Raw genomic sequence first — 114102 nt, 5'->3', positions numbered from 1 at the left:
GATGCCGGTCGGCAGCAGGGTTTTCGGTCCGATCACCCGCACCTCGGGCACCCCCAGCGTGGTCAGCGCGTGGATCTGCGAGCGGGCAACCCGCGAGTGCAGCACGTCGCCGACGATGGCGACCGTCAGGTTGTGGAACGCGCCCTTGTAGCGGCGGATGGTGAACATGTCGAGCAGGCCCTGCGTCGGATGCGCATGGCGGCCGTCGCCGGCGTTGACCACCGAAATGTGTGGCGCCACGTGGCGCGCGATGAAGTGCGCCGCCCCCGACTGGCTGTGGCGCACGATGAACATGTCGGCATGCATCGCGGACAGGTTGTCGACGGTGTCGAGGATGGCTTCACCCTTGCTCTGGCTGGAAGTGGAAATGTTCAGGTTGACCACATCGGCAGACAGGCGCTTGGCGGCGATTTCAAAGGTGGTGCGGGTGCGCGTCGACGGCTCGAAGAACAGGTTGAAAATGCTCTTGCCGCGCAGCAACGGCACCTTTTTGACTTCGCGCTCGCCCACGTCCATGAAGGATTCGGCGGTGTCGAGAATTTGCGTCAGGATGGCGCGGGGCAGGCCATCCAGGGTGAGGAGATGATGCAGTTTGCCGTCTTCTGTAAGTTGTAGGTTCATGCAAGTGAGAGCGTGAGGTGGCCGTCGTCGAGGCGGGAAAGAATGATGTTCTGGTGTTTGGGTATATCGACTACATGGCCGGCGAAATCCGGACGGATAGGCAGTTCGTGGCCGCCGCGGTCGATCAGCACCGCCAGCCGGATGGCCGCCGGACGACCGTAGTCGAACAGTTCGTTCATCGCCGCGCGGACCGTGCGGCCGCTGTGCAGCACGTCGTCCACCAGCAGGATGCTGCGGCCTTCCAGGTCGAACGGTAGGTTGGACGGCTTGACCTGGGGATGCAGGCCGATGCGCGAAAAGTCGTCGCGGTAGAACGAGATGTCGAGCGTGCCGAGCGGTTGGGTGCATTTCAGCAGCGCATGCAGGCGTTCGGCGACCCACACGCCGCCGGTGTGGATGCCGACGATGTAGGTGTCCGCGGTAAGCGTGGGAGCGATGGCTTCGGCGAGCCGGCCAATCAGGGTGGTGGCGTCAGGCAATGAGGCGTGCATCGAAAAAACCTTGCAATATGAGTTGGGCAGCCACTGCGTCGACCAGCGCCTTGTTTTTCTTGCCGTGGATGCCGCGGGCGTGGAGTTCGGATTCGGCCGCGGTGCTGGTATGGCGCTCGTCTACCCAGAACACCGGCAGCTTGAAACTGGATTCTAGTTTGCGTGCGAAGTTTTTCGCTACCCGTGTCATTTCATGTTCGCTGCCGTCGCCATGGGTCGGCAGCCCCAGCACCAGCAGGACCGGTTGCCATTCTGCGATCAGTTTGCCGATGGCGGCGAGGCGCGCATCGGTGGATTCGGCCTGGATCACGGTGAGTGGATGCGCCACGCCGATCGACAGCTCGCCCGAGGCGACGCCGGTTCGTTTCAGGCCCAGATCGAAGGCCAGCACCGTGCCGTGGGTATCGGCGTAGTCCACGTCCGCGTTCAAGCGTGCCCGGCTTCGTCGGACAGGCTGGCGAAATCGATGCCGAGCAGCTTCATCGCGGCATTCAGGCGGGTTTCCGGCGGCAGATCGAAAATCACCTGCGGGTCGGCTGCAACCGACAACCAGGCGTTCTGCTTGAGTTCTTCTTCCAGCTGGCCGGGCGACCAGCCGGCGTAGCCGAGCGATACCATGAATTTTTCCGGTCCCTCGCCCTTGCTGACGGCTTCGAGCACATCTTTCGACGTGGTCAGGCTGATGGCGTCGCTGACCGTCAGCGTGGAACTGAAGGTCAGCGGCGGGGTGTGCAGGACAAACCCGCGCTCGGTCTGTACCGGTCCGCCGAAATACACGATGTCACTGTGCAGGCGCTCGGGCAGCGACAGGCCGATCTGCTCGAACAGGGTCGATAGATCCAGCTCGATCGGCCGGTTGACGACCACGCCAAGCGCACCTTGTTCGTTGTGCTCGCAGATGTAGGTCAAGGAGCCATGAAAATTCGGATCGACCATATTGGGCATGGCGATCAGGAAGTGGTGGGTGAGATTGACGGTATCCATCATGACGCCTCCATTGTAATCTGCCTCAAATCCGGCAAACACCTCTTTTTGCACACTGTTCTCCCACTATAGCGACCAGCACAAGCCATGCCTGAATACGCCCGCGCCCTCGTCTGGTTTCGCCGCGACCTGCGCAACTTTGACCACGCCGCGCTTTACCATGCGTTGAAACAGGCGCGCGAAGTCGTATGCGCCTTTGTTTTCGATCGGGAAATCCTGGATGCGCTGCCCGACCCCGCCGACCGCCGCGTCGAGTTTATCCATGCCAGCGTCGGCGAATTGCAGCAGGCCCTGCAGGCGCAGGGCGGTGGACTGGTGGTCCGGCATGGGGTGGCGCGCGACGAAATCGTGCAACTGGCGGTCGAGTTGCAGGCCGGCGCGGTTTTCTTCAATCACGACGACGACCCGGCGGCGCAGGCGCGCGATGCTGCGGTCGAGGCCGCGTTGCGTGGCCGCGCCATTGCCGTCCACCATTACAAGGACACGGTGATTTTCGAGCGTGAGGAAGTGCTCACCCTCGGCAAGACGCCCTTCAGCGTTTTTACGCCTTACAAAAATGCCTGGCTCAAGCGGCTGACGCCGTATGACCTGCGCGCCTATCCGGTCGATGCGTATACCCACCAGCTGGCAGACGTGTCGACGCCGGTTCCGGATTTACAGGCCTTGGGTTTCGTGCCCACAAACCTGGGTGCGCTGAAGCTGCCCACCGGCATGGCGGGCGGGGCGCAATTGCTCGAGGATTTTCTGCACAGGATCGAGCACTATCAGGAGGCGCGCGACTTCCCGGCGGTCAAGGGCGTGTCGTACCTGTCGGTGCACCTGCGCTTTGGCACCGTCTCCATCCGCCAGCTCGCCGCGGTGGCCTGGCAGCAGGGCGGCCGCGGCGCGCAGACCTGGCTGTCGGAACTGATCTGGCGCGACTTTTATCACCAGATCCTGTGGCACCGTCCTGATGTCGCCGCGGGCCATACCTACAAACCGGCACTCGACGCCCTGCCGTGGCCCAACCCGCCGGGGCATTTCGAAGCGTGGTGCGAAGCGCGCACCGGCTACCCGCTGGTCGATGCTGCCATGCGGCAATTGAATCAGACCGGCTACATGCACAACCGCTTGAGAATGGTGACGGCGAGTTTTCTGACCAAGGATTTGCTGGTCGACTGGCGGCTCGGCGAGCGCTATTTCGCCGACAAGCTGATCGATTTCGACCTCGCTGCCAACAGCGGCGGCTGGCAGTGGGCGGCGTCGGTCGGCTGCGATGCGCAACCGTGGTTCCGCATCTTCAACCCGGTGACACAGTCCGAACGGTTCGACCCGCAGGGCAAGTTCATCCGCCGCTACCTGCCCGAACTGGCTGCTTTGCCGGACAAGTTCATCCACGCGCCATGGACGCTGGCTGCCGCCGAGCAAAAGCGAATTGGTGTGGGGGTTGGCAGTGAATATCCCGCGCCCATCGTTGACCACGCGGTGCAGCGCGTGCAGGCGCTGGCGCTGTTCAAGTCGCGAGGGGAGCGCACACCGGCGGACGCAGCGTGAGCCCCGCGAGGTAGCAGTCGAGCAGCGGCTCGGCGCAGGCGGCGAGATCGTAACTGGCCGGGTTCAGCACCCATTCGTGCATCAGGCCCACCATGTAGGCATGCAGGCCCTGCGTGGCGAGATAGGTATCGGCGTGGGGTGGCAACTGGCCGGCGGCCACGGCCTGATCGAACAGTCCTTGCACCTGCGACAGGCAGGACGCACGGTCGGCGTCGTTCTTGGCGACGACCGACGCGAGATCGTCGGTGAATTCGCATTTGTGGAAAATCACATCGAACATCGCCTGGGTGTCGGCGTGTTCGGCTAATTGGGTGAGGGCCATCAGCGCCAGTTGCTTCACCGTGGCGAGCGGGTCGCACTGCGCGCTACGGCTGGCTTCGGCAAGCAGCGCTTCCACCGGCATCGTGCCGCGCTCGCATACGGCGGCGAACAGTTCGGCCTTGTCCCTGAAATGCCAGTAGATCGCGCCGCGCGTCACGCCGGCGCGTTCGGCCACGTCCGACAGCCGCGTATGGGCCACGCCGCGTTCGCGGAATACCTGCAACGCAGCGGTCAGCAGGGCATCGCGCGTGGCGAGGGCGTCTTCACGGGTTTTCTTGACCATGGGGGGATTGTCCATAAAAACTGTGGGTGAATCAATTTACATTCATGAATGTATGTGATTATCATAGCCGCTATCCAACAGCAATCCAGGGGAGCGACATGCATCGCTTTGCTACGTTCATCGTATTGAGTTTTGCCGTTTTGCTCGCTGCGTGCGGCAAGCAGGGGGCCACCGCAGCGGGTGGCGGCATGCCGCCACCCGCTGCGGTCACCGTCGAGACGGTCGTGCCAGGCCGCGTGTCGGTGAGCTTTGAATATGTGGGCCGTCTGGAGGCCTCGCGCGAGGTGGAAATCCGGCCGCGCGTGGCGGCGCTCATCGAACGCCGCCACTTCGAGGAAGGTGCGCCGGTGAAGGCGGGCGCATTGCTCTACACGCTGGATAGCGCGAGTCTCGCCGCGCAAATGCGCGTCGCCCAGGCCGAGGTAGCCAATCGCCAGGCGCTGTTCAAGGAAGCGCAGATCGAACTTGCGCGCAACCAGTCCCTGGCGGCGCAAGGCTTTTTGAGCCAGCGCGCGCTCGATGCCACGCAAGCGGCGGTGGACGTCACGCATGCGGGGGTGAAATCGGCAGAGGCCAATCTGGCCGACGCGCGCATCAGTCGCGGCTACGCGGAAATCCGTGCGCCGCTGAGCGGCGTGATGGGGCGAGCCCTGCAGGTCGAAGGCGCACTGGTCAGCTCCACTGGGCCTGCGCTCACCACGCTGGCGCAGATTCATCCGATCTACGCGCGTTTTTCCATCGGCGAAGACGAACGGCTCGCTCTGGAGAAACAAATCGACGAAGGCGCATTGCAAACAGGCACGCAGAAAATCGGCCTGGTGCTGGCCGACGGCAGCCGTGTGGACACGGCGGGCAAACTCAACTTCAGCGACTACAAGGCCAACCCGGATACCGGCGCGTTCGACATGCGCGCCGAATTTGCCAATGCCGACAGCCAGCTGAAACCGGGGCAGTTCGTGCGCGTGCTCGTCGAGGGCGGCACGCTGCCCGACGCGGTCACCGTGCCGCAATCGGCCGTGCAGGACGGTCCGACCGGCAAGTTCGTATACGTGGCTACGCCAGGCGACAAGGGCATGACGCTCGCGCTGCCGCGACCCGTGGAAGTAGGGGCATGGACGGGTGGCGAGCCCAGCCAGCGTACGGGTCGCTGGGTCATCAGGACGGGGCTGAAAGCGGGCGACCGTGTGATCGTCGACGGCATGGCGCGGATTTTCTTCCCTGGCATGCCGGTCGCCGCCAGCGAAGCCGGCGCGGCGCCCAAGACGCCCGCCGCGCCGGCGACAAAATAATCCAGGGCCGCCATCATGCTCTCGCGCTACTTTATCGACCGGCCGATTTTTTCAACGGTGCTGTCCATCCTCGTCGTGCTCGCCGGTCTGCTGGCGATGCGCGTGCTGCCGATTGCGCAGTACCCGGAGATCGCGCCGCCGGTTGTCACCGTGCGTGCGATCTACCCCGGGGCGTCTGCCGGGGTGCTGGAACAGACCGTCGCTGCGCCGCTGGAAAACGCGATCAACGGCATCGAAGACATGATGTACATGTCGTCGACCTCGGCGTCCAACGGCGTGCTCGAAATCCAGGTCACGTTCGAGATCGGATCGGACGTCGACCAGGCTGCACTCAACGTCAACAACCGCGTCAAGCAGGCCGAAGCGCGGCTGCCGGAGGAAGTGCGGCGGCAGGGCGTGACGGTGGAAAAGGGCTCGTCGGCCTTCCTGCAGGTGCTGGCTTTTCTCTCGCCTGACGGCCGCTTCGACGATCTGTACACCAGTAACTACGTCACGCTCAACGTGCTGGATCGCTTGAAGCGCATCCCCGGCACGACCAACGTGCAGATTTTCGGCGCCAAGGACTATGCGATGCGCGTCTGGCTCAAGCCGGACCGCATGGCGCAGCTCGGCGTGACGGTGACGGATATTTCCAACGCCATCGGCGAACAGAACGCCCAGCCCGCGCCGGGGAAAATCGGTCAGCCGCCCATCGACCAGGGCCAGTCGCTGGTGTACTCACTGACCGCCAAAGGCCGGCTCGCCGATCCGACGGAATTCGAGAACATCGTCGTGCGGGCGAACGCGGATGGCTCGTTGCTGAAGCTGCGTGATGTCGCCCGCGTCGAACTGGGATCGAAGGATTACGACTTCAATGGTCTCTACAACGGCAAACCGGCGACGCTGGTCGGCATCTTTCTGCAGCCCGGGGCGAATGCGCTGGACGTGGGTGACGAAGTCAAGCGCACCGTCGAGGAGATGAAAAAATCCTTCCCGCAGGGTCTCGATTACGCGATCCCTTACGACACGACGCGCTTTGTCGAAGTCTCGATCCGCGAAGTGGTGAAAACGCTGGGCGAGGCGATCCTGCTGGTGGTGCTGGTGGTGTTCGTCTTTTTGCAGAACTGGCGCGCGACGCTCATTCCCATCCTCGCCGTACCGGTGTCGCTGCTCGGTACCTTCGTCGGCCTGCTGCTGCTCGGCTATTCGATCAACACGCTCACGCTGTTCGGCATGGTGCTCGCCATCGGCATCGTGGTCGACGATGCCATCGTGGTGCTGGAAAACATCGAGCGCATCATTCACGAAGAGAACAAAACGCCGCGTGAAGCGGCACTGCTGGCGATGCGCGAAGTCACCGGTCCGGTGATCGCCATCGTGCTGGTGTTGTGCGCGGTGTTCATCCCGATCGCGTTTTTGGGCGGACTCACCGGCGAGTTGTATCGCCAGTTCGCCGTCACCATTTCCATTGCCGTCGTCATCTCCGGCATCGTCGCGCTGACGCTGACGCCGGCCCTGTGCGTGGCGCTGCTCAAAGGTGAAAAGCCGCACGAACCGGGACGTTTTTTCCGCGCCTTCAACCGCGGCTTCGCGGGCATGACGCGCCACTATCAGGGCGGCGTGAAATTCCTGATGCGGCGCGCGCTGCTCGCGCTCACGATCTACGGCCTGATGATCGCCGCCGCGTTCACGCTGTGGCAAGCCACGCCCGGCAGCCTGGTGCCCGACGAAGACCAGGGCTACTACATCAGCGCCGCCTATCTGCCCGACGGCGCGACACTCGCGCGCACCACGGCGGTGGTCAAGCAGATCGATGCCATCGCACGCCAGGACCCGGCGGTCGAACACGTCGTCGCGTTTGCCGGACTCGATTTCCTCGGTGGCGGTTTCCGCAACAGCGCGGCAACCATCTTCGTCGCCGCCCGTCACTGGGACGAACGCGACAAAACCATCAACCAGATGGTCGGCGAAATCATGGGCTCGACCAGCCACATCAAGGAAGCGCTGGTGCTTGCGTTCGCGCCGCCGCCGATCTTTGGCCTTGGCAACGCGGGCGGCTTCGAGTTCTACATCCAGAACAAGGGCGACGCGGGGCCGGAAAAGCTCTCTCAGGTGGCCGACGCCTTCCTCGCCGCGGCGCGCGCGGACAAGCGGCTGGCGCAGGTGCTGACGCTGTGGCGGCCGCACGTGCCGCAGCTGTATGTCGATGTCGATCGCGAAAAAGCCAAGATGCTCGGCGTCAAGATCGACGACGTGTTCAACACGCTGTCGGCCACGCTCGGCAGCTACTATGTCAACGACTTCAACAAGTACGGTCGCACCTGGCAGGTGTTGATGTCCGCCGAGCCGGGCGCGCGCAAAACGCCGCAGGACGTGTCCGCGCTCTACGTGCCCAATGCGAAGGGCGACATGGTGCCGATGTCGGCATTGGCGCGCGTGAGTTTCTCGTCCGGTCCGGAAACGCTCGACCGCTATAACAATTATCAGGCGGTCAAGATCATGGGCGGCGCGGTACCGGGCATCAGCTCGGGCCAGGCGCTCGCCATCGTCGACGAGATCGCGAAGAAAACCCTGCCGCCGGATTTCAGCTACGAATGGACCAGCGCATCGTTCCAGGAAAAGCGCTCGTCCGGCGCGTCGGGTCTGGCGCTCGGCCTTGCGGTGCTGATGGTGTTCCTGATCCTCGCCGCGCAGTACGAGAAATGGTCGCTGCCGTTTGCGGTGCTGATGGCCTTGCCCTTCGGTACCTTTGGCGCGCTCGCCGCTGTGTGGCTGCGCGGACAAAGCAACGACGTGTACTTCCAGATCGGTCTCGTCACGCTGCTGGGCCTGGCGGCGAAAAACGCGATCCTGATCGTCGAATATGCCGTGCTGAAAAAAGAGGAGGGCTACACCAGCGTGGCCGCTGCGCTGGAGGCGGCACGCCTGCGCTTCCGCCCCATCCTGATGACCTCGCTGGCCTTCATCCTCGGCGTCGCCCCGCTGGCGATTTCATCGGGCGCCGGCGCCGGGGCACGGCATGCCGTCGGTACCGGTGTGGTCGGCGGCATGCTGGCCGCCACTTTCCTCGCCGTGTTCTTCATCCCGTTGTTCTATCACTGGGTGAGCGACAAGCGCTTGCAGGCAAAGGCGGAAGAAATCGATGCGCATCCGCATCGGGGGCACAACGCGAACGCGCATCTACCGTCGCATCATCCGTCGCCGCCCGACTCCCAGCCCTGAATCGCGTTTTTTCGGACCAGCCCCCAGCGATAGCCGCCCAGCGCACCGGATTCGCGGATCACGCGATGGCAGGGGATGAGATACGCCAGCGGGTTGGCGGCGACCGCGTTGCCCACCGCGCGTGCCGCGCGCGGATGACCGATGGTTTCGGCCAGCGTGCGATACGTCGTCAGTCCGCCTGGCGGAATCGCCAGCAGCGCACGCCACACCTGAAACTGGAAATTGCTGCCCTTGACCCACAGCGCCAGCGGCGCAGTCGGACGGGCGGCGTGGAAGATCGTTGCGATCAGCGGAGCCGTGGCAGCCGCATCCGCATGCAAGGTGGCGAACGGCCAGTCGGCACGCAGCAGCGATTCGGGATCGTCTCCGTCGGCCAGAAAATGCAGCTTGCAGATCCCGCGTGCGCTGGCGGCGATGAGCGCCTCGCCGAACGGCGTCGGATGCACGCCATACCGTATCGTCAGCCCCAGACCGCCGGATTTCGCCTCGCCCGGCGACACCGCGTCGAGCGTGACGAACAAATCGTGCAAGCGCCCCGGCCCGGACAGCCCGGCCGCCAGACTCAGGCTCAGTACGTCGCGCGTTGCGGCAAGTTGGGTACGCGCGTATTCCAGCGTCAGGCTTTGCAGGAACCGTTTCGGGCTGATCCCCGCCCAGCGCATGAACAGGCGCTGCAGATGCGGCTCGCTGAGATTCAGCTGCCGTGCCAGCGCGGCGAGTTCTGGCTGCTCGCGGCGGTGCGCGTGCAGCCAGGCAATGGCCTCGGCGATGCGGGCATAGTCGCGGCTGGAATCGGCAGGCAGCTTCGTCATGAGGGAACTCTACTGCGTGGGGAGTGTGGCGGCCACCCGATTCCTGCTGTCGTGCCGAATGAAAAAAGCCGGGCAACGCCCGGCTTTTTCGACTGTGCAGGCCTGCTTACGCAGCCTTTTCGTGGTGGTAACCGGTGACGGTATCCACTTCGGTCTTCGAACCGAGAATCACCGGCACGCGCTGGTGCAGGCCTTCCGGGCTCAGGTCGAGGATGCGCTCGCGGCCGGTGGTGGCTGCACCGCCGGCCTGCTCGACGATGAAAGCCATCGGGTTGGCTTCGTACAGCAGGCGCAGCTTGCCGGCTTTGGCGGGATCCTTGGTGTCCTTGGGGTACATGAAGATGCCGCCGCGGGTGAGGATGCGGTGCACTTCGGCCACCATCGAGGCGACCCAGCGCATGTTGAAGTCCTTGCCGCGCGGGCCGGTCTTGCCAGCCAGACACTCGTCAACGTAGCGCTGTACCGGCTTTTCCCAGAAACGCATGTTCGACGCGTTGATTGCGAACTCTTTGGTTTCGGTGGGGATTTTCATGCTGGGGTGGGTCAGCACGAATTCGCCGACGTCGCGGTCGAGCGTGAAGCCGTTGGTGCCGTGGCCGAACGTCAGCACCAGCATGGTCGACGAACCGTAGATCGCATAGCCGGCGCAGACCTGCTTGACGCCCGGTTGCAGGAAGTCTTCGGTGGTGGCGGCGCGGCCGGCGACCGGCGCTTTCAGGATCGAGAAGATGGTGCCGACGGAGATGTTCACGTCGACGTTGCTGGAACCGTCGAGCGGATCGAATACCAGCAGGTATTTGCCGAGCGGGTACTGGCTGGGGATCGCGTAGCAGTCGTCCATCTCTTCGGACGCCATGCCGGCCAGGTGGCCCGCCCATTCGTTGGCGCCGATCATGATTTCGTTGGTGATGACGTCGAGCTTCTTCTGGGTTTCGCCCTGCACGTTTTCGGAATCGAGCGAGCCCATCACGCCCAGCAATGCGCCTTTGTTGACGGCGTTGGAAATGGCCTTGCAGGCGATGACGACGTCGTTCAGCAGCGAGGTGAAATCGCCGGTTGCACCAGCGGTGCGGCGTTGTTCTTCGATAATGAACTGGGTAAGGGTGGTACCGATATGCATGGCAAACTCCAAAAAGTGGATAAAGTAAGTAGGAATATTCAAGTAATCGAATATTTTATCACGTGATAAAGACAGTCGATCCATCACGGTCAGACGGTACTTCCGGCACAAAAAAACCCGCCAATGGGCGGGTTTTGGGAGCCGGGCAGATCGGCGTTGCCGATTCGGGCTTATCGGATACGGCGGCGCACTGCGAAGCCGACCAGTCCCAGACCGGCCAGTAACATGGCCCAGTTGTCGGCTTCGGGCACCGGCGAGGTGACGGCTTCGACCTGCAATGCGCGCAGCTTGGCGAAGTCGTTGAGTTGGCTGACGCGGGCCGATACCGCAAGCCAGTCGTAGGTGCCGGAAAATCCCGATAAATTCACGGTTTTGATGTTGTCGACGCGGCTGGTGTTGGTGACCGCCATGGCCCAGCCGAGATCGTTGGTTTTCTGTCCTTCAAGATTCAGACTGCCGCTGCCGGCCCACAGGCTGAGGTCGGAGTCGCCGCCGAATTGCTGCAGGCTCAACTGGCCGAGCTGTACTGCGCTGGAAAAGCTGAACAGGATGAGATCGGCGGCCCCGCTGTTGTCGAGCGCGTGCTTGTTGCCGGAACTCGAGCAGTCGAGCCCTTCGTCGCGGTTGCATACGCCCATGCCGTAGCCGCTGAAAATCTCCAGTTCAGCCGTCTGGTATCGGTTGCCGTGGCCGGTGGTGGACCACGCGCTCGCCGTGATGGTCAGGCCGCCCACGGTTTGGGAATAACTGTTGCCGAACGCGTCAGCCGGGTTGCCGGAAATGAAGGAAAACTCGGTTGCAGCCGCCTGGGTAGAGAGCAGGGCGCTTGCAAGCAGGACGGAACGCAGCGTGGATGACATGACAACTCCAGTTAAATGAAACGGGATGCCTTACGGGCATCTGCATCGATAGATGCAAGTCGCGTTCCAGATCGGGGGGGGTCGGGTTCGAATCGGCGGTTTAAGCGAGGGCGGACGCTCAGCTCTGGATGTGCGAACCGGGGTTGATCGCATCCATTTGAATCAATTGGATATTTTTGGCGTGCGGCTTAGTCGGTGCCGACCAGTTGGTCGGATCGGGTGAAGGTCCAGGTACGGGTGATCGACAGGATGTCGGTTTTTTTCCGCATGTCATCGGGAAATGCCGCATAAGGTGTTGCAAGTTCGACAATCTTGACGGCGGCGGCGTCGAGAATCTTGGAGCCGGAAGAACGGTCGATTTCGACGCCTTCGAGCGTGCCATCGGCGCGGATCGATACGGTGAGCTTGAGGCTGCCGTAAACGCCCTGCCGCCGTGCCGCTTCCGGATAGTTGACGTTGCCGACGCGCTCGACCTTGGCGACCCAGTCTTCCACATACCGCGCAAACGCGTATTCCCTGACGTTCGCGCCGACAAAAGTACGTTTCGGGCGCTTTTGGTAGCTGTCCCACTGCTGCGAGATGCTGGCCTGCAATTGCGCCATTTCGCGCGCCTGCTGGTTGAGCTGGCTGGCATCGATGGCGGGTTGCTCGGGGCGCGGCGCGGGGGCGGGGGTGTTGCGCTGCAGGGGCGCGTCCGTTTTCAGCTGGCTGAGCAGCGCGCGCGCCTGCTGCTCCAACTCGGTCACGCGGGTCTGCATGGCGGCTTCTTCTTCGCCGGTCTGGGTTTGCGGGCTGGCGGGCAGCGGGCTTTTCAGCCGCCGGTCGTCGTCGGTGTTGCCGCCGCCGGCCAGGTTCACCTGCGCCAGCGCGTCGGGGTTGAGCGGAGACTCCAGGCTTTTGGCGTTGACCAGCACCACGTCCATCGGCAGGTTGGGGTCTTCGAACAGGCGCGGGTTGACCTGCACGAACTGGGTCGACAGCACCATACCGTGCACCGCGGCCGACGCCAGCATGGCCAGCGCCATGCGCGTGCCTTGCCTGGAGGGTTCGGCGAGAGTGGGGGGTGGATTGGGCACCGTCGGGGTCAAAAGTGGGGGGCAGTCCGGATTTTACGAGACGGCCGCGTCGCTGTCAGGTGGCGCGGCCGGCGCGGGCGTAAGCACTTCGAGCAGTTCGGCGTGGAAGCTGATGTCGAGCAGGTCGATGCGGGAAATCGCCAGCCGCACCAAGGTGCCGGGCGGGTTGCCCATCACCGAGGGCGCGCGCGTCACCAGCGGCAGGCAGTCGAAGCGCACCAGATCTTCGCGGATCACGCTGGCGGTGGCTTCGCTGATGGCTTCCTGCTGCAGCCAGCGCAGCATCCAGTAGCGCTCGAGTTTGCGCTGGAATTCATTGTAGGCGTCGTACGCCAGCTCGAATTCGCGCACCACCGAGAACAGCTGCTCGCTACGCGGCGGGTAGACCGGGTCGGTCTGCTGCACCAGCGAAATCAGCTGGCGCTGGTTGACCAGGTCGACATAGCGCCGCAGCGGCGACGACGACCACGCGTATTGGTCGACGCCGAGGCCGACGTGCGGATCGGGCGAAGTGGTCATGCGCGTTTTGCCGCCCGATTGCGCACGGTAAATGCCGGGGACGCGGTTTTCGGCCAGCCAGCCGCCCCAGTGCGCGTTGGCAAAAATCATCAGCTCGGACACCACCTTGTCGATCGGACTGCCGCGCTTGCGCGGCACGATGCTGATGCGCTCGCCATCGACCTTGAAGTTGTAATCGAGGCGATCCACCGTGTCGGCTTTGCCGCGTCCCGCTTCCAGCACGGCGGCAAAGTCGCGCAGCCATTCCAGTTCGCGGCGGTAGGGGTAATCGGGCGTGTCCGGGTTGCGCAGGGTCGTGTCGTTGAACAGCACTTCCAGCGTTTCGTGGCGCAGGTTGTCTGCGATGTGGACCATTTCGAGCCGGGTCTCGGTGCCGAGCACGCGCAGGTCGGATGCCACATCGACGTAGAGCGAGAGCGCGGGGCAATCGTGGGTTTCGCCCAGGGTGTAATGGTGGATCAGCGCCTCCGGCAGCATGGTGATTTTGTCGCCGGGGTAGTAAACGGTCGACAGCCGCTCGCGCGCGAGCTTGTCGAGCTCCGAGCCGGGCGCGATGCCGAGCGCCGGCGCGGCGATATGGATGCCGACGCGGATGCTGCCGTCGTCGCGCCATTCGACCGAGAGCGCATCGTCGATTTCGGTGGTCGCCTCGTCGTCCATCGAGAATGCGCGCACATGGCTTTTGGGCAACTCGGGGGGGTCGAGCGGTTCGCTCGTCGGCGCAAAGCCGGTGCCGCGCGGAAAGTATTCGAGCAGGAAGCTCGCCAGATGGAAGTCGAGCGTGGAGGGTATGGCGCCGCAACGCTCGATCAGCCTCAACTGCGACAGCCCGCTGGCGGCAGCGGCGTCTTCCAGCGCCTTGTATTCCAGTGTGTTCTTGTCCGGCGCGATGAGAATGCGCGGAATCAGCGAGACGTATTCGGGCGGCAGGCGGAACGCGGCCAGCTCGGCCGCCAGATGCGCCTGCCGCTCGGCCAGCAGGCGCTTCTTTTCCAGCCCGGCCTTGGCCGCAGCCAGCGTCTCGGCAGGGGCGGGGCGATAGCGGCCCTTGCCCTTTTTGTGGAAATAGATCGGCGAGGTGTGCAGTTTCATCAGCAGCGCCACCGATTCGGCCGGGCGCGGCGCGTGGCCGTAATATTCCTGCGTCAGCGCTTCGAAGCCGAATTCGTCGGTGCCAGCCGCTTCCCATAAAAAATCGGCGTCGAGTTCGGTCGTCAGCGTTTCCGCTTCGGTCATCACCTCGCTCGGCGCGGGCGCAGCAAAGCGCAACAGGATATTGGCTGCCTTGATCTTGCTGCGCTTGCCCGATGCGGTTTCCACCTGTGCCGTGGCGTCGGATTCGGACAGGATCGAACCGGCCTTGAAATGGCCGTCTTCTTCAAAAATGAGATGCATGAAAGCTCAGAAATCCAGAAGGGTAGGGTAGTGGCGTTCGAATCCGGCAAAACCGTGATTGCCGCCATCCTCGATGATCTGCCGCGCGCCGGCGTAATAGGCCACCGCATCGCGGTAATCCAGCACCTCGTCGCCGCTTTGCGCCAGTAGAAGATAGCGTTCGGGGCGGCTGATGCGCGCGACATCGAGCGCGGCCAGTTCTGCCAGATGCGCCTCGGTCAGCACCCATTTTTCGCCGCTGTGCCAGTTGGTCTGGGGGCCGAGCGCACCGCGCAGCAAAAGATGGGCATGCACCGCCGGGTTGACCAGCACCGCTTTGCAGCCATGCTGTTCTGCCAGCCAGGTGGCGTAAAACCCGCCCAGCGAACTGCCGATCAACGTGACCGCAGCGGGGGCGGCCTGCGCCAGGAGGGCTTCTACCGCGGCAATCGCTGCGCGCGGGCTGTTGGGCAGAGCCGGACAAATGTAGTCGGCCTGGCGGCCGATGCTTGCCATGTATTCGCCCAGAAGCCGGGCCTTGCCGGATGCCGGGGAAGAGTTGAAGCCGTGGAGATAGACGATCATCTGTGGATTTTACCAGTGCAACAGGCCGTTCACCCCAGGGTGGCACGCCATCCGCCCGTCCGCATGTCAACAGGCAGGATGCGGCGGGATTTCAGTGTGCGGTGGCTGTGCTGACCCGGTTGCGGCCGTCGCGCTTCGACAGATACAGGGCGCGGTCGGCGCGCTCGATGAACGCGGTGGCCGATTCGCCGAGGTGGTAATGCGCCACGCCGAGCGAGAGCGTGACCTGGGCCACGGCCTCCTGGCTGCCGCTGCGCTTGATGCGGCCATTCTCGATCGAATGGCGGATGTGCTCAGCGAGCGCCTGCGCGCCATGCAGCGGGGTGTCGGGCAGCAGGATGACAAATTCTTCGCCGCCATAGCGTGCTGCCGTGTCGCGTCCCTTGACATGGCCCTTGATCACGCTGGCGACGGCGCGGATGACCTTGTCGCCGAACAGGTGGCCGTAGGTGTCGTTGATGGTCTTGAAATGATCGATGTCGCCCATCAGCAGGCAGGGACCTTCGGCCGTACATTCGGCGTCGACACCCGACAGGCAGTTGGCCAGCGCCTGATCGAAACCCTTGCGGTTGACCAGCCCGGTCAGGCTGTCCGTCAGCGAGGCGTCGCGGGCGCGGTTGACTTCTTCGCGCAGGCGCTCGATTTCCTGCCGGCTTGCGTTCAGCTGGGTCTTCAGCGTGGCAACCGAAGCCTGCATGGTCTGGGTGCCATCAAGCAGCGCCTGCAGGTCCAGCGTCGCCCCCGGATTCGTCCCGTCCTGTGCGATGCGTTGCAAAGTCACGCCGAACACGTCGGCCTCCTTCGCGGCCACCTCGGTCGACTGGCTGATGTCGCCGAGCACCCGCTGAAATCCCGCAACGATTGCGCTGGCGGCCTCGTTGCAGACGTCGGCCACATGCCGCTCGAACAGCATCTTGATGTCATCTTCGGCGAGCGGCGCACCCTTGGCCAGCAGGGTATCGGTAGCGATCGTCAGCGTATGGTTGATGCCCGCAACATACTCGTACCAGACCGCATAGCTGACGGGATGCAGCGCAGCATCCTGCTGCGCCATCAAGGGCAGCGCCAGACGCAGGAATTCCGAGCTTTCCTCTTTGCTATGCGGATACTTCATGGCGGTTTAATGTTTGCCAGGGTAGGTCATCAGCCGGTCGATGTAGGCAATCGAAATTGCAGATGCGATGAAAGCCGTATGGATGACAGTTTGCCACAGCAGCACGTCATTGGTCAGATTGGGCGCGTTGATGAAGGATTTGAGCAGATGGATCGACGAGATACCGATGATGGCGGTGGCGAGCTTGACCTTCAGCACGTTGGCGTTGACGTGCGACAGCCACTCGGGTTCGTCGGGGTGGCCTTCGAGGTTGAGGCGCGAAACGAAGGTTTCGTAGCCGCCGACAATGACCATGATGAGCAGGTTGGAGATCATCACCACATCGATCAAACCCAGCACGATCAGCATGATTTTTTCTTCGGTGAGCGTGAAGGTGCCGAACACCAGATGTTCCAGCTCGACCATGAAATGCACCACATACACCAGCTGGGCGATGATCAGGCCGAGGTAGAGCGGTACCTGCAGCCAGCGGCTGCCGAACAGGACGGAGGAAAGGACTTTGTTGCTGGCGCTGATGGGATGGTTGCTTGGGGGTTTCATGGTTGGGTGAGCAGTAGACGGAGAACGGTGAGGGGAAAACGGCGGGCAGGATATCGGGACAGGGTTACAGGACGTAGCGTGCGAGATCCTCGCGTGCCGCGAGCGCAGCCAGCCGCAGGCTGACGGCATCGGCATCGACCACATATTCGCCGGTGACGTTCCCGGCGTCGAAGGAAATATCCTCGAGCAGTTTTTCCATCACGGTATGCAGACGGCGGGCGCCGATGTTTTCGGTGCGCTCGTTGACCTCGAAAGCAATTTCGGCGAGGCGGCGGATGCCGTCTTCAGTGAACTTGAGCTGGACGCCCTCGGTTGCCAGCAGCGCTTCGTACTGCCGCGTCAGGCAGGCGTCGGTGCCGGTCAGGATGCGTTCGAAATCTTCCACGCTCAAGGCCTGCAGTTCGACGCGGATCGGCAGCCGGCCCTGCAGTTCGGGGATGAGGTCGGACGGTTTGGACAGGTGGAACGCGCCGCTGGCGATGAACAGGATGTGATCGGTTTTCACCATGCCGTGCTTGGTCGACACGGTGGTGCCCTCGATCAGCGGCAGCAGATCGCGCTGCACGCCCTGGCGCGACACATCGCTGCCATGGGCGTCGCTGCGGGTGGCGATCTTGTCGATCTCGTCGAGGAATACGATGCCGTTCTGTTCGACCGCATCCAGCGCCTGCTGCTTGATGTCCTCGTCGCCGATCAGGCGGGCGGCCTCTTCCTCCGTCAGCAGTTTGAAGGCTTCGCGCACGTTCAGCTTGCGAGTTTGGCGACGGCTTTGCCCGAGGTTGGCGAACATGCCCTGCAGCTGCTGCGACAGGTCTTCCATCCCCGGCGGGGTGAAGATTTCCATGCCGGGGCTGAGCGCCGCCAGTTCGATTTCGATTTCCTTGCTGTCGAGTTCGCCCTCGCGCAGCATCTTGCGGAAGCGCTGGCGTGCCGCGCCTTCTTCGCGTGGCGCTGCGGGTTCGCCGAACCCGACGTTGCGCGGCGGTGGCAGCAGTACGTCGAGTATGCGTTCCTCGGCGGCTTCCTCGGCGCGGAATTTCACCTTCTGCGTCGCCTGTGCGCGCAGGTCCTTGATCGCGGTTTCCATCAGGTCGCGGATGATGGTGTCGACGTCGCGTCCGACGTAGCCGACTTCGGTGAACTTGGTCGCCTCGATCTTGATGAAGGGCGCGTTGGCGAGCCGCGCCAGCCGCCGCGCAATCTCGGTCTTGCCGACGCCGGTAGGGCCGATCATCAGGATGTTCTTCGGCGTGATTTCCTGCCGCAAGGGCTCGCCCACCTGCTGGCGCCGCCAGCGGTTGCGCAGGGCGACCGCTACCGCGCGCTTGGCCGCGGCCTGGCCGACGATGTGCTTGTCGAGTTCGTGGACGATTTCTTTGGGCGTCATAGGGGTCAGGATTCAGGGGCCAGGGATCAGGGGGGGGTGTCGCTTCGCGGTTTCAAAAGAAGGGCGGCCACAGGCCGCTCATCCCCTGACCCCTGAATCCTGATCCCTGTCCCCTAAAACCTCAATCACGTGATTCTGGTTCGAATAGATGCAGATGTCCCCAGCGATGGTGAGGCTCTTCCTGACGATTTCAAGCGGGGGCAGATCGGTGTTCTGCAACAGCGCCACCGCGGCGGACTGGGCGAAAGCGCCGCCCGAGCCGATGGCGGCGATGCCCAGTTCGGGTTCGAGCACGTCGCCGTTGCCAGTGATGATCAACGAGTATTCGCGGTCGGCCACCGCCAGCATGGCTTCGAGCCGCCGCAGCATGCGGTCGGTGCGCCAGTCCTTGGCCAGATCGACCGCGCTGCGCAGCAGGTGCCCCTGATGCTTTTCCAGTTTGGCTTCGAAGCGCTCGAACAGGGTGAAGGCGTCGGCGGTGCCGCCAGCGAAACCCGCCAGCACCTTTTCCTGATACAGACGCCGCACCTTGCGCGCAGTGGCTTTGATGACGATATTGCCGAGCGTGACCTGACCGTCGCCGCCGAGGGCAACGTCGGCGCCCCGACGGACGGAGAGTATGGTGGTGCCGCGATATTGTTCCATGCGGGCGATTATAAGGGAGGCGCCAGTTCGGGCGTGCGCGGCGAGGGCCGTATCCGCGCGGCGGCGCTCAGGCGGGGTGGAGCGGAACGAGGTGCGCCAGCTGGTCGATGCCCATGACGCGGAAGAGTTCGTGAATCAGCGCGTTGTGGCCGCGCAGGGTGATGGATTTGCCGCTGCCCAGACATTGCATCAGCACGCTGATGAACTGGCTGACGCTGCCGTAATCGACGCGGGTGACTTGCGCCAGGTCGACCAGCACTTCTTCATGCGTGGCGGCATAGGTACCGACTTCCTGCAGCGCGCTGTCGTTGGCCGGGGTGATTTCGCCGCTCAGCTGCAGGGCGTCGTCGCGTGGCGCGGCCGGCTCGGCCTGCACCACCACGGCAGCCTGCACCTGGCTCCAGGAGGGCGGCGAGACTTCAAAGCGCACCGCATAATCCACCGCCAGGTTTTCGAAGTTTTCTTCCTGGCCCAGCGTCTGGTACAGCTCCAGCAGCAGCAGCCAGTGTACGGCGCGGCTGTGGGTGGCGCGGTTCAGATCCTGCAGCAACGCAATGAAGCGGTCGACGCCGCTGACCTGCAGCTTGCGCTTGGCGCGGGTCGCGCTGTTGAGGATTTTGGCGCATTCACTGGCGCCGGCTTCGTCGACCATTTCGATGTGCGAAAAATCGATGTGGATGACCGCGGTTTTGGCCGCGTTATCGATGCACTCGCGCAGCGCGGCGGCGGCGGTCTTGTCGAGCAGGCCGGGCAGTTCGAGGCTGGTCGCCTGATCCTGCTTGGGCGCGGCGGCGGCACCGTTGCCGGCTTTTTGCCACACAGGCGGCGAGGTTTCAAAGCGCACGGCAAAGTCCAGTGCCAGCTGCTCGAAGTCTTTTTCGCGATTCTGGATGTCGTACAGGTCGAACAGCATGTACCAGGCACGGCGATCGCCGGTGGCGAGCACGCCTTTCAGAAGACTTTCGGTCATGTCGGCTTGGCCGCTGGCGTACAGGATGGCGGCTTCGTCAACCGGGGACTGCGGTGCGCCGCTGGTTTCTTCCACCACGATCCCGCTGCTGGACATATTCATGGTCAACAAGGTCTCGGTGGACATGTCGTCCATCGCGGGCGCAGGCGTCGCCGCCGGCTGGTTGTCCGAGCCGGACGGTTTGTCCTTGTTTTTCTTGAAGAACGAGAGAGCCACGGAATAGACGTGCTTGAATCAACAGTTAGGCTTGGATACTAGCGCTGTCGACCGTTTGCGGCAAGCAACTGCCGTTTTGCGGCAGCTTGCCTGCAAGTCGACCTTATCTAAGGGTGGCCAATGGGGTCTTGGACGCCCAGTTTCAGCGCGCCATCCCTGAATGCCTGGTAGGCGCTCTGATAGTAAGCGATCGCTTCATCGCGCAAACGCGGCACCGTGGCGGTGGGAGTGGCGTCGCCGTTGGCATCGATCCGGAAGGTGTCAACGCGCTGTTTGGGCCCCAGCACCACCAGCTTGCCGTCTTTCAGATAACCCAGTTCCTGATAGTTGCTGATGAAGGCGCGGCGGTTTTGCGGGCGGCCGGGCGTTTTTTCCTCGAACAGCGATACCCCGAAGAAATGGTCGTCGCCGGGCAAGCCCATCGCATCGAGCAGGGTGGGGGGGATGTCGATCTGGCTGGCCAGCATGTCGTTGCGTCCTGGTTTCAACAGCGCCGGCGCATACAGAATCAGCGGAATGCGGTAGCCCTCCAGCGGCAGCGAGGTCTTGCCCGCAGCCGATGCGCAATGGTCGGCGACGATGACGAACAGGGTGTCCTTGAACCAGGGTTTGCTGCGCGCCTGGTCGATGAAGCGGCCGATGGCGTAGTCGGTGTATTTCACGCCGCCTTCGCGCTTGCCCGGCGACGCAATGTCGATGCGGCCCTCCGGGTAGGTGAAGGGCCGGTGGTTGGACGTGGTCATGATCTGCGCCAGAAAAGGCTTGCCGGCGGCGTGGGTTTTGTCGAGCTGGGTCAGGCTGTTGTCGAACAGGAACTCGTCGGCCACGCCCCACACGTTAGCAAAGCCGACCGAGGCCGGGGGGAAGTCGGTGCGATCGACCACGCGATAGTCGTTGCCGGCGAAGTAGGCATTCATGTTGTCAAAATAGCCGTATCCGCCATACAGAAAGAAGGTCGCATAGCCCTGGCGTTTGAGGATTTCGCCGACCGTGGCCAGATGTTCATTGTGGGGGCGGCGCACGATGGCCTGGCCGGGAATCGGCGGGGTGCCGAGCGACAGCGCTTCGAGGCCGCGCACGGTGCGGGTTCCGGTAGCGTAGAGCTGGGTGAACAGCAGGCCTTCTTTGGCCAGCGCGTCGAGGCGCGGCGTCAGGCCGTCGGGGTTGCCGAAGCTGCCGAGAAACTTGGCCGACAGGCTTTCCACCGTAATCAGCACGATGTTGCGCGGCGGTCGCTTGAACGGCGAGCGCGCCGGGTCGAAGGCTTCGCTTGCGTTCTCCTCCGGGTACAGGGCGTGCGACAGCGGCTCGCGTTCGACGCCGAGTTCGCCGAGGATGCGCGCGGCCTGCTCAGGCGGCAGGGTGGCGTAGAAGCGGTCGTAATCGAGCTCGTTGCGCTGGTAAGCGGCAAAGAAGGTCATCAGGCCATTGCCGGCGAGTTCATTGGCGTAGGCGTTGGCGGAAAACTGCATCTGGTCGATATCGCGCAGCTGACTGGCGCTCCACGGCAGCGCCAGCGCCAGCACGGCATACAGCAGCCGCCAGCCAGGGCGGGTCGACGGCGCGGCGGCTGCGCGCAGGCGTGCACGCAACAGCCAGGTCAGCCCGGCCGCGAGCGCCGCCACGCCGCCCAGCAGGGGCACAACCGGGTAGGACTCGACGATGTTGCCGATCACTTCGTGGGTGTAGACCAGATAGTCGACCGCGATGAAGTTGAAGCGGGTGGCGAATTCCTCCCAGAAGGTCCATTCCGACAGCGCGCCGAACAGCAGCATCAGCGCCATCAGGAAGAACAGCACCAGCCGCAGCCCGCCCTGCCAGCGCGTATTGCGCCAGCGCGCCGGCCACAGCGCTGCCCACATCAGCATGGGGGCGAGCAGCCAGGCGAGCGTGGCCAGATCGAAGCTGATCCCCTGCAGCAGTACGCCGGGCCACAGCATCAGCGGCACCTTGTCCACGCCGGTGTGGAGCGCGAGCGCCAGGCGGGTCAGGCTGGCGACGCCGAGAAACAACAGGACGTAGGGCAGAAACGGCAGGGTGGCGAGACGTACGCGGAGAGGCGTCATGGGGCGATGGCTGGATCAGCCTGACCGGATTCGGGAAGCGTCCCATTGTGTCACCCGGCGGCTCGCCGGACGGCTTTGTTACCGTATCGTAATCCTGCCGGTCAGGCCGGCTGGGGGGCGAAGCCGGGGATCAGTCCACCTCCTGGCGGGTTACGCACTGTTCCAGCTGGGCGGTGAATGCCTCGCCCAGCTGCCGGGTCAGCTGGGCGGCGCTTTCCGGTCGCGGCAGCGGTTCGCCGACGACGACATCGCAATTGAACGGCACCAGCAGCGCCTCGCCTCGCGGCAGGGCGCGCCCGAGACCGTGCATGACAACCGGAACGATGGGGGTGTCGAGCCGCTCTTTCAGCAGATAGAAAATGCCTTTGCGGATTTTGCCGATCTTCTCCGGATCGCCGCGGCTGCCCTCGGGAAAAATGATCAGGATCGCGTTCTGGTCGAGCGCCTGCTGGCAGTCGCTGAACAGCGCGTCCTGCTCGGCGTGGCCGCTGCGGTCGATCGGGATGATGCTGATGCAGGTGCGCGAAAACCAGCTGATGAGCGGGTTGCGCAGGAAGTAGTCCGCTGCCGCCACCGGGCGCACCCGGTGCAGCTGGCGCAACGGAAACAGGCTCATCAGCACCAGCACATCGAGGTGGCTGTTGTGATTGGCGGCGATGACGGCGGGGCCGCGGCGGGGCAGGCGCTCGCGTCCGCGGACGTTCAGGCCGAGCACGATCAGCACCAGCGGTTTGACCAGCAGGCCGAAAAACACCACTTTCGCGAGGCGCTGCATCAGTAGGCGACGTAATACAGGTAATGAAAAAACAGCGGTGCGGTGTAGAGCAGGCTGTCGATGCGGTCGAGGATGCCGCCATGGCCGGGGATCAGGGTGCCGGTGTCCTTGATCTGCAAATCGCGTTTGACCGATGAAATCACCACGTCGCCAATGAAGCCGCCGATGCCGATCAGCAGCCCGGCGCCAAGCCCCTGGTTGAATGTCAGGGGGGTCAGCAGCGGCGCGGCGAATCCGGCGCACAGCGTAATCGTGCCGACCCCGCCGATGAAACCTTCCCAGGTCTTGTTGGGGCTGACTTTGGGAATGATCTTGTGCCTGCCCAGCATTTTTCCCCATACGTACTGGCAGACATCATTGAATTGCGTCATGAACAGGATGAACAGCACCAGCCCGAGCGCGCCCGCATCCAGATTCTTGACCGGCAGGGTGAGCAGATAGGCGATATGGCTGATGCTGAACACGGTCAGCATCACGGCCCAGTGCAAGGTGCCGGCCGAGCGGATGAAGCCTTTGGTTTCGCCGATCAGCACCATGCGCATGGGCAAAAACAGGAACACGAATACCGGGACGAAAACGATGAACATGCCGTACCAGCCGATGCTTACCCAGTAATACTGGAGTGGAATGGCGACATATGCCCAGAACACGGCGCGCCGGTCGGCCTGGCGCACGCTGAGGATGGACAGGAACTCCTTGAGCGCGAGGAAGCTGAGGAATCCGAAAAATGCGATGGCGAGGTTCTTGTTCGCCGCCAGCACCACGAACAGCACGCCCACCATCCACCACCATGACTGGATGCGCTGGCGCAGTTCGGTGTAGTCCTTGTCCGGGTTGCGCTTGCGCAAGACAAGACGGATGAAGCTGGCGATGACCAGCAGGCCGAGTACCGCCGCCATGGCGTAAGCGGAATGTGCGGGGAGATCAAACATGCGGGGTGCTTTCCAGATAGCGGTAGGCCGCCATGGTGCGACGGTAAACCGTGACGAGGGCGCCGAGAATGACCAGCGCCAGGGCCAGCGGCAGGGCATAGGCGGTTTGGCCGAAGGCCGCCTCGATGGCGGCGATGATGCAGGCGCCGGTCATCAGCGCCATGCGATGCTGCTTCGCCATCGGCCCGCGAAAATCGACCGGCGCACCGGCGCTGGCGCTCAGCGTGCGGACGTAGGCGGTCAGCACGGCGAGCAGGCCGGCGCACCAGCCCAGCGCATCGCCCCAGCCGATGGCCGTGCTGGCGTAGCCGGCCGCCACCAGGATCAGCGGGTCGGCGATGCGGTCGGGGATATCGTTGAACAGTTCGCCCGATCGGGTTTTCTTGCCGCCCTCGACCGCCACCATGCCGTCGAACAGATTGCACAGCAGGCGCAGCTGGATGAAAGCCGCCGCGAGCAGCGGCATGACCCAGCCCGTGCCGGCTGCGGCATGGGGGCTCCACAGCAGGCAGGCCGCAGCCGCGGCTGCGAAGAACACGCTGGCGATCGAAATCTGATTCGGCGTGATGGCTTGCTGGCTCAGCCAGTGCGCGGTTTTTTTGGCCAGGCCGCGTTCGCGTACTGCGAGCGGGCGGCGGTTATCCAGCTTGTCCATGTTGGGTTTCCGATTGAAGAAGTGTGTGGCTGGTGAACAGGCAAAACAGCCCGCCGACCAGCAGCGCGGGCGCGATGGTCGGCAGAATCTGCGGCGTGCCGGCCAGCCAGTGGGCTGCGATCAGGAGGGATCCGGTGCTGCTCAGGGTGATGACGCTCGGCAGCCATACTTGCTGCGTGCCGGATGGCACGCGCCCATGCAGCCAGGTGATCGCCCGCACCATCAGCAAGGTGATGATGAAACTCGCGCTGCCCTGCACCCCGGCGGCTGTCAGGCCGGCCGGATTGGTGTTGCCGCCATTGATGTAATAGGCCCAGCCGCCCCACAGCACGAAGGCGGCCAGGGCAGAGAGCAGTTTGAAAGCCAGGCGGGGCTGCGGAAGTTTTTGCACGGCCGGAAGTGTCGCAGATTCGTCCGCCCGTTTGGCTATGTGCTCAGTTTTTGCACCGGTGAATGGATCGTAAAACCGGGCCGCCGAACAGGGCGACGGCAGCCAGCGCGATGACGATGGCCGGGCCTGCGGGCAGGTCGAACAGCGCCGAGGCGATCAGTCCGCCGGCGTAGGCCAGCGCGCCGAGTAGCCAGCCGACGATTACGCCGCTGCGCGCCGGCCAGGCACGCACCGCCAGCGCGGGCAGGATCAGGCTGGCGAACACCAGATAGACGCCGACCAGCTGCACCGAAGCAGTGATCGCCAGCGCGAAGATCAGATAGAAGCCAAGCGCACCGAGCCGGCTGCCGCGCAGCCACCAGAGGCCGAGCAGCACCGCATACAGCAGCGCAATCTGCACGATCTGGGAAGTTCCTACCCAGAGGATCTGGCCGGTCAGCAGCTCCGACAAATGCTCGCCGCCGTGCGGGTCGCCCGCCAACAGTAGCACGCCGAGGCTGGCCGCCACCACGAAGGTCGAGCCGATCAGCGCTTCCTGAATGTCCGGCCAGCGGCGCTCGCACCCGGCCAGCAGCGCCGCGCCCGCCAGCGCCGCCGCGGCGGCGGCAAGCTGGGTCGGCCAGCCGTCGTCGGCCAGCGCGAACGCGTGCGCTGCGATCACCCCCAGCACCGCGATCTGCGCGATGGCGAGATCGAGAAAAATGATGCCGCGCGCCAGCACCCGTCGCCCCAGCGGCACGTGGGTGGCCAGCACCAGCCAGCCGGCGATCAGCGGCGGCAGCAGCAGCGAAGGCTCGAGCGCGGCCAGGTTGGCGTTCATTTCGCGCCTTTCAGCAGCTCGGCCAGCGTCACGTCGAACAGGCCGAACAGGTCGTCGGTACCCGGCGCGCCGCCTACGGTAAACGGCAGCGCAACGGCGGGGATGTCCGCGCGTTCTGCCAGCCATTCCGATGCGCGCGGACTCTGGTAAGCGGCGCGCAGCACCATCTTGGCAGGACTGGTTTTGAGACGCGCCGCGACTTCGGCCAGGTAGCCCAGCGAAGGTTCGACCCCGGGTTTGGGTTCGAGGGTGGCGACTTCGCGCAGGCCCAGCCAGTTGATGAGATAGCTGAAGGATTTGTGCTGCACCGCCACCGGCATGCCCTTGAGCGGTGCGGCCTGCTGCTGCCAGCGTGTGATCGCGGTCTCCCAGCGACTGGAAAAATCCTTCCAGCGCGCCTGGTAGGCGGCGGCGTGGGCGGGGTCGACCTCACTCAGACGTTGCGCCAGCGCTGCGCCGACACGCGCGAGATTGCGCGGGTCGGTCTGGATATGCGGATTGCCCGCTGCATGCACATCGCCCTGCGAGCGGTCGACCCGCGCGGGTTTGTCCAGCATCGGCACATGGCGCGCGGCTTCGAAATAACCGGGGCGCCCGGGCTGCACCGCGGCGTTGCCGGATTCGCGCAGCAGCAGGGGCAGCCAGCCCACTTCCAGATCGGCACCGGTACAGACCAGCAGCCCGGCGCGCCGGGTCTGCGCGATCAGGCTGGGGCGCGCCTCGATGCGGTGGGGGTCCTGCATCGCAGTGGTGGCGTTGTAGACCTTGACGTCGTCGCCGCCAATTTCACGCGCCAGCGCGCCCCATTCGGGTTCGCAGGCAAACACGTTGAGCGCGGCGTGGACGCTCAAGGGCAGCCACAACAACACGGCAGCAAAAAACTGTTTCATCGCGTTCTCCCTAGAAGCTGTGGGCGCCGTGGCTGCCCAGACTGTGGATGTATTGCACGAACCACTGGTTCTCGCTCACGCTTTCCATCGATTTGTCCTGCGAATATTGCAGACGGAAGCGCGAGAACTCCGACGGCGAGTAATCGAGCATCAGCGAATGGCGCGTCGGCGCGTAGTCCGTTACCGGCAGGAAGGCGTTGTTGAGGCCGAAATCGACCGAGCCGGAATCGAGACGGTCGTAACGATAGCCGGTGCGCCAGCGCGGCATGAACTGGTAGACGCCTTGCGCATAGAAGCCCGACTGGGTCGCTTTGTAGCGGTCCGTCGCGTCCGTGCACGCGCCGCCGTCGGCCGTGTTGTCCACGCACAGCAGATCGCCGTCTTCCTTGCGGCTGAAATACTCGGTCGCGAACTTGAAGTTCTGCTCGGTCGCGTTGCCCTCGGGCGCCCATTTCCACACGAAGTCCGCGATCCAGGCCTTGCTGCTGCCGGAGAACAGGGTTTCGGCTGCCACGTCGTTGAGATCGTCGATCTCGCTGTCGCGATCGCTGGCGCGGGTTTGCAGGTAGGACACGCCTGCGCGCCAGCTGTGCGATACGCCAACGTCGCCGCCAAGGTGGCCGAACAGCACCGTGCTGCCGGCGCCGTTCTTGTTGCGGTCGGTGCCGGGGAAGTTGGCACCGCGTCCGGCTTCGGCGCCGAACTCCATGAACAGTTCGGTCGGCGCCACCCATTTCAGCTGCAGGCCGTCGTTGCCGTAGGCTTCGCCGAACAGCGCGCGGTACATCAGGTTGTTGTCGGCGAAGTCCCAGGCGTGCGGATGCTGCGTGTTCTGGTAGCCGAGCCCGGACAGGAAGCGGCCGCCGCGCAGCGTCAGGCCGTTGCCAAGGCCGGTGGTCTGGAACCAGGCCTCCTCGATTGAAACTTCCGCGTCGAGCAGGGCCAGGTTCATGTAGCCGCTGAAATACGGATCGATGCTGGCACTCATCACCAGTTCGGTGTGTTCGAGCGAGAAGCCACGCTCCGCGACGTGGTCATGCCCGGCCGGGAAAAAGCCGGTGATGTGGCGGTGCTCGATGTCGTCAAGGTTGGCATACTGGCCTTGCAGGATCAGCGAGATGTCCGGGTTGAAATGGTTGCTGGCGGTTTCCGGTTGCGGCGCGGGCGCAACGGTGGCAGGGGCCGTGTCCGCAGGCGCGGGCGTAGCGGCCGGCTGCGCCTCGGCTTGCTGCAGACGTTTTTCCAGCGACTGGATACGCGCCTCGTAGCTGGATTTCATTTCTTTCAGTTCGGCGCGCAAGGCATCGAGATCGGCATCGGCAACAGCCGGAAAGGCAGCCGCAAGCGCGGCCACCAGGAGGGTGGGACGTAACATGGTTCAACTCCGTAAACGAATGACACACGCCTGCGCAAAACCTGCGCAGGCCGAATGGGATGGCTAGATGTTTCTCAGGCGTGTACGGAACCGGGTGGCGCGCGGGCGCAGGCGGGACGGGGCGCGAGGTCGACGCAGCAGGGTGCGACAGCGACGGCGAGAAAATGCGTTGCGGGCGGAATCCACAACGCGGGCGGCGTGGACGGCATCGCCGCCCCCAGCTGCGCCTGCGCGACGCAGAGTTCGCAGCTCTGCTCGGGCAAGCCGGCATCGCTGGCATGCAGGTGCGTCAGCGCATGCGCGAACGCCGCCGCCTGACCGAACAGCAGGGTCAGCGCAAACAGCCAGGGAAGCAGGCGGCGTGGCAGCATGGCCGGAATTTTACGGTTTCGGCTCGACCGGCGGCACCGGATCGTAGCCATGATCGCAGCCCGGGCGGCAGCGGCCGATGCGCTTGGCAGCGAGCCAGCTGCCCTTCCACGCGCCATGTTTTTCGATGGCTTCCTTGCCGTATTCCGAGCAGGTGGGCAGGTAGCGGCACTGGCGACCGAGCCAGGGCGACAGCGCCAGCTGGTAGACGCGGATCGTGCCGACGAGCATTTTTTGCGCCAGATTCATGCGGCGCCTCCGCCTTGGCCGCGTGCCGCAGCGTCATGGCCCAGCGCTGCGCCGGTGAAGTCGGACAACAGTTTGGCGACGAATTCGGGGTCGAGGTCGCGCACGATGAAGACGAAGCGGCTTGCCCGGGTTTGATTGGACCCGGCGTCGTCGTCCGGCCAGGCGTCGAGCTTCACCTCGGGATACAGCACATGCTGCACGCCATGCAGCACCACCGGCTGCGTTTCGCCCTGCAAATTGACCAGCGCCTTGAAGCGCAGCAGGTTTTCGGCGCGAAACGAGGTCAGCATGGACAGCGCCGACTGCAGGCCGTAGCGATCCAGCGGCGCGTCGAGCACCACCGAGAAGGACTGGATGCGCGTGTCGTGCAATTCGGCTGGCGCGTCCTGCAGCGTCGGCTTGCCGCCCAGTGCGGCGGCGCGGGCGGGCTGGTAGCGCTGCGGTTTGAGCCAGCGCGTCAGTTCCAGCGCTTTTGTCTCGGCGTTCCACAGCCCCAGGTTCTGGATTGCTGCCGGGTCGACTTCGCCGTTAAGTACGGTGATGAGATCGGCCGCCGGGTTCAGCGCGGCCAGTCGCGCGCGCAGCGCGGCCAGCATTTCAGGTGACGCGAGATCGGTCTTGGTCAGCAGCAGCCGGTCGGCCACCGCCACCTGCTTGACCGCCTCGAAGTGTGCGTCGAGCTGGCCCATGCCGAAAACGGCATCGACCGTGGTCACCACGCCGTCGAGACGGAAGCGCGCGCGCACCCAGTTGTCGTGCAGCAGGTTGTCGAGCACCGGGGCCGGGTCGGCGATGCCGGTGGTTTCGATGATGACGCGCTCGAACGGCGGGATGTCGCCCTTCTGCCGCGCCATCCACAGGTTTTTCAGCGTCGGCGACAGGCTGCCGGATATCGTGCAGCAGACGCAGCCGCCCGACAGCAGCGCCATCGGTCCCTCCATTTTTTGCAGCAGTTGATGGTCGAGCGCGACGGCGCCGAACTCGTTCATCAGGATCGCCGTGCGCGGCAGCGTGCGCACGATGTGGTTGAGCACCGTGGTTTTGCCGCTGCCGAGAAATCCGGTGAGCAGGGTGATGGGGAGGGGGTGGTCGGTCATGGCAAGCGTCTGCGATTCAGGTCAAGACGTTTGAGCGGGCTATCTGTGCGCATTCCGCGCAACGGCCGTGAACCGTGATGTCGACCCGGCACGCTTCGAAACCGTCGGGCGCTGCCGGCATCGGCAGGCTGGCGCGTTCGGGCAGGCAAAACAGCCGGCCGCAGGCGTCGCACTCGAAATGCGCGTGGCCGTGGTGGACATCGGCAATGCCGAAGCGGCGCACCCGGTCCTGCCCGGTCACGCTGTGCGCCAGACCCTGCGCAACCAGCCAGTCGAGCACGCGGTAAAGCGTGACCTTGTCGAGCGGCCGGCCTTCGTCGAGGGCGGCTTGCGTCAGGCTTTGGTGCGAAACGGTGGCGTGTGTCGCCAGCAGCAACCGCAACACCTGCACGCGGGCGGCCGTCGCGCTGGCGCCGCGTTCCCGGATCAGGCGGATGGAGTTGTCATGGAGGGCGGCGAGGGCGGGCATAGCCGGCATTCTAGGTGACGGCAGGCCGCCCGTGCAACCCAGTTGCATCCAGCGGCATGAAAAACCCGCCGGTCGAGGGCGGGTTCGCGGGCTCAGGCGTGCAGCTTTTCCTTGCGCTCGTGGCGTTCCTGCGCCTCGATCGAGTACTCGGCGGTGGGGCGCGCCAGCATGCGCGGCAGGCCGATGGGGTCGCCGGTTTCCTTGCAGTAGCCGAAATCGCCGGAATCGAGGCGTACCAGCGCGGACTGGATCTTTTTCAGCAGCTTGCGCTCACGGTCGCGCACGCGCTGTTCCAGCATGTGCTCTTCTTCGACGGTAGCGCGGTCGTTGGGGTCGGCGAAGTTTTCGTTTTCCTTCAGGTGTTCGCCGGTATCGGCCGCATTGGCAAGCATTTCATCGCGCAGCGCTTCGAGGCGGGCGCGAAAAAACGCCAGTTGCTCGGTGTTCATGTAGGCGGAGGCCGGCATTTTCAGCAGCTGGGCTTCGGTAAGCAGTTTGGGCGAGGCAGGCATCAAAAACTCCAGACATCTAAAACGGTAAAGGTACTTGGCCGGATGGCGGCCCTGCGGACAGCCGGAGGATCCGGCTGCGGTCTTGCGCGTCTGCCATCATAACCCCACTCGGGTGAACCTTGCCAGCCGCAATCCGGATTGCCGACAGGGCGGCGGGAGGCAGGCGCCGGATGGATTGGAGGATAATTTGCGGATGAAAACCTTCATTCCTTTAATGTCCCTTTTATTCCTGTTGAGCGCGTGCGGCCAGGACGCGCCACCCGGCCCGCCTGCGGATATCCGCTCGGTGCGGGCCGAACAGGCCGGTTTGCAGTCGGTGCACAACCGCACGCGCTATACCGGCGAAGTGCATGCACGCTACGAGACCGATCTGGCATTCCGGGTGGCGGGCCGGGTGCAAACGCGGGCGGTCGAGGTGGGGTCGCTGGTCGAGTCCGGGCAGCTGATCGCCACGCTCGACCCGGCTGACTATGCCCTGGCGTCGAGCGCCGCGCAGGCGCAGCGGGTGGCTGCGGAGGCGGAAGCCCGTCTGGCGCAGCAGGATTTGCAGCGTTATACCGAGCTGCGCGCCAAGAACTTTATCGCCCAGGCCGAACTCGACCGCCGCCAGACCACGGCCGACGCCGCCCAGGCGCGGCTGCGCCAGCTGCGTGCCGAGGCCGAGCGCCAGGGCAACCAGCAGGCGTACACCCGTTTGAATGCACCACATGCCGGGGTGATCACCGCCTTGTCCGTCGAAGCCGGGCAGGTGGTGGCGGCCGGTCAGCCGGTGGCGCAACTGGCCCGAACCGGCGAGCGCGAGGTGAGCATCAGCGTGCCGGAGAATGCGCTCGACGCGTTGCGCGCGGCGCGCACCCTCAGGATCGGCTTGTGGTCGACGCCGGGTGTGAGCTATGCAGGCCGTTTGCGCGAACTGTCGCCGATGGCCGACGCCGCCAGCCGCACTTACCGCGCGCGGGTCAGCATTCTGCAGCCCGATGCCGTGGTGAAGCTGGGCATGACGGCGACGGTCGAGATTGACACGCAGGCGGCAGCGAGCCTGTCGGTGGCGCAGAGCGCGCTGTTCAGGGTCGGCGGCCAGCCGCAGGTGTGGGTGGTGGATCGCAAGACCGGCAAGGTGGCGGCGCGCAGCGTCCGGCTCGGCGAACTGACGGGCGACCGCGCATCGATCGTGGCGGGCCTGACCGCGGGCGAGTGGGTGGTGACCGCAGGCGTGCACAAGCTGGCGCCGGGTCAGCAGGTGCGTGTGCTGGCGCCCGGCCAGTCATGAGCGGCGCACCGCAGTTCACCCCCAGCCGCGGCAACCTGTCGCGCTGGGCGATCGAGCATCCGGCACTGGTGCGCTTCTTCATCGTGCTGATCCTGCTGGTGGGCGTACGTTCCTATCTTGAGCTGGGGCAGGCCGAAGATCCGCCGTTTACCTTCAAGACCATGCTGATCCAGGCGCAGTGGCCGGGGGCGACGGCGCAGGAAGTGTCGGAGCAGCTGACCGAGCGCATCGAGAAAAAGCTGCAGGAACTGCCCGAGCTGGACTACGTGGCGAGCTACGCCAAACCGGGCGAGACCGCGCTGTTCGTCAACATCAAGGAGACCGTGCGCGGGCGCGACGTGGCGGCGGTGTGGTACCAGATCCGCAAGAAAATCGGCGATCTCAAGCCGCAACTGCCGGCCGGGGTGCAGGGGCCGTTTTTCAACGACGAATTCGGCGACACCTTCGGCTCGATCTACGCCATCACCGGCGACGGTTTCACCCGCGCCGATTTGAGAGAAATCGGCGAAGACGCGCAGCGCGAGGTGCGGCGTCTGCCCAACGTCGGCAAGGTCGAACTGTTCGGCGTGGTGCCGGAAAAAATCTACATCGAGATGCAGACGCAGAAACTCGCCACCCTCGGGATCACCGCGCAACAGCTGATCCAGGCGGTGCAGGAACAGAACAGCGTGGTGGCCAACGGCCGGGTGGAAAACGACGTGCTGTCGATTCCGCTGCGCGTGTCGGGGCCGTATTCCGATGTCGAGCGCCTGCGCGAAGGCATCGTCAAGGTGGGGGGGCGCAGCCTGCGGCTGGGCGATATCGCCGAGGTGACGCGGCGCTACGAAGATCCGCCCGCTACCGAAATCCGTTCGCAGGGCGAAGCGGCGGTGCTGCTCGGGGTGTCGCTGGCGGACGGCGGCGATGTGGTGGTGATGGGCCGCGCCGTCGCCGCGGCCGTGGATGCACTGCAAAAATCGCTGCCGGTGGGCGTTGAAATACGCCAGATTCACGACCAACCCAGCATCGTCAGCCGTGCGGTCAAGCTGTTCATGCAAAGCTTTCTGGAAGCCGTCGCCATCGTGCTGGCAGTGACTTTTCTGGCGCTGAAATGGCGCGCGGGCCTGGTGGTGACGCTGAGCATTCCGGTGGTGCTGGCGATCACCTTCAGCGTGATGTGGCTGTTCGACATCGACCTGCACCGCATCTCCACCGGCGCGCTCATCATCTCGCTCGGCCTCTTGGTGGACGATGCCATCATCGCGGTCGAAATGATGGCGCACAAGCTCGAAGCCGGCTGGGGACGCTTCGAGGCGGCGACCTATGCCTTCCAGTCGACCGCGTTTCCGATGCTCACCGGCACGCTGCTGACCGCCACCGCCTTCCTGCCGATCGCGCTGGCCAAGTCGATGGTGGGCGAATACACCTTCGCCATTTTCGCGGTGACGACGATCGCGCTGTTGTCGTCCTGGCTGGTGGCGGTGGTGGTCACGCCCTATCTGGGCTACGTTCTGTTGAAGCCGACGCATCGGGTCGCCGACGAGGACGCAAGCTATCACACGCCGTTTTACCGGCGCTTTCGCGCAGTGGTCACCTGGTGCGTCACGCATCGCCGCACGGTGATTGCGCTGACGGTGCTGGCGCTGGTCGTCGGCGTGGCGGCGATGCAGAAGGTGGAAAAGCAGTTCTTTCCGCAGTCCGACCGCCAGGAAATCCTGATCGAGATGTGGCTGCCGGAAGGCGCCTCCATCGACGCCACCCGCGCTGAGGCGGTCCGGCTCGAATCCCTGTTGCGGCAGGACAAGGACGTGGCGCATGTCCTCAACTACATCGGCCAGGGCGCGCCGCGCTTCGTGCTGAGTCTGGACCAGCGCCTGAACAACCGCAACTTCGCGCAGTTGGTGGTGATCGCGCAGGACGTGCCGGCGCGCGAGCGCGAAATTGCCCGCATCCGCCAGCTGTTCGAAACCGATTTCCCCAATGTGCGGGGCCGCGCCGTGCGCTTCGAATATGGCCCGCCGGCTGGCTATCCGGTGCAGTACCGGCTCTCCGGCAGCGATATCCCGCAACTCAAGATCGAGGCGGAGAAACTGCGCAAGATCGTCGCCGCGCAAACGGATGTCACGGCGGTGAACCTCGACTGGAACGAACAGTCGCTGACCATGAAGGCGCAGCTGGACCAGGACAAGATCAAGGCGCTGGGCCTGAGCTCGGAACAGGTCGGGCGCGTGCTGGCCTTGCAGCTGGTCGGCGTCAATCTCACCCAGTTTCGCGAAAACGATCTGCTGATCGACGTGGTGCTGCGCACCCCGCGCAGCGAGCATACCGATGTCGACGCGCTGCGCGCGCTGCCGATCGGCAACTTCAATGGGCAGAGCGTGACGCTGGGGCAGATTGCCAAACTCCAGCCAGTGTTCGAGGACGGCGTGATCTGGCGGCGCGATCGCCTGCCGACCATCGCGGTGCGCGGCGATCCCGTCGGCAAGACGCAACCCGCCACCATCGTCGCCGCCCTGGCGCCGCAGGTCGACGCGTTCAAGGCGCAGCTGCCGCCGGGCTTCCGGCTGGAAAGCGGCGGCCCGGTGGAAAGCAGCGCCAAGGCCAACACCGCCATCGGCGCCTCGTGGCCGCTGATCCTGATCACCACCTTCACCCTGCTGATGCTGCAGCTCGGCAATTTCTCGCGCGCGCTGCTGGTGGTGCTGACTGCGCCGCTCGGCATCATCGGCGTGGCGATCGCCCTGCTCGCGAGCGGCCAGCCGATGGGCTTCGTCGCCCTGCTCGGCATCATCTCGCTGGCCGGCATGATCATGCGCAACTCGGTGATCCTGGTCGACCAGATCCAGCAGGACGTCGCCCGCGGTCTGTCGCAGTGGGATGCGATCATCGAATCCACCGTGCGGCGGATGCGGCCGATTACGCTCACCGCAGCGGCCGCGGCGCTGGCGATGATTCCGCTGTCGCGCTCGATCTTCTGGGGGCCGATGGCGTTCGCCGTGATGGGTGGGCTAGTGGCGGCGACTTTCCTCACGCTGTTTTTCCTGCCGGCTTTGTATGCGGCATGGTTCAGGATTCAGCCAGAGTGACAGGAGGCAGATATGCGAAGCGGAATAGGGGTCAGTGCAGTGTTTGGAATGGTGGCAATCGGCGGCTGTGGCAGCCTGGGCTCGCCCGATCCGGCGTCGCCGAATTACGCGTTTCCACCCGGCGTGTCGGTGCAGCTCAATCAGGTGCTGCCGATCAATCCCGGCGCGGCGACGGTGCGTTTGCAGTACGGCCAGATCGTGCCGCGTAACGGCGTGCAGGAACAGGATCCGTTCTGCATCATGGAAGTGAACACGCTGAGCGATCAGGTGCAGTTGCTGCAACCGGGACGCTTCGAGGTGACGCAGGTCACGCGCAGCATCAGCACGATTACGGCCGCAGCCTCATCGCCGCTACTCAAGGCACGCCATGTCTACGACGATGGCACCCCGAGTTTTCTGTATTACATCACCACGTTTCGCCTGCATGACCCCGCCCGGCCGGACGTGCGCAGCCTGCGCTGCGCCTGGGATCAGATGGCGCCCGGTAACCGGGGGCTGATGCGGCATCTCACGCTGGATGAGATGCGCGGTGCGCTTGGGGGGTGGATCAGTTTGATTCCGCCGGTTGAGCGACTGTGATGGAAGGGGATGAGGGGCTTGGGGCAAAAGGCAAGGCCTGGCCCTTGTGACTCTGGGTGAACAGACCTCCCCCTTTGGAAAAGGGGGATTGAGGGGGATTTGAGGACGTTGCTTGACCACTGCCCGTTGGCCGGGGGTAGCCCGGCGGCTAGTCACTTTCTTTGTCAATGCGACAAAGAAAGTAACCAAAGAAAACGCACCCCGACATCCCCGAAACCCCGGAAATCGAGCCTGCCGGGTGGGCGTCAAAGAACTCGCCCCGCTTTTGTAATGCTTGATTGATTTTTGTGAGCGGGGCTCAAACACCTTTGCCGCTGATCCACCCGGCAGGCTCAATTTCCGGCGGGGCTGAGAGGGGAGGAAGGTCAAAACCAGGACGGCGGTGATGGGACGTTTGCGATTACTATTTGGGCTTTAGACAGCCGTTTCGGTAGCCAATTGTTCAGGCAGTAGCAAGAGTCGAGGCCTGACCCTACCGCTTCAACCGATCACCCGAAACGAGATTACCGGACATGTCCAATAATCTTTTATTCCGTCACGGGACGGCTATTTAACGTTAGACAGACAAACCATGCCCTTGCTTGAAGCAATCGCCCTTTCGTTTGGAGAACTCGCTGGTTATCTAGCCGGCTTGGTTGTGGGTCGCACATTCGATCTTCTCCCAAAGAAAGCCCAGGCAATTGGGGAGTATCTAATCCTTGGGCTTATTGTTGCTGCAGCAGTTGCCGTTACGGTTATCTACTCATGATCCATTGGCCCACTGCTTCTTTTATGCCGCCTCTCCAACGCCGATTTTTGCTTTCGGTCGCCATGTCTAACCCGGCGCTCAACCTCGCTCCCTCCGGTCGCTGGACGGCGCTAAAGCGCCGCCGGTTAGCTCTACGTTAGGCCGCCCCCATGAATACGCCTCAGAGCATTACCGTAAACCTTGCCGGTGAATATCCAATCTTTAAGCGGGACGGTGATAAGTTGGTTCGCTTACCAGTGAGAAACGCCGGCCGACGGTACAGCCTCACGAGCAATGTACAAACGGGCGAGACTTACTACCTCGAGTACACCGACCAAGAAGAGGCTCAAGCAGATTTACAAAAAGCTGAGTGGGAAGCCGGCGCACCCAAGAGAGAGATTGAGGCAGAACGACAAGCAGATGAAGCTCGAAAATTCGAGGACGCACTCCAGTATCAAAACCGCGTGGTTGCATTCCTCGATATTTTGGGATGGAAGCAAGCGGTTCTCTCCGAGGGCAACCATGTCGTAAAGATGCTAGGTAAGACACTCGCTCAATTGCAAGGCGTTACTAGTCACTTCAACTCGTTAAGAAAACTGCTTCCTGAAGACCAGAAATGGCCGGGGGATCCGGTAATGACGCAATTCTCGGACTGCCTTGTTTTTAGTGTCGAAAGCAATTCGCATGGCCGAGATACTCTTCAAAATGCTCTTTTGATTCTTACATCCAACCTGATCCAATTTGGATTTCTCCTGCGCGGCGGCATCACGCGAGGCCACCTGTTCCATGATTCTGGCCTGGTATATGGACCGGCTTTGATTGAAGCATATGAACTCGAGAGTAAAGTGGCTTCAACTCCTCGCGTGATTCTTTCCAAAGAACTGTCACTTGAGTGGGGAGGCCGGGAGATAACCGGAAGCTCCCCATGGATTCCCAGCGACGATGGGCACCTATTTTTTAATTTTCTGCCCCCTTTCATGGGGAATCCGTTTTTTACAGATCAAAAACTATGGCAGAACCGATTAACACCAATACGTGAACTGATCCTTAGTAAAGCGGCAGACTCAACATGCCCCGAGGACGTTTACGCCAAATATGAGTGGCTCGCTTCCTACTTTGACAGGGTGTGCGATGAACACCCAGGATTTGACTTGGAGCGAGTGACGGAACTAGCAACGCACATCCGCGCAGGGATGCGGGATGCCAAGGCCTAACATCTCAGTGCAGGGGACGCTGCGCGATAAAGCGTCGCGCAGCGCCCCTGACCTTGAACGCTAGGGCCAGACCTTGCCTGTTGCCTCAAGCCCCAAACAGCAAGCCGCTAATTGCACCCTCTGACTACGCCGCAATTTCACGGCATGGCCAGCAAACCCCCACCCGTTATTGTCTCCCTCTTTCAAGCGCAGATCGCCAGCCGCAAAATCAGGACTTCTTGCGCGCGCGCGGGTGCGCCTGGTCGTAGACCTTGGCGAGGTGCTGCCAGTCGAGGTGGGTGTAGACCTGGGTGGTGCTGATGCTGGCGTGGCCGAGCATTTCCTGCACTGCGCGCAGGTCGCCGGACGATTGCAGCACGTGGGTGGCGAAGGCGTGGCGCAGCAGGTGCGGGTGGACGTGCTGGTTCAGCCCGGCCTGCAAGGCCCAGCGCTTGAGGCGCAGCTGGATGCTGCGCGGCGTCAGACGCGTGCCGCGCTGGTTCAGAAACAGCGCGGGGGTGTTGTCGCGCGCCAGCGCTGCACGCTGCTGCAGCCAGACGGCCAGCGCACTCAGCGCCTGTTGCCCGACCGGTACGATGCGGGTTTTGCGGCCTTTGCCGGTGACTTCCGCTTCGCCGGACTGCAGATCGAGGTCGTTCAGGTCCAGATCGGCCAGTTCCGACAGGCGCAGTCCGGACGAATAGAACAGTTCGAACATGGCGCGGTCGCGCGCCTGCAGGGCGTCGTCTTCAGTGGCGGGTTGCGCGCCATTCAGCAGTTGCGTGCAGGTGTCGGGCGACAGCACCTGTGGCAAGGCCTTGGCGGCTTTGGGCGGACGCAGGCCGAGGCAGGGGTTGTGGGTGTAGCCGAGGCGGCGGCAGGCAAAGACGTAAAAGCCGCGCCAGCTGGAGAGGTGCCGCGCCACGCTGGCGGCCGACAGGCTTTTGCCGCGCAGCCGGACGATGGCGCCGCGGATGTCGGTGACGCTGAGCTCGGCCAGCGGTTTGCCGGCGCTCAGCTGGCCGAGTTGGACCAGATCGCGCCGATAGGCTGCCACGGTATGCGGCGACAGCCGCCGTTCGGCGGCGAGGTGTTGCAGGTAGCTTTCGACCGGGGTCAATCCTGCATCCGCACGAGTGCGGCGCTGATCAACTGGCCCAGGCGCTCAATATAGAGCGTGCCCATGCCGGCGTAGAAGCGTTTTTCTTCTTCGGAGGCCAGCACCAGCAGGCCGACGGGGACATTGTTGGGGGCGACCCGCAGCGGGATGCAGGCAAACGCGCGCAGATGCGGCGACACTTCGCCGAACCAGTCGATCGCTTCGTCCACCGCCAGCACGCCGCACACCGGTTGCGCCATGGCGCAGATCTGGTCGCGCGCGGCCGGGGACACCGGGTCGCTCAGGCCGGGTACGCTGTCGGCAGGCAGGTTCCACACGCGCAGCGCGTGGTGCGGTATCGCAAAGCCTTCGCGCAGGTGCAGGGTCAGCGCTACCAGGATGTCCTGCGGCGTGCGCGTGGTCATCAGCGCCAGTGCCAGCGCCTGCATCTTGTCGGAAATACCGTCGTTTTCCTCGCCGAACTGGATCAGCTCGGCGAGCTTGCTTTCCAGCATCCGCACCTTGTCGCGCATTGAAATGAGCTGGCGTTCGCTCATCGAAATGGCGTGGGTGCCGTGCGGATGGGGAATGTTCAATTCCGCCGGCAGGGTGGGGAAATCGTTGAAGAAATTCGGGTGCTGGATCAGGTAGTCGGCGACGGCCTGGGGGCTGGTCGCGCTGGCTGGGGTATCGCTGGATGTGGTCATGGGATGTCTATGGCTCCTTCGAATACGGTCACGGCGGGGCCGGTCATGTACACCGGCTGGTCTTTGCCCGCCCATTCAATGATCAGGTCGCCGCCGCGGGTGTGGACGCTGACCGGGCTTTGCAGCCAGTCCTGGCGGATGCCGGCCACGGCGGCGGCGCAGGCCCCGGTGCCGCAGGCCAGGGTTTCGCCCGCGCCGCGCTCGAACACGCGCAGGCGGATGTCGTGCGGCGTCAGCACCTGCATGAAGCCGGCGTTGACGCGCTGCGGAAAGCGCTGGTGCGCCTCGACCGCCGCGCCGAGGATGTCCACCGGCGCGCTGTCCAGATCGTTCACCCGCAGTACCGCGTGCGGGTTGCCCATCGAGAGCGCGGCGATTTCGAGCGTGTGGGTGCCGACCTTGAGCGGATAGGTCAGCGCTTCGGCGGTCGCGGCAAACGGGATGTCGGCCGGCGCGAAACGCGGCGCGCCCATGTTCACCGTCACCTGGCCGTTGTCGAGCAGACGCGGTTCGATCACGCCGGACGCGGTTTCCACCCGGATCGCGGTCTTGTCGGTGAGCCCCTTGTCGTGCACGAAACGCACGAAGCAGCGCGCGCCGTTGCCGCACTGTTCCACTTCGCCGCCATCGGCGTTGAAGATGCGATAGCGGAAGTCGACGTCTGCGCGGCTGGGTTTTTCGACCAGCAGGATCTGGTCGCAGCCGACGCCGAAATGGCGGTCGGCGAGGCGGCGGCATTGTTCGGGCGTGAGCGCGACGGACTGGTTGATGCCGTCGATCACGACGAAATCGTTGCCGAGACCGTGCATTTTGGTGAAGCGAAGAGTCTTGCCCTGTTGGGTATTCATGCGGTTTTGAGTCTCACGTATTCCTTGAGCAGGCAGCGGTCCATCACCACCGTCATGCCGCCCGTTTGCGCCTGATGCGCGGCGGCGTCATGGACGATGCCTTCCTGGATCCAGATGGATGGCAAGTGTAGCGCCAGGCATTGCTCGACGATAGCGGGCACATGCTCGGCAGCGCGGAACACATCCACCAGATCGATCGGAAACGGGATGTCGGCCAGGCTGGCATAGGCCTTTTCGCCCAACACCGCGTCCACCAGCGGCCGCACCGGCACGATGCGAAAGCCGTAGCGCTGCATCGCCTGCGCCACGCGAAAGCTCGGTCGCGCGGGTTGCGGCGAAAGACCGATTACGGCAATGGTGCGGACGCGGTCGAACAGGGCGCGCAGGGCGTCGTCGTCGGGATTGCTGAAGCTCACAGGGTTTTCTCCATTACGTGGTCGTCCATCACGAAGCCGTTGCCGATGTCGAACACGCGCGACTCGACCACGCGAAAGCCCTGCTTGCGATACGCAGCAATCGCCGGCGCATTGCCGCGATTGACCTGTAGCCACAGACGGTGGGCATGCTGCGCGCGCGCCCAGTCCTGCACCGCGGCCAGCAACGCGCTGCCGATCCCGTGGCGCTGGCTGGCCGGATGGACATAGAGTTTGTCGAGCTTGGCATCGGCGCCACCCAGCTTTGAATTGGCGTCATCCAGCTTGGAATCGCTCAGTGAGGCATGGGCGAAACCGGCGAGCATTTCACCGGCATGCGCGCCCCACCAGGCGTGGCAGGGGTCGCCGAGCTGCGCGCGGATGCGTTCGGCGGCGTAACGGTCGGCCAGCATGAATTCGATCTGCGCCTGGGAGATCAGCGCCGGGTAGGTGGCCTGCCACACCACGCGCGCCAGCGCGCTGACGGCTTCGACCTCATCCGGCGCGAGTGGGCGGATGTCAGTCATACAGGCTGGCTTCGCCGATCGGGCGCGTCTTGAAGCGGCGATGCAGCCACAAATATTGCGCTGGCATTTCGCGGATACGGTCTTCGATGAAGGCGTTCATGCGCGCGACATCGGCATCGAGGTCGCCGCTTGGAAAATTCTCCCACGGTGGATAAAAGCGCAGCGCATAGCCGCGCCCCCACGACAGCTGGCGGGTGATTACCGGGATGACCTGCGCATCGGTGAGCTTGACCAGCCGTGGTAGCGCCGACACGGTGGCGGCAGGGATGCCGAAGAAGGGCGCGAACACCGCGTTGAGGCGGCCATGGTCCTGGTCCGGCAGGTAGTAGAACGGTAGCCCGCGCTTGATCGCGGCGAGCGTGGCCTTGATGCCTTCGTGACGTTCGATCAGCACGATGTCCGAAAAACGCGTGCGGCCGTGGCGCATGTATTTGTCGGCGACCGGGTTCTGCGCGCGCGCATACATCGAGACGATGGTCTGGTCCATGGTCAGGCGGATGCCGCCCATGTCGAGGCCGACAAAGTGCGGCGCCAGCCAGATCACCGGCCGCACGCCGTCGCCGCGTGCGGCTTCGGGGTTGTCGATGCGTACCAGGCGGCGCACCCGCGCGGCCGATCCCCACCACAGAATGCCGTATTCCAGCGCGGCGCGTATCGAGGCCTGAAAGGTTTGCCGCAGCCAGCGGCGGCGCTGCGCGGCGGGCACGTCGGGAAAACACAGCGCTAGATTGGTGGCACCGACCCGGCGTCGCTTGCAGGGAATCTGCGCGGCGAGCCAGCCGAGGCTGTTGCCGATGGCCGCCTGCAGCGGCAGCGGTAGCCAGTGCAGCAGCCACAGTACGAAGACGCCGAGCCAGACCGGCAGCAGCGCGGGGCGCAGCAGGGTGCGGGGTACTGCACTCATGTCGGCATTGCGTCCGGGGGCGGCGCGTCGCCCGGGCGTTTGTGGCGGTTGTAGCTCCACAGGTATTGCGCGGGAAAGCGGCGCACCACGTCTTCCACCCCCTGGTTGATCCGCAGGGCGGCCGCGGCTTTGTCCTCCGGCAGCGCATCGAGCACCGGGAAGGCGTGCAGGTGATAGCCGCGTCCCCAGCTCAGCCGTTCGGCGGCGACAAAAAACGCCGCAGCGCCGGTCTTGCGCTGCAGGCTGGCGACCAGTGTCGGCGTGTAGGCCGGGCGGCCCAGAAACGGCGCCCACACGCCGTCGCCGCCGGTCGCCACCTGGTCGGGCAGGATGCCGATGGCTTCATGGCGTTTGAGCGCGGCCAGTTGCGCGCGCACGCCGGACAGGTCGGTCGGCACCAGCGTCGCCTGGCCGCGCTGGCGGCCGTTCAGCATCAGCTCGGCCAGCACCGCTTTGCGCGGCGGCTTGTACATGGCGGTGAACGGGTGGCGCGCGGCGTAATCCAGATTGAGCAGTTCGAAACAGCCGATATGCGGGCCGATCAGGATGATGCCCTTGCCCGCTGCGCGCGCGGCATCGATCGCCTCCCAGCCGCTGCGGCCCTTGACCAGTTTCAGCACCTGCTCATACGGGCGCAGCCAGACCGGCAGCAGCTCGATGATGGCTTTGCCGGATTCGGAGACGGATAGTCGCAACAGGCGACGGCAGTCTGCGCCCGGCGTGCACAGGCCGCTGTCGAACACATTGCTGCGCATGCGCGCCGAATGCCGCCCCGGCGCCCAGTAGACCAGCCAGCCCAGCGCGATGCCAAGGCCATGCAGCACCGGCAAGGGCAGGCGCGCCAGCAGTTTGAGCAGCGTCAATACAACAGCGTTCATGTGGCAGGTGAATGGATCGGCCGGGTGATGCCGCCCGGGCATTTGTGGCGGTTGTAGCGCCATTGATATTGCGCCGGAAAATGCCGTACTACCGCTTCCACCCCCTGGTTGATGCGCAGCGCGGCCGCGGTCTTGTCATCCGGCAGGGCGTCGTTCAGGGGATACGCATGCAGGTGATAACCACGTCCCCAGCTCAGCCGTTCGGCGGCGACGAAAAACGCTGCAGCGCCAGTTTTGCGCTGCAGGCTGGCGACCAGCGTCGGCGTGTAGGCCGGACGGCCGAGAAACGGCGCCCACACGCCGTCGCCGCTGCTGGCCACCTGATCGGGCAGGATGCCGATGCCTTCATGGCGTTTGAGCGCGGCCAGCAGGGCGCGCACGCCCGACATGTCGGTCGGCACCAGCGTCGTCTGGCTGCGCTGGCGGCCGGCGAGCATCAGCGCATTCAGCAAGGGGCTGGGCGCGGGTTTGTACATGATGGTGAAGGGATGGCGCGCGCCGAAATACTGGCCGATGATTTCGAAACAGCCGATGTGCGGCGCGATCAGGATCACGCCCCGGCCCGCTGCGCGGGCGGCGTCGATCGCCTCCCAGCCGCTGCTGCCGCGCACGTGTTGCAGCACGACCTTGTCCGGACGCAGCCACATCGGCAGCAGTTCAGCGAAGGCCTTACCGGATTCGCTGATGCTCTGGCGCAGCAGGCGATTACAACTGCGCCCTGGCGTGCACAGGCCGCTGTCGAGCACATTGTTGCGCATGCGCGCCGAGTGCCGGCCCGGGGCCCAGTAGATCAGCCAGCCGAGCGCAATCCCGATGCCGTGCAGCACGGGCAAAGGCAGGCGCGCCAGCAGTTTGAGCAGGTGTATCACGCGGGCTTGACGCCACGGAAACTTGCGCGGCACAATGCACGGCGCTTGGGTGTTTCATCAATTCGCGTGATGATCGCGCCGGATTTTGTTTCGTAGGGGAAGTTTGTGAAGGCGTGGCGTAGTGATTCATACGCCCAACTGAATAAAGTTTCCATACGAAATAAAAGACCAGCGAGGGCACGCGCCAATTGATGAAACACCCAAGCTGAAGCCGCCGCGTTAATCTTGACAACTTGCGGGCGGGATACAAATACAGCTAAAGCGTCGCCGCTCTGCAGGTCCCGAGAGTTGCTTACGCAAACGTTAACCGGGACTACAGGAGCTGTCATGCAAAAGGATTTCATTTTTACGTCTGAGTCGGTGTCCGAAGGGCATCCCGACAAGATGGCGGACCAAGTGTCGGATGCGGTACTCGACGCGATTCTAACCCAGGACAAACATGCACGCGTCGCCTGCGAAACGCTGCTGACCACCGGCCTGTGCGTCATCGCCGGCGAAATCACCACCTCGGCGGTGATCGACTACAACCAGATCGCGCGCCAGACCATCAAGCGCATCGGCTACGACTCTTCCGAAATCGGCTTCGACTACAACACCTGCTCGGTGCTCGTCACCGTCGGCAAGCAGTCGCCCGACATCGCGCAGGGCGTGGATCGCGCGCACGACGATTACCTCGACCAGGGTGCCGGCGACCAGGGCCTGATGTTCGGCTACGCCTGCAACGAAACCCCGGTGTTGATGCCGATGCCGATCTACCTCGCGCACCGCTTGACCCAGCGCCAGTCCGAACTGCGCAAGGACGGCCGCCTGCCGTGGCTGCGCCCCGACGCCAAGTCGCAGGTGTCGATCCGCTACGTCGACGGCAAGCCGCACTCCATCGACACCGTGGTGCTGTCCACCCAGCACAACCCCGAAATTTCGCAGGCGCAGATCACCGAAGCGGTGATTGAGGAAATCATCAAGCCGGTGCTGCCGAAAGCCATGCTGACCGCCGACACGCGTTACCTGGTCAACCCCACTGGGCGCTTCGTCGTAGGCGGCCCGATGGGCGACGCCGGCCTCACCGGCCGCAAGATCATCGTCGACACCTACGGCGGTGCATCGCCCCACGGCGGCGGCGCGTTTTCCGGCAAGGATCCGTCCAAGGTCGACCGCAGCGCCGCCTACGCCGGCCGCTACGTGGCGAAGAACATCGTCGCCGCTGGCCTTGCCGACAAGTGCATGGTGCAGATCAGCTACGCCATCGGCGTCGCCAGGCCCACCTCGATGATGGTCGACACCTTCGGCACCGGTAAAATCCCCGAAGCTAAGATCGCCGAACTCATCGCCGCGCATTTCGACCTGCGCCCCAAGGGCATCGTCAACATGCTTAACCTGCTGCGCCCGATCTACACCGAGACCGCGAGCTATGGCCACTTTGGCCGCGAGGAGCCCGATTTCACCTGGGAAGTGACGGACAAGGCGGCGGCGTTGAAGGTGGCGGCGGGGATTTGAGCGGTTCGTTTCGCCGCGATTCGGAAATGAAAAGAGCCGGTTGACCGGCTCTTTTCATTGATGCGGGTTGCAGGTTAAATCAGTTTGCGGCGGCGATATGCCATCAAGCCGACCAGTCCCAAGCCTGACAGCATCATGGCGTAGGTTTCGGCTTCGGGTACGGGGGCTAATGTTGCAATGCCTTCAAAGTGAATGATGCTCGTCGAACCATTGAATCCCGAATGGATCGTGTTGCTGCTTGTATTGATGACATCGTTGTTGGCTACGTGCGTCCAATCTGCCGTGTAGTAATAGCGGCTGGCATCAATTATGGCGACGTGCGTGATGAGCGAACCGGAATCCGGAGAAATATTGAACGCCAGGTTAGTTGGCGCAAAATATTCAGTAACCAACCCAGCAAAATTCAGATTCATCACGCCACCGGATATTGAGCCACTAGGCGCTCCGTTAAGCGTATTGATGTTTCCGAGTTTGCCAGACCATACAATGGTCTGAGAAATCGAACCGCTTGCCTGGGTGGAGCCCATCTTGATACTGCTGTCTATTCCATTGCTCGTAAAGTAAGCGGGCGCAGCAGTTGTATTCCCGAATTGATCTTGCCAGTTTCCCCATCCTCCGCCGCCAGCAAGCGCAGAGGTACCCAATCCCCCAGAGGCCGTACTGATTTCTTCAATCGTCAGGCTTTGAATAGATGCCGCTTGCGCCACGCTGCTTGCCATGCAGCAACCCAAAGCAATGCCCGCCAGCGTTTTTGTGATGTGTTTCATGTTTCCCCTCGTCTGTATTCTGGATTTGTATGATTGGAGGGCTCGCGTTGGCCTGCAAGCGCAACCTTGGCGCTAACACGCAATTTATGTTCCCGTTTATGCGCCAATCCTTTTCGATTAATAAAAACAATGGGTTGTGCTGCGGATGCAAAGATATTGGTATGGGCGATGTAAAGAATGCCGACATTTCCGCATTAGGCACTTCCGGGGTTAGAATGCCGCCTCGGTTCTGAGGAGCGCTGCGACGGTTCACCCGCCAGGCTCAGGACGCAACTTTCAAACGGCGCTCACGTTTTCTTTTTGTGAATAGAAAGGAGGGCGTGATGAACGCCACCAATTCCACCGCCGATTACATCATTGCCGACCTCGCGCTCGCCGACTGGGGCCGCAAGGAAATCCGTATTGCCGAAACCGAAATGCCGGGCCTGATGGCGATTCGCGAAGAGTTCGCCGCGAGCAAGCCGCTGAAAGGCGCGCGCATTACCGGTTCGTTGCACATGACCATCCAGACCGCCGTGCTGATCGAAACGCTGACCGCGTTGGGCGCTGAAGTGCGCTGGGCGTCGTGCAACATTTTTTCGACCCAGGACCACGCCGCAGCGGCGATTGCCGCAACGGGCGTCCCGGTGTTTGCGGTCAAGGGCGAGTCGCTGGAAGATTACTGGGATTACACCCATCGCATCTTTGATTGGGCGGATGGCATCCATTCCAATATGATCCTCGACGACGGCGGCGACGCCACGCTGTTGCTGCATCTGGGCGCGCGCGCCGAAAAAGACCTCAGCGTCGTCGGCAACCCGACCAGCGAAGAAGAGCGGGTGCTGTACGCCGCGATCAAGGCCAAAGTGGCAGTCGACCCGACCTGGTATTCGGTGCGGCTTGCTGCGATCAAGGGTGTGACCGAGGAGACCACCACCGGCGTGCATCGCCTGTACCAGATGCACGCGCGTGGCGAGCTCAAATTCCCCGCGATCAACGTCAACGATTCGGTGACCAAATCCAAGTTCGATAACCTCTACGGCTGCCGCGAGTCGCTGGTCGACGGCATCAAGCGCGCGACCGACGTGATGATCGCCGGCAAGGTGGCGGTCGTCGCGGGTTACGGCGACGTGGGCAAGGGTTCGGCGCAGGCGCTGCGCGCGCTGTCGGCCCAGGTGTGGGTCACCGAAATCGACCCGATCTGCGCGCTGCAGGCGGCGATGGAAGGCTACCGCGTGGTGACCATGGATTACGCCGCCGACAAGGCCGACATTTTCGTCACCGCCACCGGCAACTTCCATGTCATCACCCACGACCACATGGCCAAAATGAAAGACCAGGCCATCGTCTGCAACATCGGTCACTTCGACAATGAAATCGACGTCGCCGGGGTGGAAAAATACCAGTGGGAAGAGATCAAGCCGCAGGTCGACCACATCATTTTCCCGGACGGCAAGCGCATCATCATGTTGGCCAAGGGTCGTCTGGTGAACCTCGGCTGCGCCACCGGCCACCCGTCGTACGTGATGTCCTCTTCTTTCGCCAATCAGACCATTGCGCAGATCGAGCTGTGGCAGGAACGCGCTTCGGGCAAGTACCCCGTCGGCGTCTACACCCTGCCCAAGCACCTGGACGAAAAAGTGGCGCGCCTGCAGTTGAGGAAACTCAACGCCCAGCTGACCGAGCTCACCGACTACCAGGCCAACTACATCAGCGTGGACAAGAACGGCCCCTACAAGGCCGACCATTACCGTTATTGATTCGGGGAGCGCGCCGTGCGTATTTTGCTGATTTGGGTGCTGAACGCCGTCGCCCTGCTGGGCGTGGCCTATCTGATGCCCAGCATCGAGGTGACGAGTTTCGGCTCGGCCATGCTGGCCGCGCTGGTGATCGGCCTGCTCAATACGCTGGTGCGCCCGGTGCTGGTGTTGCTAACCCTGCCGGTCACGTTGTTGACCCTGGGGCTGTTCTACTTCGTGCTGAACGGCCTGCTGTTCTGGTGGGCGGGGCATATGCTGGACGGCTTCGAGGTCCACGGTTTCGTTTCCGCCGTGCTGGGCGCGATCCTGTACAGCGTGATTGCTTGGGCGCTGTCGGCGCTGGTTCCCGGCAAAAAAGGTTGAACCATGAGTGAACGTACTTTCAGCTTCGAGTTTTTTCCGCCGAAAACCGCGGAGGGCGCAGAAAAGTTGCGCGCCACCCGTGCGCAGCTGGCGCAGCTCAAGCCCAAATTCTTTTCAGTGACGTTTGGCGCGGGCGGCTCCACCCGCGACCGTACGCTGGAAACCGTGCGCGAGATCCAGGCCTCCGGCTCCGAAGCCGCGCCGCACCTGTCGTGCATCGGCTCCACCGAGGACAATATCCGCGAGATATTGAACGAATACAAAAGCCAGGGCATCCGTCATCTGGTTGCGCTGCGCGGCGACCTGCCGTCCGGCACCATGGACGCGGGCGAATTCAACTACGCCAACGAACTGGTCAGCTTCATCCGCAAGGAGACCGGCGACTGGTTCGAAATCGAAGTCGCCGCCTATCCTGAAATCCACCCGCAGGCACGTTCGTGGACGGACGATCTGGCCAACTTCAAGCGCAAGGTCGATGCCGGGGCCGATTCCGCCATCACCCAGTATTTCTTCAACGCCGACGCGTATTTTCGTTTCGTCGACGAGGCCCGCTCGCTGGGGGTCGACATCCCCATCGTTCCCGGCATCATGCCGATCGGCAACTACGTGCAGCTGGCGCGGTTTTCGGATGCCTGCGGCGCGGAAATCCCGCGCTGGCTCAGAAAAAAGCTGGAAACCTACGGCGACGATCTGCCGTCGATCCGGGCGTTCGGGCTGGACGTCATCACCGACCAGTGCGAGCGCCTGCTGGCCGGAGGCGCACCGGGGCTGCATTTCTACACCATGAATCAGGCCGGGCCCAGCACCACCCTCTGGCAGCGGTTGGGATTGTGACGACGCGGGGTGTTCGCTGCTTGACCGGGCGTTGAGAGGTGGAGCGCTCTTTGGATTTGACTGCGGGCGTCAGGTAAACAGCGCATTTGCGTTGGTCTTCCGCTGTGTTTCCGTGGCAAATTTGCTGTGCCCATTCGGGAAGAATATGCGGCATCTTGCCGCATGGTCACCAGTTTAATCTTTGTTTTAAAATGCCCTGCTATGTTTCGCTCTTCACGAGGGCGAGCGTCTGTAGGTCAGGAAGCGCACCTCAAATCCGATCACAAACAAACCTAGAGAGAACCCGTATGAAAACCATGATCTCACGCACACTAATTCCTGTCCTGTTGACCAGCCTTTTGGCCGCGCCCGCCGTTGCCGGCAGCGAATATCAATCCCATGGCGATGAAATTACCCAGGTTCGCGCTGTCGTCAAGAATCTACTGGTCGACAATGCTGCTTTTATAAAAGCACACAAGGGCAGTTATTTCGACCCGATGGTCAAAGGGCAGCAGCCGCGCGCCACGGTGGTAACGTGTTCTGATTCCCGCGTTCACACGCATGCGCTGGACAAGACGCCGGATGGCGATTTGTTCATGATTCGCGAGATTGGCAATCAGCACGCGACGGGCGAAGGCTCGATCGAATATGGCGTGCGCCATTTGAATACGCCGGTTCTGATGTTTATCGGCCATAGTTCCTGCGGTGCGGTGAAGGCTGTCATGGGAGGTTATGCGGGGATTGAACCGGCAATCAAAAAGGAACTTGACACCCTGCAAGTCCCCGGCAAGAACCCCAAGGACGACAAGGAAGTCATGGCGAGCGTGGAAGCCAATGTGAATAATCAGGTGACGTCTGCCCTGCAGAAATACGATGCCGAAGTCAAAGCGGGCACGCTCACGGTGATCGGCGCAGTGTACGATTTCCGCAATGACTACAAGCAGGGCAATGGCCGTTTGGTGGTGGTCAATGTCAACGGTGAAACCGATGGCGCCAAGATCAAACAAGCTCCGGCAATGCCCAAAAAATAAGCTCGATCGAGCTCAGGAAAAAGCCCGCATCGCGCGGGCTTTTTTGCGGCTGCTCATATGCGATAACGCATGGGACCAAATAGCCCATTGTTCCTGGTTGGGCGTGAACTAGCAGGGGGCAAGCATGCTATTTATACTTAGATGGTACGTTGTTGTAACGCCGCTAACACGACAGTGGCGCTTTTCAGAACGCCATCGTCGCCGGCGGGGTTGGCGACCACAGCCTTGTTGGCAACCGGTATGAGGTTGTCGAGCTTGAAGCGCCCATTGCCGGTCTGGTCGCGTAAAAAACAACTTTCATCGAAAAGCAGCCGATCGCCACTGGCGTCGATTTCGTCCGAATCAACCGAGTCGTAGCCGATGGGTTGCTTGATGCCGTCGAGCCCGGCGCTGACAACTTCCCTGACGGCGTGGGAGTTCGCGTCGATCAGGTAGGCTTTCATGGCAATCGTTACAGACTGGCCTTCAATGCCTTCAGGCAGTAGTCGACGTTTTCCTGTTTGGCCGAATAGCCCATCAGGCCGATGCGCCAGATCTTGCCCGCCATGTCGCCGAGGCCGGCGCCGATTTCGAGGTTGAAATCGTTCAGTAGTTTGGCGCGAACCGCCGCTTCGTCGACGCCTTCGGGCACGTAGATCGAGTTGAGCTGTGGCAGCCGCGCCGCTTCATCAACCACGTAGCGCAGCCCCATACCTTCGAGCCCGGCCTTGAGCTTGTCGTGCATCGCGCGATGGCGCGCCCAGGCGTTTTCCAGACCTTCTTCTTCGAGGATCACCAGCGCCTCGTGCAGGCCGTACATCGGATTGATCGGCGCGGTGTGGTGGTAGGTGCGCTTGCCGGCGGACTGCCAGTAGCCGAGTACCAGGTTGAGATCGAGGAACCAGCTCTGCACGGTGGTCGTGCGCGCCTTGATGCGGGCGATGGCCTTTTCCGAGAACGACACCGGTGACAGGCCCGGTGTGCACGACAGGCACTTCTGGCTGCCGGAATACACTGCGTCGATGCCCCACTTGTCCATGTAGATCGGCGTGCCGCCGAGGCTGGTGACGCAGTCCATGATGGTGAGCGCGCCGAATTCCTGCGCGATCTTGCCGAGCGTTTCCGCATCCGACTGCGCGCCGGTCGACGTTTCGGCGTGAACAAACGCCAGCACCTTGGCATCGGGGTTGGCCTTGAAGGCATCGCGCACCTTCTGCGGATCGACCGGCGCGCCCCAGGCGTCTTCCACCACCACCGGCACGCCGCCGGTGCGCTTGACGTTTTCCAGCATGCGCCCGCCGAACACGCCGTTCTTGCAGACGATGACCTTGTCGCCCGGTTCCACCAAGTTGACGAAGCACATTTCCATCCCCGCCGAGCCCGGCGCCGAGACCGGGAAGGTCAGCGCGTTTTCGGTCTGGAACGCCATCCGCAGCATGGACTTGATCTGTTCCATCAGCTCGACGAACGCAGGGTCGAGGTGGCCGATGGTCGGACGCGCCATCGCGTCGAGGATGCGCTGCGGCACGTCGGACGGGCCGGGGCCCATGAGAACGCGCTTGGGAGGAATGAAGGAAGCAGTCATAAACCTTGTTCTCTTTGTGGAAATGGTTAATTAAAACAAAGGCTTGATTCTACGGATAAATGCCGGGCCGGGAAACCTGCCGCATCGCCGCGCGAGCGTCTATGGTGAGGTTTTCGACAGCGAAGGGGACGGATGATGAACACGATTCGGATAGCGACGCTGGGTGGAATCGGTGCGCTGGGCTTTGCGTTGACGATGGGGCAAGCCGTAGCGGACAGCGCGGACGTGACGCTCAGCGCGGTGGACAAGGCAGCAGTGTTCAAGGCCGCCGGCGCGGTGCAGCGCAAGGGCATCTGGGTGATCTGCGATCCGCCACCGGATTCCGGCTCACCGGCGTCCGCGGGCGCGACCATCGATACGGTGCGCGACCTCAATGGCGACGGCCGTCCCGAGGCAGTGGTCAGCGACGGCGGGACGTATTGCTACGGCCACGCCGGCACGGGATTCCAGCTGCTGAGCAAGCAAGCCAATGGCAGCTGGAAAGTGATCACCGGCAACAACGGCATGCCCGAGTTCCTGAAAACCAAAGGCAAGGATGGCTGGCCGGACCTCTCGGTCGGCGGCCCGGGGTTCTGCTTTCCGGTGCAACGCTGGAACGGCAAGGCTTATGCGCTGAACCGTTTCGAGTACGAGGGCAAGCGCTGCAAGCCATCGCGCTGAAACCGTTTCGTCATAGGGACGAAGCGAACAGCCATGCCGATCACGCGCGCGGGAGGATCACGCTGAAGACTGAGCCCCGACCCGGGATCGAACGCACGCAAAGCGCGTGGTTCAACAAATCAGCCTGCTTCTTGACGAGTGCGAGCCCCAGCCCGACGCCATGGCCGGCATTGTCTGCGGTGTCGTCAAAGCGGCGGTAGGCCTCGAAAAGCAGGTCTATGCGATCGGCGGGAATACCGGGCCCGGTGTCCCATATCTGCATTTCGACTGTCTGGCCGCGTCGACGGCTGCCAATCAGAATGTGTCCCGATTCGGTATACCGAACAGCATTGCTGACCAGGTTGTCACAAATGGATTGCAGCATTTTGATGTCGCTCACCACCTCCAGGCTGGTGGGGGCAAAGCGCAACAGCAAGCCTTTCTGACGTGCTTTTTCGGCTTGCTGTGCGCGGGTGTATGCGTAAATGTCAGCCAGTTGAATGCGTCGCTGACGGGGTACGACCTCTCCCGCTTCCAGCCGTGACAGTTCGAGCAGGCGACCGATCTGGCCATTGATTGATGCCAGTGCCAGTCCGCTGCCATGCGCCAGCCGCTTGAGTTCGTCGCCGAGCACGCCGTTTTCCTCGCGTGCGCGACCTGCGAGGCAGGCGTTGAACATCCCGAGCGCCTGCACGGGCTGCTTGAGGTCGTGGCTGACGCCCGCCAGAAACAGCGAGCGCGAACGTGCCATGTTTTCAAGTTGTTGCAGCAGGTGGTCTTTTTCCAGCTTCAGCTTAAACGCATTGCGCAGCGTGCGGTGAGTGGTCCGGCCATAACTGAACAGTATCCCCAGATAGACCGCCAGGCTGAGACCGCCGGCAATATAGGCGCTGCCGCCAATCCAGAGTGACTTGAGCAGCAGCGGCAGCACCGCTGCTGCCGCGTAGAGAGGAAACGCATAACGCAGGGCGGAAAGAGGCGTGACCGCCCCTCCGGTCATGCCCACCAATACCGAGATGGTGACGAAGTCCACGTTGATCTGGTTGCCGTTGTAGGCAATCCACGCCAGCGCCCCCCAGGCCGAGCCGTTGAGTCCGATGACGGCGGTGGCTACCCGCTCGGTGCGATGCAGGTGTGCCGCGTCCATCTCCGGCAATTGGCGACGGAGCAGGCTGTTCCAGCGCCAGCGTGCAAGATTGATCAGGAGCGGAAAAATGAGCCAGTAGCCAATGTGCGTGTTTGCATTTTCAAACCACAGCATGCCGGCGAAAATGATGGCGACGCTCGCATTGGCAAGTGCCATGCCGGGCGTGTGCTGGGTCAGCAGTCCCAGCAGCTGGCGGCGCGTTTCGGTGTCCAGAGGCGAGCCGGGCTGGGATGGCGATGTGGAGGCTTCCATGGACAGCGCAGAGTGTTTTTTCAAAAGTGTCCGTGGTAGTTTGCGGCAACGTTGACACGGGCATTGCCATGGCAGAGAAGATTACCATCCTGATAGCGGACGATCACGAACTGGTGCGTGAAGGGATGCGCATGCTGCTTGGGCGCGAGGCGGATTTTGAGCTTGTCGGCGATGCCGCTGACGGTGGCACGGCGTTGCGGCTTGCGCAGTCGCTGATGCCGCAGGTCGTAGTGCTCGACCTCGGCCTGCCGGTGATGGACGGTCTGGAAGTCGCCCGCACGCTGCGCCAAAGCGGCAGCCCCAGCCGCGTGCTCGCCCTCACCGCGCGTATCGACAGCGTCTCCGTACACGCCGCTGTGGCCTGCGGCATGGAGGGCTACGTACCGAAAAGCGAGGACAGCCGCGAATTGATCAGCGCCATCCGGGCACTGGCGAGCGGGCAGCGCTATTTCAGTCCCGCTATCAGCCACTTTCTGGAAGCGGGGGGCGCCCCCATCGGCGTTACCCTGCGCGAGCGTGAAATTCTGGTCTGCGTCGCGGAAGGTCTGTCGAGCAAGGAAATCGCCACGCGTCTGGAGATCAGCACCGCAACGGTGCAAAAACACCGGGAAAATCTTGGTCGTAAACTGGGCACCCGGAACGTGGCGGAAATGGTTGCCTATGCGATGAAGCATCTGATCGGGCAGTAAACGCCTGTCGGCATCGCGCAGGTCTCTACGCACTTTCCCGTATTCGCTTTCTCCCAGCTGGATGATTTAATCCGGCGACGAATGGGGTTGTGCCGTCGGCATGACCCGCGGGAGAGAGAAAAATGAAAATGAGTTATGCCGCCTTGGGCTTCTTGCGCCGCCAGTACCTGTGCGTGCTGCGTCGCTGCGCCTGGTTCAATGCCGTGATGGCGTCCAGCCTCGCGTGCGGATTCGGTGCGCCGGCAGTGGCGCAGTCCATCGCAACCGACGGCCGTACCCAGACGCAGATGTCGGTCAACGGTGCCGTCACTGATATCACTACGCAGACCATACGCGGCATCAACGCCTACAACTCGTTTACCCGTTTCAACGTCGACGCCGGCAATACCGTCAACCTGCACCTGCCGGGCGCGACCAGCAATCTGCTCAACCTGGTGCACGGCCAGCAGTCCTACATCAACGGACTGGTCAACAGCTACAAGAACGGCCAGATCGGCGGCAACGTCTATTTCTTCAATCCGCACGGCATCGTCGTCGGCAGCGGCGGCGTGCTGAACGTCGGCAGCCTCACGCTCGCCACGCCCACGGCGGCGTTCATGGACCGGCTGGTTGATCCCGCCGGCGGCATTGACGCGGCGACGACCGCGCTGGCCCTGGCCGGTCAGATTCCCCTGAGCCAGACCGGGCTGGTGTGGGTGAAGGGCCGCATTCATGCCGCCGACGCGGTCGCGCTGGCGGCTGGAACGGTGGATGTGGCGGCGGGCGCGCAGGTGCTGGCCGGCGGCCGGGCGCAGGTCGCGTTCGCCGATCTGGTCAACGTGGACGGCATCGCCAGCGCCAATCAGGTGCAGATGGATGGCGGCACGATCCGCATCGTTGCGGCGGAAGACATCCGCGTCGCGGGGCAGGTGTCCGCTGACGGCGTCGGTGCACAGGCCGACGGCGGCAGCGTCGTGGTGCTGGCTGAACGTGACTCGACGCTGGCTGCCGGCGCGCACGTGTCGGCTGACGCGGGCGATAGCGGCGATGGCGGCTTCGTCGAGTATTCCGCCAAACGCAACGTCGCCCTGGAAGGCAACGGCCTGTCGGCACATGCGGCGGGCGGCGCGGCGGGCGAGATTCTCATCGATCCCGAAAACCTCACCTGGAGCGGTGCCGGCGCGGACGTGTTCTCGCATGGCAGCAACATCACCATCACGGCTGACAAGAAAGTCACGCTCGACAATGTGATGGTGTCGTCGCGCAATCTCGGCGCGGTGGCCGACACCCGCGCCAATCACCAAAGCCTCGCTTCGCAGGGCGCGTCCGGCAACATCAACGTCACCGCCAAGCAGATCGAGATCAAGAATGGCAGCCAGTTGCTGGCGCAAGGCGGCAACGGCTTCGCGGCGGGCGCCATCACTATCGCCGCGACTGACAACCAGTCCAGCCCGGCCTTCGCCTCGCTGGATAATGCGATCGCCTCGGTCAGCATCAGGAACGCGGTCATCAAGGGCGGCAGCGTCAGCATCAAGGCCACCGCCAACGACAAATACGTGTGGACGGGCAACGAGTACGGCGACACCATCCTCGATTTTCTCGGCAATCTGCGCGTTGGCGCCAATCTCACGTTTTCCACCGCGCACGCCACCATCGACGTGGACGACGGTACGCAGATCGACGCTGCCAGCACGCTCGATATCGAGGCTCAATCGATCGCCGATGCCAGCATGAAAGTGATGAGCACGGTGGTCGGTTTCGGCTACGGTGAAACGGATTCGCAGGCGCGCGTCAGCATCGGCAACGCCACGCTGGGTTCGGGCGGCGCGATGAGCCTGAAAAGCCAGGCCGACAGCACGCTGTCGGTCAACGTTGATACCGTCAACACCGGCGCGTTCAGCAATGCCGCATCTTCGGCCAGCAAATACGCCAACCTTTCGTTCGCCGTGGGTATCGGCAATCAAGTTGCCGACGTCACTGTGGGCGACGCTGCCACCATCGACCGTGCCAGCAGTCTTGCAGTTGAAGCCAGCGGCAAGAAAGAGCATGGTGTGGCCGCCAGCGGCGGCTCGTTCAAGGATGGTATTGCCTCGTCCGGCGTATCGGTGCTGGTCAGCGATACCACGCTCAACGCCAGCCTCGGCGGCAATGTCGCTGCCGGTTCGGTTTCGGTGAAAGCAGCGCTTGCCGACGATGCCGAGACCAGCGTCTCCGCCGCCGCCGGCACCGCAGGCAGCCCGGATTTGCAGGAAGCGATTACCAGCGCGCGTCCGGTCGACGAAATCCTGTTCGAGAAGCTGTCCGATTTTGTCGCCGCCGCGCCGACGACCGATCAGCGCAGCGGCGCGTCGAGCAAGCTCGGCTTGTCGGCCGCGTTCGCCTGGGTGGACAACGCCAACAGCATCAAGGCCGAAGTGGCCGACAACGCCCACGTCGCCACTCCCGGTGCGTTGAACGTGCTGGCCCGGGCCGAAGAAAGCGTGAGCTTCGAGACCTCGGCGGCGGTCGATCAGCGCGATCTCGATACGCAGTTGCCGGGCGACCCCAACGCGCCATCCGACAAGAAGAAAATCGCCATCTCCGCCTCGGTCGCGGTGATCGACATGGTTCACCACGCCGACGCGCGCATCGGCGACGGTGCGGTGCTGAGCGTCGGCGGCGCGCTGAACGTCAACTCCGAAACGGTCATCAGCCCGTTCTGGTCGCAGTGGGACACGCTGATCGACAAGTTCAAGGTGATGGACTGGAACAGTGCCAGTGCCTGGCTTGATCTGGGCAGGGCGGTATACGACGTGGCGGGCGACCCGGTCAACGCCACCTCGTGGACGCAGACGGCGGTGGAAAGCGAGAAGCTCGCCTTTGCCGGTGCGGTCAATTTCTTCAGCCTTGATCAAAAAGCCACCGCCAGAATCGGCGCCGCCAGCATCAACGCAGGCGCAGCGCCCATTACCGGCGCGCAGGACGTGAACGTGAGTGCACGTTCCAGCCACGGGATTCTCAATCTTGTCGGCGTTCCGGAATTCGATCCCACCAGCGCGCCGGGCAGCAATTCCAGCAGCGGCAGCGCCGGTTTTGGCGGCTCGTATCACCAGTTCAACCTCACCGGCGGCAGCGATGCGGCCATCGCCAGCGGTGCGACCGTGCGCGCCGACGATGTGGCGGTGCTGGCCGATACCCAGTTCGATCAGGTGGTGGTCGCCGAAACCGTTGGCAAGGCGGGAAAGGTGTCGATCAACGGCGCGTTCTCGCTGGTCGATACCGACCTGCACACGGTCGCGCAGATCGGTGCGGGCGGCAGTCTCGATGCGCGCGACGTTCTGGTGCGGGCCACCGACGACAGCCTGTTGATCAACGTTGCGGGCGGCGTTGCACGCTCGGGCAGCGTCGGCATCGGTTTTTCGGTGGCGATCAACGAACTGGATCGCGAAGTGCGCGCCATCATCGGCAACCGTACCAGCGAATCCGCCCTCGGCGGCACGCTCACCGCCAGCGGCAATCTGCTGGCTGACGCCCACGCCAGCGGTACCCAAGGCGCGTTCACGGTGGCCGGTTCGGGGCCCGCAGGGGCGGACGATCCCAACGCCACGGGCGGCGACGGCAGCAAAACCAACGCCAAGGACAGCGGCCAGCAAGGCAAATCCGGGGTCGGCATTTCCGCCGCCGCCTCGGTCAATCTGGTCAACGACACCACCGCAGCAGGCATTGCCGATCTCGCCAGCGTGACGGTATCGGGAGGCGCGCCCAGCAGCATCGAGGTGGACCGCGATTACGACGGCGTGGCGGAAACCACGATCAGTCTGGCGCGCGGCCTGACTGCGCAGGCGAAAAACGACACGCTGGAACTCGCGGTAGCGGGCGGTTTGACCGTGGCGCTGGATAAATCGGCGGGGCTGGCAGGCGCATTCACCTGGAACCAGCTGGTGAAAGACACCCGCGCCACCTTGAGCGACGCGACGGTGACGGTGAACAACGGCGGCGTGAATCTCGACGCCGAAAACTCCAAGGCGATGTGGTCTGTTTCAGCCAGTGGCGCGGGCGGTGACAAGGTCGGCGTCGCCGGTTCGGTGTCGTACAGCACCATCGACAATGTCACCGAGGCGGCGATCGAAAACGCCAACGTGGACGCCGACTCCACTGTCATCCTTGATGCGAAGGACGACTCCGACATCCGCAGCGTGGCGGGCGCGGCGAGCTACGGCGGCAAAGCCGGCGTCGGTGCGGGCGTGGCGATTTCGACCGTCGATTCCGACACGCTCGCGCGCATCGACGGCGGCAGCGTCAACGGCGACGCGGGCGTGTCGGCGACGGCGACCAACGACAATTCCATCGTCTCGGTGGCGGCGGCGCTGGGTGCGTCGCAGGGCGTGGCGGTATCCGGTGCAGTGACAATCAACGCCATCACCAATCGTACTGAAGCTTCGTCGAGCCATGCGCTGGTCACGGCGAGCGGCAATGCGGTCAATCTTGACGCCGACGACACCGCCGAAGTTTTGTCCATTGCAGGCAGCGTGGCGATCTCGACCGGCCAGGCCTCGGTCGGCATCGCGGCGGCCTACAACGAAATCGACAACGAAACCGAGGCGCGCGCCACGGGCGGCACGCTATCCGGCAACAGCATCGGTATTGAAGGGACCGAAACCGCGACCATCGGCAGCTACGCCGTAGGCGGCAGCGGCTCGGCCAAGGCAGGTGTGACGGGTTCGCTCGGCATCAACACCATTGGCAATTCCACCACCGCCTCGGCCAGCGGCGCGACGTTGACCACCGCGGGCACGGCGAAAGTGCGCGCCGCGGACACCTCGGCCATCGAATCGGTCACGGGTGCAGCGGCTTTCGGTGGCAATGCGGCGGTCGGCGCAGCCGGCTCGTACAACCACATCGGCGGTGTCGTCAAAGCCGAAATTTCCGGCGGGCAAACCAATGCCGGCGACGTGCTGGTCGATGCCGACCGCGCGGGCACGCTCGATGTCTGGGCGATTTCCGGTTCGGGCGCAGGCACCGCCGGATTTGCCGGGTCGATTGCGCTCAACGACGGAGGCGGCGACACCACCGCGCGCATCGGCGAGGCCGCCAACGTCAATGCCAGCGGCAACGCGCTGGTGACGGCCGAGGCCGATGATCTGATCAAATCGAAGGCCGGGGCGGTAGGCCTCGGCGGCACGCTCGGCGCAGCGGGCGGCATTGCCTTCAACGACATCCACGCCGACACCCTGGCCGAAGTCACGGGTGCAAACACACGCGTGACGGCGCTCGGCAACGGCGCAGCCGCGCAGGTCGATAACGGCGCGCTGGGCGGCAGCGGCAGCCTGAACGCGCAGCAGCAAAAGGCCAGCGTTAAGGGCGTGGCCGTGGTGGCGTCGTCCACCGCGCAGGTGGAAAACTACGCGCTTTCAGCCGCCGGCGGCGGCAGCGCAGCGGTGGCCGCCACCGTCAGCATCGCCATGCTGGGCGGCAGCACCACGGCGCAACTCGCCGACGGCGCGCGCCTCAACACCAGTTACGGCAATGCCGCGCAGGACGCGCGCGTGGCAGCGTACCACCACGACACGATCGAATCCGGCACCGGCGGCGGCGCCATTGGCGGCGACGCGGGGGTCGGTGGTGCGGCCGATACCGCCGTGGTGTCGCACGTCACCACGGCACTGATCGACAATGCGCAGGCGCAGGCGCAGCAGGGCGTGGTGCTCGACGCCGCTTCCACCACCGACATCACGCAAGCCGTCATCGCAGTCGGCGGCGGCGTTTACGCCGGGCTGGCAGGTACCGTCGGCGTGATCCTGCTCGACGGCACCACCGAGGCGCTGGCGAACGACGCCGATCTGGATTCCCACGGCAGCCTCAGCATCGAAGCCACTTCGGACGCCGACATTGATCTGAAAGCGGGGGCGCTGGCGGTCAGCGGCGTGGCGGGCGTGGGCATTACCGCTGCCGTCACCGTTGCCGAGCAGCACACCGCTGCGCGTGTCGGCGGGCAAAGCGATCTGGCGGCGCACACCCGCACCACGATCAACGCCGCCTCGACTTTCGAGCAGGACGATTACGCGTATACCGCGGCGGCGGCGGGCGGCGTCGGCATCGCAGGTACGGTCAACGTCGTAGTGGCGAAGGGCAGTACCGGTGCGAGCGTCGGCAGCGGCGTGATCGTCAACGCCGACGACGGCCAGTTCCACGGCACGCAGGACGTGAGTGTGACCGCCAGCGACAACACGCGCGTCGATAACAAGGTCGGCAGCCTCGGCATCGGGCTTGGCGGCCTGGGCGTCGGCGCGGTCGCCGACGTGGTGCTGATCCACAACGGCGCGTCCGCCAGCATCGCCAGCGGCGCCGAGGTACGCGCCGACCGCGACATCGCGGTGCGCGGCAGCAGCGTGCGCAATGTCGATTCGATCTCGACCGCCGCCGCGGGCGGCGCGACCGCGGGCATTGCCGGTGCGGTGTCGGTCATTTCGGTCGGCGCGCGGCCGGAAGACGACGCAGCAGACAACACCACGGGCTCGGTCAGCAAGGCGAGCGAACTGGCGCGCGCCTCGGCCACCGGCGACCAGATCGGCAACAATGGCGGTGCAGCCGCCTCGAACCAGCGCGCCAACGCGGCACGCGCGGGCCTGAACGTGGCGCAGGATTTCGCCACCGCGCCGGCCAGTACTTCATCGGCTGCAAATGTCGCGGCGGGCGCGACGCTCAACGCCGGGCGGCATATCGAAATCAATGCACACACCCGCACCGACACCGATGCGGTTGCGGTAGGTGCGGCGGTGTCTGCGGGTTTGTCGCTGGGCGGCGGCATTGCGATAGCCATGGTCGAGGACAAGACCGTGGCGGCGCTCGACGGCAATACCACGGCGGGCGGCAACGTCAGCGTAACGGCGACCGACGATCAGCCCGACGCCTCGGTGCTGCGTACCTACGCGGGCGGCGGCGGCGTGGTGGGACTGGCCGCCAGCTTCGCCTGGCATGAAAAATCCTCGACCGCTGCCGCCGAACTCGGCGGCATGGTCAACGCAGGCGGCAACGTCACGGTCGATGCAGGCATCGATCACAATCTGGATTCGCAGGGCGGCACGCTGTCGATCGGCGCGGTCGGCATCGGCGCGGCGATTGCCTACGTCACCGAAGACGGCGACGCCAGCGCCAAAGTCCGCGATGGCGCACAGATCACTGCCGCTGCACTCGACGTGCACGGCCACGCCCAGACCGATGCCGCCGCCGACGTCAAGGCTGCATCGGGCGGCTTGGCGGCGGGCGTCGGTGCAGACGCCAACACCGAAGATTTCTCATCCGCCAGCGCGCATATCGGCGACGGCAGCGTGATCCGCACGCTGGCGGGGCTGACCCAGGTGCGTGCCAGCGTCGATCCCAACGCCCGCGCCAATGCGCTGGGCGTCGTGGTGTCGGCCAGTGTGTCGATCGGCGTGTCGCTCGCTGACGCCACGGTGGCGACGCGTGCCGCTGCCAGCACCGGAAGCAACGTCGATGTCGAGGCCGCCGCGATGACGGTGGAAGCCGCCACCCTGCGGCATGGCAAGACTGCCGAAAGTGATGCCAAGGCGGGCGCAGGCGGCCTGTTGCTGGGTGCGTCGGCATCTGACTCCAATGCCAACGTACAAACCGACACGCTGGCGCAAACCGGCAACGCCAACCGCATTGTGGTGAGCGGCGAATTCAAGGTGGACGCGGACTCCGACACGTGGACCGATGCCGACGTCACCGGCATCAACATCGGCGTGCTGGCGGGCGGCAGCAGCACTTCGAAGGCGACAACGAACACCACCACCCGCGCGCTGGTGGAAAACGATCCGGATATCACGGCCGCCAGTGTGAAAGTCAACGCTGATGGCAACGATACCTTGCGTGCCAAAACCGTAGCGGGCGCAGGCGGACTGGGCGTGCTGGTGGCATCGAAAGCGGAAACGCAGGCGACTTCGCAGACCACCGCGCGGCTTGGGGGCGCGGCTGGGAACAGCGGCGTGGTCAACGCCGCACAGGTCGATGTGAACGCGGCGCAGCACATCAATTTCAGCACCCACTCCGATTCCACCAGCGCCTCGGTGGTCGGCTATTCCGGCGCGCGCGCGATCAATACGGTCAACACCGACACCCGCGCCGTTGTCGGGCCGAACCTGACGGTCAATGCCGAAGATTTCGGCGCGCAGGCGTGGAACGACATCGTCAAGCCGTCGGCCGGCTACAACGTCGACTCCGGTTCGGGCGGCCTGTTGAACGGCGCGGCGGCGAGTTCGACTTCGACCATTCGCAACAGCGCACTAGTCGACATCGGGCACGATGCAAAGATCAACGCCACAAAAACCGGCACGCAGCCGGTGGGCAGCCTCAACCTGGCGGCCTGGAATGAAGTCGATGCGAACGACCGCGTGCGTCTGGATTCCGGCGGCGCGATTGCGATCGCCAAGGCCGAGTCCGATATCCGCGCCGACCGCAACGACGCGGTGGTGCATGTCGGCGACGATGCCACGCTGCTGACCGATGGCGATGCCAATCTTTCGGCGCGCACCGATGCCGAAATCCATGCGGTCGCCACTTCCAAAACCTATGGCCTCGCGGGCGCAGCGGAGGGCGACAGCGAGGCCATCATTCGTGCGGACAACCGCATCGAACTCGCCGCCGGTTCCAAAGTTGAAACCGAAGGCGATTTGCGGCTGATGGCAGGCACCGACGGCGTCAAGGTCAACGACCTTTACGCCGACGCCGAAACCCGGCTATGGAATTACACCGCGTTCCCGGTCGAAAACGATCCTGCTGCACACGGCGAAATCGACCAGAACAACCGCATCGACATTGCCGATGGTGCGGCCGCGCGCGCGGTCAAGAGCGTGTATCTGCTGGCATCCGAAGGCGAGCATCGCACACGCGGCTTCGGCGAGGGCACCGATGCCTATCGCGAGACCCTGTCGGCCATCGGCGAGTTTTTCGGCGCGGATACCTCGTCGCTCAAAATCAGCGGCGGCTCGACAGCCGATCGTTCATTGTCGTCGGTCAAGGTGGACGGCGCTGCGCAGGCGGGCATCCACCATCACCAGTATCTGACTTTCAACGCCGACGGCAGCGTGCAGCACTCCGAGGGCCTGAGCTACACGCTGGAGGACGGCGTATCGCTGTCGCGCGAGCTCACCAACGAAATTGTCCGACTGCGTGGCATCGCCAACGACTACCGCAACGACCAGCCGGATATTGCTCTGGCATTCGATCACGACGCCGATATTCTGCAAGCCAAGCTCAACGAGCTGGGCGGCGACACCGCGCTGGTCGATTTCCTGCGCATCGGCCCGGTGTACGCACAGGCGGGGAATGTGCGCGTGACCGGCGATGCGCTCGCGGGCAGCGGCGCGCTCGAAGCGCCGGGCGATGTGCGCATCGACATCGTCAACAAGTCGCTGCGTTTCCTGTCGACCGACACGCTGACCATTCCCGACGAAGGCGGCGGCGACGTGACGTTCAACGGCGTGCGCGTGTCATCCAATGACGACATCAATGCGCGCAACCCGCACTTGCCGTTTACGCCGCCTTCCACGGCGGCGGCGTTCGACAGCATCATCGACGCCAGCCGTTCGCCCGACCCGGTGATCCACGTCGAAAACACCAACGACCACGACGTCAGCAGCACGCTGAAAGCGCCGCCCGAGCTGCATATCAGCGGAAACGTCAGCAACCTGCGCGGCAGCTTCATCGCCAAGAGTCATGGCACGATCCTGTCGTCTGCCAACATCAGCGCCAAGACCATCGACATTGCCACCAGCGGGGACTTCATCCAGCGATTCACGTTCGGCTTCAACCATTCGGGCGGCGATCCGATTGCGCAGCTCGGCACCCTGCCGGGCGCGAGCGAAGCCGCCAAGACGGATTATTCCGGCAGCATTCCCGCCAGGAATTGCAGCGCACAGGGCGCGTGCAGCACGATCATCGCGGGCAACAACGTTTTCATCAGCGCCGAGCGCTTGAACCTCAACGGCATTATTCAGGCCGGCCTCGAAGACCGCAGCATGGTGATCGACCCCAGCCTGGTGAGCGGCGTCAACGCGGTCAAGATCGCCAACGCGCGCAGCGCCTACCTGGCTAACCCGAATGGCGCGGATCGCTATTACGACCTGTTCGTCGCCGATCCGGGCAGTGCATCGATCACGGTGCGTTACGACGCTGCGAACGACCGGTTGGAGCTGGGCGGCGTGCGCTTCGGCGGCGGCCACATGGAGCTGTTCGGCGACATCTTCTCCACCGGCAACGGCGAACTGCGCGTGCTCGACGGCTACGGCCGAATCAACGTCGCCAACAACACCGGCTACGACCTGGCGATGGGACGACTCGATACCGGCAGCGGCGTCGAAGGCATGATCCGGATTTTCGACACCTCGCAGCGCGGCGCGGACAACAAGCCTTTGCTGACCGAAATCACCCGCGTCGGCAACACCATCACCACCCGCACCAGCGAGACTTTGGTTGACGGCAAGCCGGCCACAGTAACGAGCAGCAACGCAGGTCGAACCTCGGTTTTCCAGCCGCTTGCCAACCGCCGCTTCAACTGGGTCAACGGCCAGAAAACGCACAACCGCGAGGACCGCATCTACACCACGCGCGTGTTGTTCGGCGTCGATGATTTTTATCCCGATTACAACGACCCGGACACGACCACGCCCGGTACGCCGGTGTATACGCCGCGTGCGCAGGGCGACTGGCTGTCGACCGATGGCGCGGGCAAGGCCGATTACGTGCTGGATTACACCAATGTCACCAGTGGCAAATACAAGGTGGGTGACGATTACGTCATCAGCCGCACCTGCATCGGCATTTCCTGCGACGTGGCGATCTACGAAGACATCAAGAGCGGCGCGCGTTACGACTGGGACGTGACCGAGACTTTCCATCACAGCCTCAACGCATCCAAGGCGGTCAAGATCAGTTTCCTCGGCCACGAGGGGGGCGATGCCGGCGTCACGGTCAACTCGCCCACCGGCAAGGTGCTGCTGGGCGACATGGTCAGGAGTCTGGCCGACCCGCTCAGCATCACCGCGCCCAATGGAATTGAACAGCTCGGCGACGACGCGCGGCTGGTCGGCAACGATATCCGCCTGAACGCGGTGAACGGCGCCATCGGTAGCAGCAGCGCGCCGATCAATATCGACCTCACCGATGCCGATGCCCATGGTCTGATGAACGGCACGGTGACGGCCACCGCGCTCAGTGGCGTGGCACTCAAGGAAATCAGCGGCGACATGCGCGTGGTGCGCGTAGCGGCCGTCAACGGCGACGTGATGCTGACCGCCGAGCGTAATCTCGTCGGCACTGGCAGCGGCACGGTGGTGAGCGGCAACACCCTCGAACTGGTCTCGCTGTCGGCCGATATCGGCAGCGCGCTGACGCCACTGGTCGTCGATACGCAGGGCAACACGAGCACGCTGTCGGCCAGCGCGGCGGGCGATATTCATCTGACCGAAGCCAGCGGCGACATGCGGGTGCGCCAGATCAGCTCGCAGGGCGGCGACGTGTCGCTTGCGGTGCCCGATGGCCGCCTGCTCGATGCCAACACGCTCGAACAGGTCGATGAAAGCACGCAGGCCGAACTGCTCGCGCTGTGGGATGAGCTGGCGTTGACCGGCGGCGCGGCCGAGTCGGCACGCGACCGCAATCTGGCCAACCAGAGCGCGCGTCTGCAGCAGGAGTACGCAGCCTATTTCCGCATGCGCAACCTGCACCGTCTGGACGACGGCAGCTATACCGCCGACGCGTATCACGCGGGCTACCAGTTCCATGCCACGCCGGTGCAGGCGACCGTGCTGAAATCGGTCAATGGCTGGAACGACGCTGACGTGGCGAACTACGAGGCCGGACAGACCGCGGCGTACCACGCAGCGTTCCAGCGCTTCGGCGGTAACGACTACGTGGAAAATTTCGCGCCGCAGCTTACTGCAACCGAAGTCGCCGCCCTGTCGAGCGGCGCGGTGTGGACCGAGGCGCAATTGACCAACGCACTGGCCGCCGGGCTGTTCCGTCCGGTGTCGGATACCGACGTGCGCATCGAGCAGGCCAACATCAGCGGCGGCAATGTCACGCTGAATGCCGCGCAGGGCATCGGCAGCGTCAACACGCAGCCGGTGGTGGTCGTGAAAGGTGCAGCATTGACCGACGAGCAGAAGCTGGCGCTGCTCACCGCCGAACGCAGCGACCTGGAACTGGTCGGCAACGAAATCCGCATCCGCCAGCTGGAAGACGTGGACGTGAGCGCGAGCGGCCAGCTCAGGGCCGCCGTGCAGCAAGGCGATGCTTTGCTCGGTTCCGAGTCCGATCTGCTGATCGACAGCATCGCCGCGCCCGGCGAAGTGCGCATCAAGACCGGCGCGGCGATGCAAGGCGTGGCGGGGCAGACGCACATCACCGCCGGCAGCGCCGTGCTCGAAGCCGCCAACGGCGACCTCGGCAGCGCGGCCTCACCGCTGCGCGTTGAATTGCCGGATACCGGTACGCTCACTGCCCGTGCCGGCGGCAATCTGTATGTCGCCGAAGCCAGCGGCGATATGACGATCGACAGCGTATTCGCCAAAGGCATCGTCAATCTCACCGCTCCCGGCGATATTGTCGAAGCACGTGAAGACCGCGCGCTCGACGTGCGCGGCGGCAGCATCAGCCTCACGGCAGGCGATACCGTAGGACGTCCTGGCGGCGACAACGCACTGGACGTCGCGATCAAGGCAGGCGGCCGTATCGACGCTTCCGCACCCAATGGCGTGTACCTCAACAGCACCGGCGCATCGGGCGATCTGGGCAACATCAACACGCAGGGCGATTTCAGCCTGGGCGTGATCGACGGCGGCATCACCGTGGTGGGCCAGGTGCAGATCGGCGGCAATCTCGATCTGGGCGCCGATGACAACATCGAATTCGACGGCGGTAGCGTGAACGCCGGCGGCGATGCGCATTTGCAGGCCGGGCTGGACGGCGCGGGCAGCGTGCTGGGCGACGGCCTTGGCGGCGCGGATGTGGTTGCGCAGGGCGTTATGTTCATCGCCGCGCCCGATGCGATCGGCGGCGCGGCCGCACTCGAAGTGCAGACGGATGGCGATCTGCGGCTGCAGGGTCGCCTCATCGACGTGGCCATGCAACCGTTGACGCCCGGCAGTGCTGCCGACCTTCATGTCAGCGGACTCAACGGCACGCAGGCGCAGAACGTGAATCTGGCCATCCGCGGCGCCGATACGGCAACCCTGCATACCCTGATTCTGGGCAACGGGATGATTGCCACCGAGGGTTCCAATCTGCAGATACGGCAGGGCAACGTGGGCGACCATGTCACATTCAGCACCCCGTATTTCAATGCGCGGATCGACCATCTGGATCGCCGTCCGCCGCCCGGAATGGACGTGCGCGGCTTCACCCTGGACGGTGATTTCGATCTGGAGCTGACCCCCGGCGCGGCGTATGTGGGGGCCTACGTGATCAACCAGAACCCGCTTCGCATCGTGTTCAGCAACCCGGCCGGATACGTCGACCGGATCAACGGTGAAAGCCTGCGCACGCAGCAAAGCCTGTCCAGCTTCTTCATCGGCGTCGAGGGACTGGCTGAGCGCGCATCCGCCAGTGACACTCTGGTGACGCTGGCGCCCGGCCTGCTGGACGAGGACGCTGCCCTGAAAGAATGAATCGCCCCCGTCTGCATGTGCAGGCGGGGAAAAGCGCTTATCGCCTGTGGAGAACATCATTGAGTAAATTAGCCCAAGCTTGCCAGGGCAGCCTGAGTCGTGCCGTCTGGGTATTGCCTGCGTTGCTGGTCGCGTTCAATCCTGCTGCGCGCGCGGTGGATGTGCCGACTGCTGGCGCGGTGCAGCAACTCGAACGCCAGCAGATCGAACGGCTGCAACAGGAACGCCGTTTGCGCCAGCAACCGGTGAAGCCGGACATCAGCCTGCCGGCCGCACCCGCCGCCGAGGCGGCTTCAACGGTCAAGAACATCCAGGTCAAAACCTTCCGGCTGGATGAATCGGCCATCCTCGGCGCAGATGAAATTCGCGCGGTACTGGCGCCCTATGAAAACCAGACCCTGAGCCTGGCCGATCTGATGGGTGCGGTGGATGCCTTGAACGCTTTGTATCAGAGCAAGAACATGCCGACCGCGCGTGCCTTCCTGCCGCCGCAGGAAATTCGCGACGGTGTGGTCAACATCCGTCTGGTGGAAGCGCGGGTGGGGGCAATCACGCTGGGCGAAGCCGAGCAGATCAGCCCCGAATTCGTGACCGGGCGCATGAATCTGGCGAGGGGCGACCTGATGTCGGTGCACACGCTGGAAGAAGACCTCGTCCGCTTCAACCGACTGCACGAAGTGCAATTGCACGCCAGCGTGCAACCCGGCGCAACCGCCGGCACGACGGACTTGCTGTTGACCGCTACCGAGCCCCGTCGCTACCAGTATTCGGTGTTTGCCGATAATGCCGGGCGTTACACCGTCGGCGAGGAACGCCTGGGGTTCGTCGCGCGCGCCATGGGCTTGACCGGGCGAGGCGACAGCTTGCTGTTTTCCGCCTTCTTTAGCGAAGGCAGCGAGAGCTACTACCTGGGCTATTCGACGCCACTGACGGCTGACGATCTCAAACTCGATGTGTCCTACAACCGGGGCAGCATCGAGGTGGTGGAAGGCGCGTTCGTGCCGCTCGACGTGGGCGGCAGCTCCTCCGATCTCACCGTGGGGCTGACCCAGCCGCTGATCGTCAATGCGCAGGAATTGCTCAATCTCTATGGCCGCATGGCATCGAAAGAGTCGATCAGCGAATTCGGCAACGTCACCCAGCTGGATCTCGACCTGATGGTGTTGAGCGTGGGTATGTCAGGCGATCGCCAGCAACTGGATTCGGTCCTGACCTACGACCTGAACCTGAACCAGGGCGTGAAGTATCTGGGCGGCGAAGCCAGTTTTTTCGCCGTGCGCGCCAACGCGGCCTGGCTCGGCCGCTACGGCACCCGCTCGCAGCTGATCCTGCGCGGCGGCATGCAATATTCACCGACCGACCTGCTGCCCGCGTCGGAACAGTTCCAGCTCGGCGGCAGCGCCAGCGTGCGCGGTTACTCGGAAGGCCTGTTATCCGGCCGCAGCGGTTATCTGCTGAGCGCGGAATGGCGCTACGCGCTGCAGAATCTGGATCTCGGTCTGCCGCAGGGTCCCGACGCGCCGCTGTTCAGCGCGATAGCCTTCGTCGATCACGGCGGCGCCTTCCCCTACCGGCCGTCGCCGCTGGATGACGTGACCCAGCATGACTTCCTTACCGGCGCCGGCGTGGGCGTGTTGCTCGACTGGAAAAGCCGGGTGACCGGCCGCCTCGCCGTCGCCTGGCCGTTGACCGATAACCCGGCAGAGGCAGAGCAACGCAAACCCCGGCTGCACGCCGCGATTTCGTACAACTGGTTGTAATTCAGGCCGGCGGCTCGCCCATCAACGGCTTCATCGCCGTCAGCATGCTGTTGAAGATGCGCGGGTGTGACTTTTCCTGTTCGGCCAGCATCTGCTTCATCGCGTAGCGTTGCTGCGGCTTGGCGAAGCAGGCGGGGCAGTTCTCGAAGATCACCGGCAGGCCGGAATCGGCGGCGAAGGCGCGGGTCTGGCGTTCGCGCGCGTAGGCGAAGGGACGGATGAGGCGCAGGTCGCCGGCGTCGATCAGATAGTGCGGCGACATGGTCCGGAGCTTGCCGCCGAACAGCATCGACATCATCAGCGTCTCGGCGAGGTCGTCGAGATGGTGAGCCATGGCGACGACGTTGCAGCGCTGTTCGCGCGCCACGCGGTAGAGAATGCCGCGCCGCATGCGCGAGCAGTAGGCGCAGTAGGAATCCGAATCCTTGGTCAGCGTCTTCTGCGCTTCGACCATGATCGGCTGCGATTCCAGAAAGTAGGGCACGCCGAGTGCCGCCATGTAAGGCACGAGCGGCGCGGGATCGTACTGGTCGGACTGCGGGTCGACGGTGCACGCCAGCAACTCGAATTTCACCGGCGCCTTTTGCTGCAGGTGATGCAGCGTATGCAGCAGCGCAAGCGAATCCTTGCCGCCCGACAGGCCGAGCAGGATGCGGTCGCCCTCGCGGATCATGCGCCAGTCGCCGATGGCGCGGCCGGCGGCGGTGAGAAGCGAACGGGACGGCTTGACCCAGCCGGCGGGAATGTCTTGGCTCATGGGGCGGCGTGATTCATGATGTGGCGCGACTCATGCGGAAAATTGCAGGGCGTGAAGCTGGGCGTAACGGCCTTGCCGGCCGAGCAGTTCGGCGTGGTTGCCGATCTCGACGATGTGCCCGCCTTCCAGCACCACGATGCGGTCGGCGCGTTCGATGGTGGAGAGGCGATGTGCGATGACCAGCGTGGTGCGGTTTTCCATCAGGGTTTCCAGCGCGGCCTGCACGTGGCGTTCGGATTCGTTGTCGAGCGCCGAGGTAGCTTCGTCGAGGATCAGGATGGGGGCGTTTTTCAGAATGGCGCGGGCGATGGCGATGCGCTGGCGCTGACCGCCGGACAGGCGCATGCCGTTTTCGCCGATCAGGGTCTCGAGGCCGTCGGGCATCGCCTGGATGAAGTCCCAGGCGTGCGCGGCGATGCAGGCGGTGCGGATCTCGTCGGCCGTGGCGTCACGCTTGCTGCCGTAGGCGATGTTGTGGCCCAGCGTGTCGTTGAACAGCGTGACGTCCTGTGATACCAGCGCGATATGGCTGCGCAGGTTCTGCAGCGGAATGTCGCGGATGTCGTGGTCGTCGAGCGTGATGACGCCGGCATCGGGGTCGTAGAAACGCGGCACCAGATTCGCCAGCGTGGTCTTGCCGGAACCGGAAGCGCCGACCAGCGCGACGGTTTCGCCCGGCGCAATGTCGAGGCGGATGGCGTCGAGCGCGGGCACGTGCTTGCCGGGATAGCTGAGGCTGACGTCGTGGAACGCGAGGCGGCCTTCGATGCGGGTGAGCGTTCGCGTGCCGTGGTCGCGCTCGGCGTCCTGGTCGAGCATGGAAAAAATTGTTTCGGCGGCGGCGAGCCCGCGCTGCAGCTGGTCGTTGACCGCGGTCAGGCGCTTCAGCGGCGCGAACAGCAGCAGCATCGCCATGAAAAACGAGACAAAGCCGCCGACCGTGGTGGTGTTGCTCGATGCCTGCCCGGCGGCGATGTAGACGATGACCGCCAGTGCAATGGCGGCGATGAACTGGATTACCGGTTCGTACACGGCGTTGGCGGCGACGCGCTTCATTTCGTAGGCGCGCGCCAGGTTGGCGGCGCTGCGGAAGCGTTCCTGTTCGTAGGTTTCGCCGCCGTAGAGCTTGACCACGCGATGGCCGCCGACCGCCTCGTCCACCACCTGGGTCAGGTCGCCGATGTTCTGCTGCGCCTTGCGCGACAGCCCGCGCAGGCGCTTGCTCGCCAGGCGCACCACCCACAGCGTCAGCGGCACCAGTGCGAACACGATCAGCGTCAGGCGCCAGTTGAGCCACAGCAGGTAGCCGAGCAGACCCAGCACCGTCACCGTGTCGCGCACCAGCGTGGTGAGCGAACTGGTGGCCGACTGCGTGACCTGCGTCACGTTGAATGCCAGTTGTGCGATCAGCTGGCCGCTCGGATGCTGGTCGAAGTAGCGCGTCGGCAGGCTCATCAGTTTGTCGAACATGGCCGCCCGCAGGTCCATCACCAGACGGCTGCCCACCCACGCCATGCAGTAGGTGCTGACGAAGCTGGTGAGGCCGCGCACCACGAACAGCGCCAGCAGCAGCACCGGCACCCAGCGGATGAAAGCCTGGTCCTTGGCGACGAAGCCCTGGTCGAGCAATGGCTTGAACAGCGCGGGCAGCATCGGCTCGGTGGCCGCGGTGAGGATCAGCGCGACGAGGGACAGCGCGAACATGCGCCAGTGCGGTTTGACGTAGCCCAGCAGGCGGCCGTACAGGGCGCGGCTTTGGTCGCCATCGGTGCGGGTCGGTGCGGGCGTCATAGCAGCAGCAGCGTGGCCAGGCCGAGGAAGATGAAGAAGCCCATGCTGTCGGTGATGAAGGTGAGCAGCACCGACGAGCCGATCGCCGGGTCGCGCTTCACGCGTTCCAGCGTCATCGGGATGAAGATGCCGGCCAGCGCCGCTACCAGCAGATTGAGCAGCATCGCCAGCGCCATTACGCCGCCGAGCGCCGGGTTGTCGTACAGCAGCCAGGCGAACAGGCCGACCGCCGAGCCCCACATCAGGCCGTTCAGCAGGGCGACGCCGATTTCCTTCACTACCAGCCGTTTCGCGTTGGCCGGGGTGATGTGGCCGAGCGCTAGGCCGCGGATGATCAGGGTGATGGTCTGGTTGCCCGAGTTGCCGCCGATGCCGGCGATGATCGGCATCAGCGCCGCCAGCGCGGCGAGTTTTTCGATGCTGCCCTCGAACGCGCCAATGACCCGCGATGCGACGAAGGCGGTGCAAAGATTGATCGCCAGCCACATCCAGCGGTTTTTCGCGGCGTTCCAGACGGTGGAGAACAGGTCTTCCTCTTCTTTCAGACCGGCCATCGACAGCATGTCGGCATCCGCCGATTCGCGGATGTAGTCCACCACCGCATCGACGGTGAGTCGGCCGATCAGATGGCCATTGATATCGACCACCGGCGCCATCACCAAGTCGTAGCGTTCGAACGCCTGCGCGGCTTCGTGCGCTTCGTCCTCGGCGTGAAACTTGACGAAGTCCTCGACCATCACCGCCGCCACCGAGGCCTCGGGGTCGGTCGTCAGCAGGCGCTTCAGCGGCAGCACGCCGATCAGCAGTTCGCCCTGATCGACCACGAACAGCTTGTCGAGCTGGTCGGGTAGTTCGCCCAGCCGGCGCAGGTAGCGCAGCGCGACTTCCAGCGTCACGTCGGCGCGGATCGTCACCATCTCGTAATCCATCAGCGCACCCACCGTGTCCTCGGGGAAGGACAGCGCCGATTGCAGGCGCGCGCGCTTCTGCGCGTCCAGCGTGGTCAGCAGTTCCTGGATCACGTCGTGCGGCAGGTCGGCCGCGATGTCGGCGATCTCGTCGGTGTCGAGCGATTCGGCGGCGGCCAGCAGCTCCGCCTTGTCCATGGTCTGGATCAGCGACTCGCGAACCGAATCGGAGACTTCCAGCAGAATTTCGCCGTCGTTTTCCGCGCCGACCAGATCCCACACCAGCCGCCGTTCGACGAGCGGCAGCGCTTCCAGGATGTAGGCGATGTCGGCCGGGTGCAGGGTTTCCAGCTTGCGCTGCAGTTCGGCCAGATTCTGCTTGTGCACCAGGTTCTCGACCAGCGCCTGACGCGGCCCGCCCTGCTTGTGGACGAGCTCTTCCACCAGCCGCATCCGGGCGAGCAGCGACTGCACCTGGATCAGGTGCGTTTCCAGATTGTCCTGCGACTGGGTTTCGAGGGAATCGGTCATGGGGCGTATGGGCAAAAAGCCTCGCGATTGTAACGCGCCACGGCTTAGGGACGTTGGCGAATTCGCCGCGGGAAGCAGGTGGGACAATCGCGTTCTATAGTGTCCCGATGAGGATGCTGCCAACCCTACTCCTGCTTGCCTGCCTGCCCGCATACGGACGCGATCTGCCGCTGGACACGATCAAGCTGCCGGCGGGCTTTCGCATCACGATCTATGCCGACGCTGTGCCGGGGGCGCGCTCCATGGCGCTGGCGCCGGACGGCACGCTGTTTGTCGGCACCCGCGGCGACACGGTTTACGCCTTGCCCAATCGCAGCGGCGGCCCCAGGGCCGATGCTGTCCTGACCTTGCTGAAGGGCCTGGATACGCCCAACGGCGTGGCTTTTCGCGACGACGCGCTCTACGTGGCCGAGGTCGGCCGCATCCTGCGCTACGACCGCATCGTCGAGCGGTTGCGCAATCCCCCGAAACCGGTGGTGGTGAGCGACGCCTTTCCGCGCGACGCCCATCACGGCTGGAAATTCATCCGCTTTGGGCCGGACGGTCGCCTCTACGTGCCAGTGGCCGCGCCCTGCAATATCTGCGAACCGGATCCCGCCCGCTATGCGGCGATCTTCCGCCTCAAGCCGGACGGCAGCGCGCTGGAGCAATACGCGCGGGGCGTGCGCAACACGGTCGGCTTCGACTGGCATCCGCAGATCGGCGAACTGTGGTTCACCGACAACGGCCGTGACTGGCTGGGCAACGATGCGCCGCCCGACGAGTTGAACCGCGCGCCGCGCGCCGGCCTGCATTTCGGCTATCCCTACTGTCACGGAAAATCGATCGCCGACAGCGAATATGGCGGCAAGCGCGCCTGTGCCGAATTCACACCGCCGATGCGCGAACTGGGCGCCCACGTCGCGGCGCTGGGCATGCGTTTTTATAGCGGAACCCTGTTCCCCGAATCCTGGCGCGGCCGCGTTTTCATTGCCGAGCACGGTTCCTGGAACCGTATTCCACCGGCTGGCTATCGCCTGACCACGGCGCGCATCGAGGGCGGACGGGTGACGGCCTACGAGGTGTTCGCCGAGGGCTGGCTGAAAGGCCTCGCGGCCTGGGGGCGGCCCGCCGACGTACAGGTGATGCCGGACGGTGCGCTGCTGGTGTCGGACGACAAGGCGGGGGCGATTTACCGGATCAGCTACGGCAAATAAATGCCTGGCATGCCGGCGCAGAGTGCGGGCTAGTCCCAGCGATCGTCGCGCACTTCCACCCAGCCGCCGGCCACCCTCACCGGGAACACGGCCACCGCGCTGTAGGCTGGCGGCGCAGTGACGGCGCCGCTGCGCAGATTGAAGCGGGCGCCGTGGCGCGGACAGACGATTTCCTCGCCCTGCAATTCGCCGCTCGCCAGTTCGCCGCCGTCGTGGGTACAGGTGTCCTCGATCGCGCAGTAGTCGCCGCCGAGGTTGAATACCGCGACGGCTACGCCATCGACATCCGCCACGCAGCGCCTGCCGGGCGGCAGGTCGGTGACGCGTGCGACACGCACCCAGCCGGACATCACACCAGCCCGAGTTGCAGCCGCGCAGCTTCGCTCATGCGGCTTTGATCCCACGGCGGATCCCAGACGATTTCGACGTGGGCGGCGGTGACGCCGCTGACTTCCGCCACGGTCTGCTCGACCTGCGCGGGAAAGCTTTGCGCCACCGGGCAGCCGGGCGCGGTGAGCGTCATGTGGAGTTCGACGCGGCCGGCGGCATCGACATCGAGGTCGTAGATCAGGCCCAGGTCGTAGATGTTGACCGGCAGTTCGGGATCGAAAATCGTGCGCAGGGCGGCGATGACCTGCCGTTTCAGGCCGTGTTCGGCGCGTTTTTCGTCAATCGGTTTGGGCATGGCATTTGCCCCCTCTCCCGCCTGCGGGAGAGGGTTGGGGAGAGGGAGGGCGGAGCCCACCAGGCGGGCGAGATTGATCATGGCGGTGGCGCGGGCTGCGAGGGTTGCGGGCAGAACGGCGAGGGGCCTTCGGTGCATACCGTTTCGCTGTGCTGTTCGAGCGCGGCCTGCAGGGTATGCCAGGGCAGCGTCGCGCACTTTACCCGCATCGGGAATTCGTGCACGCCCTCAAGCACGCGCAACTTGCCCACGCCTTCTGCCGGGGCGTTTTCCGCCAGCATGTTGTGCACCCGATGGAACAGGCGGTCGACTTCATCCAGCGGTTTGCCGTGCACCGCTTCGGTCATCATCGAGGCGGAAGCCATGCAGATGGCGCAGCCGGCGCCTTCGAAGCCGATGTCCTCGATGGTGTCGTTCGCCACTTTCAGATGCACCTGGATTTCGTCGTTGCACAGCGGATTGAAACCGCGCGCATGGTGCGTGCTGCCCTGCGGATTCTTCGGGTAATGCCGTGGGTGGCGATTGTGTTCGAGGATGACCTCTTCGTAGAGGGTGCGCTGGTCGGCGTTCATGCGGTGTGCTCCTTGTTCGGCGCGGGCAGCGCGGCGGCCAGATGCGGTTCCAGCCAGTCGGCCAGCCCGCTGTCTTTCAGCAGGCCGAGCGCTTGTTCAACGAAGCCGCGCAGCAGCAGTGCGCGCGCGGTGTCGGCGTCGATGCCGCGACTGCGCAGGTAGAAGATTTCCGCCGGGTCGAGCTGGCCGACGGTTGCACCATGGCCGCATTTGACGTCGTCGGTATAGATTTCCAGCTGCGGCTTGACGTCGATTTCGGCGTGCGGCGACAGCAGCAGATTGCGGCTTGATTGCAGGGCGTCGGCCTTCCGGGCGCCGGGTTGAACCACCACGCGCGCGTCGAAAATGCCGCGTCCGCGGCCGTCTGCAATACCGCGCCAGGTCTGGCTACTACCGGTGTGCGGGGCGCGGTGATCGACGTGCAGGTGCTGGTCGATGTGGCGGCGTCCGGTGGCGATGAACACGCCGTCGAGTTGGCAGGTTGCGCCGGCTTCGTCCAGATGGACCCGGGTGTCGTGGCGCGCCACGCGTGCGCCCACATTGAGCGACAGGGCACGATAGCGGCTGTCGCGTGCCTGTTGCACCAGAGTCAGCCCGGTGTGGGTGGCGGCCGCGCTGTTTTCGTCGAGCTTGAGGTGGGTGAGCCGGGCGCCTTCGCCCAGCACGATCTCGGTCACGCTGTTGTGCCAGTAGGCGAGACCGGGTGCGCCCAGACACTGTTCCACCAGCACCGCCTCGGCGCCGGCTTCCAGCACGACGAGGTGGCGCAGATGCAGCATGGCGTCGGCTTCGCTGGTGCGGTGCACCATGAACAAGGGCGCCGATTTCCAGCCGGCAGGCACGTGCAGCAGCAGGCCGTCCTGCCATAGCGCGCTATTGATTTCAGCCAGTGCCGTATTGCCGGGAAAGGTGTCGGCCAGCTGACCGAGGTAGCGCACCACCAGGGCGGTATCGGCACGGTCGGCCAGGCTGTGCGCGTGGATCGATTGCGTATAGACATCCGTCAGGCGGCCATTGCCGTACTTCAATGCGATGCCCGGATAGTCCTCGCTGGTCCAGTCTTCCGCGGTGTGATGCGGGGCGTGCAATTCAGCCCGCTCCAGGAAATCGAGCGGGGTATATTTCCAGTCTTCGTCGCGCGGGCTCGGCAGTCCGTGGCTGAAAAAGCGCTCCAGCGCCACCTCGCGTGCCGCCAGCAGATGGGGCGAGCCGCCGGTCTGTTCGAGCGCCTGCCGGTAGAGGGTGGGGGTCATGGCCGTGCCTCCGTTTGCGGGCTGGATTCGGGCATCAACCAGCCGTAGCCGCGTTCTTCCAGCTCCAGCGCCAGACTGGCGTCGCCCGAACGCACGATGCGTCCGCCCGCCAGCACGTGCACCCGGTCGGGGACGATATAGTTCAGCAGACGCTGGTAGTGGGTAACCAGAATCACCGCGCGCCCCGGGTGCTTCAGCGCGTTGACGCCGTGGGCCACGGTTTTCAGCGCGTCGATGTCGAGGCCGGAATCGGTTTCGTCGAGGATGGCGAGGCGCGGTTCCAGCACCGCCATTTGCAGGATTTCGTTGCGCTTCTTCTCGCCGCCGGAGAAGCCTTCGTTGACCGCGCGGTAGAGAAAACTGTCGTCCATGCCGAGCAGTTCCAGCTTGCCCTTCACCGTGTCGAGAAAGTCCATCGCGTCGAGTTCGGTTTCATTGCGCGAGCGCCGCACGCTGTTCAAGGCGGTGCGCAGCAACTGCACGTTGGCGACGCCGGGAATCTCCAGCGGATACTGAAAGGCGAGGAACACCCCGGCGCGGGCGCGTTCCTCCGGCGCCAGCGCCAGCAGATCCCGGTCGAGATAGCGCACGCAGCCGGCGGTCACAACATAGCCCTCGCGCCCGGCCAGCACCTGGGCGAGCGTGCTCTTGCCCGAGCCGTTGGGGCCCATGATGGCGTGCACCTCGCCCGCTTTCACGTCGAGATCGATGCCGGCGAGGATGGGCTTGTCGCCAATGGATACATGCAGGTTTTCGATATGCAGCATGACGTTCTCCTTAGCCAATCGCCCCTTCCAGACTCACCGCCAGCAGCTTCTGCGCTTCCACCGCGAACTCCATCGGCAGCTCCTTGAACACTTCCTTGCAGAAGCCGTTGACGATCAGGTTCACCGCGTCTTCCTCGCTCAAGCCGCGGCTGCGCAGGTAGAACAGCTGGTCGTCGCCGATCTTGCTGGTGGTGGCTTCGTGTTCCACCGTGGCAGTCGGGTTCTTCACCTCGATATACGGAAAGGTGTGGGCGGCGCAGTGGTCGCTCATCAGCAGCGAATCGCACTGGGTGTGATTGCGCGCGTTGGCCGCGCCCGGCAACACCTTCACCAGGCCGCGATAGGCGTTGCTGCCGAAACCCGCTGAAATGCCTTTCGACACGATGGTGCTGCGGCTGTTCTTGCCGATGTGGATCATCTTGGTGCCGGTGTCGGCCTGCTGGCGATGGTTGGTCAGCGCCACCGAATAGAACTCGCCGACGCTGTCGTCGCCGCGCAGGATGCAGCTCGGGTACTTCCAGGTGATGGCCGATCCGGTCTCGACCTGGGTCCACGAAATGTGCGCGCGGTCGCCGCGGCAGTCGCCGCGCTTGGTCACGAAGTTGTAGATTCCGCCACGCCCCTCGCGGTCGCCGGGATACCAGTTCTGCACGGTGGAATACTTGATGCGGGCGTCCTTTAGCGCCACCAGTTCTACCACTGCCGCATGCAACTGGTTCTCGTCGCGCATCGGCGCAGTGCAGCCTTCCAGGTAGCTCACGCTCGCGCCTTCATCGGCGATGATGAGGGTGCGCTCGAACTGTCCGGAGTTCTTCGCGTTGATGCGGAAATAGGTCGACAGCTCCATCGGGCAACGCACGCCTTTGGGCACGTAGACAAACGAGCCATCGGTGAACACCGCCGAGTTGAGCGTAGCGAAATAGTTGTCGGTGTAGGGCACCACCGAGCCGAGGTATTCGCGCACCAGCCCGGAATGCTTCTGCACCGCTTCGGAGAACGGGCAGAAAATGATGCCCAGGCTCTCCAGCTTGTCCTTGAAGGTGGTGGCGACCGACACCGAGTCGAACACCGCGTCCACCGCCACGCCGGCCAGCGCTTCGCGTTCCTGCAGCGGGATGCCGAGCTTTTCGTAGGTGCGCAACAACTCCGGATCGACTTCGGACAGATTCTTCGGCTGCGTGCGCGTTTTCGGTGCGGCGTAATAGTGGATGGCCTGGTAGTCGATCGGCGGATGGTGCACGGTCGACCACGCTGGCTCGCGCAGCGTCAGCCAGTGGCGATAGGCCGTCAGCCGCCACTCCAGCATGAATTCGGGCTCGTTCTTCTTCGCCGAGATCAGGCGGATGACGTCTTCGTTCAGCCCCTTGGGCACCGTCTCTTGCTCGATATCGGTGACGAAGCCCCAGCGGTATTCGTCGGTGACGCGCTGCGCGACCTCGGGGTTGCGCGTTTCAGCGCGGCGGACTTCGGCATGGTTCATCGTGTTTTCTCCTGTAAACCCGGCATCCGGATCGACTGCATGCGCGGCAGCGCCATGTCGGCCAGACTGACCGCTTCCAGCGCCACCCGCACTGCGCGGCTGATCAGTTGCCAGTTGGCGCGCGTCGCGCAGTTTTTCTCCAGCGAACAGCTGCCCTTGCCGAGCGAACATTCCGTCAGCGCCACCGGGCCCTCGATCGCGCTCACCACATCGGCTACCGACACCGCACGCGGCGCGTGGGCCAGGCTATAGCCGCCCCCTGCACCGCGCATGCTGGTGAGCAGTCCAGCTTGCAATAGACGCTTCAATAGCTTGGACACGGTCGGCAGGGGCAAACCCAGCTCGTCGGACAGCTGTACTGCACTGAAACAGCGCGCCGGTTCGCGCGCCAGCCGCACCATCAACACGGTGGCGTAATCGGTGAGTTTGGCGATGCGCAACATGTCGGCTCCTGAAATCTGAAAATAGGACTATATAGGTACTGTTTAGTTCAGATTCTGGGTGAATCAAGATCGCGAAGGGATCAAGTCCGGCAAACGCAGATCAAATCCATTGAGGCGCCCTACACGAACTGGAGGCTGACATGACCCCACTCAAACAAACCGTTTGGAGCCCGGCGGAGTTGCTCCATCATCTGGAAGAGGGCAGCCGGTTCGCCATCCTCGACGTACGCAACCGGGACGAATTCGATGTCTGGCGTATCGAAGGCAAGGTGCCGATCCAGACCCTCAACATGCCCTACTTCGACCTGCTGGACCTGAACGAAGCCGACGAAGACATCGCCGCAGCGGTTGTCCGCGCCGTTCCGCTGCAATTGCAGAACAAGTTACCCCGGGACGCCACTATTCTGGCGGTATGCGCCGAGGGCAACACCTCGAGCCACGTGGCCGAAGGCCTGCGTCGGCTCGGCTATCAGGCAGTCAACCTGCAAGGCGGAATGGCGGCCTGGGGCGACCACTACGCCATGCGCGTGGTGGAAGACAGTCCGCAGCTCACCATCCTGCAGATCAGCCGTCCGGCCCGCGGCTGTCTCAGCTACATGCTGGCCAGCGGCGGCGAAGCCATGGTGGTCGATGCCGCGCGCCACATCGATCTCTACACCCGGATCGCCGGCGAGCGGGGCTGGGTCATCACGGACGTGTTCGACACCCATCTGCAGGCCGACCACCTCAGCGGCGGCGTGGCGCTGGCCAAGGCACTGCGGGTGGATTACCGGCTGCATCCCTACGACAGCATCCATCCCGACGACCTGCTGCCCGCGACGTTCCCCTTCCGCTATCTGGAAGACGAAACGGTGCATACGCTGGGCGAGGTGAGCGTGCGCGTGCTGCATCTGCCCGGTCATACCCTCGGCATGGTCAACCTGCTGGTGGACGAGCGCTATCTGTTGAGCGGCGACACGCTGTTCATCAACTCGATCGGCCGCCCCGACCTCGGTGGCCGCGCCAAAACCTGGGCGCCGCTGCTATACCGCTCGCTGCAACGGCTGCTGGCCCTGCCAGATCACACCGTCGTGCTCCCCGCCCACTTCAGCCACATGCACGAGGCAGACGCGCAGGGCTGCTACCGCGCCAGCCTCGGTGCGCTGCGCAGCCACAACGAAGGCTTGCGCATGCTCGGCCGCGGACAGGCCGCGTTCAACGCATACATCTTGGCAAGCCTGCCGGAGCATCCGCCGAGCTACGACGACATCCGGCGAATCAATACCGGCCTGCTTCAGGTGGACGAAGCCCGTGCCAGCGAACTGGAACTGGGGCGCAACCGGTGCGCGCTCTCGCAGCACGAGGCGGGGCGGCGGAAGGCGGCGTAGGAGCGTGGGCTCGGGCAGAAATCTGGCTCAGCCAGATACTTTTCATTCCGCTATTGCACGGGTGCCTCAATCGGGTTGCCCCTATAAGGATAATTTTTCAGGCGCGTGTCGCTGCGCTCGTGGGGCTTGGCGAGGGTCTTGGCCGGGTCAATCCAGTCTTCCCATTTGAAGTTCTCGATCACCTTGGCCTGATAGCTTTCTTCAAGCGGGTGTTCGAGGATGTCGTTGATATGCGCCCACTGCTGATAGCGCATGAGGTCGACCTGATAAGGCGTCGGTTTGCCCCCGGCCTTTTTCACCACTGCCTTGAGCGCTTCCACGTCCTTCATCGTCACCTTGGGCTGCCAGGTCACCTTGCCGGGCAGCATGACCGGCTCGCCAGGGATGTTGTTGATCCCTTCCTTCCACGTCGCCAGCACGGCAACCTTCGTGTCTTCCCGATAGAGAACGATGGCATGGCTGTAGCGCTTGTCCTTGAAGAACCCCAAGTTGCCGTATTGCAGCCGCGCACCGGTAAGGAAAGCCACCGCATCCGACCAGCAGGGCGATTCGCCGCTGATACCCCAGAGTACGCTGCGGTCGATGATGCCGTCTGGAAACAGAATCTTGAATGCCACCCAAGCGGAGTTGGCGGCGGTTGTCGTCCCCTCGCAGTCGTGGCCATGGAAGCGCACCAGGTCTTTCAGCGTGGCCGGATAGGTATAGGGGTAGTAACGCCCCTGTGTACCTTGAGTGGCCAGCATTTCGAATACCGGCGCATAAGGCTTGGCAACCATGGATGCATACCAGGTCGGGTTGCGATCCGGTGCTTCCACGCCAGTTTCGATGAAGATCGATTCGCCCTCCTTGTAGGTGGGCTCTGCGGCTATGACACTGGTAGCAGCCAGAAAAATCAGACCACCGGATAACAAGAAGTCCCTGAAATATTTGCGCATGAGGATTTTCATTCCCCCTCCCTAGTCATGTGTATCGGAATCCGATAGCCCTGCATATCTCGCCAAACTGGCGGTACTGCAAGTTCTATTGCCCTTTTCCATGTATAGCAGACTGGTGCAGATCAGCTTGAGCGTCTGCAAAGACTGGAGCACTGGACGGACTTAGTGAGTATCTGGATTGTGTGAAATTGCCCCCGCCATCCCGACGAACTTGCTGCCAATCAAGCAGCCCTTGTTATGGCGATGCCGCAATTTTCCCATCGCCCACTACGCAATGATGTGGTGCACCGGCAGCTTGCTCATGTGCCACTCGCCGGTTTTCGCGTCGTATTGCGATGCGGTGAAAACATGCCACCCGCCATCGTCCAGCTTCGGAAAGTCGCCGCGATAGTAATAGCCCGGCCAGCGGGTCTCCTGGCGGTACAGCGTGTGCCGCAGCACGGCTTCGGCGGTCCACACCCGGTGCTGGAGTTCCCAGGCGCGCTGCAGCTGGTGGATGTCTTCGGCGCCGAGGTGGTCTAGGTCTTCCCGCAGCAGGGTCAGTAGCTCGAGTCCACGCTTGAGCATCGGTTCGCTGGTGACGTAGAAGGTGCTGATGCCGCCGGCGTATTCGTCCATGAGCTTTTCCAGCCGCTGCAAACCCTGCAGCGGGGTGAGGTAGCTCGGTGCGACGCTGCCGGCGACGATTTCGTTGCGGCCCACTGCGTAGTTTTCCAGCGGCTTGAAGATGGTTTTCTCCAGCAGTTTGATCTGCGTTTCATCCACCTGCGGCGGCTCGCCCTTCAAGTCCATGACATAGCGGATGGCGGCCTTGCCGGCGAGCCTGCCTTCGGTGAAGGAGCCGGACGAGAACTTGTGGGCGGAGCCGCCGATGGTGTCGCCGGCGCCGAACAGGCCTTCCACCGTCGTCATCCGGTTGTAGCCCCACTGATAGTCGGCGGGCGCGCAGTCTTCCGGCCCGCTGGCCCAGGCGCCGGAACAGGTGGCGTGCGAGCCCATGACGTAGGGTTCGGAGGTGATCAGCTCGGACGGTTTTTCCTTCGGGTCAATGTTCTGCGAGGCCCACACCACGGCCTGGCCGACGGTCATGTCGAGAAAGTCCTCCCAGCCAATTTCCTCCTTCGCGCGGCTGTCGAGCACCTCCTGCGTATGCATGTAGATGGGGCCGTTGCCGGCCTTGATTTCCTGCAGCATGGCGTGATTGCGCAGGCAGGTCGGGATCGGCGTGGTCTCCGCATAGTGGCCGACCAGTGCCTTGATCTCATCGAGACGCGCGGCTTCGTAGTTGACGCCGTAGGCGTTGGTGGCATAAGCCTTGAGCAGCAGGAACCAGGCACCGACCGGGCCGTAGCCGTCCTTGAAGCGCGCGAGCACGATGCGGTTTTCCATCTGGATCATCCGGGCGCCGGCATGCAGCACCAGGCCGTAGGCCGACGCGCTGCTCCACGGGGCATACCAGGTGCGGCCGACGCCTTCGCCGATCGACCTGGGCCTGAAGATGTGCGATGCGCCGCCGGCGGCGACGATGACAGCTTTTGCCCGGAACACGTAAAAGTGCCGGTCGCGCACGCTGAAGCCGACCGCGCCGGCGACCCGGCTGGGATGCGTCTTGTCCATCAGCAAGTGCGTCACCATGATGCGGTTGAAGACTTCGCTGGCGGATTTGCGGGCGGCCTCGGCGATGATCGGCTTGTAGCTCTCGCCGTGGATCATGATCTGCCATTTGCCTTCCCGCTGGTAGCGGCCGGTCTCCGGGTTCAGCATGATCGGCAGCCCCCACTCCTCGAACTTGTGCACGGTGGAATCGACATGGCGCGCGATATCGAATATCAGGTCTTCGCGCACCAGCCCCATCAGGTCGCCGCGCGCGTAGCGCACGAAGTCTTCCGGCTGGTTTTCGCCCCAGCGCATGCCCATGTAGCAATTGATCGCCGACAGGCCGTGGGCGACCGCGCCGCTGCGCTCGATATTGGCTTTCTCGACCAGGGTGATCTTCAGGTTGCGTCCCCAGTAGCGGGATTCGTAGGTGGCGCCGCAGCCGCCGAATCCGCCGCCGATGACGAGAATGTCGGTGTCGACGACGCGGGTTTTTCTGGACGAGAACAGGCTCATGGCGTCACCTGTTCGGACTCTAACGGCGGCAGCATGGGCAGCGCGGCCACCATGAGCGCATCGGGTTCGTGCGCGAGCAGCGGCGAGACGAGGGCGTCCGCATCGGCGGGTGCATAGTCGGCGGGCGGCTTGATCGACCCCCAGGGCGTGGTGCGGATCGGGAAGGTGAATTCCTTGAGCCGGCCGTCGCGGTAGCGGATTTTCCAGGAAATGGTTCCCCTGGCCTCTTCCCGCCGCACCCGCACGCGGGCGCCCAGCGGCGCGAAGTCGGCGTAGCCGCGCACGTCGATCGCATGCTGCGGGCACGCCTTGACGCATGCGTAGCACTCCCAGCAGAAATTGGGCTCGATGTTGTACGACCGCCTGTGTATCGGGTCGATGTGCATGATGTCGGACGGGCAGATGTCCACGCACTCGCCGCAGCCGTCGCAACGCGTCATGTATGTGTAGGTGGGCATCGCGTGTCTCCTGTGGGCGCCGGCAGGCTGGATGAACCGTCGGCTTCCTCGATGCTTCGCTGGAATGCCACCACGGGCTTGTAAAACATGTGGGCGAACTTGGACCAGGGCACGGACACAAACAGCAGCGTGGTGAAGAAGAGATAGGCGCCGAAGAGGATCCGCGTTGCCGTCGGGTTGCCCGCCATCGCCCCCAGTTCGAACAGCAGGGCAAAGCTCACGCTCGCCAGCAGCGAGACGATGAACAGGTCGGCACGCACCAGACGCCAGGGCGGCTGGCCGTCGTGCACGACGTTGACCCGGAGAAAGAAGAAAAACCAGTAGCCGCCGATCAGCACCATCACGACGCCGATGTTCCACAGCACCGGCAGGACAGCCGGCGTGTGCGGGTCCGCCGGATAGCCGAAAACCATCACGACGGTCGTGACGAGATAGAGCACGAAGCCATAGAACATCAGGACATGCGACCGCCTGCGGCTCGGGTTGCAGAATTCGCCGAACGTCGCCACGTCGTGCGCGAGCGTTCGTGTCGCGATGCGCACCACCTCCGCGCCGCTGAGCCTGCGGGTTGCGGCGGCGCTGGATTGCGCGCGCTGCTGCACGAAGAACTGCGCACTGCGCTTGTGATACAGGTCGAATAGCGTCCCGGCGATCACCGCCAGAATCATTAGAACGACGTAAGCCTGCAAGAAATGCGGGGGCAGGAATTCTGTTGCCGCGAGGAACGGATTGTCCGTGATCATCATGACGCTCCCATGCCAGCCGGTGGCTCCCTGGAGTGGCGGATACGCCTTGTCATTTTGGCGACGAGCGCGTTTCTTGTTCCGAGGCGCGAGGCAGGTCTGGAATGCCCGTCCCGGTGTCAGGTGTCAGAAACGCGGGTCGTCAAATTCACGCTGCCAGGTGGCAACCGTGTCAATTTCCCCATCCCGCAGACGTTCGGTTTGTCTGCGTCGGGTGGGGTTGAGCACCGGATTCCCGGGCTCAGTACTGATCCGCCAGCCAGCCGTCCAGCACAATGCACGCTTCGGCGTTGGGCTTGTTGGTGACCCGGCCCAATATCGGCGTGTAGCACAGGTACTGGTTGCCCGACTCGTCAGACAGATTGCGTAATGGCATCTGGCCCACCGTCTCGAAGTCATTCGTGTCCATCATGACGAATGCGTACTCGTCCCCTACACTGACTTCCAGCTTGCCGCCATTGCCTTCACCGTATTTTTCCCACCAGGAATCCGGGTTGGCGCCTTCGTAGTAAGGCGCCATGCTGTCGTTGCTGCGTATGTGCCAGGACATGATGGTGGGCTGCTGTATCGCGTTTTCAAACGCGATCTTCTTGGCCAGGAAACTCGCACCCTGAAAGTCCAGGCTTGCGTCCTGATAATCGACATGGATGTTTTTCATGATGTCACCTCCGAAAAACGGATTGCTACGCTGCAGGCAAAAATCCTGTCAGGTAGATTTCTTTTTTAGGTGAATACCAGACAAAAACAATCAGGTATCGAGATTGCCAGGATTAGGCTTTGAATCCGTAGCGATTTTTACAAGCGCCGGTTCCGTACGCGAGGAGCCCGGCAAAGCAATCAGGATCGAAGGCAGTGGGCCTGAATGCCGTGAACGCTGGACAAAACGGCCAATTGGCGCAGCCGGGCGTGTTTAGAGCTGGCCCTGAACCAGATACCAGTTGATTCCGCTTTTGGCATAGCCGGTATCGTCCATCAGCCAGTCGAGCGCCAGCGTGGCGAGGTCGTCGGCGACCGGATCGGCCAGCGGGTCCTTGTCCTGCTGGACAATTTTCAGGTAGGTCTTGCACTCCGGGCAGCTCTCGGCGCGCACCACGTTGTCGCCACCCTCCACATGGTAGTAACCGATGCCGCGGGTGTTGTCGCAATTGCTGCACTTGGCACGCACCACATGCCATTCCGACGCGCATAGCGCGCAATGCAGGTAGCGCAGGCCGTTCTCGGCGCCGCCAATGCGCACCACCGAACTGACCGGATGCGAGCCGCATACCGGGCACAGATTGGGATGCTCGGGCCGCGCCACCTGGACGGGATCGAGCTGTCGCGCAAGGCGCACCCAATGCACCTGCAAGGCCGCGCCGATCAGCGGTGCGGTGGCGGCATTCAACCGGGTCAGGTCGCTTTCGAACAGGCCGGTGGCCTGCTCGTCCAGCCACGCATCTTCACCTTCCAGAATGGGCTGCAGCGCAGCCTGACCGGCCGCAGGCAAGTCCGGCAGCATTGCACGCGCCAGATGACGGGCCGTATCGCGCCAGCCGGGCGGCCGCGTCAGGCCCGCCGGCGCCAGCGGCGGCATGTGGTATTCACGGCATTGCGCCAGTTGTTCCGGGCTCGGCAATTCTTCCTCGGGCGAGGCGTCCAGTCTGTCCTGCTGGGCGCGGGCGAGCCGGGCGATAAAGCGCAGGTAGTCGTCCAGGGTGTGACGTTCGGACAGTTGCTCCAGCCGCCGGGCGCGCGTCAGAAAAAGGTCGACGGGCGGCAAGCGCAACTCGGGAATATGGCCGGCCGCCGCTTCGATCTGGCCGGGTTGCAAGAGGGTGGGGGTCATGGGCGCTAGCGAATTCCTTGTGTGCGATCCGAGAATTACTTGCCGGTCATTTCGCGGTACCAGGCGCGGTGATGGTGCTTGGCCCAGGCCGCGGATACGGTGCCGCGCGTCATCGCGCGGATCGTGCCCTTGACCCAGATCGCGGCGTAGACGTGCACGATGATGCCGAGAATCATGACCCAGGCTGCCAGTGCGTGAATCACCACCGCCAGCCGCAGCAGTCCGATAGGGAAGGACGGCGCGAACCACGGCTGCCAGATCACGATTCCGGAAAGCAGCAGCAGCGGAAGGCTCACTACCATCACCCAGAACAGCAGTTTTTGCCCGGCGTTGTATTTGCCGAGTTCGGGCAGGTTCTGGTCGCGGTTGCACAGCACATCGCCGATGCGTTTCATCCACTGCCGGTCGGCAGGCGTGATGCGGTTGAACCCCCAGAAGCGCGCCGCCATCGCCATGAAGAACAGGAACATCAGCACGCCGATGAAGGGATGCAGGATGCGCGTCCAGGTGCCGCCGCCGAACAGGTGGGTCAGAAAGAAAAAGGCGGGATGGAACAGCGCCAGCCCCGATAGCGCGGCGAGGACGAAGGCGATGGCCACTACCCAGTGGTTGCTGCGCTCCCTGGCGGTGTAACGTTGAATGAGCGCGTTCATGATTTCGCCTCCTCTTCATCCTCAACTTTCTTGGGACCCGCCGTGACGTAGTGGAAGAAGCCGGCGAACACCGCCAGACCCACGCCGAAACTCATCAGGGGTTTGGTGATGCCTTTCCACAATCCGACCAGCGGGCTGATGTGCGGGTCCTTCGGCAGGTTCGCGTACAACTCGGGCTGGTCGCCGTGCTGCAGCACATACATCACGTGCGTGCCGCCGACACCCGGCGGGTCGTACAGCGCAGCCTTGCTGTAGCCGCGCTCCTTGAGGTCTTCGATGCGGCCCTCCGCGTGGTGAATCATGTCGTCCTTGGAGCCGAACACGATGGCTCCGGTCGGACAGATCTTCACGCAGGCGGGCTCCAGTCCCACCGCCACGCGGTCGGAGCACAACGTGCACTTGTAGGCCTTGTTGTCCTTCTTCGAGATGCGCGGGATGTTGAACGGACAGCCGGTGATGCAGTAGCCGCAACCGATGCAGTTTTCCTCGTGGAAATCCACAATGCCGTTCGCGTACTGCACGATCGCGCCCGGCGCCGGGCAGGCCTTGAGACAGCCCGGATCGGCGCAGTGCATGCAGCCATCCTTGCGGATCAGCCACTCCAGCCGGCCCGCCTCCACTTCCACTTCGGAAAAACGCATGACCGTCCACGACTGGTCGGTGAGATCGCGCGGGTTGTCGTACACCCCCACATTGGTGCCGACCTCGTCGCGCAGATCGTTCCACTGCATGCACGCCACCTGGCAGGCCTTGCAGCCGATGCATTTGGAAATGTCGATGAGTTTCGCCACTTTGACCGCTTCGCCGCGTGCGGATGGGGAGGGCGTGGTGGTGGCGGAGCGGGCCGTGATGTCGAGAGATTGCAGTGCCATGGCCGTCTCCTAGACTTTCTCGACGTCCACCAGGAACGCCTTGAACTCCGGCGTCTGGGTGTTGGCGTCGCCCACGAAGGGGGTCAGGGTGTTGGTGAGGTAGCCGTTTTTCGCCACGCCCAGAAACCCCCAGTGGATGGGAATGCCCACCGTGTGGGTTTTCTTGCCGCCCACGGTCAGGCTCATCAGGCGCTTGGTTACCACGGCCACCGCGACGATGAAGCCGCGGTTCGATTTCACCCGCACATGGTCGCCGGAGTCGATGCCTTTCTCCTTCGCCAGCTCCTCGCCGATTTCGACGAACTGTTCCGGCTGGATGATGGCCGAGGACTTCACGTGCTTGGTCCAGTAGTGGAAATGTTCGGTGAGGCGGTAGGTGGTCGCGACGAACGGGAACTTGTCCGGCTTGCCGAAGGTTTCCCAGTCTCCCTTGAATACCCGTGCGGCCGGACAGGCCCGCGCCACCGGGTTGTTCGGGGACATGGGATTGGCCGCCAGCGGCGACTCGAAAGGCTCGTAGTGTTCCGGGAAAGGCCCGTCGTTCATCTTGTCGACGGCGAAGAAGCGCGCCACGCCTTCGGGGTTCATGATGAATGGGTTCATGCCCTCTTCCGGTGCCGAGTCCGGCTTGAAGTCGGGAATGTCCGAGCCCGTCCACTTGCCTACGCCGGCATCCCAGGCAATCAGCTTGCGCGTCGGATCGTAGGGCTTGCCGGCCGGATCGCAGGAGGCGCGGTTATACAGAATGCGGCGGTTGGCCGGCCAGGCAAAGGCCCAGTTGAGCGTCTGGCCGATGCCGAAGGGATCGGAATTGTCGCGCCGCGCCATCAGGTTGCCCTTTTCGCTCCAGGCCCCGGCGAAGATCCAGCAGCCGCAGGCGGTTGAGCCGTCGTCGCGCAGTTCGGCAAAGCCGTTGATCTGCTCGCCGGCCTTGACCAGCACCTTGGTCGGGTCCTTGGGATCGGTCACGTCCCTCAGCGCCTTGCCGGAGAACTCCTTCGCCAGTTCTTCCGGCGAGGGGAAAGCCGGAATCTTGTGTTTCCAGGTCAGGTTGAGGACGGGATCGGGGAAAGCGCCACCGTCCTTTTTATACAGATCGCGAATCTTCAGGAAAATGCCGGCGAGGATTTCCTGATCCGATTTGGCATCGCCCGGCGGCTCCGTGCCCTTCCAGTGCCATTGCAGCCAGCGCCCGGAATTGACCAGGCTGCCGTCTTCTTCGGCGAAGCAGGTCGATGGCAAGCGGAACACTTCGGTCTGGATTTTGGCCGGATCGACGTCGTTGTATTCGCCGTGGTTCTGCCAGAACTCGGAGGTTTCGGTGGCCAGCGGATCGATGGTGACAAGAAACTTGAGCTTGGCCATGGCGCCCGACACCTTGACCTTGCACGGCGCCGACGCCAGCGGGTTGAAGCCCTGGCAGACATAGCCGTTGACCTGACCGTTGTTCATGTCCTCGAACACCTGCAGGATGTCGTGCGGCTTGTCGAGCTTGGGCAGCCAGTCGAAACACCAGTTGTTTTCAACGGTGGCGGCGTCGCCGAACCAGGCCTTCATGGTGCTGACGTGGAACTTGCCGTAGTTCTGCCAGTAGCTCAGCTGGCCGGGGCGCAGCGGCTTGGTGGCGCGCTTGTCGATATAGGTCGCGTAGTCCAGCTCCTTCTCGCCCGGCAGCGTCATGTAACCGGGCAGCAGATTGGACAGCAGACCCAGATCCGTGAGGCCCTGGATGTTGGAATGCCCGCGCAGCGCGTTCATGCCGCCACCCGCTACGCCGATATTGCCGAGCAGCAGCTGCACCATGGCGCCAGTGCGGATCATCTGCGAGCCCTGCGAGTGCTGCGTCCAGCCCAGCGCATACATGATGGTCATGGTCTTGTTGGGCGCCGAGGTTTCCGCGATCATCTGGCACACCTTGAGGAAAGCCTCCTTCGGCGTGCCGCAGATGGTGGACACCATGTCCGGCGTGTAACGGCTGTAATGCGCCTTCATCAACTGGTAGACGCAGCGCGGGTGCTGCAGCGTCGGGTCGGTTTTGGCAAAGCCGTCCTCGCCGATCTGGTAGCCCCAGGTCGACTTGTCGTAGTTGCGTTTCTCGGCGTTGTAGCCGGAGAACAGGCCGTTCTCGAAGGTGTAGGCGTCGTTCACCAGGAAGCTGAAGTCGGTGTAGCTGTTCACGTATTCGTGATGAATCTTGTCGTTCGACAACAGGTAATTGATGATCCCGGCGAGGAACGCGATGTCCGATCCGGCGCGGATCGGCGCATAGAAATCCGACACCGCCGCCGAGCGGGTAAAGCGCGGATCGACCACGATCAGGCGCGCCTTGCGGTGTGCCTTCGCTTCGGTCACCCATTTGAAGCCGCACGGGTGCGCCTCGGCGGCGTTGCCGCCCATGATCAAAACCAGGTCCGTGTTCTTGATGTCAACCCAATGGTTGGTCATCGCTCCTCGGCCAAACGTCGGGGCAAGACTTGCCACCGTGGGGCCGTGTCAAACACGTGCTTGGTTATCGAATGCGAGCATCCCCAGGCTGCGGGCGACCTTGTGGGTCAAATAGCCGGTTTCGTTGCTGGAAGCCGAGGCGGCGAGCATGCCGGTGGTCAGCCAGCGGTTGACCGTGGCGCCGTCCTTGTTGGTGGCCTCGAAATTCGCGTCGCGGTCGGCCTTCATCAGTTTGGCGATCCGGCTGAACGCATCGTCCCAGGAAATCCGCTGCCATTCCTTGCTGCCGGGCGCGCGGTATTCCGGGTATTTCAGGCGGTTGGGGCTGTGCACGAAATCGAGCAGGCCGGCGCCCTTCGGGCACAACGTGCCGCGGTTCACCGGATGGTCGGGATCGCCCTCGATGTGGATAATCTCGGCATGCGCGTTCTTCGCCTTGTCGCCCAGGCTGTACATCAGGAGGCCGCAACCTACCGAGCAGTAGGGACAGGTATTGCGGGTTTCGGTGGCACGGGCGAGCTTGAATTCGCGGACTTCTGCCAGTGCCTCATCGGGCGCGAAGCCCAGCACTGCCAAGCTGGATCCGCCTGCTCCCGCCGCACAGATTTTGAAAAACTGTCTCCGAGTCACTTGCATGTCGCGCCTCCGGTTCTTGTGAATCCATATTTATAGAAAAAACATAAAAAAACTATAGACACAAAAACGGGCACGCCAAGCAGATTATGGATTCGCTTGATGATCCGCACGCCTGAATCTTGCGTCTTCGCGGCATTCCGGCCGCACACGACGTGTCCGATTACGAAAACCAGCGCAGAAAGGCGGCCGCGGTCAGTGCGATGGCGGCCAGCGCGGCCAGGCTTTGGAAGCCGCGCCTGACACCGGCTCGGGTCCAGGTCTTTCCGCGCATGAGATAGATGGCGGCCAGCATGAATCCCGTTATCGCCGCCACCACTTTGACGGCGAGCGCGATCAGGGCGATTCGGCCCAAGTCCGGAGTCTCGCCGTAGTAGTAAAGGCTGGTGACGCCGAATAATCCGCCGCTGGCGATTTGCACACCCCAGGCACACAGGATCAGCCAGGCAAACGTGCGTCCGTATTCCAGGCGGGAAGTGGGCCATAGCGTGAATAGCGCACCTCCTAGCACGGCGGCCGCGCCGAAGTTATGCGCCACCTGGATCAGTGCATAGGCGAGGTTTTCCGAGCCCATGATCGAATTTCCCGCGCCTGCTCCGCCAAAATTATTTCACCGTGACCTGCACGCACTGTTCGATGCCGACGGGCACATGCGCTTTGTTCACCACTTTGACGCATAAGGTGTGCTTGCCGGTCGATGGGGTTTCCAGCAGATAACTGCCTTTGAGTTTGCGCAGGATGCCCACTTCGCGAGTGTCGACATAGACATGGACGTGATCGCCGCGCGGTCCGGGGTCGACGTCATAGACCAGCCGGTTTTCGTCCAGTGCGTCGAGTGTGGCCCCGTCTGCCGGGGCGGTAATGCTGACCCGGCCTTGTCCCAGGCTGGTGGCAGGAATGGCCAGCAGCAGGCCAAGACCTAAAGCTGCGAAAAAGTGCTTGAAGCGCATGGTGTGCTCCTTTGAGGGCTGCGCCCTCCAGTCGTCGATCAGGCTGCTTTCTGCTGCTTGTACTCCACCCATTTGGCAACCTGATCGTCCCAGTCGTCGCCGCGGAAATAGGGGTTGGAACGCGGCGCGCTGATCATGTTGGGATCGACCGGGATGTTCATGCCTTCGAGGAAATTGGCCAGCCCGATGCGTTCGATCATCTCGCCGGTGCGCTCGTGATCGAGCGCGTTTTCGGCGAAGAAATCGAGCAGGTTGCGCGCCAGTTCGTTCAGCGCTTCGAAGTCTTCGTCGCTTTCCAGTTTCATGAACGGAATGATTACGCTGCCCATGGTCGCGCCGATTTTCAGCACGCCCTTGCCACCGACCAGGATCGACACGCCTTTGTCCTTGCCGGGCAGCAGGCCGCCGGGAATCACGTTGAGGCAATGCATGCAGCGCACGCAGTTCTTGTTGTCGATGCACATCGCATTGCCGTCCCCCAGACGCGCCACCGATACGTGCGGGTTAGCTGTGTCCGCTTGCGCCTCGGGGACGATATCGATTGCCTGGGTTGGACACTTCTTGACCACGTCATTGACCAGATCGCGCATGCCGTGGACCTTCATGTAGTCCTGTACCAATGCTTCGTTGACGCGGATGTTGTCGCGCCAGGTGCCGATGGTGGCCATGTCGGAACGCTGGATGGCGTTGACGCAGTCGTTCGGGCAACCGGAAAACTTGAACTTGAACTTGTACGGCAGGCTCGGCCGGTGCATGTCGTCGAGGTTGTTGTTGATGACGGTACGCAGTGCGCGCGCCTCGTCGAAGCAGGACATCTCGCAACGCGCCGAACCGACGCAGGACATCGAGGTGCGCAGCGCGGGCCCGGCGCCACCGAGGTCGAAGCCCATTGCGTTGAGGCCGTTGAAAACCGGCTGTACGTTCTCGGTGCTGACGCCCTGAAACATGATGTCGCCGGACTGGCCGTGGAAGGCGATCAGGCCGGAGCCGCCATTGTTGACCCACACATCGCACAGTCTGCGCAGCAGGTCGGAGGTGTAATGCATACCGGCCGGCGGTTGTACGCGCAGGGTGTGGAATTCGGCGGCTTCGGGAAACAGCGGTTTGCCGGATTCGTCCTTCAGTTCGGTGAAGCGCGGAATGATGCCGCCGCCGTAACCGAACACGCCGACGGTGCCGCCTTTCCAGTAGCCTTTGCGGGTTGCGTACGAGGTTTCCAGTTGGCCCATCAGATCGACCATCATGTCGTTGTCGCGGGCCAGACGTTTGAGGCCGCTGACAAAGCTGGGCCAAGGGCCGCTTTCAAGCTGGTCGAGCAGGGGGGTGTCGTACAGGGTGCGTGTAGTCATGGCGATATCCTTTCAAGTTCGAAAGTCACGCTTCAGTCTAGACAATACCCGAGTGTTTTTATCAGGATTACCCAAATGGGCTATATGCCCCGAAAAAACCTTTAAAAACGCTGGCTTATCGCGGCACCTGGGCGTAGCCCATGTAGCGCTTGATGACCGCCACGCGGCGCTGGTAGCCTCGCGAGTTGCGGTGGTTTTCGTACCAGCGCGGGTTCGGCACCATCGCAGCCAGGCGCGCGGCCTGGTCGCGATTGAGCTTGGCGGCGGGGATTTTGTAGTAACGGCGGGCCGCCGCTTCGACGCCGTAAATACCGTTGCCCCACTCGATGACGTTGAGGTAGACCTCGAGGATCCGCCGCTTGCTCCAGGTCGCTTCGATCATCAGGGTGATGATGGCTTCCTGGCCCTTGCGGATGAAACTGCGATCGCCGGACAGGAACAGGTTCTTCGCGAGCTGCTGGCTGATGGTGGAACCGCCGGCGACCAGCCGGCCTTTCTTCAGGTTCTTTTTGACGGCGGCTTCGATGCCCTCGACGTCGAAGCCTTCGTGCTCGTTGAATTTGGCATCTTCGGCAGCGACGATGGCGCGTTTCATGTGGCTGGAAATGCGGTCGTACGGCACCCATTTGTGGCGCAGTTCGGCGTCGGGATTTTTGTCCTGCTGGCGCGCGAGCCCGGCTTCCATGAAGGCGGTGGAAGTGGGGTTGTGATCGATCCACCAGAGCACATGGGCGAAGATCCACAACTGGTACAGCAGGATCAGTGCGATCGCCGCGGCGACGCCTTTGCCGAGCCAGCGTAATGCCGTTTTCATGCGCGCAGGCTCGCGATGACCGGTGCGGTATCGGGACGCACGCCGCGCCATAGATAAAACGCCTCGGCTGCCTGCTCAACCAGCATGCCGAGGCCGTCGGCGGTGGCGGCGCCGTGGACGCGCGCGAAATCGAGGAAGGGTGTGTGGCCGTACATCATGTCGTAGGCCAGCGTGTCGGCACCGAAAATGCGCGGAGACAGCGGCGGCAGTTCGCCCGCCAGACTGGCGGCGGTTGCGTTGATGACGACATCGAAGGGCCTATCGGTCGCTTCAAACGTGGCGGCGCGGATGCCGTGGCCGAATAGCGTTGCCAGTTCCTCGGCACGGCTGAGCGTGCGGTTGGCGATCACCAGTGTGGCGGGCTGCTGCTCGAGCAGCGGTTCGATCACGCCGCGCGCCGCACCGCCTGCGCCGAGCAGCAGGATGCGCTGGCCGGCGAGCGTGCGCTTGAGGTTGCGGGTGAGATCGGCGACCAGTCCGGCACCGTCGGTGTTGTCGCCGAAGATGCCGTCGGCGGCGAAGCTCAACGTGTTGACCGCACCGGCGCGTTCGGCGCGCGGGCTCAGACGCTGCGCCATTTTGAACGCGGCTTCCTTGAACGGTACCGTCACGTTTGCGCCGCGTCCGCCTGCCGCCACAAAAGCCGCCACGCTGTCGGCAAAGCCATCCAGCGGCGCGAGGATGGCTTCATACGTCATGTCCTGCCCGGTCTGGTGAGCGAAGGCGGCGTGGATGAGCGGCGATTTGGAATGGGCGATGGGGTGCCCGAAAACAGCATAGCGGTCAGTCATGGCGCGCTATTCTAAAGCGCGTCGGGTCCAAAGTGCGTCGAGGGCAGACGGATCAGCTTTGTGTCCAGGGCAGGCCGCGCTGCTTCCAGCCATTGAGTGCGTTGCGGTGGCCCGTGTTTTTGTCGAGATCGCCCTCGAAGCCTTCCTGCACGTTGTAACACTGGCGTAAGCCGGCCTCGGTGCCGGCAATCGCGGCGTGGTGCGAGCGGTGACCGTTGCGGCAGATGAAAAACAGCAGCGACTCCGGATCGACTGCCTGCGCCAGCTGCACGGAAAAATGCGGGTTGAGCATCCAGCCGGGCCACGATTGCCATTCCACGTGCACGGCACCCGGCAGCGTGCCGGTCAGTTCCAGTTCGGCGCGCGAGCGCACGTCAATGAGGCGTGCACCCGGTGCCAGCTGCAACAACTCGTGGGCTTCGTGTGGCAGCAACGCGCCGATGTAGGGCCAGTTCTGTGCCTGGCTGCGTGCGTGCGCCGTGTTGAGCAGTTCGGTAATGCGTCCCATGGCTTAGATCCTGATTGTTTCGACCAGTATATGCAAACCTGAACGCACTGCCACTGCACCAAAATAGTGCTCTTATTATCGTTGCGCAACAAAACAGTGCGCTCGTCAGGGTGCGGATGCGTGTGTTGTGGTGGCTGGCCCTTGTGGCACAATGCCGGATAGATATTTTGAAGCGTGGCACGGTTTCTGCTGATTGGTCATCCCGTACATATCAAAATATGTCGTTCAACTTACTTTCAGCTTGAGGAGATTCAGCATGGCCGTGGCCAAAGTGATGAAAATGATTCAGGACAATGAAGTCAAATTCGTTGATCTGCGTTTTACCGATACCCGTGGCAAGGAACAGCACGTATCGATTCCCGCCCGCCTGGTGGATGCCGAGTGGTTCGAAAACGGCCACCCGTTCGATGGCTCGTCGATCGCTGGCTGGAAAGGCATTCAGGCTTCCGACATGCTGCTCTCCGCCGACCCGGATTCGGCCTGGATCGACCCTTTTTTCGACGAATCCACCCTGATCCTCACGTGCGATGTGATCGAGCCGTCCGACGGCAAAGGCTACGAGCGCGATCCGCGTTCGGTCGCCAAGCGCGCCGAGGCCTACCTCAAGTCGACTGGCATCGCTGACACCGCCTACTTTGGTCCTGAACCCGAGTTCTTCATTTTTGATTCCATCACCTGGCACGACAATATGTCGGGCTGTGGCGTGCAGATCAATTCCGAAGAAGCCGCCTGGTCGTCCGCCGAGAAGTTCGAGAACGGCAATACCGGCCACCGTCCCGGCATCAAGGGCGGTTACTTCCCGGTGCCCCCGGTTGATTCGCTGCAGGACATCCGCGGCGCGATGGTGCTGGCACTGGAAGAAGCCGGCATCCCGGTTGAAGTGTTCCACCACGAAGTGGCTACCGCTGGCCAGTGCGAAATCGGCACCGTGTTCAGCACGCTGACCAAGCGCGCCGACTGGACGCAGATGCTGAAATACATCGTGCAAAACGTCGCCCACGCCTACGGCAAGACCGCGACCTTCATGCCCAAGCCCATCGTTGGCGACAACGGTTCCGGCATGCACGTTCACCAGTCGCTGTGGAAAGACGGCAAAAACCTGTTCGCGGGCAATGGCTACGCCGGCCTGTCCGAGATGTGCCTGTACTACATTGGCGGCATCATCAAGCACGCCAAGGCACTGAACGCCATCACCAATCCGTCGACCAACTCGTACAAGCGTCTGGTCCCCGGCTTTGAAGCGCCGGTGATGCTGGCTTACTCGGCGCGCAACCGTTCGGCCTCGATCCGCATCCCGATTGCTGCGAGCGAGAAGGCGCGCCGCATCGAGACCCGTTTCCCGGATCCGACCGCCAACCCGTATCTGTGCTTTGCTGCGCTGATGATGGCCGGCCTCGACGGCATCCAGAACAAGATCCATCCCGGCGACCCGTCGGACAAGGATTTGTACGATCTGCCGCCGGAAGAGGATGCGAAGATTCCGAAGGTCTGCCACAGCCTGGAAATGGCGCTGGACGAACTCGACAAGGATCGCGAGTTCCTGACCCGTGGCGGCGTGTTCACCAACGACATGATCGACGCGTACATCACGCTGAAAAATGAAGAAGTCACCAAGTTCCGCATGACCACGCACCCGGTCGAATTTGCGATGTACTACTCGCTGTAAGGGCTGCTCGGAGCGGGGTTGCCGACGCTTAGGCGGCTTGATAACTCCGGTCGGGTGCAAACAGCAAAAAGGGCAGCTTCGGCTGCCCTTTTCTATGGCACGCCATTCCGCGGCGCGTGCGCCCGCTGCTTCAGAATCGATGGCTTTAGCCGTTACCAAGCGGGTACGCTACACTCCTCCGCCATGTTGAAATCATCCTTTGTCCTTTTGCTGTACCTGATTCTGGCTGCGCCCGCGCAGGCGGAAATCTACAAATACGTCGATGAAAGTGGCAACGTCACGTTCACCGATGTGTACAAAAAAGGGGCGAAGCGGATCGACATTCCCGGCGGCCCCGAGGCCTTGCCATCGCGCGGCAAATCCGCATCGTCCAAGCGGGCCTCCGCCAATCCCAGCCCGGCTGATTTCCCGCGTATCGACCCGGGCACGCAGAAGCGCCGGGACGATATCCGCCGCCAGGTATTGCAGGACGAGATCAATGGCGAGCGCAAGAATGCCGCCGAAGCGCGTCGTCAGTTGAGCCTTGGTGAGCGGCTGGCGCCGGGTGAGCGCATGACCGACGCGAGCTACCAGAATCGCGTCAAGAGTCTGCGCGAGAGCGTGCAGCAACACGAGCAGAACGTGGTATCCATCCAGCGGGAACTGGCCAACCTGAAATAGCTGGCGTACTTTTCTGCCGTAAAAATGAGGCGACCTGTCTTCGCAGGTACGCTGGCACAATCAGTGCTTTGATTCACTGCATGAGCACGATGCCCCCCTCTCCCCGTGAATTTTCAGGACTCGATTGCCTGTCGACTGGTGCGATGGTGCTGGATGCGACTGACCATATCCGCTATGTCAATCCGGCAACCGAAACGCTGCTCGGCATATCTGGCGTGCTTTTGATCGGTAGCGCATTCCGGCAGATGTTCGAGCTGAGTCCGGAGCTGCTGGCAGCGACCCAGACTGCGCGTACGCAGCAGGAAACCGTGATCGAGTACGAGATCGATGTGGCCGTAAGCGGGCATCCGCCTATCCGCCTCGGATGCAGCATTTCGCCGCTGGAACAACCCGTCGACACGCTGCTGATCGAAATGCGCGCGGTAGATCCGCATTTGCGGATTACCCGCCTGGAGCAGGCGCGCATGCAGCAGGAGGCCAATCGCGAGCTGCTGCGCAATTTGGCGCACGAAATCAAGAATCCGCTGGGCGGTATCCGTGGGGCGGCCCAATTGCTGGAACATGAATTGCCACGCGAGTCGCTGCGCGAATACACCCAGGTCATCATCAAGGAGTCGGATCGCTTGCAGTCGCTGCTGGAGCGCCTGTTGACACCACACAGAACGCCCCATTTTGGTGCGGTCAATATCCACGAAGTGCTTGAAAGGGTGCGTAGTCTGGTCCTGGCTGAAACCCCCACCATGACTGTGCGGCGCGATTACGACATCAGCCTGCCCGAGATTCGTGCAGATGTGGAGCAATTGATCCAGGCCACGCTCAATATCGCGCGCAATGCGATCCAGGCCATGCACGGTCAGGGAACGGTCATTTTCAAAACCCGGGTGGCGCGGCAGAGCACGCTGGAAAGCCGGCGTAATCAACTGGGCATGCGGATCGACATCATCGACGATGGTCCCGGCATTCCGGAAGATATCCGCGGGCAGATTTTCTATCCGCTGGTGTCGGGGCGCGAAGGCGGCAGTGGTTTGGGCCTGGCCGTGTCGCAGACGCTGGTCGCGCAAAACCACGGCACCATCGATTGTGAAAGTCGCCCGGGCTGCACGGTCTTTTCTATTTTTCTTCCACTTCCCACCTGAGTCCCATGGCGAAATCTACTTGTGTCTGGATTGTTGACGACGACCGTTCCATTCGTTGGGTGCTCGAAAAAGCCATGCAGCGCGAGAATATTCCGTGCATGGTTTTCAATTCGGCGAGCGATGCGCTACGCGAACTGGAACGCAGTCAGCCAGCCGTGGTGTTGTCCGATATTCGCATGCCGGGGGCGAGCGGCCTGGAGTTGCTGCAGGCACTGAAGGAGCGCCTGCCCAAAGTGCCGGTCATCATCATGACCGCCTATTCCGATCTCGACAGTGCGGTGGCGGCATTTCAGGGCGGCGCGTTCGAATATCTGCCGAAACCGTTTGACGTCGACCAGGCGCTGGAACTGGTGCAGCGCGCGCTGGCTGAAACCGCCAGCAGCGATGTGCTGCAGGGGAGCGATGTGCCAGCGCCTGAAATCCTCGGTCAGGCGCCCGCCATGCAGGAGGTGTTCCGCGCCATCGGCCGGCTGGCACACTCGCATGCCACCGTGCTGATCACGGGCGAATCCGGCAGCGGCAAGGAACTGGTGGCGCAGGCGCTGCACCGCCACAGCCCGCGTGCCAGCGGGGCGTTCATTGCACTCAATACCGCCGCCATTCCCAAGGATTTACTGGAGTCCGAACTGTTCGGCCATGAACGCGGCGCGTTCACCGGCGCAGCGGCGCAACGGCGCGGCCGGTTCGAACAGGCTGACGGCGGCACGCTGTTTCTGGACGAGATCGGCGACATGCCTGCCGAACTGCAAACCCGTTTGCTGCGGGTGTTGTCGGATGGCCAGTTCTACCGGGTAGGCGGCCATTCGCCGATCAAGGTGAACGTACGCGTGATTGCCGCGACCCACCAGGATCTGGAAGTGCGGGTGCGCGAAGGCCTGTTCCGCGAAGACCTGTTCCACCGCCTCAACGTGATCCGCCTGCGTTTGCCGGCTTTGCGCGAACGGCGCGAAGACATTCCGCTGCTGGTGCGTCACTTCATGCAGAAAAGTGCACGCGAGCTGGGGATGGAAGCCAAGGGCATGTCGGATGCGGCGCTTAAATCCCTGATGAGCCTACCGTGGAGCGGCAATGTGCGTCAGCTCGAAAACGTCAGCCACTACCTGACCGTGATGGCGCCAGGCCAAGTCGTTGAAGTGGGGGACTTGCCCGCCGACCTGATGCTGAGCACGGCCAGCCCGGCTACCGGCGACTGGTTGCAAAGCCTGGCCTCCGAAGCCAGCGCGCGTCTGGCGCGTGGGGATGCGGCCATTCTGGACGACCTGACCCAGGCTTATGAGAAGACCTTGATCGAAGTCGCGCTAAGGCATACCGCAGGGCGACGCATCGAGGCGGCCCACTTGTTGGGCTGGGGGCGCAATACGCTGACGCGGAAAATTCACGAACTGGGAATGGATCACGAAGCCGGTGCGGATGAAGGCAAATGAGCGCCGCCTGAAGGACAGCAGGGCCACAAAAAAGCCGACTTCGCGCCGGCTTTTTTGTGGCTGGACAGCAATCAGGCAGCTTGGGCTTCTTCCAGAACTTTCTGGATTTCGCCCTTCTGGTACATCTCGATCATGATGTCGCAACCGCCGACCAGTTCGCCTTTGACATACAGCTGCGGGAAGGTCGGCCAGTTGGCGTAGTACTTCAGGTTTTCAAAAATTTCCGGATCGGCCAGCACGTTCACCGCCAGAAAATCCTTCACGCCGCAGGCTTGCAGCACTTGTGCAGCACGCGAGGAGAAGCCGCACTGCGGAAACTGGGGCGTGCCTTTCATGTAGAGCACAACGGTGTTGTTGGTGACTTGGTCACGGATACGGTCGAGAGGGGTGGTCATGACGGGCTCCTGATGAATACCTGAGTGGAATGGTCGGGAATTATACGCCCGGTAAAACGCGCGTCAAGCAGGTTTGGGCGCTTCGCTATCCTGTTCCGTGCGGATAAATGCCTTGTGAAACAAATGCGGGATCAGCAGGTGCGCCGGCATCCTGAGCCAGTGGGCGCGGACGTAGGCGGCCAGGCGGGCTGCCGGAGTGTACGCGTCCGCACAACTGGCGTGAGACGGCGCCAGCACGCGGGTAAAAACGCGGTCCATCAAGGCGAGCGTGAAGCGACCGGGCGCCGCGGCTTGCAGCGCAGCGAATGCGCTGTCGGGAACCGGCGTGTCGAGGAAATACTGCACATAGCGCAAGGCGTAGAACAGCGAACGTCCCAGTTGCAGTTCCTCGGCGCGGGCGCACAGATGCGTCCAGAATTCAGGCGCCGTCGCGGCATCGCGCAACAACAGATCGAGGTCGGTGAGATCGCGCAGCCCGTGCGGCAATTCCCCGTCGTGAAACAAATGCGTTGCGGAATGCAGGATGCGGTCTTCCGCCGCTAGCACGTGAATGCCGGGCAAGCCCGCCACGGCGACGGCGCGGCTGCGGAGCTTGCCGGAATCGGGGTGGTAGCGCGCAGTGTCGGGGAGAATGGCGTGGTGGACATCAATCACCGTGGCCCGCTGCATGTGCTGCATGGGTGGGATTTCATGCATCCAGCGGCGGTAGTAACGCTGGTCGTAGGCCGAGAGGCCGGTGGGGTGCCAACCCGCCAGCATCAGCGCAGCTTCAACCTGGTTCAATTGTTCGCGCGGCACCAGAATGTCGATGTCGTTGAACAGGCGGCCGGCCGCCGCCGGGAGGTCCGCCATGACATAGGCGCCGCCCTTCAGTACGACGACGGGAATTGCCATGCCTGCCAGTGCCTGCTGGATCTGGGCGACTTCCCAGCGCACCGCCAGCTGCTGCTTGTCGGCTAGCGTGGCAGCCGCGTCGAAGTGCCAGCGTGCGACGTCCGGGATGCGCTCAAGCAGATGATGCTGAGCAAGCACATGACGGATGCGTGCCAGCAAACCCGAACTGCGCGCCTGCCGGATCAGCAAGTCCCAGTCGGCCATCGAATAGCGGCGCAGCGATTCAGGGTCGCGCAGAATGGCCGAAACCCGATCCTGCGACCGGGCGGTGCGGGCGCTCTTAATCGACGTCATGCGGCGTGGCGGCCAAACGGTCAAAAGCGGCAACGGCTTCCGGCAGTTGGCTGTACTGAAAATCGTAACAGTCGACGTGCTCGATCAGCGTCGTGCCGACGCGGAAACCATCGGTGCCCAGATGGCTGTAGTTGAACGCGTTTTGTGCCAGAAACATGAAGGTCTGCGCTTTTGAGCGGGGGCTCAGCACGGTTTCAGCACCGGCGGTCCATTTGGGAAAAATCACCCAGCCGGGGCGCGCCGGTTCGTGTTGGCGTCGCACGCTTTCCCGCGGCGGACGCATGTGCGCAACCGTACCTTTGGCCGTGTCGTGCGAAGCGCGGTTGATGAAAGCCTCGAGCGAAAACCCGCGGATTACATCGATCGATTGGTTTTTCAGGCTGACCGGGCGCGGCAACGGGTGGATCAGCCCGCTGAGACGGTCGATCAGGGTGAGTTCGTCCGACAGCAGCCGCCAACCGGACAACACCAGACCGGCGGTCAGGGTGCTTTTGCCCGAACCGGGCGGAGCCGGCAGGATGGCCGCAAGGCCGTTTTTTTCAACGACCGCAGCGTGAATGATCAGGTACTGATGGGCATGCATGGACACGCACCAGTTCAACCCCCATTCCAGCATCGGATAGGCCTGATCCAGTGGCAGCGGTTTGAACGGCAGGCTGCCGTCGAACGAGAAATCCACTTGGGGACGCAACCAGCGTCGCAGCGTTGAAGGGGCGTTCAACTCGACGTGAAAGTCCGCAAATGCATGTCTGGAATCGCGTGTCTCGAACTGGCCGTACAGATCGACCAGACCCTTGGCGACCGAGGGAATGCGGGACTGCACGCGGAGGGAGAATGGCCCCGTGCGTAGCCACACGCCGGGCCCGCTGAGCCGCTGTTGCAGCTCGGAGGGGGACAGCTGAAGCAGTTTCATGGGATTTCCAGCAGGCCCAGTTGGCGCAGGCTGGCGAGCGATTCCTGAGTCAGCGCGGAGAGATGCGTACTGCCGGGCAACTCGATTTCAGACATCAGGACTGCTTCGAGCTCGTGGACAGACAGGCCGGGATTGTTCTGGACCAGCTGGAACAGGGTCAGGGTGAATGGGGCAAGGAAATGCGTATCGCCCGAGGCTGTGTCAAATACAACAGCCTCGTCCCCGAACGATTTGATGCGAAAGCGTGCCAAGCGCGCTGTGGGCGGTGATTGAGAAATCCCGGGTGGCCTGGACGGCCTTAGTGGAACGTGCCCTGAATATATTGCACGATTTGTGCGGACGACCAGTGCACATTGGCGGTGGGCTCAAAATAGCCCTTGGTCGCCCACTCGTTCCACATATTGATGACGTCGGATTCCGAGAGGATGGGCGTGAGGCCGCTTCTGGCATTCAGCAAGGCGGCCACAATGTGCATGCCCAGATTGTCCCGGTCGGACAGTCCCCAGGGATTGCTGCCATCGTTCGCCATCATGACCTGCATCATGGTGAGTGACGTCGGCGCGCTGATCGGGTTGCTGTCGAAGTCGGCCAGGAAGCTGCTGCCGATGCCATTGGTCACCAGGCCGAAGATTGGATGGAACAGGGTGCCGCCCGACCACTTGTCGGCTAGATTGCATTGATCCGAACAGGAACCAGGCAAGTAGGGCTCCGCCCATTGTTCCGGATGCTGTTTCCAGTAGCCGGGGGACCTGCCGCTGCAGGTCGTCGGCGTGCCATGCTGGCTCAAATTGCCCGAGCAGGCGGCTGACGGCGTGACGCACTGGCCGGCCAGAACCGGACGGCTGGCGAGGGTCAAAATGGCCGAAACGCCGAGGGCTGCACCAGCCAGCTTGCGGCGGGATTGATCGACAGAAACGGGTTGGGGCGCTTCGGGCTGGATATCGGCAGTATCGGGTGTGTGATCAGACATGGCAGACCTCGGTAGGCGTTTAATTTTGTATCCAACGATAGAGCAAGAATCGCTCCAGCTTACCGTAAACCGGGCTGAGATGCCCATGCGACGTAGCATGGGCATCTGAAATTCGGTTTGCATTGCGCGCGAGTGTAAATTATTTCGACACTTGGCCACCGCTGACACGCGGGATTCCCGCCAGATCGTTCCAGCTTTGCGGCGAGGCGATGCCGCTCTGTTGCAGCAGGGAGCTGACGGCGGTTGCCTGATCATGGCCATGTTCGAGCAGCAGGGCGCCGCCGGGCTGGAGGTGCGCGCAAGCGGCTGCGATCAGCCGGCGCAGGTCATCGAGTCCGTCGGCACCGGAAGCGAGCGCGGCAAGCGGCTCAAAACGCACATCGCCCCGGGCCAGATGGGGGTCGGCTGCGGCGATGTAGGGTGGGTTGCTGACAATCAGATCGAAACGTCGCTCGCCGATTGCGCTGAACCAGTCGCTCACCAGAAACTCGACACGTGTGTCGAGCAATTCGGCATTGCGCTGGGCCATCGCAAGTGCCGCCGGGGAACGGTCGACTGCCGTCACCCGGGCGAGCGGCCGTTCCAGCGCCAGGGTGAGGGCGATGCAGCCGCTGCCGGTACCGAGATCCAGTACCGCTACGGCCTGCTCGGGCGGGATGCGCGCAAGCGCCAGCTCAACCAGCAGTTCGGTGTCGGGCTGCGGAATCAGTACCGCGTCCGAAACCAGGAAGGGGCGGCCATAAAACTCGCGGCGGCCGGTGAGGTAGGCAATGGGGACGCCGCGCAGTCGCTGCGCCAGCAGGGTCTGGAACGCATCGATCTGCCGTTTGGGCACCGCATCGGTATCGTGTGCAATCAGCCAGGCGGGCTCGACCCCCAGTACATGCGCGGCCAGCACGCGGGCATCGAGCCGTGCGTCGCGGCGGGGCAGATCGAGCGCGGTGGCGATGCAGGTCGTAGCGTCGTCGATCAGGCCCGTGACCGTAGGCTCGGTCATGGCACTTCAGCCCTCGCCCGACAGCGTCGCCAGTAACTCGGCCTGATGTTCGGCCGCCAGGGCGTCCAGTAATTCGGTGAGATCGCCATCCATCATCGCGTCGATCTTGTACAGCGTGAGGTTGATGCGGTGGTCGGTGATGCGCCCCTGCGGAAAATTGTAGGTGCGGATACGGTCGGAGCGGTCGCCGGTGCCGATCAGGCTTTTGCGGGTGCTGGCTTCCAGCGCGTGCTGGGCCTGCAGTTCGCGATCTTTCAGGCGCGCGGCCAGCACGCTCATCGCCTGCGCGCGGTTGCGGTGCTGCGAGCGGTCGTCCTGGCATTCGACCACGAGGCCTGTTGGCAGATGGGTGATGCGGACGGCGGAATCGGTTTTGTTGATGTGCTGGCCGCCCGCACCGGAAGCGCGATAGGTGTCGATGCGCAAATCCGCCGGGTTGATATTGATTTCGGCCACTTCATCGGCTTCCGGCATCACCGCGACGGTGCAGGCCGACGTGTGGATGCGGCCCTGCGATTCGGTTTCGGGCACGCGCTGTACGCGGTGGCCACCCGATTCGAACTTGAGTCGTGAATACGCGCCCGCGCCGACGATACGCAGGATGATTTCCTTGTAGCCACCCACCTCGCCGGGGTTTTCCGAGACGATTTCGACTTTCCAGCCCTGTCGTTCCGCATAGCGGGTGTACAGGCGCGCAAGGTTGCCGGCGAACAGCGCCGATTCGTCGCCGCCGGTGCCCGCGCGAATTTCCAGAAAGATGTTGCGATCGTCGTTGGGGTCTTTCGGCAACAGCGCGGTTTGCAGATCGGTTTCCAGTTGTGCGATGCGGGTTGCGCTGTCGACAAGTTCGGCCTCGGCGAGCTCGCGCATGTCGGGATCGGCCAGCATCTCGGTCGCTGTCTTCTGGTCGGCTTCGGCCAGCCGGTATTGGCGATACAGCGCCACCACGGGATCGAGGTCGGCGCGTTCGCGGGTGAATTTGCGGTAGGTCTCCATGTCGCCGGCGATTTCCGGCTGCGACAACAGGGCGTCGAGTTCCGCCAGCCGCTCGTCGGCGCGAGCGAGCTTGTCTTGTAAAGAGGCTTTCATTCCCGCGCAGCCCTTATTTGTCTGGCCCCAGCCCGTAAAGCTGCTTGATCAGGCGGGCGAACTGATCGCGCTCGGCGCTGCTGGCATGGTTCAAGGCGTGGGTCGGGGCGTGTAGCAGCTTGTTGGCGAGCGCGTGGCTCATCGCGTCGAGCACGGCGCGCGGATCTTCGCCGCGCGCCAGGGCTTTTTCGGCCTTCTCGATTTCATGACGGCGATGGCGGTCGGCGTTGTCGCGCAGGGCGCGGATCACCGGCACCAGTTCGCGGCCTTCCATCCAGTGGACGAAGCTTTCGACGCTGGTTTCGATGATTGCCTCGGCCTGCGCGACTTGCGCGACGCGGGTGTCCATGCCTTCGCGCACCACTTCCCCGAGGTCGTCCACGCTGTAGAGGAAGACGTCATCCATGGTGGCGACTTCGGCTTCGACGTCGCGCGGCACCGCCAGGTCGACGATGAAGATCGGGCGGTGGCGGCGCTGTTTGATGGCGCGTTCCAGCATGCCCTTGCCCAGAATCGGCAACGGGCTGGCGGTGGAGGTGATGATGATGTCGTGGGCGGCGACTTCGTCCGGCAACGCGGTGAGCGGGATCACCCCGGCGTTGAAGCGCTCGGCCAGCGGACGCGCACGCTCGGCAGTGCGGTTGGCCACGGTCATGCGGCGCGGATGCTGCGCGGCGAAGTGCGTCATGCACAACTCGATCATTTCGCCGGCGCCGATGAACAGGCAGGCCTGCGCTTTCACACTGGGGAAAATGCGCTCGGCGAGGCGCACGGCAGCGGCAGCCATCGAGACCGAATTGGCGCCGATTTCGGTGCTGCTGCGCACTTCCTTGGCGACCGAGAAGGTGCGCTGGAACAGCTTGTGCAGCAGCAGGCCGAGGGTGCCGGCTTCTTCGGCGGTGGCCACTGCCTGTTTCATCTGGCCGAGGATCTGGGTTTCGCCCAGCACCATCGAATCGAGGCCGGCGGCGACGCGGAACGCGTGCTGTGCTGCCTTTTCGCGCGGCAGGGCATACAGATAGGGGGCCAGTTCGCGGCGTTCGATATGGTGGAAATCCGCCAGCCATTGCGTCACGTTTTCGGGGGAAGGGGTGTTGACGTACAACTCGGTGCGGTTGCAGGTCGACAGGATCGCTGCCTCGGATGCATGCTGGTTCTGCGTCAGCTCGCGCAGCGCCAGCCCCAGCTTTTCGGGGCCGAATGCCACCTGCTCGCGGATGGCGAGCGGTGCGGTGTGATGGTTGACCCCAAGGGCGAGAAGCTGCATGACGGCAGGCGGCCGAAAAACAAAGGCCGCTATTTTACCTGCTCCCGCTAGGCGGGGCGCGTTTGCGTGGCGGCATCAAAGCGCAAACGGTCGTAATAGCGGCCGCGATACAGCAATCTGCGGTGGCCGGGCGAATCGGAAAACCCGTTGCGGGTATGCAGTACGTTGTTGCAGATGAGCCCCATGCCGGGCGTCATCCGTGCGGTCAGTGTGTATTCCGAATCAGCGAGAATCTCGCTCAGCGTTTTGACGGCAGCCTGTGTGACCGGATCGGCCTTCCAGACGATCGAGCGGGTGCGCGCGGTGTAGCGCATGTAGAGAAATCCGAGTTCGGGGTCGACGGCAAATACCGGGCCGGACTGTTCGGCGCGGGCGATGTTGTCCTCGTCCATGCGCGCGGGAATGGTCATTGCGTCTGGTTGCATCAGCGCGGCGATGAAGTCCGGGTTGATGTCGCGCAGCTGGATGTAGGCGATTTCGTGGTCGAGCAGAGCGTTCTCGCCACCCGTTTCGGCATCCTGCGCGCAGTGCAGCGTCATGCCGAGAATGCGCCGGTCGAGCGTGTTGTAGTAGCCGTCGGTGTGCCAGTTGATCGGCTTGTGGGTGTAGGGAATGAACTCGCCGCGTGGGCTGGCTTCGTCGTCGCTCGGCGTGATGCTCGACAGGCCATCCTCGTCGGCGAGGTAATTGCCTTCGAGCCGGTGCAGCCCGAGTTGCTGCGCGAGCAGTCGGGGCAGCGATTTGTCGGCTGCGGGCAGGTGGGGGGCGTGATAGAACGCCATGTTGGCGCGCCAGCAGGCGGCGGCAAGGGCAGTAGTTTCGGCAGCCGTCAGGGCGCGCGGATCGGCCAGCGGCACGATCAGCTCGTCTACTTTTCTGGGGTAGGTTGCGAGCTTGGTTGCGCGCCAGGCGCGGTAGCACATGGTGTCTGCGAGGTCGAACGGCGAAGCCATGCGATCCTTATTCCGGCGGCAGCATGTCGGGCGAGCCGAAGCCACGCTTGACCGGCGCGTCGGACAGCAAGCCCTTGAAGCTCTTGCGCACCGTGCCCATCATTTCGGGCATTTCGATATCCATGATCTGGTCCATCACCCAGGTCTTGTCGTTGTCGCCCATTTCGTCGCGGATCTGCAGGCCGAGAAAACGCAGGGCCGGGAAGCTGGCGCGTTCGTCGTCGGGGAACTCGAATTCGCTGTAGTCGGCAAAACGACGGTTGAGGAAATCGATGAATTCCTGCTTGTAGTTGCGCGGATCGTTCTTGCCGACCACTTCGCGCACGTTCTGCTCCATCACCTCGCCGAGCTTGTTGCTGAGCGCCTGCAGGACGGCCAGGCGGCGTTCCGGCGACAGCGAACCATACGCCATGCGATCGCAGTAATGCGCCAGAAATGCAAGAAATTCGGCAATCAGCTTGAAGCCACGCTCGGGCGTGATGATGTCGTAGTTCTCGCGGCCCAGATTGTCGATGGCCTTGTCGGCTACGCGCCAGGTGGTCGTGGCCACGGCCGAGGCAATTTCTTCAGCGCTGCGGTCGCCGTCTTTCTTGAACCAGATGGTTTTGACGCGGATGGGCATGGCCATAATTTATTCTCCTGTGGCAACGGGGCGGGCAGGATCGGTGATCCACTCGCTCCAGGAGCCGGGGTAAAGCCGTGAACCGGGAAGGCCGGCGATTTCCATCGCCAGAATGTTGTGGCAGGCGGTTACGCCGGAGCCGCACATGTGCAGCACCTGCCAGGCCGGACGGCCTTTAAGCAGCGCCTGGTAGTTTTCGCGCAGCGCCTCGGGCGGCAGATAGGTGCCGTCTACATCCAGGTTCTCGTCGAACGGATAATTGATGGCGCCAGGCACGTGGCCGGCCACCGGATCAAGCGGTTCGTATTCGCCGCTGAAGCGGCGATCCGGGCGCGCATCGATGATGAGTTGTGCGCCGGAGTGCGACGCCTGGAGGATTTCATCCGCAGTCACTATCTGGCTGGGTTCCGGCAGGCAGGCACACGCAGCGCGGTGCGGCACGGGCTGTTCGGCATTGACCGGGCGCTTCTCGCGTACCCATTTCGGGTAGCCGCCATCCAGCAAGGCCACGCCGGGGTGGCCGAGCCAGCGCATCATCCACCACAGCCGGGTCGCCATGGAACCGTAGCTGTCGTCATACACCACGACCTGCTTGTTGACCCCGACGCCCCACGCGCAAAGTCTCTCAGCCAGCGCGCGCGGGTCAGGCAGCGGATGACGCCCGCTGGTTTCGTTGACGGGGGCAGACAGGTCGTTGTCCAGGTGCACATAGCGTGCGCCCGGAATGTGGGCCTTGTCGTAGGCGAGCTTTCCGCCATCGGGGTCGGTCAGGGTGAAGCGGCAATCCAGGATGACCCAATTCGGGTCGTCCAGATGGGCGGCCAGATCTTCTGTGGTGACGAGGGTGTTGCTGAACATGGAGGTGCTGCCTTGAAAGTCGGGAGTGGAGAGCCGTGCGTACAGACGCCCGGCTCTCGGCTCCGGGCTCTGCTATCGATTAGTAGCCGCCCTTGCCAAACGGCTTCGGCAGGCCGGCGACGCGGCAGCCTTGGCGAGCGGGCATGTTGGGGAACAGCTCGTAGAGCTTTTTCTTCCAGTCCACGCCTTCATGCAGTTCATCGAGTTCGGCAACCATGTTGCGGAAGTTCGGGGTCTGGCCGTCTTCTTTATACTTTTCACGCAGATAGTTGACGACTTGCCAGTGCTCGTCGGTCAGCTTGATGCCTTCGGCCTCGGCGATGACAGGGACAATTTCGTCGCTGAAATTGGCTTCCAGCAGGAAGTTTTCTTCCCCGGTTTCGAGCTCTTCGCCGTTCAACATGTAACCCATGATTCCTACTCCTTTTCGGTTGGTTGCAAAATGAAAATGCTAAATATTGGCCTGAACAACAGCCGCAATGGATTTGTGCGGGATGAAAATTCCGCAACCCAGCAAACGGTTTCGACCCATTCCTTCATCCTGCAGCTGCAGGGATTTGTGTGGGGGAACGTCGTGCAGCATCAGGCTGTAGCCAAATAATGGCCCGGACGCGCTTTTCAAGGTTTGCCGCTTGCCGCAGATAAACCCGCAGCGGATCTGGAAATGACCATCCAGTTCGCGCATGACATCCTGCACGAATTGTTCTTCACTGGCGCTGCCCGTGTCAACGAAATGGGCATAGATGTTGCCGAACGGGCTGAAAGCGCGCGTTTTGAAATTGCCGATTTGCAGATCGTGGCCGGCCAGATCCAGCGTCTTACCCACCAGCTGCTGCAGATCGTCCACTCGCGATTTCGGGGCGCGCAGAAACAGCTTGGTACGCCGGTTGATGTGGAGCGACGTGTCGCCCGTATTGGTTTCAGCCCCTTTGAGGTGCTGAATGCCGATGCGGTCGTCGTCGCCCAGCCAAGGCAACTGGGTGAGCAGGGCTTCTGACAGCAACAGTGCGTTGTCAGAAGGGATGGTCGCGCCCACCAGATCGAACTGGAGATCGATCATGTCGGGAATGTATTCCTCTGGCTTGTCTTCAGGCCAACTCGCCCAGTTCACGGTGCATCTCCGGCATGTTCTTTCGCCCATGCCTGCATGATATCGGCCCATTTCTGGGCGCTGCCCGGATCGACCTCGAAAATGGTGAATCGCTTGTTCTCACGGATGCGAATGCGCAGGAAAGGAACGCCACCCGATTCGTGGACAAAATTCTGGAACTCGATTTCCTGGCCGCCAAACGGGAGTCGAAACTTGTCGATTGAAGTGGTTTCAGGCATGGGACTCAATTCAGGCGTGATTGATGAAAATAGTGCTGGCGAGATCAATATTGATGCCTGCCCCAGATTGCGTGGGCAGGACGGCAATTCAACCCTGTTTTGGACAGGGGCTTGCATCCACCACAATATTTTAATACTCTTATGGATTCTTGTGGCGGACATGCGTTGGGGGAGTAATGTCTCACGCTTTGCGTCAATAAGGCATTACCGAATTGGGCAAACTTGCCTACTTCGCTTGGGTGGTTGTCAACCTACCCACATGGAGTAGTTCGTTTACCCAAGAGAATGATGGTGGTGCGGCTGCCGAGCCAATACGATGATGGAATACCGTTGGGCAGTCGCCTGAGCGGGCATTTCGAAATTTCTTAGGAGAGAAGACCATGGCAAAGCAAATGATTGATACGCCCAATCTGGACCAACTCGAAAGCGGCCCGTGGCCCAGTTTCGTGACTGGCCTGAAGCGTTTGGCTAAAGACAACGACATGATGGTTGACCTGATGGGTCAGCTGGAAACGTCGTACAAGACCAAGTTTGGCTACTGGAAGGGCGGTACGGTGGGTGTGTTCGGCTACGGCGGTGGCGTGATTCCCCGTTTCACCGAGTTGAAAGACGAAAACCACAACCCGCTGTTCCCCGAGGCGGCCGAGTTCCATACCCTGCGCGTGCAACCGCCGGCAGGCATGCATTACAGCTCCGATCTGCTGCGGAAAATGTGTGACGTGTGGTCCGAAAAAGGTGGTTCGGGTCTGATCGCGTTCCATGGCCAGTCCGGCGACATCATGTTCCAGGGCATCAAGACCGCTGATGTGCAGGGCGCGTTCGATGCCTTCAACGAAATGGGCTTCGACCTGGGTGGTGCGGGCCCTGCGCTGCGTACCTCGATGTCCTGTGTTGGCGCGTCGCGTTGCGAAATGTCTTGCTATGACGAAGCCAAGGCGCTACGTACTGTCATTAACAACAATCTGGACGACATGCACCGTCCTTCGCTGCCCTACAAGTTCAAGTTCAAGTTCTCGGGTTGCCCGAATGACTGCATGAACGCAATTCAGCGTTCCGACATGGCAACCATTGGCACTTGGCGCGACAACATCCGCGTCAACGAAGCTCAGGTCCAGGATTACTACAAGGCGCACGGCATGACCGATCTGGTCAATGACGTGGTCAGCAAATGCCCGACCAAGGCGATTACCCTGGTCAAGGCAAGTGATGTCAAAGCCTCTGCAAGCGTGTCGGTTGCCAATCTGGGTGACGGCAACGCAATGTGCATCGACAACAAAAACTGCGTGCGTTGCATGCATTGTCTGAACGTTATCCCTGGTGGTCTGCTGCCGGGTAACGACAAGGGTGTGTCGATCCTGGTGGGTGGCAAGGGTGTGCTGAAGATCGGCGCTTCCATGGGCACCGTCGTGATCCCGTTCATGAAGCTTGAGTCCGACGAGGACTTCGAAAAACTGAACGAACTGGCTCGCAACATTCTCGACTTCTTCGCCGAAAATGCGCTGGAGCACGAGCGTACGGGTGAGATGATTGAGCGTATTGGTCTGACCAATTTCCTTGAAGGCCTGGATATTCCGGTTGACCCCAACATGATCAACGCGCCGCGTTCCAATCCTTACTTCCGTTCCGATGACTGGGATGAGCAAGTCGAGAAGTGGAACGAGTACAAGCAGTCCGCTGCTTAAGGTTTTACTTGTCGCGGGTTCGGTATGTGCCGGGCCTGTGGATTGAATCAGCTTGATGCATTAATTTAGTCGGAGAAATAACATGGCAGAACTGCGTCCGCCTATCGAATCCGGTGCACCGGATCCGATGCCCTACATGCACCCCGTGATGGTGAAAAACTATGGCAAGTGGGCTTTCCACAGCCATCCGAAGCCGGGTGTTCTGTATCACCGTGCCGAATCAGGCGACGAAGTCTGGACGGTCAAGGCCGGTACGGCTCGCCAGATGGATCACTACACCATTCGCGAGCTGGCTGATATCGCCGATCAGTATGGTGATGGTTTTGTGCGTTTCACCGCGCGTTCCAACATCGAATACATGGTTGCTGATGGTGCCAAGGTCGAGCCGCTGATCAAGGCGCTGAACGACAAGGGCTACCCCATCGGCGGTACCGCTAACTCGGTGTCCATGATTGCGCACACCCAGGGTTGGTTGCACTGCGACATTCCGGGTACCGACGCTTCTGGCGTGGTCAAGGCGCTGATGGATGAGCTGTACGACGACTTCGTCAAGTGCGAGATGCCTAACCGCGTCAAGCTGTCCACCTCCTGCTGCGAAATCAACTGCGGCGG

The 114102-nt window shown here is 63.2% G+C and carries 104 protein-coding genes, 1 pseudogene and 1 riboswitch (1 of these 106 only partly in view); of the genes and pseudogenes, 24 read left to right on the top strand and 81 right to left on the bottom strand.

The window, feature by feature from the left end; genetic code table 11:
- The 4 genes in view from IV098_RS12520 to IV098_RS12505 are tightly spaced (at most 8 nt apart) and all read right to left on the bottom strand, a layout consistent with a single transcriptional unit that may run on beyond the window.
- Positions 1–621, bottom strand: the 5' portion of a protein-coding gene (locus IV098_RS12520; RefSeq protein ID WP_296889546.1) for an aspartate carbamoyltransferase catalytic subunit. 330 nt of this gene lie to the left of the window's left edge; only the first 621 of its 951 coding nucleotides appear in the window; it begins with the start codon at positions 619–621; the stop codon falls past the left edge of the window.
- The gene (pyrR, locus tag IV098_RS12515) at positions 618–1112 is read right to left on the bottom strand and encodes a bifunctional pyr operon transcriptional regulator/uracil phosphoribosyltransferase PyrR (RefSeq protein WP_296889545.1); all 495 of its coding nucleotides are present in this window, start codon (positions 1110–1112) and stop codon (positions 618–620) included. Before pyrR ends, IV098_RS12520 begins: the two co-directional genes overlap by 4 nt.
- Positions 1093–1530, bottom strand: coding sequence for a Holliday junction resolvase RuvX (gene ruvX / locus IV098_RS12510; RefSeq protein WP_296889575.1), 438 nt, complete (start codon positions 1528–1530; stop codon positions 1093–1095). Before ruvX ends, pyrR begins: the two co-directional genes overlap by 20 nt.
- Before the next feature lie 8 nt (positions 1531–1538).
- Entirely contained in the window at positions 1539–2096 is a 558-nt protein-coding gene (locus IV098_RS12505) for a YqgE/AlgH family protein (RefSeq protein ID WP_296889572.1), read from the bottom strand.
- Between the two features lie 87 nt (positions 2097–2183).
- Between IV098_RS12505 and IV098_RS12500 the strand changes: the two genes are divergently transcribed.
- Entirely contained in the window at positions 2184–3629 is a 1446-nt protein-coding gene (locus IV098_RS12500; RefSeq protein WP_296889544.1) for a deoxyribodipyrimidine photo-lyase, read from the top strand.
- On the opposite strand, the gene IV098_RS12495 is transcribed toward IV098_RS12500, so the two are convergent.
- Positions 3589–4233: a TetR family transcriptional regulator gene (locus IV098_RS12495; protein ID WP_296889543.1), complete on the bottom strand. Its 645-nt coding sequence runs from the start codon at positions 4231–4233 to the stop codon at positions 3589–3591. The genes IV098_RS12500 and IV098_RS12495 overlap by 41 nt on opposite strands.
- 98 nt (positions 4234–4331) lie before the next feature.
- Here IV098_RS12495 and IV098_RS12490 point away from each other — a divergent pair, with 98 nt between their 5' ends.
- Entirely contained in the window at positions 4332–5522 is a 1191-nt protein-coding gene (locus IV098_RS12490) for an efflux RND transporter periplasmic adaptor subunit (protein ID WP_296889542.1), read from the top strand.
- A gap of 15 nt (positions 5523–5537) precedes the next feature.
- A complete protein-coding gene (locus IV098_RS12485; RefSeq protein WP_296889541.1) occupies positions 5538–8723 on the top strand; it encodes an efflux RND transporter permease subunit in 3186 nt (1061 codons plus the stop codon).
- On the opposite strand, the gene IV098_RS12480 is transcribed toward IV098_RS12485, so the two are convergent.
- The 24 genes from IV098_RS12480 to dksA form a co-directional block, all read right to left on the bottom strand.
- Positions 8693–9535, bottom strand: coding sequence for a methylated-DNA--[protein]-cysteine S-methyltransferase (locus IV098_RS12480; RefSeq protein ID WP_296889540.1), 843 nt, complete (start codon positions 9533–9535; stop codon positions 8693–8695). The two genes, IV098_RS12485 and IV098_RS12480, sit on opposite strands and share 31 nt — an antisense overlap.
- Positions 9536–9641: 106 nt before the next feature.
- Positions 9642–10655 carry a class 1 fructose-bisphosphatase gene (locus IV098_RS12475; protein ID WP_296889538.1) on the bottom strand — a complete coding sequence of 338 codons (1014 nt, stop codon included), beginning with the start codon at positions 10653–10655 and terminating at the stop codon, positions 9642–9644.
- Between the two features lie 170 nt (positions 10656–10825).
- Entirely contained in the window at positions 10826–11515 is a 690-nt protein-coding gene (locus IV098_RS12470) for a PEP-CTERM sorting domain-containing protein (protein WP_296889537.1), read from the bottom strand.
- Between the two features lie 188 nt (positions 11516–11703).
- Positions 11704–12591 carry an energy transducer TonB gene (locus IV098_RS12465; RefSeq protein WP_296889535.1) on the bottom strand — a complete coding sequence of 296 codons (888 nt, stop codon included), beginning with the start codon at positions 12589–12591 and terminating at the stop codon, positions 11704–11706.
- A gap of 33 nt (positions 12592–12624) precedes the next feature.
- On the bottom strand, positions 12625–14505 hold the full coding sequence (locus IV098_RS12460) for an RNB domain-containing ribonuclease (protein ID WP_296889533.1): 1881 nt from the start codon (positions 14503–14505) through the stop codon (positions 12625–12627).
- A 6-nt stretch (positions 14506–14511) separates the two neighbouring features.
- Complete coding sequence (locus tag IV098_RS12455; RefSeq protein WP_296889532.1) at positions 14512–15069, bottom strand: YqiA/YcfP family alpha/beta fold hydrolase; 558 nt, start codon at positions 15067–15069, stop codon at positions 14512–14514.
- A gap of 91 nt (positions 15070–15160) precedes the next feature.
- Positions 15161–16183: a GGDEF domain-containing protein gene (locus IV098_RS12450; RefSeq protein WP_296889531.1), complete on the bottom strand. Its 1023-nt coding sequence runs from the start codon at positions 16181–16183 to the stop codon at positions 15161–15163.
- Positions 16184–16189: 6 nt separating this feature from the next.
- The gene (locus tag IV098_RS12445; RefSeq protein WP_296889530.1) at positions 16190–16723 is read right to left on the bottom strand and encodes a TIGR00645 family protein; all 534 of its coding nucleotides are present in this window, start codon (positions 16721–16723) and stop codon (positions 16190–16192) included.
- Between the two features lie 64 nt (positions 16724–16787).
- Positions 16788–18119 carry an ATP-dependent protease ATPase subunit HslU gene (hslU, locus tag IV098_RS12440; protein ID WP_296889569.1) on the bottom strand — a complete coding sequence of 444 codons (1332 nt, stop codon included), beginning with the start codon at positions 18117–18119 and terminating at the stop codon, positions 16788–16790.
- Positions 18120–18188: 69 nt separating this feature from the next.
- Entirely contained in the window at positions 18189–18755 is a 567-nt protein-coding gene (gene hslV / locus IV098_RS12435) for an ATP-dependent protease subunit HslV (protein ID WP_296889528.1), read from the bottom strand.
- A gap of 67 nt (positions 18756–18822) precedes the next feature.
- Entirely contained in the window at positions 18823–19941 is a 1119-nt protein-coding gene (locus IV098_RS12430) for an STAS domain-containing protein (protein WP_296889526.1), read from the bottom strand.
- Positions 19942–20048: 107 nt separating this feature from the next.
- Positions 20049–22007, bottom strand: a complete 1959-nt coding sequence (locus IV098_RS12425) for an LTA synthase family protein (RefSeq protein WP_296889525.1) — start codon at positions 22005–22007, stop codon at positions 20049–20051.
- 130 nt (positions 22008–22137) lie between these two features.
- Positions 22138–22782: a lysophospholipid acyltransferase family protein gene (locus tag IV098_RS12420; protein WP_296889524.1), complete on the bottom strand. Its 645-nt coding sequence runs from the start codon at positions 22780–22782 to the stop codon at positions 22138–22140.
- Positions 22782–23714, bottom strand: coding sequence for a phosphatidate cytidylyltransferase (locus IV098_RS12415; RefSeq protein ID WP_296889522.1), 933 nt, complete (start codon positions 23712–23714; stop codon positions 22782–22784). Before IV098_RS12415 ends, IV098_RS12420 begins: the two co-directional genes overlap by 1 nt.
- On the bottom strand, positions 23707–24369 hold the full coding sequence (locus tag IV098_RS12410; protein ID WP_296889521.1) for a CDP-alcohol phosphatidyltransferase family protein: 663 nt from the start codon (positions 24367–24369) through the stop codon (positions 23707–23709). The genes IV098_RS12415 and IV098_RS12410 overlap by 8 nt, the downstream gene beginning before the upstream one ends.
- Complete coding sequence (locus IV098_RS12405) at positions 24353–24760, bottom strand: hypothetical protein (protein ID WP_296889519.1); 408 nt, start codon at positions 24758–24760, stop codon at positions 24353–24355. Before IV098_RS12405 ends, IV098_RS12410 begins: the two co-directional genes overlap by 17 nt.
- A gap of 43 nt (positions 24761–24803) precedes the next feature.
- Positions 24804–25580 (bottom strand): metal ABC transporter permease, encoded by a 777-nt coding sequence (locus IV098_RS12400; RefSeq protein WP_296889517.1) that lies wholly within the window; start codon positions 25578–25580, stop codon positions 24804–24806.
- Positions 25577–26470, bottom strand: coding sequence for a zinc ABC transporter substrate-binding protein (locus IV098_RS12395; protein WP_296889515.1), 894 nt, complete (start codon positions 26468–26470; stop codon positions 25577–25579). The genes IV098_RS12400 and IV098_RS12395 overlap by 4 nt, the downstream gene beginning before the upstream one ends.
- A gap of 10 nt (positions 26471–26480) precedes the next feature.
- Positions 26481–27845 carry a TonB-dependent receptor gene (locus IV098_RS12390; protein WP_296889514.1) on the bottom strand — a complete coding sequence of 455 codons (1365 nt, stop codon included), beginning with the start codon at positions 27843–27845 and terminating at the stop codon, positions 26481–26483.
- A gap of 74 nt (positions 27846–27919) precedes the next feature.
- On the bottom strand, positions 27920–28216 hold the full coding sequence (locus IV098_RS12385) for a hypothetical protein (protein ID WP_296889513.1): 297 nt from the start codon (positions 28214–28216) through the stop codon (positions 27920–27922).
- A 10-nt stretch (positions 28217–28226) separates the two neighbouring features.
- Positions 28227–28463, bottom strand: a complete 237-nt coding sequence (yidD, locus tag IV098_RS12380) for a membrane protein insertion efficiency factor YidD (RefSeq protein WP_296889512.1) — start codon at positions 28461–28463, stop codon at positions 28227–28229.
- Complete coding sequence (locus tag IV098_RS12375) at positions 28460–29560, bottom strand: GTP-binding protein (RefSeq protein ID WP_296889511.1); 1101 nt, start codon at positions 29558–29560, stop codon at positions 28460–28462. Before IV098_RS12375 ends, yidD begins: the two co-directional genes overlap by 4 nt.
- Before the next feature lie 16 nt (positions 29561–29576).
- Complete coding sequence (locus IV098_RS12370) at positions 29577–30029, bottom strand: Fur family transcriptional regulator (protein ID WP_296889509.1); 453 nt, start codon at positions 30027–30029, stop codon at positions 29577–29579.
- A 92-nt stretch (positions 30030–30121) separates the two neighbouring features.
- Complete coding sequence (gene dksA / locus IV098_RS12365; RefSeq protein ID WP_296889507.1) at positions 30122–30541, bottom strand: RNA polymerase-binding protein DksA; 420 nt, start codon at positions 30539–30541, stop codon at positions 30122–30124.
- Between the two features lie 214 nt (positions 30542–30755).
- Here dksA and IV098_RS12360 point away from each other — a divergent pair, with 214 nt between their 5' ends.
- From IV098_RS12360 to IV098_RS12345, 4 genes are all read left to right on the top strand, one after another.
- Complete coding sequence (locus IV098_RS12360) at positions 30756–31811, top strand: efflux RND transporter periplasmic adaptor subunit (RefSeq protein ID WP_296889506.1); 1056 nt, start codon at positions 30756–30758, stop codon at positions 31809–31811.
- The gene (locus IV098_RS12355) at positions 31808–34876 is read left to right on the top strand and encodes an efflux RND transporter permease subunit (RefSeq protein WP_296889504.1); all 3069 of its coding nucleotides are present in this window, start codon (positions 31808–31810) and stop codon (positions 34874–34876) included. The genes IV098_RS12360 and IV098_RS12355 overlap by 4 nt, the downstream gene beginning before the upstream one ends.
- A 12-nt stretch (positions 34877–34888) precedes the next feature.
- On the top strand, positions 34889–35455 hold the full coding sequence (locus IV098_RS12350) for a hypothetical protein (protein ID WP_296889502.1): 567 nt from the start codon (positions 34889–34891) through the stop codon (positions 35453–35455).
- Between the two features lie 897 nt (positions 35456–36352).
- Positions 36353–37396: a hypothetical protein gene (locus IV098_RS12345; RefSeq protein ID WP_296889500.1), complete on the top strand. Its 1044-nt coding sequence runs from the start codon at positions 36353–36355 to the stop codon at positions 37394–37396.
- A gap of 208 nt (positions 37397–37604) precedes the next feature.
- Here the strand turns inward: IV098_RS12345 and xerC are convergent, their stop codons facing one another.
- Genes xerC through IV098_RS12300 form a run of 9 tightly spaced genes read right to left on the bottom strand, consistent with a single transcriptional unit; the run spans position 37605 to position 43949 of the window.
- Complete coding sequence (gene xerC, locus IV098_RS12340; RefSeq protein ID WP_296889498.1) at positions 37605–38495, bottom strand: tyrosine recombinase XerC; 891 nt, start codon at positions 38493–38495, stop codon at positions 37605–37607.
- Positions 38492–39181 carry a DUF484 family protein gene (locus IV098_RS12335; protein WP_296889497.1) on the bottom strand — a complete coding sequence of 230 codons (690 nt, stop codon included), beginning with the start codon at positions 39179–39181 and terminating at the stop codon, positions 38492–38494. Before IV098_RS12335 ends, xerC begins: the two co-directional genes overlap by 4 nt.
- Positions 39178–40029 carry a diaminopimelate epimerase gene (gene dapF / locus IV098_RS12330; protein ID WP_296889495.1) on the bottom strand — a complete coding sequence of 284 codons (852 nt, stop codon included), beginning with the start codon at positions 40027–40029 and terminating at the stop codon, positions 39178–39180. Before dapF ends, IV098_RS12335 begins: the two co-directional genes overlap by 4 nt.
- Positions 40026–40445, bottom strand: a complete 420-nt coding sequence (locus tag IV098_RS12325; protein WP_296889493.1) for a CoA-binding protein — start codon at positions 40443–40445, stop codon at positions 40026–40028. The genes dapF and IV098_RS12325 overlap by 4 nt, the downstream gene beginning before the upstream one ends.
- Positions 40442–40969 (bottom strand): GNAT family N-acetyltransferase, encoded by a 528-nt coding sequence (locus IV098_RS12320; RefSeq protein WP_296889491.1) that lies wholly within the window; start codon positions 40967–40969, stop codon positions 40442–40444. Before IV098_RS12320 ends, IV098_RS12325 begins: the two co-directional genes overlap by 4 nt.
- Complete coding sequence (locus tag IV098_RS12315) at positions 40962–41873, bottom strand: lipid A biosynthesis acyltransferase (RefSeq protein WP_296889489.1); 912 nt, start codon at positions 41871–41873, stop codon at positions 40962–40964. Before IV098_RS12315 ends, IV098_RS12320 begins: the two co-directional genes overlap by 8 nt.
- A complete protein-coding gene (locus IV098_RS12310) occupies positions 41870–42751 on the bottom strand; it encodes a lysophospholipid acyltransferase family protein (protein ID WP_296889487.1) in 882 nt (293 codons plus the stop codon). Before IV098_RS12310 ends, IV098_RS12315 begins: the two co-directional genes overlap by 4 nt.
- Positions 42748–43620, bottom strand: coding sequence for a lysophospholipid acyltransferase family protein (locus IV098_RS12305; RefSeq protein WP_296889485.1), 873 nt, complete (start codon positions 43618–43620; stop codon positions 42748–42750). The genes IV098_RS12310 and IV098_RS12305 overlap by 4 nt, the downstream gene beginning before the upstream one ends.
- Entirely contained in the window at positions 43617–43949 is a 333-nt protein-coding gene (locus IV098_RS12300; protein ID WP_296889483.1) for a hypothetical protein, read from the bottom strand. The genes IV098_RS12305 and IV098_RS12300 overlap by 4 nt, the downstream gene beginning before the upstream one ends.
- Between IV098_RS12300 and metK the strand changes: the two genes are divergently transcribed.
- Positions 43948–45114, top strand: coding sequence for a methionine adenosyltransferase (metK, locus tag IV098_RS12295; RefSeq protein WP_296889481.1), 1167 nt, complete (start codon positions 43948–43950; stop codon positions 45112–45114). The two genes, IV098_RS12300 and metK, sit on opposite strands and share 2 nt — an antisense overlap.
- 74 nt (positions 45115–45188) lie before the next feature.
- Here metK and IV098_RS12290 read toward each other — a convergent pair whose 3' ends face one another.
- The gene (locus IV098_RS12290) at positions 45189–45881 is read right to left on the bottom strand and encodes a PEP-CTERM sorting domain-containing protein (RefSeq protein ID WP_296889479.1); all 693 of its coding nucleotides are present in this window, start codon (positions 45879–45881) and stop codon (positions 45189–45191) included.
- Positions 45882–46106: 225 nt separating this feature from the next.
- Positions 46107–46177, top strand: a riboswitch (S-adenosyl-L-homocysteine riboswitch).
- Positions 46178–46204: 27 nt separating this feature from the next.
- On the opposite strand from IV098_RS12290, the gene ahcY reads away from it, so the two are divergent.
- The 4 genes from ahcY (at position 46205) to IV098_RS12270 (ending at position 49827) form a co-directional block, all read left to right on the top strand.
- Positions 46205–47620 (top strand): adenosylhomocysteinase, encoded by a 1416-nt coding sequence (ahcY, locus tag IV098_RS12285; protein ID WP_296889477.1) that lies wholly within the window; start codon positions 46205–46207, stop codon positions 47618–47620.
- Between the two features lie 15 nt (positions 47621–47635).
- Positions 47636–47983, top strand: coding sequence for a phage holin family protein (locus IV098_RS12280; protein ID WP_296889475.1), 348 nt, complete (start codon positions 47636–47638; stop codon positions 47981–47983).
- 3 nt (positions 47984–47986) lie between these two features.
- A complete protein-coding gene (metF, locus tag IV098_RS12275) occupies positions 47987–48817 on the top strand; it encodes a methylenetetrahydrofolate reductase [NAD(P)H] (protein WP_296889474.1) in 831 nt (276 codons plus the stop codon).
- Between the two features lie 287 nt (positions 48818–49104).
- Complete coding sequence (locus IV098_RS12270; protein ID WP_296889473.1) at positions 49105–49827, top strand: carbonic anhydrase; 723 nt, start codon at positions 49105–49107, stop codon at positions 49825–49827.
- Between the two features lie 137 nt (positions 49828–49964).
- Here the strand turns inward: IV098_RS12270 and IV098_RS12265 are convergent, their stop codons facing one another.
- Positions 49965–50270, bottom strand: coding sequence for a hypothetical protein (locus IV098_RS12265; protein WP_296889471.1), 306 nt, complete (start codon positions 50268–50270; stop codon positions 49965–49967).
- 8 nt (positions 50271–50278) lie between these two features.
- Complete coding sequence (locus IV098_RS12260) at positions 50279–51391, bottom strand: alanine--glyoxylate aminotransferase family protein (RefSeq protein ID WP_296889469.1); 1113 nt, start codon at positions 51389–51391, stop codon at positions 50279–50281.
- A gap of 132 nt (positions 51392–51523) precedes the next feature.
- On the opposite strand from IV098_RS12260, the gene IV098_RS12255 reads away from it, so the two are divergent.
- Positions 51524–52051 (top strand): hypothetical protein, encoded by a 528-nt coding sequence (locus IV098_RS12255; protein WP_296889468.1) that lies wholly within the window; start codon positions 51524–51526, stop codon positions 52049–52051.
- A 40-nt stretch (positions 52052–52091) separates the two neighbouring features.
- On the opposite strand, the gene IV098_RS12250 is transcribed toward IV098_RS12255, so the two are convergent.
- Positions 52092–53429 carry a HAMP domain-containing sensor histidine kinase gene (locus IV098_RS12250; protein ID WP_296889467.1) on the bottom strand — a complete coding sequence of 446 codons (1338 nt, stop codon included), beginning with the start codon at positions 53427–53429 and terminating at the stop codon, positions 52092–52094.
- A gap of 68 nt (positions 53430–53497) precedes the next feature.
- On the opposite strand from IV098_RS12250, the gene IV098_RS12245 reads away from it, so the two are divergent.
- From IV098_RS12245 to IV098_RS12235, 3 genes are all read left to right on the top strand, one after another.
- On the top strand, positions 53498–54118 hold the full coding sequence (locus IV098_RS12245; protein ID WP_296889466.1) for a response regulator transcription factor: 621 nt from the start codon (positions 53498–53500) through the stop codon (positions 54116–54118).
- A 122-nt stretch (positions 54119–54240) separates the two neighbouring features.
- Positions 54241–67743 (top strand): leukotoxin LktA family filamentous adhesin, encoded by a 13503-nt coding sequence (locus IV098_RS12240; RefSeq protein WP_296889464.1) that lies wholly within the window; start codon positions 54241–54243, stop codon positions 67741–67743.
- Positions 67744–67802: 59 nt separating this feature from the next.
- Positions 67803–69503 (top strand): ShlB/FhaC/HecB family hemolysin secretion/activation protein, encoded by a 1701-nt coding sequence (locus IV098_RS12235; protein ID WP_296889462.1) that lies wholly within the window; start codon positions 67803–67805, stop codon positions 69501–69503.
- A 1-nt stretch (position 69504) separates the two neighbouring features.
- Here the strand turns inward: IV098_RS12235 and IV098_RS12230 are convergent, their stop codons facing one another.
- The 3 genes from IV098_RS12230 to mgtE are packed head-to-tail and all read right to left on the bottom strand — an operon-like array spanning position 69505 to position 73490.
- Positions 69505–70260, bottom strand: a complete 756-nt coding sequence (locus IV098_RS12230; protein ID WP_296889460.1) for an ATP-binding protein — start codon at positions 70258–70260, stop codon at positions 69505–69507.
- 30 nt (positions 70261–70290) lie between these two features.
- Positions 70291–72051 (bottom strand): lipid A export permease/ATP-binding protein MsbA, encoded by a 1761-nt coding sequence (gene msbA, locus IV098_RS12225; RefSeq protein ID WP_296889459.1) that lies wholly within the window; start codon positions 72049–72051, stop codon positions 70291–70293.
- A complete protein-coding gene (gene mgtE / locus IV098_RS12220; RefSeq protein ID WP_296889458.1) occupies positions 72048–73490 on the bottom strand; it encodes a magnesium transporter in 1443 nt (480 codons plus the stop codon). Before mgtE ends, msbA begins: the two co-directional genes overlap by 4 nt.
- 113 nt (positions 73491–73603) lie before the next feature.
- Here mgtE and IV098_RS12215 point away from each other — a divergent pair, with 113 nt between their 5' ends.
- Entirely contained in the window at positions 73604–74686 is a 1083-nt protein-coding gene (locus IV098_RS12215) for a PQQ-dependent sugar dehydrogenase (protein WP_296889457.1), read from the top strand.
- A 29-nt stretch (positions 74687–74715) separates the two neighbouring features.
- Here the strand turns inward: IV098_RS12215 and IV098_RS12210 are convergent, their stop codons facing one another.
- The 7 genes from IV098_RS12210 to IV098_RS12180 form a co-directional block, all read right to left on the bottom strand.
- Entirely contained in the window at positions 74716–75036 is a 321-nt protein-coding gene (locus IV098_RS12210) for a non-heme iron oxygenase ferredoxin subunit (protein ID WP_296889456.1), read from the bottom strand.
- A complete protein-coding gene (locus IV098_RS12205; protein WP_296889455.1) occupies positions 75036–75371 on the bottom strand; it encodes an SUF system Fe-S cluster assembly protein in 336 nt (111 codons plus the stop codon). Before IV098_RS12205 ends, IV098_RS12210 begins: the two co-directional genes overlap by 1 nt.
- Before the next feature lie 77 nt (positions 75372–75448).
- Entirely contained in the window at positions 75449–75943 is a 495-nt protein-coding gene (gene sufU / locus IV098_RS12200; RefSeq protein ID WP_296889453.1) for a Fe-S cluster assembly sulfur transfer protein SufU, read from the bottom strand.
- Positions 75940–77196, bottom strand: coding sequence for a Fe-S cluster assembly protein SufD (gene sufD, locus IV098_RS12195; RefSeq protein WP_296889452.1), 1257 nt, complete (start codon positions 77194–77196; stop codon positions 75940–75942). Before sufD ends, sufU begins: the two co-directional genes overlap by 4 nt.
- Positions 77193–77963: a Fe-S cluster assembly ATPase SufC gene (gene sufC, locus IV098_RS12190; RefSeq protein ID WP_296889451.1), complete on the bottom strand. Its 771-nt coding sequence runs from the start codon at positions 77961–77963 to the stop codon at positions 77193–77195. Before sufC ends, sufD begins: the two co-directional genes overlap by 4 nt.
- 10 nt (positions 77964–77973) lie before the next feature.
- Positions 77974–79443, bottom strand: coding sequence for a Fe-S cluster assembly protein SufB (sufB, locus tag IV098_RS12185; protein WP_296889449.1), 1470 nt, complete (start codon positions 79441–79443; stop codon positions 77974–77976).
- Positions 79440–79886: an SUF system Fe-S cluster assembly regulator gene (locus tag IV098_RS12180; RefSeq protein WP_296889448.1), complete on the bottom strand. Its 447-nt coding sequence runs from the start codon at positions 79884–79886 to the stop codon at positions 79440–79442. Before IV098_RS12180 ends, sufB begins: the two co-directional genes overlap by 4 nt.
- A gap of 140 nt (positions 79887–80026) precedes the next feature.
- Here IV098_RS12180 and IV098_RS12175 point away from each other — a divergent pair, with 140 nt between their 5' ends.
- The gene (locus IV098_RS12175) at positions 80027–81253 is read left to right on the top strand and encodes an MBL fold metallo-hydrolase (protein ID WP_296889447.1); all 1227 of its coding nucleotides are present in this window, start codon (positions 80027–80029) and stop codon (positions 81251–81253) included.
- 50 nt (positions 81254–81303) lie between these two features.
- On the opposite strand, the gene IV098_RS12170 is transcribed toward IV098_RS12175, so the two are convergent.
- The 15 genes from IV098_RS12170 to IV098_RS12100 form a co-directional block, all read right to left on the bottom strand.
- Positions 81304–82200: an FmdE family protein gene (locus IV098_RS12170; protein ID WP_296889446.1), complete on the bottom strand. Its 897-nt coding sequence runs from the start codon at positions 82198–82200 to the stop codon at positions 81304–81306.
- A gap of 255 nt (positions 82201–82455) precedes the next feature.
- Positions 82456–84300, bottom strand: coding sequence for an adenylyl-sulfate reductase subunit alpha (aprA, locus tag IV098_RS12165; protein WP_296889444.1), 1845 nt, complete (start codon positions 84298–84300; stop codon positions 82456–82458).
- Positions 84297–84758 (bottom strand): adenylyl-sulfate reductase subunit beta, encoded by a 462-nt coding sequence (gene aprB / locus IV098_RS12160; RefSeq protein ID WP_296889442.1) that lies wholly within the window; start codon positions 84756–84758, stop codon positions 84297–84299. Before aprB ends, aprA begins: the two co-directional genes overlap by 4 nt.
- Entirely contained in the window at positions 84737–85504 is a 768-nt protein-coding gene (locus tag IV098_RS12155; RefSeq protein ID WP_296889440.1) for an adenylyl-sulfate reductase, read from the bottom strand. Before IV098_RS12155 ends, aprB begins: the two co-directional genes overlap by 22 nt.
- Before the next feature lie 238 nt (positions 85505–85742).
- The gene (locus IV098_RS12150) at positions 85743–86159 is read right to left on the bottom strand and encodes an AF1514 family protein (RefSeq protein WP_296889439.1); all 417 of its coding nucleotides are present in this window, start codon (positions 86157–86159) and stop codon (positions 85743–85745) included.
- 252 nt (positions 86160–86411) lie between these two features.
- Entirely contained in the window at positions 86412–87326 is a 915-nt protein-coding gene (gene fdhE / locus IV098_RS12145) for a formate dehydrogenase accessory protein FdhE (RefSeq protein ID WP_296889438.1), read from the bottom strand.
- Positions 87327–87361: 35 nt separating this feature from the next.
- Entirely contained in the window at positions 87362–87979 is a 618-nt protein-coding gene (locus IV098_RS12140) for a formate dehydrogenase subunit gamma (protein ID WP_296889437.1), read from the bottom strand.
- Positions 87976–88851, bottom strand: coding sequence for a formate dehydrogenase subunit beta (gene fdxH / locus IV098_RS12135; protein WP_296889436.1), 876 nt, complete (start codon positions 88849–88851; stop codon positions 87976–87978). Before fdxH ends, IV098_RS12140 begins: the two co-directional genes overlap by 4 nt.
- 9 nt (positions 88852–88860) lie before the next feature.
- Positions 88861–91932, bottom strand: a complete 3072-nt coding sequence (fdnG, locus tag IV098_RS12130) for a formate dehydrogenase-N subunit alpha (RefSeq protein WP_296889435.1) — start codon at positions 91930–91932, stop codon at positions 88861–88863.
- Between the two features lie 160 nt (positions 91933–92092).
- Positions 92093–92503: a hypothetical protein gene (locus IV098_RS12125; protein ID WP_296889434.1), complete on the bottom strand. Its 411-nt coding sequence runs from the start codon at positions 92501–92503 to the stop codon at positions 92093–92095.
- A gap of 31 nt (positions 92504–92534) precedes the next feature.
- Positions 92535–92879, bottom strand: coding sequence for a hypothetical protein (locus tag IV098_RS12120; RefSeq protein ID WP_296889433.1), 345 nt, complete (start codon positions 92877–92879; stop codon positions 92535–92537).
- Between the two features lie 38 nt (positions 92880–92917).
- Positions 92918–94228: a dissimilatory-type sulfite reductase subunit alpha gene (gene dsrA / locus IV098_RS12115; RefSeq protein WP_296889432.1), complete on the bottom strand. Its 1311-nt coding sequence runs from the start codon at positions 94226–94228 to the stop codon at positions 92918–92920.
- Positions 94229–94343: 115 nt separating this feature from the next.
- Positions 94344–95042: a monofunctional biosynthetic peptidoglycan transglycosylase gene (gene mtgA / locus IV098_RS12110; RefSeq protein WP_296889431.1), complete on the bottom strand. Its 699-nt coding sequence runs from the start codon at positions 95040–95042 to the stop codon at positions 94344–94346.
- Positions 95039–95833 carry a shikimate dehydrogenase gene (gene aroE, locus IV098_RS12105; protein ID WP_296889430.1) on the bottom strand — a complete coding sequence of 265 codons (795 nt, stop codon included), beginning with the start codon at positions 95831–95833 and terminating at the stop codon, positions 95039–95041. The genes mtgA and aroE overlap by 4 nt, the downstream gene beginning before the upstream one ends.
- 52 nt (positions 95834–95885) lie before the next feature.
- Positions 95886–96341, bottom strand: a complete 456-nt coding sequence (locus IV098_RS12100; RefSeq protein ID WP_296889429.1) for a rhodanese-like domain-containing protein — start codon at positions 96339–96341, stop codon at positions 95886–95888.
- Positions 96342–96597: 256 nt separating this feature from the next.
- On the opposite strand from IV098_RS12100, the gene glnA reads away from it, so the two are divergent.
- The 4 genes from glnA to ntrC all read left to right on the top strand — a co-directional run bounded on the left by glnA (position 96598) and on the right by ntrC (position 101227).
- A complete protein-coding gene (gene glnA / locus IV098_RS12095) occupies positions 96598–98007 on the top strand; it encodes a type I glutamate--ammonia ligase (protein ID WP_296889428.1) in 1410 nt (469 codons plus the stop codon).
- Positions 98008–98190: 183 nt separating this feature from the next.
- On the top strand, positions 98191–98667 hold the full coding sequence (locus IV098_RS12090) for a DUF4124 domain-containing protein (protein ID WP_296889427.1): 477 nt from the start codon (positions 98191–98193) through the stop codon (positions 98665–98667).
- An 80-nt stretch (positions 98668–98747) separates the two neighbouring features.
- Positions 98748–99803 (top strand): nitrogen regulation protein NR(II), encoded by a 1056-nt coding sequence (gene glnL, locus IV098_RS12085; RefSeq protein WP_296889426.1) that lies wholly within the window; start codon positions 98748–98750, stop codon positions 99801–99803.
- A gap of 5 nt (positions 99804–99808) precedes the next feature.
- Positions 99809–101227 (top strand): nitrogen regulation protein NR(I), encoded by a 1419-nt coding sequence (gene ntrC, locus IV098_RS12080; protein WP_296889424.1) that lies wholly within the window; start codon positions 99809–99811, stop codon positions 101225–101227.
- 71 nt (positions 101228–101298) lie between these two features.
- Here the strand turns inward: ntrC and grxD are convergent, their stop codons facing one another.
- The 14 genes from grxD to IV098_RS12010 form a co-directional block, all read right to left on the bottom strand.
- Complete coding sequence (gene grxD, locus IV098_RS12075; RefSeq protein ID WP_296889423.1) at positions 101299–101622, bottom strand: Grx4 family monothiol glutaredoxin; 324 nt, start codon at positions 101620–101622, stop codon at positions 101299–101301.
- Positions 101623–101685: 63 nt separating this feature from the next.
- Positions 101686–102810: a nucleotidyltransferase family protein gene (locus IV098_RS12070; protein WP_296889422.1), complete on the bottom strand. Its 1125-nt coding sequence runs from the start codon at positions 102808–102810 to the stop codon at positions 101686–101688.
- Entirely contained in the window at positions 102797–103723 is a 927-nt protein-coding gene (locus IV098_RS12065) for an HprK-related kinase A (RefSeq protein ID WP_296889421.1), read from the bottom strand. The genes IV098_RS12070 and IV098_RS12065 overlap by 14 nt, the downstream gene beginning before the upstream one ends.
- Positions 103720–103974: an HPr-rel-A system PqqD family peptide chaperone gene (locus tag IV098_RS12060; RefSeq protein WP_296889419.1), complete on the bottom strand. Its 255-nt coding sequence runs from the start codon at positions 103972–103974 to the stop codon at positions 103720–103722. The genes IV098_RS12065 and IV098_RS12060 overlap by 4 nt, the downstream gene beginning before the upstream one ends.
- 47 nt (positions 103975–104021) lie before the next feature.
- The gene (locus IV098_RS12055; RefSeq protein ID WP_296889417.1) at positions 104022–104693 is read right to left on the bottom strand and encodes a hypothetical protein; all 672 of its coding nucleotides are present in this window, start codon (positions 104691–104693) and stop codon (positions 104022–104024) included.
- A gap of 139 nt (positions 104694–104832) precedes the next feature.
- Positions 104833–105690 (bottom strand): peptide chain release factor N(5)-glutamine methyltransferase, encoded by an 858-nt coding sequence (gene prmC / locus IV098_RS12050; RefSeq protein WP_296889415.1) that lies wholly within the window; start codon positions 105688–105690, stop codon positions 104833–104835.
- 6 nt (positions 105691–105696) lie between these two features.
- Positions 105697–106779, bottom strand: coding sequence for a peptide chain release factor 1 (gene prfA / locus IV098_RS12045; RefSeq protein WP_296889413.1), 1083 nt, complete (start codon positions 106777–106779; stop codon positions 105697–105699).
- 13 nt (positions 106780–106792) lie between these two features.
- Entirely contained in the window at positions 106793–108046 is a 1254-nt protein-coding gene (hemA, locus tag IV098_RS12040) for a glutamyl-tRNA reductase (protein WP_296889412.1), read from the bottom strand.
- 47 nt (positions 108047–108093) lie between these two features.
- Entirely contained in the window at positions 108094–108999 is a 906-nt protein-coding gene (locus IV098_RS12035; protein WP_296889410.1) for a TauD/TfdA family dioxygenase, read from the bottom strand.
- 7 nt (positions 109000–109006) lie between these two features.
- Positions 109007–109627 (bottom strand): hypothetical protein, encoded by a 621-nt coding sequence (locus tag IV098_RS12030; RefSeq protein ID WP_296889407.1) that lies wholly within the window; start codon positions 109625–109627, stop codon positions 109007–109009.
- A 3-nt stretch (positions 109628–109630) separates the two neighbouring features.
- A complete protein-coding gene (locus tag IV098_RS12025) occupies positions 109631–110479 on the bottom strand; it encodes a sulfurtransferase (protein WP_296889406.1) in 849 nt (282 codons plus the stop codon).
- A 79-nt stretch (positions 110480–110558) separates the two neighbouring features.
- A complete protein-coding gene (locus IV098_RS12020) occupies positions 110559–110891 on the bottom strand; it encodes a TusE/DsrC/DsvC family sulfur relay protein (protein WP_296889405.1) in 333 nt (110 codons plus the stop codon).
- A 39-nt stretch (positions 110892–110930) separates the two neighbouring features.
- The gene (gene cas6, locus IV098_RS12015; protein ID WP_296889567.1) at positions 110931–111539 is read right to left on the bottom strand and encodes a type I-MYXAN CRISPR-associated protein Cas6/Cmx6; all 609 of its coding nucleotides are present in this window, start codon (positions 111537–111539) and stop codon (positions 110931–110933) included.
- Positions 111540–111586: 47 nt separating this feature from the next.
- The gene (locus tag IV098_RS12010; RefSeq protein ID WP_296889403.1) at positions 111587–111808 is read right to left on the bottom strand and encodes a hypothetical protein; all 222 of its coding nucleotides are present in this window, start codon (positions 111806–111808) and stop codon (positions 111587–111589) included.
- A 380-nt stretch (positions 111809–112188) separates the two neighbouring features.
- On the opposite strand from IV098_RS12010, the gene dsrA (IV098_RS12005) reads away from it, so the two are divergent.
- Both dsrA (IV098_RS12005) and IV098_RS12000 read left to right on the top strand, forming a co-directional pair.
- Positions 112189–113490, top strand: a complete 1302-nt coding sequence (gene dsrA / locus IV098_RS12005; RefSeq protein WP_296889401.1) for a dissimilatory-type sulfite reductase subunit alpha — start codon at positions 112189–112191, stop codon at positions 113488–113490.
- Positions 113491–113572: 82 nt separating this feature from the next.
- Positions 113573–114102: pseudogene (locus IV098_RS12000) on the top strand (dissimilatory-type sulfite reductase subunit beta); the annotation flags it as partial.

It is taken from the genome of Thiobacillus sp. (genome assembly GCF_018780105.1).
In the GTDB taxonomy this organism is placed as follows: domain Bacteria; phylum Pseudomonadota; class Gammaproteobacteria; order Burkholderiales; family Thiobacillaceae; genus Thiobacillus.
This window is presented reverse-complemented; position numbering and strand designations above follow the sequence as displayed.

What these genes read in the sequence shown, in the direction of transcription:
- pyrR (WP_296889545.1), bottom strand. Translation starts at nt 1,112, where the DNA reads ATGCACGCCTCATTGCCTGACGCCACCACCCTGATTGGCCGGCTCGCC.
- IV098_RS12505 (WP_296889572.1), bottom strand. Translation starts at nt 2,096, where the DNA reads ATGGATACCGTCAATCTCACCCACCACTTCCTGATCGCCATGCCCAAT.
- IV098_RS12500 (WP_296889544.1), top strand. Translation starts at nt 2,184, where the DNA reads ATGCCTGAATACGCCCGCGCCCTCGTCTGGTTTCGCCGCGACCTGCGC.
- IV098_RS12495 (WP_296889543.1), bottom strand. Translation starts at nt 4,233, where the DNA reads ATGGTCAAGAAAACCCGTGAAGACGCCCTCGCCACGCGCGATGCCCTG.
- IV098_RS12490 (WP_296889542.1), top strand. Translation starts at nt 4,332, where the DNA reads ATGCATCGCTTTGCTACGTTCATCGTATTGAGTTTTGCCGTTTTGCTC.
- IV098_RS12485 (WP_296889541.1), top strand. Translation starts at nt 5,538, where the DNA reads ATGCTCTCGCGCTACTTTATCGACCGGCCGATTTTTTCAACGGTGCTG.
- IV098_RS12480 (WP_296889540.1), bottom strand. Translation starts at nt 9,535, where the DNA reads ATGACGAAGCTGCCTGCCGATTCCAGCCGCGACTATGCCCGCATCGCC.
- IV098_RS12475 (WP_296889538.1), bottom strand. Translation starts at nt 10,655, where the DNA reads ATGCATATCGGTACCACCCTTACCCAGTTCATTATCGAAGAACAACGC.
- IV098_RS12470 (WP_296889537.1), bottom strand. Translation starts at nt 11,515, where the DNA reads ATGTCATCCACGCTGCGTTCCGTCCTGCTTGCAAGCGCCCTGCTCTCT.
- IV098_RS12460 (WP_296889533.1), bottom strand. Translation starts at nt 14,505, where the DNA reads ATGCATCTCATTTTTGAAGAAGACGGCCATTTCAAGGCCGGTTCGATC.
- IV098_RS12455 (WP_296889532.1), bottom strand. Translation starts at nt 15,069, where the DNA reads ATGATCGTCTATCTCCACGGCTTCAACTCTTCCCCGGCATCCGGCAAG.
- IV098_RS12450 (WP_296889531.1), bottom strand. Translation starts at nt 16,183, where the DNA reads ATGAAGTATCCGCATAGCAAAGAGGAAAGCTCGGAATTCCTGCGTCTG.
- IV098_RS12445 (WP_296889530.1), bottom strand. Translation starts at nt 16,723, where the DNA reads ATGAAACCCCCAAGCAACCATCCCATCAGCGCCAGCAACAAAGTCCTT.
- hslV (WP_296889528.1), bottom strand. Translation starts at nt 18,755, where the DNA reads ATGGAACAATATCGCGGCACCACCATACTCTCCGTCCGTCGGGGCGCC.
- IV098_RS12425 (WP_296889525.1), bottom strand. Translation starts at nt 22,007, where the DNA reads ATGACGCCTCTCCGCGTACGTCTCGCCACCCTGCCGTTTCTGCCCTAC.
- IV098_RS12420 (WP_296889524.1), bottom strand. Translation starts at nt 22,782, where the DNA reads ATGCAGCGCCTCGCGAAAGTGGTGTTTTTCGGCCTGCTGGTCAAACCG.
- IV098_RS12415 (WP_296889522.1), bottom strand. Translation starts at nt 23,714, where the DNA reads ATGTTTGATCTCCCCGCACATTCCGCTTACGCCATGGCGGCGGTACTC.
- IV098_RS12410 (WP_296889521.1), bottom strand. Translation starts at nt 24,369, where the DNA reads ATGGACAAGCTGGATAACCGCCGCCCGCTCGCAGTACGCGAACGCGGC.
- IV098_RS12400 (WP_296889517.1), bottom strand. Translation starts at nt 25,580, where the DNA reads ATGAACGCCAACCTGGCCGCGCTCGAGCCTTCGCTGCTGCTGCCGCCG.
- IV098_RS12395 (WP_296889515.1), bottom strand. Translation starts at nt 26,470, where the DNA reads ATGAAACAGTTTTTTGCTGCCGTGTTGTTGTGGCTGCCCTTGAGCGTC.
- IV098_RS12390 (WP_296889514.1), bottom strand. Translation starts at nt 27,845, where the DNA reads ATGTTACGTCCCACCCTCCTGGTGGCCGCGCTTGCGGCTGCCTTTCCG.
- IV098_RS12385 (WP_296889513.1), bottom strand. Translation starts at nt 28,216, where the DNA reads ATGCTGCCACGCCGCCTGCTTCCCTGGCTGTTTGCGCTGACCCTGCTG.
- yidD (WP_296889512.1), bottom strand. Translation starts at nt 28,463, where the DNA reads ATGAATCTGGCGCAAAAAATGCTCGTCGGCACGATCCGCGTCTACCAG.
- IV098_RS12375 (WP_296889511.1), bottom strand. Translation starts at nt 29,560, where the DNA reads ATGACCGACCACCCCCTCCCCATCACCCTGCTCACCGGATTTCTCGGC.
- IV098_RS12370 (WP_296889509.1), bottom strand. Translation starts at nt 30,029, where the DNA reads ATGCCCGCCCTCGCCGCCCTCCATGACAACTCCATCCGCCTGATCCGG.
- dksA (WP_296889507.1), bottom strand. Translation starts at nt 30,541, where the DNA reads ATGCCTGCCTCGCCCAAACTGCTTACCGAAGCCCAGCTGCTGAAAATG.
- IV098_RS12360 (WP_296889506.1), top strand. Translation starts at nt 30,756, where the DNA reads ATGTCCCTTTTATTCCTGTTGAGCGCGTGCGGCCAGGACGCGCCACCC.
- IV098_RS12355 (WP_296889504.1), top strand. Translation starts at nt 31,808, where the DNA reads ATGAGCGGCGCACCGCAGTTCACCCCCAGCCGCGGCAACCTGTCGCGC.
- IV098_RS12350 (WP_296889502.1), top strand. Translation starts at nt 34,889, where the DNA reads ATGCGAAGCGGAATAGGGGTCAGTGCAGTGTTTGGAATGGTGGCAATC.
- IV098_RS12345 (WP_296889500.1), top strand. Translation starts at nt 36,353, where the DNA reads ATGAATACGCCTCAGAGCATTACCGTAAACCTTGCCGGTGAATATCCA.
- IV098_RS12335 (WP_296889497.1), bottom strand. Translation starts at nt 39,181, where the DNA reads ATGACCACATCCAGCGATACCCCAGCCAGCGCGACCAGCCCCCAGGCC.
- dapF (WP_296889495.1), bottom strand. Translation starts at nt 40,029, where the DNA reads ATGAATACCCAACAGGGCAAGACTCTTCGCTTCACCAAAATGCACGGT.
- IV098_RS12320 (WP_296889491.1), bottom strand. Translation starts at nt 40,969, where the DNA reads ATGACTGACATCCGCCCACTCGCGCCGGATGAGGTCGAAGCCGTCAGC.
- IV098_RS12315 (WP_296889489.1), bottom strand. Translation starts at nt 41,873, where the DNA reads ATGAGTGCAGTACCCCGCACCCTGCTGCGCCCCGCGCTGCTGCCGGTC.
- IV098_RS12310 (WP_296889487.1), bottom strand. Translation starts at nt 42,751, where the DNA reads ATGAACGCTGTTGTATTGACGCTGCTCAAACTGCTGGCGCGCCTGCCC.
- metK (WP_296889481.1), top strand. Translation starts at nt 43,948, where the DNA reads ATGCAAAAGGATTTCATTTTTACGTCTGAGTCGGTGTCCGAAGGGCAT.
- IV098_RS12300 (WP_296889483.1), bottom strand. Translation starts at nt 43,949, where the DNA reads ATGACAGCTCCTGTAGTCCCGGTTAACGTTTGCGTAAGCAACTCTCGG.
- IV098_RS12290 (WP_296889479.1), bottom strand. Translation starts at nt 45,881, where the DNA reads ATGAAACACATCACAAAAACGCTGGCGGGCATTGCTTTGGGTTGCTGC.
- ahcY (WP_296889477.1), top strand. Translation starts at nt 46,205, where the DNA reads ATGAACGCCACCAATTCCACCGCCGATTACATCATTGCCGACCTCGCG.
- metF (WP_296889474.1), top strand. Translation starts at nt 47,987, where the DNA reads ATGAGTGAACGTACTTTCAGCTTCGAGTTTTTTCCGCCGAAAACCGCG.
- IV098_RS12270 (WP_296889473.1), top strand. Translation starts at nt 49,105, where the DNA reads ATGAAAACCATGATCTCACGCACACTAATTCCTGTCCTGTTGACCAGC.
- IV098_RS12265 (WP_296889471.1), bottom strand. Translation starts at nt 50,270, where the DNA reads ATGAAAGCCTACCTGATCGACGCGAACTCCCACGCCGTCAGGGAAGTT.
- IV098_RS12260 (WP_296889469.1), bottom strand. Translation starts at nt 51,391, where the DNA reads ATGACTGCTTCCTTCATTCCTCCCAAGCGCGTTCTCATGGGCCCCGGC.
- IV098_RS12255 (WP_296889468.1), top strand. Translation starts at nt 51,524, where the DNA reads ATGATGAACACGATTCGGATAGCGACGCTGGGTGGAATCGGTGCGCTG.
- IV098_RS12250 (WP_296889467.1), bottom strand. Translation starts at nt 53,429, where the DNA reads ATGGAAGCCTCCACATCGCCATCCCAGCCCGGCTCGCCTCTGGACACC.
- IV098_RS12245 (WP_296889466.1), top strand. Translation starts at nt 53,498, where the DNA reads ATGGCAGAGAAGATTACCATCCTGATAGCGGACGATCACGAACTGGTG.
- IV098_RS12240 (WP_296889464.1), top strand. Translation starts at nt 54,241, where the DNA reads ATGAAAATGAGTTATGCCGCCTTGGGCTTCTTGCGCCGCCAGTACCTG.
- IV098_RS12230 (WP_296889460.1), bottom strand. Translation starts at nt 70,260, where the DNA reads ATGAGCCAAGACATTCCCGCCGGCTGGGTCAAGCCGTCCCGTTCGCTT.
- msbA (WP_296889459.1), bottom strand. Translation starts at nt 72,051, where the DNA reads ATGACGCCCGCACCGACCCGCACCGATGGCGACCAAAGCCGCGCCCTG.
- mgtE (WP_296889458.1), bottom strand. Translation starts at nt 73,490, where the DNA reads ATGACCGATTCCCTCGAAACCCAGTCGCAGGACAATCTGGAAACGCAC.
- IV098_RS12215 (WP_296889457.1), top strand. Translation starts at nt 73,604, where the DNA reads ATGCTGCCAACCCTACTCCTGCTTGCCTGCCTGCCCGCATACGGACGC.
- IV098_RS12210 (WP_296889456.1), bottom strand. Translation starts at nt 75,036, where the DNA reads ATGTCCGGCTGGGTGCGTGTCGCACGCGTCACCGACCTGCCGCCCGGC.
- IV098_RS12205 (WP_296889455.1), bottom strand. Translation starts at nt 75,371, where the DNA reads ATGCCCAAACCGATTGACGAAAAACGCGCCGAACACGGCCTGAAACGG.
- sufU (WP_296889453.1), bottom strand. Translation starts at nt 75,943, where the DNA reads ATGAACGCCGACCAGCGCACCCTCTACGAAGAGGTCATCCTCGAACAC.
- sufD (WP_296889452.1), bottom strand. Translation starts at nt 77,196, where the DNA reads ATGACCCCCACCCTCTACCGGCAGGCGCTCGAACAGACCGGCGGCTCG.
- sufC (WP_296889451.1), bottom strand. Translation starts at nt 77,963, where the DNA reads ATGCTGCATATCGAAAACCTGCATGTATCCATTGGCGACAAGCCCATC.
- sufB (WP_296889449.1), bottom strand. Translation starts at nt 79,443, where the DNA reads ATGAACCATGCCGAAGTCCGCCGCGCTGAAACGCGCAACCCCGAGGTC.
- IV098_RS12180 (WP_296889448.1), bottom strand. Translation starts at nt 79,886, where the DNA reads ATGTTGCGCATCGCCAAACTCACCGATTACGCCACCGTGTTGATGGTG.
- IV098_RS12175 (WP_296889447.1), top strand. Translation starts at nt 80,027, where the DNA reads ATGACCCCACTCAAACAAACCGTTTGGAGCCCGGCGGAGTTGCTCCAT.
- IV098_RS12170 (WP_296889446.1), bottom strand. Translation starts at nt 82,200, where the DNA reads ATGAAAATCCTCATGCGCAAATATTTCAGGGACTTCTTGTTATCCGGT.
- aprA (WP_296889444.1), bottom strand. Translation starts at nt 84,300, where the DNA reads ATGAGCCTGTTCTCGTCCAGAAAAACCCGCGTCGTCGACACCGACATT.
- aprB (WP_296889442.1), bottom strand. Translation starts at nt 84,758, where the DNA reads ATGCCCACCTACACATACATGACGCGTTGCGACGGCTGCGGCGAGTGC.
- IV098_RS12155 (WP_296889440.1), bottom strand. Translation starts at nt 85,504, where the DNA reads ATGATGATCACGGACAATCCGTTCCTCGCGGCAACAGAATTCCTGCCC.
- IV098_RS12150 (WP_296889439.1), bottom strand. Translation starts at nt 86,159, where the DNA reads ATGAAAAACATCCATGTCGATTATCAGGACGCAAGCCTGGACTTTCAG.
- fdhE (WP_296889438.1), bottom strand. Translation starts at nt 87,326, where the DNA reads ATGACCCCCACCCTCTTGCAACCCGGCCAGATCGAAGCGGCGGCCGGC.
- IV098_RS12140 (WP_296889437.1), bottom strand. Translation starts at nt 87,979, where the DNA reads ATGAACGCGCTCATTCAACGTTACACCGCCAGGGAGCGCAGCAACCAC.
- fdxH (WP_296889436.1), bottom strand. Translation starts at nt 88,851, where the DNA reads ATGGCACTGCAATCTCTCGACATCACGGCCCGCTCCGCCACCACCACG.
- IV098_RS12125 (WP_296889434.1), bottom strand. Translation starts at nt 92,503, where the DNA reads ATGGGCTCGGAAAACCTCGCCTATGCACTGATCCAGGTGGCGCATAAC.
- IV098_RS12120 (WP_296889433.1), bottom strand. Translation starts at nt 92,879, where the DNA reads ATGCGCTTCAAGCACTTTTTCGCAGCTTTAGGTCTTGGCCTGCTGCTG.
- dsrA (WP_296889432.1), bottom strand. Translation starts at nt 94,228, where the DNA reads ATGACTACACGCACCCTGTACGACACCCCCCTGCTCGACCAGCTTGAA.
- mtgA (WP_296889431.1), bottom strand. Translation starts at nt 95,042, where the DNA reads ATGAAAACGGCATTACGCTGGCTCGGCAAAGGCGTCGCCGCGGCGATC.
- aroE (WP_296889430.1), bottom strand. Translation starts at nt 95,833, where the DNA reads ATGACTGACCGCTATGCTGTTTTCGGGCACCCCATCGCCCATTCCAAA.
- IV098_RS12100 (WP_296889429.1), bottom strand. Translation starts at nt 96,341, where the DNA reads ATGGGACGCATTACCGAACTGCTCAACACGGCGCACGCACGCAGCCAG.
- glnA (WP_296889428.1), top strand. Translation starts at nt 96,598, where the DNA reads ATGGCCGTGGCCAAAGTGATGAAAATGATTCAGGACAATGAAGTCAAA.
- IV098_RS12090 (WP_296889427.1), top strand. Translation starts at nt 98,191, where the DNA reads ATGTTGAAATCATCCTTTGTCCTTTTGCTGTACCTGATTCTGGCTGCG.
- glnL (WP_296889426.1), top strand. Translation starts at nt 98,748, where the DNA reads ATGAGCACGATGCCCCCCTCTCCCCGTGAATTTTCAGGACTCGATTGC.
- ntrC (WP_296889424.1), top strand. Translation starts at nt 99,809, where the DNA reads ATGGCGAAATCTACTTGTGTCTGGATTGTTGACGACGACCGTTCCATT.
- grxD (WP_296889423.1), bottom strand. Translation starts at nt 101,622, where the DNA reads ATGACCACCCCTCTCGACCGTATCCGTGACCAAGTCACCAACAACACC.
- IV098_RS12070 (WP_296889422.1), bottom strand. Translation starts at nt 102,810, where the DNA reads ATGACGTCGATTAAGAGCGCCCGCACCGCCCGGTCGCAGGATCGGGTT.
- IV098_RS12065 (WP_296889421.1), bottom strand. Translation starts at nt 103,723, where the DNA reads ATGAAACTGCTTCAGCTGTCCCCCTCCGAGCTGCAACAGCGGCTCAGC.
- IV098_RS12055 (WP_296889417.1), bottom strand. Translation starts at nt 104,693, where the DNA reads ATGTCTGATCACACACCCGATACTGCCGATATCCAGCCCGAAGCGCCC.
- prmC (WP_296889415.1), bottom strand. Translation starts at nt 105,690, where the DNA reads ATGACCGAGCCTACGGTCACGGGCCTGATCGACGACGCTACGACCTGC.
- prfA (WP_296889413.1), bottom strand. Translation starts at nt 106,779, where the DNA reads ATGAAAGCCTCTTTACAAGACAAGCTCGCTCGCGCCGACGAGCGGCTG.
- hemA (WP_296889412.1), bottom strand. Translation starts at nt 108,046, where the DNA reads ATGCAGCTTCTCGCCCTTGGGGTCAACCATCACACCGCACCGCTCGCC.
- IV098_RS12035 (WP_296889410.1), bottom strand. Translation starts at nt 108,999, where the DNA reads ATGGCTTCGCCGTTCGACCTCGCAGACACCATGTGCTACCGCGCCTGG.
- IV098_RS12030 (WP_296889407.1), bottom strand. Translation starts at nt 109,627, where the DNA reads ATGGCCATGCCCATCCGCGTCAAAACCATCTGGTTCAAGAAAGACGGC.
- IV098_RS12025 (WP_296889406.1), bottom strand. Translation starts at nt 110,479, where the DNA reads ATGTTCAGCAACACCCTCGTCACCACAGAAGATCTGGCCGCCCATCTG.
- IV098_RS12020 (WP_296889405.1), bottom strand. Translation starts at nt 110,891, where the DNA reads ATGGGTTACATGTTGAACGGCGAAGAGCTCGAAACCGGGGAAGAAAAC.
- cas6 (WP_296889567.1), bottom strand. Translation starts at nt 111,539, where the DNA reads ATGATCGATCTCCAGTTCGATCTGGTGGGCGCGACCATCCCTTCTGAC.
- IV098_RS12010 (WP_296889403.1), bottom strand. Translation starts at nt 111,808, where the DNA reads ATGCCTGAAACCACTTCAATCGACAAGTTTCGACTCCCGTTTGGCGGC.
- dsrA (WP_296889401.1), top strand. Translation starts at nt 112,189, where the DNA reads ATGGCAAAGCAAATGATTGATACGCCCAATCTGGACCAACTCGAAAGC.